Source organism: Antrihabitans auranticaus (genome assembly GCF_016481275.1).
Lineage (GTDB): Bacteria > Actinomycetota > Actinomycetes > Mycobacteriales > Mycobacteriaceae > Antrihabitans.
This window is the reverse complement of record NZ_JAEMNW010000002.1, coordinates 172,773-288,115: the sequence shown is the minus strand read 5'-3', so window position 1 is coordinate 288,115 and position 115,343 is coordinate 172,773. Positions and strand designations below refer to the sequence as shown.

At 63.8% G+C, this 115,343-nt stretch carries 110 protein-coding genes, 1 tRNA gene and 1 pseudogene (2 of these 112 cut by a window edge); 51 read left to right on the top strand and 61 right to left on the bottom strand.

The window, feature by feature from the left end; translation table 11 throughout:
• A protein-coding gene (locus tag JGU72_RS09305; RefSeq protein ID WP_199683530.1) for an oxygenase MpaB family protein crosses the window boundary here: on the bottom strand, positions 1-118 show its start. The gene continues 824 nt to the left of window position 1, outside the view; only the first 118 of its 942 coding nucleotides appear in the window; its start codon is at positions 116-118; the stop codon falls past the left edge of the window.
• A gap of 97 nt (positions 119-215) precedes the next feature.
• Here JGU72_RS09305 and JGU72_RS09300 point away from each other — a divergent pair, with 97 nt between their 5' ends.
• The 4 genes from JGU72_RS09300 to JGU72_RS09285 all read left to right on the top strand — a co-directional run bounded on the left by JGU72_RS09300 (position 216) and on the right by JGU72_RS09285 (position 3,812).
• Positions 216-860, top strand: a complete 645-nt coding sequence (locus tag JGU72_RS09300; RefSeq protein WP_199683529.1) for a TetR/AcrR family transcriptional regulator — start codon at positions 216-218, stop codon at positions 858-860.
• A gap of 258 nt (positions 861-1,118) precedes the next feature.
• Entirely contained in the window at positions 1,119-2,702 is a 1,584-nt protein-coding gene (locus JGU72_RS09295) for an FAD-binding oxidoreductase (protein ID WP_199683528.1), read from the top strand.
• Complete coding sequence (locus JGU72_RS09290) at positions 2,699-3,214, top strand: gamma carbonic anhydrase family protein (RefSeq protein ID WP_199683527.1); 516 nt, start codon at positions 2,699-2,701, stop codon at positions 3,212-3,214. Before JGU72_RS09295 ends, JGU72_RS09290 begins: the two co-directional genes overlap by 4 nt.
• Complete coding sequence (locus tag JGU72_RS09285; protein ID WP_199683526.1) at positions 3,204-3,812, top strand: TetR/AcrR family transcriptional regulator; 609 nt, start codon at positions 3,204-3,206, stop codon at positions 3,810-3,812. Before JGU72_RS09290 ends, JGU72_RS09285 begins: the two co-directional genes overlap by 11 nt.
• A gap of 4 nt (positions 3,813-3,816) precedes the next feature.
• On the opposite strand, the gene JGU72_RS09280 is transcribed toward JGU72_RS09285, so the two are convergent.
• Together JGU72_RS09280 and JGU72_RS09275 are read right to left on the bottom strand one after the other, a co-directional pair.
• Entirely contained in the window at positions 3,817-4,962 is a 1,146-nt protein-coding gene (locus tag JGU72_RS09280) for an acyl-CoA dehydrogenase family protein (RefSeq protein ID WP_199683525.1), read from the bottom strand.
• Complete coding sequence (locus JGU72_RS09275) at positions 4,959-6,467, bottom strand: flavin-containing monooxygenase (RefSeq protein WP_199683524.1); 1,509 nt, start codon at positions 6,465-6,467, stop codon at positions 4,959-4,961. Before JGU72_RS09275 ends, JGU72_RS09280 begins: the two co-directional genes overlap by 4 nt.
• Before the next feature lie 159 nt (positions 6,468-6,626).
• Here JGU72_RS09275 and JGU72_RS09270 point away from each other — a divergent pair, with 159 nt between their 5' ends.
• A complete protein-coding gene (locus JGU72_RS09270; protein WP_199683523.1) occupies positions 6,627-7,619 on the top strand; it encodes an AurF N-oxygenase family protein in 993 nt (330 codons plus the stop codon).
• Here JGU72_RS09270 and JGU72_RS09265 read toward each other — a convergent pair.
• The 5 genes from JGU72_RS09265 to JGU72_RS09245 all read right to left on the bottom strand — a co-directional run bounded on the left by JGU72_RS09265 (position 7,583) and on the right by JGU72_RS09245 (position 12,078).
• Positions 7,583-8,308 (bottom strand): TetR/AcrR family transcriptional regulator, encoded by a 726-nt coding sequence (locus tag JGU72_RS09265; protein WP_374101108.1) that lies wholly within the window; start codon positions 8,306-8,308, stop codon positions 7,583-7,585. The genes JGU72_RS09270 and JGU72_RS09265 overlap by 37 nt on opposite strands.
• 167 nt (positions 8,309-8,475) lie before the next feature.
• On the bottom strand, positions 8,476-9,207 hold the full coding sequence (locus tag JGU72_RS31020; protein ID WP_307828363.1) for a DUF4139 domain-containing protein: 732 nt from the start codon (positions 9,205-9,207) through the stop codon (positions 8,476-8,478).
• Positions 9,146-10,039: a mucoidy inhibitor MuiA family protein gene (locus tag JGU72_RS31015; protein ID WP_199683521.1), complete on the bottom strand. Its 894-nt coding sequence runs from the start codon at positions 10,037-10,039 to the stop codon at positions 9,146-9,148. Before JGU72_RS31015 ends, JGU72_RS31020 begins: the two co-directional genes overlap by 62 nt.
• A gap of 41 nt (positions 10,040-10,080) precedes the next feature.
• Complete coding sequence (locus tag JGU72_RS09250; RefSeq protein WP_199683520.1) at positions 10,081-10,533, bottom strand: AMP-binding protein; 453 nt, start codon at positions 10,531-10,533, stop codon at positions 10,081-10,083.
• Positions 10,534-10,650: 117 nt separating this feature from the next.
• The gene (locus JGU72_RS09245) at positions 10,651-12,078 is read right to left on the bottom strand and encodes an MFS transporter (RefSeq protein ID WP_233531826.1); all 1,428 of its coding nucleotides are present in this window, start codon (positions 12,076-12,078) and stop codon (positions 10,651-10,653) included.
• 89 nt (positions 12,079-12,167) lie between these two features.
• On the opposite strand from JGU72_RS09245, the gene JGU72_RS09240 reads away from it, so the two are divergent.
• Positions 12,168-12,689: a winged helix-turn-helix transcriptional regulator gene (locus JGU72_RS09240; RefSeq protein ID WP_199683519.1), complete on the top strand. Its 522-nt coding sequence runs from the start codon at positions 12,168-12,170 to the stop codon at positions 12,687-12,689.
• A 92-nt stretch (positions 12,690-12,781) separates the two neighbouring features.
• Entirely contained in the window at positions 12,782-14,557 is a 1,776-nt protein-coding gene (locus JGU72_RS09235) for a CocE/NonD family hydrolase (RefSeq protein ID WP_199683518.1), read from the top strand.
• Here the strand turns inward: JGU72_RS09235 and JGU72_RS09230 are convergent, their stop codons facing one another.
• The 3 genes from JGU72_RS09230 to JGU72_RS09220 are packed head-to-tail and all read right to left on the bottom strand — an operon-like array spanning position 14,558 to position 18,464.
• On the bottom strand, positions 14,558-15,241 hold the full coding sequence (locus JGU72_RS09230; RefSeq protein WP_199683517.1) for a GAP family protein: 684 nt from the start codon (positions 15,239-15,241) through the stop codon (positions 14,558-14,560).
• Between the two features lie 24 nt (positions 15,242-15,265).
• Positions 15,266-16,825 (bottom strand): MFS transporter, encoded by a 1,560-nt coding sequence (locus JGU72_RS09225; protein WP_233531824.1) that lies wholly within the window; start codon positions 16,823-16,825, stop codon positions 15,266-15,268.
• A 10-nt stretch (positions 16,826-16,835) separates the two neighbouring features.
• Positions 16,836-18,464 carry an amidohydrolase gene (locus JGU72_RS09220; protein WP_199683516.1) on the bottom strand — a complete coding sequence of 543 codons (1,629 nt, stop codon included), beginning with the start codon at positions 18,462-18,464 and terminating at the stop codon, positions 16,836-16,838.
• A 609-nt stretch (positions 18,465-19,073) separates the two neighbouring features.
• On the opposite strand from JGU72_RS09220, the gene JGU72_RS09210 reads away from it, so the two are divergent.
• Positions 19,074-20,168 carry a GGDEF domain-containing protein gene (locus tag JGU72_RS09210; RefSeq protein ID WP_199683514.1) on the top strand — a complete coding sequence of 365 codons (1,095 nt, stop codon included), beginning with the start codon at positions 19,074-19,076 and terminating at the stop codon, positions 20,166-20,168.
• A 131-nt stretch (positions 20,169-20,299) separates the two neighbouring features.
• Positions 20,300-20,944, top strand: coding sequence for a hypothetical protein (locus tag JGU72_RS09205; RefSeq protein WP_199683513.1), 645 nt, complete (start codon positions 20,300-20,302; stop codon positions 20,942-20,944).
• Between the two features lie 15 nt (positions 20,945-20,959).
• Here JGU72_RS09205 and JGU72_RS09200 read toward each other — a convergent pair whose 3' ends face one another.
• The 11 genes from JGU72_RS09200 to JGU72_RS09150 form a co-directional block, all read right to left on the bottom strand.
• Entirely contained in the window at positions 20,960-21,193 is a 234-nt protein-coding gene (locus tag JGU72_RS09200; protein ID WP_199683512.1) for a hypothetical protein, read from the bottom strand.
• 16 nt (positions 21,194-21,209) lie between these two features.
• Entirely contained in the window at positions 21,210-21,494 is a 285-nt protein-coding gene (locus JGU72_RS09195; RefSeq protein WP_199683511.1) for a hypothetical protein, read from the bottom strand.
• Positions 21,491-25,990 carry a tape measure protein gene (locus tag JGU72_RS09190; protein ID WP_199683510.1) on the bottom strand — a complete coding sequence of 1,500 codons (4,500 nt, stop codon included), beginning with the start codon at positions 25,988-25,990 and terminating at the stop codon, positions 21,491-21,493. Before JGU72_RS09190 ends, JGU72_RS09195 begins: the two co-directional genes overlap by 4 nt.
• Positions 25,991-26,477: 487 nt before the next feature.
• Positions 26,478-26,624: a hypothetical protein gene (locus JGU72_RS09185; RefSeq protein ID WP_199683509.1), complete on the bottom strand. Its 147-nt coding sequence runs from the start codon at positions 26,622-26,624 to the stop codon at positions 26,478-26,480.
• Between the two features lie 84 nt (positions 26,625-26,708).
• Complete coding sequence (locus JGU72_RS09180) at positions 26,709-27,716, bottom strand: hypothetical protein (protein WP_199683508.1); 1,008 nt, start codon at positions 27,714-27,716, stop codon at positions 26,709-26,711.
• Positions 27,713-27,877 carry a hypothetical protein gene (locus JGU72_RS09175; protein WP_199683507.1) on the bottom strand — a complete coding sequence of 55 codons (165 nt, stop codon included), beginning with the start codon at positions 27,875-27,877 and terminating at the stop codon, positions 27,713-27,715. The genes JGU72_RS09180 and JGU72_RS09175 overlap by 4 nt, the downstream gene beginning before the upstream one ends.
• Entirely contained in the window at positions 27,870-28,247 is a 378-nt protein-coding gene (locus JGU72_RS09170) for a hypothetical protein (protein WP_199683506.1), read from the bottom strand. The genes JGU72_RS09175 and JGU72_RS09170 overlap by 8 nt, the downstream gene beginning before the upstream one ends.
• Entirely contained in the window at positions 28,244-28,459 is a 216-nt protein-coding gene (locus JGU72_RS09165) for a hypothetical protein (protein WP_199683505.1), read from the bottom strand. The genes JGU72_RS09170 and JGU72_RS09165 overlap by 4 nt, the downstream gene beginning before the upstream one ends.
• Positions 28,460-28,466: 7 nt before the next feature.
• Positions 28,467-29,492 (bottom strand): helix-turn-helix domain-containing protein, encoded by a 1,026-nt coding sequence (locus tag JGU72_RS09160; protein WP_199683504.1) that lies wholly within the window; start codon positions 29,490-29,492, stop codon positions 28,467-28,469.
• Between the two features lie 176 nt (positions 29,493-29,668).
• A complete protein-coding gene (locus tag JGU72_RS09155; protein WP_199683503.1) occupies positions 29,669-29,890 on the bottom strand; it encodes a hypothetical protein in 222 nt (73 codons plus the stop codon).
• Positions 29,890-30,189, bottom strand: coding sequence for a hypothetical protein (locus JGU72_RS09150; protein ID WP_199683502.1), 300 nt, complete (start codon positions 30,187-30,189; stop codon positions 29,890-29,892). Before JGU72_RS09150 ends, JGU72_RS09155 begins: the two co-directional genes overlap by 1 nt.
• An 886-nt stretch (positions 30,190-31,075) precedes the next feature.
• Between JGU72_RS09150 and JGU72_RS09145 the strand changes: the two genes are divergently transcribed.
• Entirely contained in the window at positions 31,076-31,612 is a 537-nt protein-coding gene (locus tag JGU72_RS09145) for a helix-turn-helix domain-containing protein (protein ID WP_199683501.1), read from the top strand.
• On the top strand, positions 31,613-32,731 hold the full coding sequence (locus JGU72_RS09140; RefSeq protein ID WP_199683500.1) for a site-specific integrase: 1,119 nt from the start codon (positions 31,613-31,615) through the stop codon (positions 32,729-32,731). It begins immediately after the preceding gene.
• Between the two features lie 38 nt (positions 32,732-32,769).
• On the opposite strand, the gene JGU72_RS09135 is transcribed toward JGU72_RS09140, so the two are convergent.
• The 4 genes from JGU72_RS09135 to JGU72_RS09120 all read right to left on the bottom strand — a co-directional run bounded on the left by JGU72_RS09135 (position 32,770) and on the right by JGU72_RS09120 (position 35,187).
• Positions 32,770-32,841 (bottom strand) — tRNA-Val (locus JGU72_RS09135).
• A 160-nt stretch (positions 32,842-33,001) separates the two neighbouring features.
• Complete coding sequence (locus JGU72_RS09130) at positions 33,002-34,192, bottom strand: serine hydrolase domain-containing protein (protein ID WP_199683499.1); 1,191 nt, start codon at positions 34,190-34,192, stop codon at positions 33,002-33,004.
• Positions 34,193-34,254: 62 nt separating this feature from the next.
• A complete protein-coding gene (locus tag JGU72_RS09125) occupies positions 34,255-34,719 on the bottom strand; it encodes a peroxiredoxin (RefSeq protein ID WP_199683498.1) in 465 nt (154 codons plus the stop codon).
• A gap of 45 nt (positions 34,720-34,764) precedes the next feature.
• Complete coding sequence (locus tag JGU72_RS09120; protein ID WP_199683497.1) at positions 34,765-35,187, bottom strand: DUF3052 domain-containing protein; 423 nt, start codon at positions 35,185-35,187, stop codon at positions 34,765-34,767.
• A 300-nt stretch (positions 35,188-35,487) separates the two neighbouring features.
• On the opposite strand from JGU72_RS09120, the gene aceE reads away from it, so the two are divergent.
• From aceE to JGU72_RS09090, 6 genes are all read left to right on the top strand, one after another.
• The gene (gene aceE / locus JGU72_RS09115; protein WP_199683496.1) at positions 35,488-38,331 is read left to right on the top strand and encodes a pyruvate dehydrogenase (acetyl-transferring), homodimeric type; all 2,844 of its coding nucleotides are present in this window, start codon (positions 35,488-35,490) and stop codon (positions 38,329-38,331) included.
• A 56-nt stretch (positions 38,332-38,387) separates the two neighbouring features.
• Positions 38,388-39,716 (top strand): PucR family transcriptional regulator, encoded by a 1,329-nt coding sequence (locus JGU72_RS09110; RefSeq protein WP_199683495.1) that lies wholly within the window; start codon positions 38,388-38,390, stop codon positions 39,714-39,716.
• Between the two features lie 126 nt (positions 39,717-39,842).
• On the top strand, positions 39,843-40,760 hold the full coding sequence (locus tag JGU72_RS09105; protein ID WP_199683494.1) for an ACP S-malonyltransferase: 918 nt from the start codon (positions 39,843-39,845) through the stop codon (positions 40,758-40,760).
• Between the two features lie 123 nt (positions 40,761-40,883).
• Positions 40,884-41,189 carry a meromycolate extension acyl carrier protein AcpM gene (acpM, locus tag JGU72_RS09100; RefSeq protein WP_199683493.1) on the top strand — a complete coding sequence of 102 codons (306 nt, stop codon included), beginning with the start codon at positions 40,884-40,886 and terminating at the stop codon, positions 41,187-41,189.
• Between the two features lie 8 nt (positions 41,190-41,197).
• Positions 41,198-42,448 (top strand): KasA/KasB family beta-ketoacyl-ACP synthase, encoded by a 1,251-nt coding sequence (locus tag JGU72_RS09095; protein ID WP_199683492.1) that lies wholly within the window; start codon positions 41,198-41,200, stop codon positions 42,446-42,448.
• A 93-nt stretch (positions 42,449-42,541) separates the two neighbouring features.
• The gene (locus JGU72_RS09090; RefSeq protein WP_199683491.1) at positions 42,542-43,975 is read left to right on the top strand and encodes an acyl-CoA carboxylase subunit beta; all 1,434 of its coding nucleotides are present in this window, start codon (positions 42,542-42,544) and stop codon (positions 43,973-43,975) included.
• Between the two features lie 60 nt (positions 43,976-44,035).
• Here JGU72_RS09090 and JGU72_RS30665 read toward each other — a convergent pair whose 3' ends face one another.
• The 6 genes from JGU72_RS30665 to JGU72_RS09060 all read right to left on the bottom strand — a co-directional run bounded on the left by JGU72_RS30665 (position 44,036) and on the right by JGU72_RS09060 (position 49,043).
• Positions 44,036-44,605, bottom strand: coding sequence for a hypothetical protein (locus JGU72_RS30665; protein WP_233531821.1), 570 nt, complete (start codon positions 44,603-44,605; stop codon positions 44,036-44,038).
• Positions 44,606-44,647: 42 nt separating this feature from the next.
• Positions 44,648-45,160, bottom strand: coding sequence for a DUF3145 domain-containing protein (locus JGU72_RS09080; protein WP_199683490.1), 513 nt, complete (start codon positions 45,158-45,160; stop codon positions 44,648-44,650).
• 160 nt (positions 45,161-45,320) lie between these two features.
• On the bottom strand, positions 45,321-46,130 hold the full coding sequence (locus JGU72_RS09075) for a serine hydrolase domain-containing protein (protein WP_199683489.1): 810 nt from the start codon (positions 46,128-46,130) through the stop codon (positions 45,321-45,323).
• A gap of 42 nt (positions 46,131-46,172) precedes the next feature.
• Positions 46,173-47,303 carry an NDMA-dependent alcohol dehydrogenase gene (locus tag JGU72_RS09070; RefSeq protein WP_199683488.1) on the bottom strand — a complete coding sequence of 377 codons (1,131 nt, stop codon included), beginning with the start codon at positions 47,301-47,303 and terminating at the stop codon, positions 46,173-46,175.
• A 68-nt stretch (positions 47,304-47,371) separates the two neighbouring features.
• Positions 47,372-47,908 (bottom strand): DinB family protein, encoded by a 537-nt coding sequence (locus JGU72_RS09065; RefSeq protein WP_199683487.1) that lies wholly within the window; start codon positions 47,906-47,908, stop codon positions 47,372-47,374.
• Between the two features lie 76 nt (positions 47,909-47,984).
• Positions 47,985-49,043, bottom strand: coding sequence for a phosphotransferase family protein (locus tag JGU72_RS09060; RefSeq protein ID WP_233531819.1), 1,059 nt, complete (start codon positions 49,041-49,043; stop codon positions 47,985-47,987).
• Here JGU72_RS09060 and pabB point away from each other — a divergent pair.
• Complete coding sequence (gene pabB / locus JGU72_RS09055) at positions 49,042-51,174, top strand: aminodeoxychorismate synthase component I (RefSeq protein ID WP_307828362.1); 2,133 nt, start codon at positions 49,042-49,044, stop codon at positions 51,172-51,174. The two genes, JGU72_RS09060 and pabB, sit on opposite strands and share 2 nt — an antisense overlap.
• A 23-nt stretch (positions 51,175-51,197) precedes the next feature.
• On the opposite strand, the gene JGU72_RS09050 is transcribed toward pabB, so the two are convergent.
• The gene (locus tag JGU72_RS09050; protein ID WP_199683486.1) at positions 51,198-51,614 is read right to left on the bottom strand and encodes a hypothetical protein; all 417 of its coding nucleotides are present in this window, start codon (positions 51,612-51,614) and stop codon (positions 51,198-51,200) included.
• A gap of 95 nt (positions 51,615-51,709) precedes the next feature.
• Positions 51,710-52,231 carry an SRPBCC family protein gene (locus JGU72_RS09045; RefSeq protein WP_199683485.1) on the bottom strand — a complete coding sequence of 174 codons (522 nt, stop codon included), beginning with the start codon at positions 52,229-52,231 and terminating at the stop codon, positions 51,710-51,712.
• An 82-nt stretch (positions 52,232-52,313) separates the two neighbouring features.
• On the opposite strand from JGU72_RS09045, the gene JGU72_RS09040 reads away from it, so the two are divergent.
• Complete coding sequence (locus tag JGU72_RS09040; protein ID WP_233531818.1) at positions 52,314-53,333, top strand: LLM class flavin-dependent oxidoreductase; 1,020 nt, start codon at positions 52,314-52,316, stop codon at positions 53,331-53,333.
• Between the two features lie 8 nt (positions 53,334-53,341).
• On the opposite strand, the gene JGU72_RS09035 is transcribed toward JGU72_RS09040, so the two are convergent.
• From JGU72_RS09035 to JGU72_RS09015, 5 genes are read right to left on the bottom strand one after another with little or no spacing between them, the layout of a single operon-like run.
• The gene (locus JGU72_RS09035; protein WP_199683484.1) at positions 53,342-54,379 is read right to left on the bottom strand and encodes a ferredoxin--NADP reductase; all 1,038 of its coding nucleotides are present in this window, start codon (positions 54,377-54,379) and stop codon (positions 53,342-53,344) included.
• An 8-nt stretch (positions 54,380-54,387) separates the two neighbouring features.
• A complete protein-coding gene (locus JGU72_RS09030; RefSeq protein WP_199683483.1) occupies positions 54,388-55,236 on the bottom strand; it encodes an SDR family NAD(P)-dependent oxidoreductase in 849 nt (282 codons plus the stop codon).
• A 10-nt stretch (positions 55,237-55,246) separates the two neighbouring features.
• Positions 55,247-56,827, bottom strand: coding sequence for a flavin-containing monooxygenase (locus JGU72_RS09025; protein WP_374101097.1), 1,581 nt, complete (start codon positions 56,825-56,827; stop codon positions 55,247-55,249).
• A 31-nt stretch (positions 56,828-56,858) separates the two neighbouring features.
• Positions 56,859-57,866 carry an AurF N-oxygenase family protein gene (locus tag JGU72_RS09020; RefSeq protein WP_199683482.1) on the bottom strand — a complete coding sequence of 336 codons (1,008 nt, stop codon included), beginning with the start codon at positions 57,864-57,866 and terminating at the stop codon, positions 56,859-56,861.
• Positions 57,867-57,912: 46 nt separating this feature from the next.
• Complete coding sequence (locus JGU72_RS09015) at positions 57,913-58,872, bottom strand: AurF N-oxygenase family protein (protein WP_199683481.1); 960 nt, start codon at positions 58,870-58,872, stop codon at positions 57,913-57,915.
• A 172-nt stretch (positions 58,873-59,044) separates the two neighbouring features.
• On the opposite strand from JGU72_RS09015, the gene JGU72_RS09010 reads away from it, so the two are divergent.
• On the top strand, positions 59,045-59,380 hold the full coding sequence (locus tag JGU72_RS09010; protein ID WP_199683480.1) for a DUF4873 domain-containing protein: 336 nt from the start codon (positions 59,045-59,047) through the stop codon (positions 59,378-59,380).
• Positions 59,381-59,386: 6 nt separating this feature from the next.
• Here JGU72_RS09010 and JGU72_RS09005 read toward each other — a convergent pair whose 3' ends face one another.
• The 3 genes from JGU72_RS09005 to JGU72_RS08995 form a co-directional block, all read right to left on the bottom strand.
• The gene (locus tag JGU72_RS09005) at positions 59,387-60,004 is read right to left on the bottom strand and encodes a TetR/AcrR family transcriptional regulator (RefSeq protein ID WP_199683479.1); all 618 of its coding nucleotides are present in this window, start codon (positions 60,002-60,004) and stop codon (positions 59,387-59,389) included.
• Complete coding sequence (locus JGU72_RS09000) at positions 60,001-60,699, bottom strand: TetR/AcrR family transcriptional regulator (protein WP_199683478.1); 699 nt, start codon at positions 60,697-60,699, stop codon at positions 60,001-60,003. The genes JGU72_RS09005 and JGU72_RS09000 overlap by 4 nt, the downstream gene beginning before the upstream one ends.
• Before the next feature lie 68 nt (positions 60,700-60,767).
• Positions 60,768-61,097 (bottom strand): hypothetical protein, encoded by a 330-nt coding sequence (locus JGU72_RS08995; RefSeq protein ID WP_233531816.1) that lies wholly within the window; start codon positions 61,095-61,097, stop codon positions 60,768-60,770.
• A gap of 134 nt (positions 61,098-61,231) precedes the next feature.
• Here JGU72_RS08995 and JGU72_RS08990 point away from each other — a divergent pair, with 134 nt between their 5' ends.
• From JGU72_RS08990 to JGU72_RS08915, 17 genes and pseudogenes are all read left to right on the top strand, one after another.
• Complete coding sequence (locus JGU72_RS08990) at positions 61,232-62,644, top strand: ABC1 kinase family protein (RefSeq protein WP_199683477.1); 1,413 nt, start codon at positions 61,232-61,234, stop codon at positions 62,642-62,644.
• A gap of 21 nt (positions 62,645-62,665) precedes the next feature.
• The gene (locus JGU72_RS08985; protein ID WP_307828361.1) at positions 62,666-63,400 is read left to right on the top strand and encodes a TetR/AcrR family transcriptional regulator; all 735 of its coding nucleotides are present in this window, start codon (positions 62,666-62,668) and stop codon (positions 63,398-63,400) included.
• A gap of 9 nt (positions 63,401-63,409) precedes the next feature.
• Positions 63,410-64,378 carry an oxidoreductase gene (locus tag JGU72_RS08980; RefSeq protein WP_199683476.1) on the top strand — a complete coding sequence of 323 codons (969 nt, stop codon included), beginning with the start codon at positions 63,410-63,412 and terminating at the stop codon, positions 64,376-64,378.
• A gap of 127 nt (positions 64,379-64,505) precedes the next feature.
• Complete coding sequence (locus tag JGU72_RS08975) at positions 64,506-65,186, top strand: hypothetical protein (RefSeq protein ID WP_199683475.1); 681 nt, start codon at positions 64,506-64,508, stop codon at positions 65,184-65,186.
• A 303-nt stretch (positions 65,187-65,489) separates the two neighbouring features.
• Positions 65,490-66,890 carry a lipase family protein gene (locus JGU72_RS08970; RefSeq protein WP_199683474.1) on the top strand — a complete coding sequence of 467 codons (1,401 nt, stop codon included), beginning with the start codon at positions 65,490-65,492 and terminating at the stop codon, positions 66,888-66,890.
• A gap of 185 nt (positions 66,891-67,075) precedes the next feature.
• Positions 67,076-68,278: pseudogene (locus tag JGU72_RS08965) on the top strand (CocE/NonD family hydrolase); the annotation flags it as partial.
• A gap of 265 nt (positions 68,279-68,543) precedes the next feature.
• Entirely contained in the window at positions 68,544-68,930 is a 387-nt protein-coding gene (locus JGU72_RS31415) for a CocE/NonD family hydrolase C-terminal non-catalytic domain-containing protein (protein ID WP_374101096.1), read from the top strand.
• A gap of 111 nt (positions 68,931-69,041) precedes the next feature.
• Entirely contained in the window at positions 69,042-69,872 is an 831-nt protein-coding gene (locus JGU72_RS08960; protein WP_233531815.1) for an ABC transporter permease, read from the top strand.
• Positions 69,872-70,747: an MlaE family ABC transporter permease gene (locus tag JGU72_RS08955; protein ID WP_199683471.1), complete on the top strand. Its 876-nt coding sequence runs from the start codon at positions 69,872-69,874 to the stop codon at positions 70,745-70,747. The genes JGU72_RS08960 and JGU72_RS08955 overlap by 1 nt, the downstream gene beginning before the upstream one ends.
• Positions 70,748-70,749: 2 nt before the next feature.
• Complete coding sequence (locus JGU72_RS08950; RefSeq protein WP_199683470.1) at positions 70,750-71,778, top strand: MlaD family protein; 1,029 nt, start codon at positions 70,750-70,752, stop codon at positions 71,776-71,778.
• Positions 71,775-72,776 carry an MlaD family protein gene (locus tag JGU72_RS08945; RefSeq protein WP_199683469.1) on the top strand — a complete coding sequence of 334 codons (1,002 nt, stop codon included), beginning with the start codon at positions 71,775-71,777 and terminating at the stop codon, positions 72,774-72,776. Before JGU72_RS08950 ends, JGU72_RS08945 begins: the two co-directional genes overlap by 4 nt.
• Positions 72,773-73,774: an MlaD family protein gene (locus tag JGU72_RS08940; RefSeq protein WP_199683468.1), complete on the top strand. Its 1,002-nt coding sequence runs from the start codon at positions 72,773-72,775 to the stop codon at positions 73,772-73,774. Before JGU72_RS08945 ends, JGU72_RS08940 begins: the two co-directional genes overlap by 4 nt.
• Position 73,775: 1 nt before the next feature.
• Complete coding sequence (locus JGU72_RS08935) at positions 73,776-74,729, top strand: MCE family protein (protein WP_199683467.1); 954 nt, start codon at positions 73,776-73,778, stop codon at positions 74,727-74,729.
• Positions 74,726-75,718, top strand: a complete 993-nt coding sequence (locus JGU72_RS08930; RefSeq protein ID WP_199683466.1) for an MlaD family protein — start codon at positions 74,726-74,728, stop codon at positions 75,716-75,718. Before JGU72_RS08935 ends, JGU72_RS08930 begins: the two co-directional genes overlap by 4 nt.
• Positions 75,715-76,659, top strand: coding sequence for an MlaD family protein (locus tag JGU72_RS08925; RefSeq protein WP_199683465.1), 945 nt, complete (start codon positions 75,715-75,717; stop codon positions 76,657-76,659). Before JGU72_RS08930 ends, JGU72_RS08925 begins: the two co-directional genes overlap by 4 nt.
• 13 nt (positions 76,660-76,672) lie before the next feature.
• Positions 76,673-77,236, top strand: coding sequence for a hypothetical protein (locus tag JGU72_RS08920; RefSeq protein ID WP_199683464.1), 564 nt, complete (start codon positions 76,673-76,675; stop codon positions 77,234-77,236).
• 89 nt (positions 77,237-77,325) lie between these two features.
• A complete protein-coding gene (locus JGU72_RS08915) occupies positions 77,326-78,939 on the top strand; it encodes an AMP-binding protein (protein ID WP_199683463.1) in 1,614 nt (537 codons plus the stop codon).
• Between the two features lie 6 nt (positions 78,940-78,945).
• Here the strand turns inward: JGU72_RS08915 and JGU72_RS08910 are convergent, their stop codons facing one another.
• Positions 78,946-80,214 (bottom strand): saccharopine dehydrogenase family protein, encoded by a 1,269-nt coding sequence (locus JGU72_RS08910; protein WP_199684519.1) that lies wholly within the window; start codon positions 80,212-80,214, stop codon positions 78,946-78,948.
• Positions 80,215-80,363: 149 nt separating this feature from the next.
• On the opposite strand from JGU72_RS08910, the gene JGU72_RS08905 reads away from it, so the two are divergent.
• Entirely contained in the window at positions 80,364-82,178 is a 1,815-nt protein-coding gene (locus tag JGU72_RS08905; RefSeq protein ID WP_199683462.1) for an SDR family oxidoreductase, read from the top strand.
• Positions 82,179-82,229: 51 nt separating this feature from the next.
• On the opposite strand, the gene JGU72_RS08900 is transcribed toward JGU72_RS08905, so the two are convergent.
• From JGU72_RS08900 to iolC, 9 genes are all read right to left on the bottom strand, one after another.
• A complete protein-coding gene (locus JGU72_RS08900) occupies positions 82,230-83,135 on the bottom strand; it encodes a metal-dependent hydrolase (protein WP_199683461.1) in 906 nt (301 codons plus the stop codon).
• A 173-nt stretch (positions 83,136-83,308) separates the two neighbouring features.
• On the bottom strand, positions 83,309-84,010 hold the full coding sequence (locus JGU72_RS08895; protein WP_199683460.1) for a TetR/AcrR family transcriptional regulator: 702 nt from the start codon (positions 84,008-84,010) through the stop codon (positions 83,309-83,311).
• A gap of 172 nt (positions 84,011-84,182) precedes the next feature.
• The gene (locus JGU72_RS08890) at positions 84,183-85,013 is read right to left on the bottom strand and encodes a GtrA family protein (RefSeq protein ID WP_199683459.1); all 831 of its coding nucleotides are present in this window, start codon (positions 85,011-85,013) and stop codon (positions 84,183-84,185) included.
• An 86-nt stretch (positions 85,014-85,099) separates the two neighbouring features.
• The gene (locus JGU72_RS08885; protein ID WP_199683458.1) at positions 85,100-86,596 is read right to left on the bottom strand and encodes a CoA-acylating methylmalonate-semialdehyde dehydrogenase; all 1,497 of its coding nucleotides are present in this window, start codon (positions 86,594-86,596) and stop codon (positions 85,100-85,102) included.
• Positions 86,597-86,672: 76 nt separating this feature from the next.
• Positions 86,673-87,686, bottom strand: a complete 1,014-nt coding sequence (locus tag JGU72_RS08880; RefSeq protein ID WP_199683457.1) for a Gfo/Idh/MocA family protein — start codon at positions 87,684-87,686, stop codon at positions 86,673-86,675.
• A 77-nt stretch (positions 87,687-87,763) separates the two neighbouring features.
• The gene (gene iolD / locus JGU72_RS08875) at positions 87,764-89,695 is read right to left on the bottom strand and encodes a 3D-(3,5/4)-trihydroxycyclohexane-1,2-dione acylhydrolase (decyclizing) (RefSeq protein WP_199683456.1); all 1,932 of its coding nucleotides are present in this window, start codon (positions 89,693-89,695) and stop codon (positions 87,764-87,766) included.
• Positions 89,696-89,699: 4 nt separating this feature from the next.
• Entirely contained in the window at positions 89,700-90,554 is an 855-nt protein-coding gene (iolB, locus tag JGU72_RS08870; RefSeq protein ID WP_307828360.1) for a 5-deoxy-glucuronate isomerase, read from the bottom strand.
• 4 nt (positions 90,555-90,558) lie between these two features.
• Positions 90,559-91,440 carry a Cgl0159 family (beta/alpha)8-fold protein gene (locus tag JGU72_RS08865; protein WP_199683455.1) on the bottom strand — a complete coding sequence of 294 codons (882 nt, stop codon included), beginning with the start codon at positions 91,438-91,440 and terminating at the stop codon, positions 90,559-90,561.
• Entirely contained in the window at positions 91,433-92,410 is a 978-nt protein-coding gene (gene iolC, locus JGU72_RS08860) for a 5-dehydro-2-deoxygluconokinase (RefSeq protein ID WP_199683454.1), read from the bottom strand. Before iolC ends, JGU72_RS08865 begins: the two co-directional genes overlap by 8 nt.
• Positions 92,411-92,597: 187 nt before the next feature.
• On the opposite strand from iolC, the gene JGU72_RS08855 reads away from it, so the two are divergent.
• Positions 92,598-93,335 (top strand): GntR family transcriptional regulator, encoded by a 738-nt coding sequence (locus tag JGU72_RS08855; protein ID WP_307828359.1) that lies wholly within the window; start codon positions 92,598-92,600, stop codon positions 93,333-93,335.
• On the opposite strand, the gene JGU72_RS08850 is transcribed toward JGU72_RS08855, so the two are convergent.
• Positions 93,325-94,098 (bottom strand): TIM barrel protein, encoded by a 774-nt coding sequence (locus JGU72_RS08850; protein WP_199683452.1) that lies wholly within the window; start codon positions 94,096-94,098, stop codon positions 93,325-93,327. The two genes, JGU72_RS08855 and JGU72_RS08850, sit on opposite strands and share 11 nt — an antisense overlap.
• Complete coding sequence (locus JGU72_RS08845) at positions 94,095-95,111, bottom strand: Gfo/Idh/MocA family oxidoreductase (RefSeq protein WP_199683451.1); 1,017 nt, start codon at positions 95,109-95,111, stop codon at positions 94,095-94,097. The genes JGU72_RS08850 and JGU72_RS08845 overlap by 4 nt, the downstream gene beginning before the upstream one ends.
• A 111-nt stretch (positions 95,112-95,222) precedes the next feature.
• Here JGU72_RS08845 and JGU72_RS08840 point away from each other — a divergent pair, with 111 nt between their 5' ends.
• The 4 genes from JGU72_RS08840 (at position 95,223) to JGU72_RS08825 (ending at position 99,253) form a co-directional block, all read left to right on the top strand.
• Positions 95,223-96,224 carry a LacI family DNA-binding transcriptional regulator gene (locus tag JGU72_RS08840; protein WP_199683450.1) on the top strand — a complete coding sequence of 334 codons (1,002 nt, stop codon included), beginning with the start codon at positions 95,223-95,225 and terminating at the stop codon, positions 96,222-96,224.
• 171 nt (positions 96,225-96,395) lie between these two features.
• A complete protein-coding gene (locus tag JGU72_RS08835) occupies positions 96,396-97,349 on the top strand; it encodes a substrate-binding domain-containing protein (protein WP_374101107.1) in 954 nt (317 codons plus the stop codon).
• A gap of 26 nt (positions 97,350-97,375) precedes the next feature.
• The gene (locus JGU72_RS08830) at positions 97,376-98,434 is read left to right on the top strand and encodes an ABC transporter permease (protein WP_199683448.1); all 1,059 of its coding nucleotides are present in this window, start codon (positions 97,376-97,378) and stop codon (positions 98,432-98,434) included.
• Positions 98,435-98,437: 3 nt separating this feature from the next.
• Positions 98,438-99,253: an ATP-binding cassette domain-containing protein gene (locus JGU72_RS08825; protein WP_199683447.1), complete on the top strand. Its 816-nt coding sequence runs from the start codon at positions 98,438-98,440 to the stop codon at positions 99,251-99,253.
• A gap of 819 nt (positions 99,254-100,072) precedes the next feature.
• Here JGU72_RS08825 and JGU72_RS08820 read toward each other — a convergent pair.
• Genes JGU72_RS08820 through JGU72_RS08810 form a run of 3 tightly spaced genes read right to left on the bottom strand, consistent with a single transcriptional unit; the run spans position 100,073 to position 103,103 of the window.
• Positions 100,073-100,939, bottom strand: a complete 867-nt coding sequence (locus tag JGU72_RS08820; RefSeq protein ID WP_199683446.1) for a TIM barrel protein — start codon at positions 100,937-100,939, stop codon at positions 100,073-100,075.
• A complete protein-coding gene (locus JGU72_RS08815) occupies positions 100,936-101,949 on the bottom strand; it encodes a Gfo/Idh/MocA family protein (protein WP_199683445.1) in 1,014 nt (337 codons plus the stop codon). Before JGU72_RS08815 ends, JGU72_RS08820 begins: the two co-directional genes overlap by 4 nt.
• On the bottom strand, positions 101,946-103,103 hold the full coding sequence (locus JGU72_RS08810) for a phytanoyl-CoA dioxygenase family protein (RefSeq protein WP_199683444.1): 1,158 nt from the start codon (positions 103,101-103,103) through the stop codon (positions 101,946-101,948). The genes JGU72_RS08815 and JGU72_RS08810 overlap by 4 nt, the downstream gene beginning before the upstream one ends.
• 75 nt (positions 103,104-103,178) lie before the next feature.
• Between JGU72_RS08810 and JGU72_RS08805 the strand changes: the two genes are divergently transcribed.
• Positions 103,179-104,204, top strand: coding sequence for a LacI family DNA-binding transcriptional regulator (locus tag JGU72_RS08805; protein ID WP_199683443.1), 1,026 nt, complete (start codon positions 103,179-103,181; stop codon positions 104,202-104,204).
• On the opposite strand, the gene JGU72_RS08800 is transcribed toward JGU72_RS08805, so the two are convergent.
• Positions 104,180-104,794 (bottom strand): DJ-1/PfpI family protein, encoded by a 615-nt coding sequence (locus tag JGU72_RS08800; protein WP_199683442.1) that lies wholly within the window; start codon positions 104,792-104,794, stop codon positions 104,180-104,182. The two genes, JGU72_RS08805 and JGU72_RS08800, sit on opposite strands and share 25 nt — an antisense overlap.
• 65 nt (positions 104,795-104,859) lie before the next feature.
• Between JGU72_RS08800 and JGU72_RS08795 the strand changes: the two genes are divergently transcribed.
• Together JGU72_RS08795 and JGU72_RS08790 are read left to right on the top strand one after the other, a co-directional pair.
• A complete protein-coding gene (locus JGU72_RS08795) occupies positions 104,860-106,314 on the top strand; it encodes an aspartate ammonia-lyase (RefSeq protein WP_233531807.1) in 1,455 nt (484 codons plus the stop codon).
• A 44-nt stretch (positions 106,315-106,358) separates the two neighbouring features.
• Positions 106,359-107,291 (top strand): asparaginase, encoded by a 933-nt coding sequence (locus JGU72_RS08790; RefSeq protein WP_199683441.1) that lies wholly within the window; start codon positions 106,359-106,361, stop codon positions 107,289-107,291.
• A 22-nt stretch (positions 107,292-107,313) separates the two neighbouring features.
• On the opposite strand, the gene JGU72_RS08785 is transcribed toward JGU72_RS08790, so the two are convergent.
• Both JGU72_RS08785 and JGU72_RS08780 read right to left on the bottom strand, forming a co-directional pair.
• On the bottom strand, positions 107,314-108,213 hold the full coding sequence (locus JGU72_RS08785) for an Abi-alpha family protein (RefSeq protein ID WP_199683440.1): 900 nt from the start codon (positions 108,211-108,213) through the stop codon (positions 107,314-107,316).
• Position 108,214: 1 nt separating this feature from the next.
• Positions 108,215-109,567: a DUF445 domain-containing protein gene (locus JGU72_RS08780; RefSeq protein ID WP_199683439.1), complete on the bottom strand. Its 1,353-nt coding sequence runs from the start codon at positions 109,565-109,567 to the stop codon at positions 108,215-108,217.
• 94 nt (positions 109,568-109,661) lie between these two features.
• Between JGU72_RS08780 and JGU72_RS08775 the strand changes: the two genes are divergently transcribed.
• From JGU72_RS08775 to JGU72_RS08760, 4 genes are read left to right on the top strand one after another with little or no spacing between them, the layout of a single operon-like run.
• The gene (locus JGU72_RS08775) at positions 109,662-110,846 is read left to right on the top strand and encodes a serine hydrolase domain-containing protein (protein WP_374101106.1); all 1,185 of its coding nucleotides are present in this window, start codon (positions 109,662-109,664) and stop codon (positions 110,844-110,846) included.
• Positions 110,847-110,877: 31 nt separating this feature from the next.
• A complete protein-coding gene (locus JGU72_RS08770; protein ID WP_199683437.1) occupies positions 110,878-111,408 on the top strand; it encodes a hypothetical protein in 531 nt (176 codons plus the stop codon).
• On the top strand, positions 111,354-111,659 hold the full coding sequence (locus tag JGU72_RS08765) for a hypothetical protein (protein WP_233531806.1): 306 nt from the start codon (positions 111,354-111,356) through the stop codon (positions 111,657-111,659). Before JGU72_RS08770 ends, JGU72_RS08765 begins: the two co-directional genes overlap by 55 nt.
• A complete protein-coding gene (locus JGU72_RS08760; protein ID WP_463315437.1) occupies positions 111,656-113,032 on the top strand; it encodes an FAD-binding oxidoreductase in 1,377 nt (458 codons plus the stop codon). Before JGU72_RS08765 ends, JGU72_RS08760 begins: the two co-directional genes overlap by 4 nt.
• Here the strand turns inward: JGU72_RS08760 and JGU72_RS08755 are convergent, their stop codons facing one another.
• A complete protein-coding gene (locus tag JGU72_RS08755; protein ID WP_199683434.1) occupies positions 113,033-113,761 on the bottom strand; it encodes an acetoacetate decarboxylase family protein in 729 nt (242 codons plus the stop codon).
• A gap of 158 nt (positions 113,762-113,919) precedes the next feature.
• On the opposite strand from JGU72_RS08755, the gene JGU72_RS08750 reads away from it, so the two are divergent.
• A protein-coding gene (locus JGU72_RS08750) for a purine-cytosine permease family protein (RefSeq protein WP_199683433.1) crosses the window boundary here: on the top strand, positions 113,920-115,343 show its 5' portion. It continues 253 nt past the right edge of the window; the window shows 1,424 of its 1,677 coding nt (coding positions 1-1,424); its start codon is at positions 113,920-113,922; its stop codon lies beyond the right edge, outside the window.

The window sequence follows — 115,343 nt, the reverse complement described above, 5'->3', positions numbered from 1 at the left end:
CAGATCGCTGGAAGCCGATCAGCGACGTGGGCGACGACCACACCTTCCAACTCGGCGAATCGGGTCCGAAGAAGCCGTAGTCCGTCACTCGCAACGGTTGAGTCGGATACCCGGTCATGCCATGCTCCTTTGCACGTTTTCACCAATTACTACTCGATCGTAGCAAATTATTACGCTAACGTAGGTTATCTACGTCAGACGTGCAAGGAGCAGATGTGCCAGCAACCGCTACGCCGCGAAAGCGCCGCGCCTACGCCGCACGCGTGCCCGAAGAGCAGCGGCGTACAGAATTGCTCGACGCCGCCCTTCATCTCGTCGTAGTCGAGGGCCATAACGCCGTGACCATGGCAGCGGTCGCCGAACAAGCGGGCGTGACCAAGCCGGTGGTCTACGGACTCTTCGCAAATCGCGCGGACCTCCTCGCCGACCTCCTGCGCCGCGAGCAGGAACAGGCTCTCGCCCAACTGCTGGCCGTTCTCCCATCGGACTTCGACAAGCGGTCTCTCGACGCACCCGGCGACCAGCTTGCGGCCCTGCTGGAACGATTCCTCGGCGTGGTACGCGAGGCGCCGGAGCGTTGGCACTGCATCGTCATGCAAATGCCCGACATGCCCGCAGAGTTTCTGTCGGCCCGCGAAACCGCACGCGCAATTGCCCTGGTCCGCGTCGAACAAATCGCGCGATGGCTGCTCCGATCGTTGGACGCCCCACCCGAACTCGACGCCGAGATCGTGGCCCACACAATGGTCGGCGTGTTCGAATCCGCCGCAAGGCTGGTCCTTTCAGACCCGGAGCACTTCAAGCCCGAACGCTTCGTCGCGTCGTTGCGCGCGGCTACGGGAATGGCGCTGCGCCGCTGAGTTCGCGCCCAAGAGGCTCTTTTCGTCTCCGCCACTCGGGCGTTGCTCAGCCAACCGCCCACTCGACACAATTCTCGGCGCGTCGCACTCGACACGCCACAACCACTCGCCGATCTACGTGCCGCTCGGCCGACCAGGCACCTCCCGTGCCCGCCACTCGGGCGTTGCTCAGCCAACCGCCCACTCGACCCGGCTTCCGGCGGGCATGTAATTGACTTCGTGGTAACTTACCAACTAGTCAATTCTTGAGGAGTCAGGGTGAAGACACGATCATGGTGGGGTTGGGGCAACGTTGAGGACGCGGTCGTCGGCCCGGAAAGGGACGCACTGACCAAGCGGACCGCCGCTCTGGTCCCCAATGCCGACCTGACTGTTCACGAACCGCCGACGGTCGCGTCGCTGGGCCTCCCCGAACCGCGAATCGAGATACCGGCAAACCTCGGCCACGTCTGCAGCGCGGACCCCACAGACCGCGCTGCCCACGCCCACGGCCAGGCCTTTCGCGACATTGTTCGCAACCTCCACGGTGATATCCAGAATGCGCCGGACCTTGTCGCTCGACCGACCACCGAGCAACACATCATCGACCTCCTGGATTGGTGCACGCGCTCCAACACAGCCGTAATCCCCTACGGCGGCGGCACTTCCGTTGTCGGTGGCGTCGAACCCCGCAATAACGACGACTATGCCGGCACCATCAGCCTCGACCTCCGACATCTCGACAAGGTCCTCGAGATCGACCGCTCCAGCAGAGCCGCGCGCATCCAGGCGGGCATCCTCGGCCCCGCGCTGGAGGACGAACTCAGGACCCACGACCTCACCCTCCGGCACTTCCCGCAATCGTTCGAGTTCTCCACACTCGGTGGCTGGTTGGCCACCCGTGCGGGTGGACATTTCGCGACGCTCTACACCCACATCGACGACCTGTGCGAATCCATGCGTGTCGTCACTCCCGCCGGCGTCAGCGAATCGCGCCGACTCCCCGGCTCCGGCGCCGGACCCTCCCCCGACCGCATGTTCCTCGGGTCCGAGGGCACGCTCGGCGTCATCACCGAAGCATGGATGCGGCTGCAGGATCGGCCCCAATTCAAAGCCACCACCTCCGTGCTCTTCGAGGACTACGACAAAGCTGTCGACGCGACCAAGGCGATCGCCCAATCCGGCCTCTACCCCACGAACTGCCGGCTGCTCGACCCCGTCGAAGCCTTCATCAACGCCGGAACCTCGTCTGCCGGTGGTGTGCTCGTCCTCGCCTTCGAATCAGCCGACCACCCCGTCGACACCTGGCTCGAGCGCGCAGTAACCATCGCCCGCGAGCACGGCGGAAAACCGGCCGACCAGACCGGCAAACCCGCCTCCGACACCTGGCGCTCGTCGTTTCTCCGGATGCCGTATCAGCGCGACGCCCTCGCCGCCCAGTCGATGATCGTCGAGACATTCGAAACCGCCTGCACCTGGGACAAATTCGCCGACCTCCGCGCCGCGGTCACGAAGGCTGCCACCGAAGCGCTCGCCTCGGCGAAGACGCATGGCGTCGTCACCTGCCGATTCACTCACGTCTACCCGGACGGTCCGGCGCCGTACTTCGGCATCTACGCAGCGGGCCGGTGGGGCAGCACGGTTGCGCAGTGGGACGACATCAAAGCGGCGGTCTCCGAGGCACTCGCGACCAACGGTGGCACGATTACCCACCATCACGCAGTCGGACGCGATCACCGGCCGTGGTACGACCGCCAGCGTCCCGATCCCTTCGCGCTCGCGCTGCGGGCGGCCAAATCCGCGCTGGACCCGGCAGGAATACTGAACCCCGGCGTACTGCTCGACCCCGAGAGGAAACAATGAAGATTCAGCTTGGCGAACACAGTCCGAATGTCCACGAGACGAGCTGGATCGCGCCCAACGCGACAGTGATCGGGCAGGTGACGCTCGGTGAGCAGGTCGGAATCTGGTACAACGCCGTCCTGCGGGGCGACATGGATTCGATCACCATCGGCGACCGCACCAATATTCAGGACGGTAGTGTGCTGCACGCCGACCCGGGCATGCCGCTCGTCGTCGGCACCGGAGTTTCGGTGGGCCACAACGCAATCCTGCATGGCTGCACGATCGGTGACGACGTCCTCGTCGGCATGGGAGCGACCGTTCTCAACGGCGCAAAAGTCGGCTCCGGGACGCTCATCGCCGCCAACGCACTCGTCACACAGGGCGCCGAGATACCGCCGAATTCGTTGGTAGCCGGTGTTCCCGCCAAGGTTCGACGCGAGCTCTCCGAGGCCGAACGCGACAGCATCCGGCTCAACTCGGCCGTGTATCTCCATGCGCTGCAAATACATTCGGAGGCACGTGAAGTCTGAGCCCGCCGTCGCGGGCACCAAAGGTGTGCCGCGCGGCGAACGCGAGCAGCAGATACTCGACGTCGCTGCCGCCGAGTTCGCATCGCGCGGCTTCACCGGCGCCTCGATGGCGTCGATCGCGGAACGGGCTGGGATCTCGAAGCCGTTGATCTACAGCTACTTCGGCTCCCGTGACCAGTTGCACCTGGCGTGCATCCGGCGCGCCGGCGAACCGCTCGTTGCGGCCGTTGCCGCGGCGCAAACAGACGTGCCCGCCGGAGCGCGCGCGGCACGCACGATGGCAGCGATCTTCGCGGCACTCGCCGAGCACCGGTTCGACTGGGCTGTCCTGTACGACCCCACTCTGCCGTCGGACACGATCAGCGGCGCCGCGGCGCACGACTACCGGAAAGCTCTGAACGGCATGGGCGCAGCCGGTGCAACGGAAGTGCTTGCGGCAGAGCAGAACACAGATCCCGACGACCGCTCTCTGCTGACCCACATCTGGTTCGGCACGGTGTCGGCGGTGGTCCGCTGGTGGCAGGACCACCCCGAACACACCGCCGACGACATGGCGAAGCGTTGCGAGCGAATCTTCTCCGCTCTCACAACGCGTTAGGCCGCTACAGGGACCGCGAAATGATTTCCTTCATGATCTCGTTCGTTCCTGCGTAGATCATCTGCACGCGAGCGTCGGTCCACATCCGGGCGATCGGGTATTCGGTCATGTAGCCGTAGCCGCCGAACAACTGCAGGCATTCGCTGGCAACGGACATCGCGCGCTCGGTGATCCACCACTTGGCCATTGCCACGGTCGGGATGTCGAGCTCGCCCTTCAGGTGGCGTGCGACGCAATCGTCGACAAAGACGCGGGCGATCTTGGTCTCGGTCGCGACCTCGGCGAGCTTGAACTTCGTGTTCTGGAAGTTGAAGATCGGCTTACCGAACGCCTGGCGATCCTTGGTGTAGGCAACCGTCTGCGCGAGAGCCGATTCCATGCCGGCGACGCCGCCGACCGCGATGATGAGCCGCTCCTGCGGCAGCTGCTGCATCAACTGGATGAAGCCGAGTCCCTCGGCGGTGCCGAGTAGGTTGCTGGTCGGAATGCGGACGTCCTCGAAGTACAGCTCTGCGGTGTCCTGACCCTTCTGGCCGACCTTGTCGAGCACGCGACCACGCCGGAAACCGGGCCGGTCTGCCTCGACCAGCACGAGCGAAATGCCGTTCGCCGCTTCGCTGGTGTCGGTCTTCACGACGACGATGATGAGGTCTGCCTGAGCGCCGTTGGTGATGAACGTCTTCGATCCGTTGACGACGTACTCGTCGCCGTCCTTGATCGCCTTCGACTTGACGTTCTGCAGATCCGAGCCGGTGCCCGGCTCCGTCATGGCGATCGCACCGACGATTTCGCCGGTCGCCATCTTCGGCAACCAGTGCTTCTTCTGCTCTTCGGTGCCGTAGGACAACAGGTAGTGAGCGACGATGCCGTTGTGCAGGCTCGCACCCCAGGCCGTGTCGCCCGAGCGAGCCTGCTCCTCGATGAATACCGCCTCGTGCGCGAATGTGCCGCCACCGCCGCCGTATTCCTCCGGAATCGACATGCACAGCAGGCCGAGTTCGCCGGCCTTGTTCCACAGGTCACGGTCGACGTGGTGCTGCTCGATGAACTTGTCGATGTTCGGGACGACTTCCTTCTGGAAGAAGTCGCGAGTCATTTCACGGAGGGCATCGAGTTCGTCGTCGAGCCACTGGGAGCGGTAGGTGCTCATCGGGTGGGTGTTCCTTCTGTTGTGTGCGGACGGGCTGAAACCGACTTTTTGCGGAGGACCGTGTATTTGTCGGCATCGAACTTGCTGAACTTGCGCTGTAATTCGGCGGTGGACCACGGCCAGGCCGCGACGTTGAACCCTTGCGCGTCGAGGTAGTAACTCGCACAGCCCCCGTTGTTGAACACCGTGGGCTGCAACGCTTTCTGCACTTTGTCGTTGTAGGTATCGACGACGGAGCGCTTGACCTCGAGCGCGTCGACGCCGAGCGCGTCGGCTTTGCGGATGCCGTCGATGATGTAGTCGAGCTGCCACTCTGCGATCGCTACGAACGAGTTGTAGACGAGAACGTTGGGGCCGAGCATCACCCACGCGTTGGGCGCGTCCGGCACCGACGTTGCGAGGTACGCCCGCGGACTGCCGGCCCACACCTCGGACAGCAGCCGGCCGTCCCGCAGCCGAATTCGTTGTGCGACCGGAGATTCGGAGACTTGGAAACCAGTGCCGAAGATGATGACATCGACCTCGCGGCGGGTGCCGTCTGCAGCGATGACTGCGTCGTGCTCGACCTCCTTCAACGCCTGCGGGATCAGCTCGACGTTGGCCTTCGTCAACGCCGGATAGAACGTGTTGGACAGCAGCAGCCGCTTACACCCGAGGGTGAAGTCCGGCGTGAGCTGTTGGCGCAGAACGGGATCCGCGACTTGATACTGCAGCCACATCTTGCCGATCGGATTGAGCAGTCGGGCAAGCTTCTCGTGCCGCAGCGTCATCGTGATCGAGCGCAGCAACCCATCGATCGCGACCCGGATCGCGCGCTGCGAGATCGGAGCCTTGCGGAAAACGAAGCGCGCGGGTGCCGGGAACGGAATGTCAGTTCGGGGCACGACCCAGGACGGCGTCCGCTGGAACACGAACAGTTCGAGTACCTCGGGCTGGATTTCCGGGATGAACTGAACAGCCGATGCGCCGGTGCCGATCACCGCGACACGCTTGCCGGTCAGGTCTATGTCGTGATTCCAGCGGGCGGAGTGGAACATCTCGCCACGGAAACCGCTCAGTCCGCGCACGTTCGGGTACACGGGTTCGGTCAGCGGACCGGTCGCGAAGATGACGTGTTGCGCGGTGACGGGGCCACGCGACGTATCGAGGGTCCAGCGTCGATCGTCGTCGGACCACGACGCCTCGATCATCTCGACCCCGTACTCGACGAACCGGCCCAACTCGAACTCCGCGACCGTTTCCTCGATATATCGCAGCAGGTCCGGCTGGGTTGCGAAGACGCTGCGCCACTCGGGGTTGGGCCGGTAGGAGAACGAGTACACGGGCGACGGGATGTCGACGCCGCAGCCCGGATACGTGTTGTCGCGCCACACTCCGCCCGGTGAATCCGCCTTCTCGAGCACCTGAAAGTCCGTGATACCCGCACGTAGCAGCTTCACGGCAGCGGAAATCCCGGACAGCCCGGCGCCGACGACGACGATTTTCACGTCATTGCGAAACGTCATTGTTCGCTCCACGCTTTCGAGAACGCTGCGCTCTTCGTCGAGCACAAACCCTTGCCTGGGACACTCCGTCCCATTAAGTTGGAGAAACTACGCCAGAGATCCGCGCCAGCACAAGACGCGCAGGTCCTGGCACTGCTTGGCGAGGACGAGGAGGCATCGATGACGCTGTCGACTTCGCGGGGTTCCGGACTGTTCGGCGACGAATACCGCGAGACGCTGCACATGCTGTCGGAGGGGTCGGTGCGCAGGCACTTCGATCCCTATCTGGACATCGACTGGGATGGCGCCGAATTCGCGATCGACCGCGACGATCCGCGCTGGGTGCTCTCCCCCGAACTCGACCCACTCGGTGCGAGCCAGTGGTACCAGGATCTGCCGCTCGAGCGGCGGATCGAGATCGGCAGGTGGCGGCAGGCCAACGCGATCAAGGTCGGCTCGGCGTTCGAGAGCGTCCTCATTCGCGGAATGATGCAGTACATCATGAAGCTGCCCAACGGTTCCCCGGAGTTCCGTTACTGCCTGCACGAGATGACCGAAGAGTGCAATCACATACAGATGTTCCAGGAATTGGTCAACCGAATCGGTGACGACGTTCCCGGCATGCGCCCGATATTCAGAATTCTGTCGCCTTTCATCGGCGTCGCGGGTGGCTACGCACATGTGATCTTGTTTATCGGGATTCTCGGCGGCGAGGAGCCGATCGATCATTATCAGAAGGCGCTGATCCGCGGCGGCAAGGACACACCACCGGCCGTTCTGCGGGTGATGGAAATACACATAGCCGAGGAAGCACGCCACATTTCGTTTGCGCACGAGTTCCTGCACGCACACATCCGCGGAATGAATCCGGTCAGTCGTGCGATATGTGGAATCGCGTTTCCAGTCGCAATGCGGTGGCTGGTCGGCGAAATCATGACCCCACCGCGCGCATTCGCCAGAAAATTCGACATTCCGGCCGATGTGTTCCGCGACGCCTTCTGGCGCAGTGCGCATTCGCGGCGAGTCCTGGCCGGCTACTTCGGCGATGTACGGATGCTTGCCGACGATTTGGGCCTCATGAATCCCGTCACGCGGCGCCTGTGGCGCTGGCTGCGGATCGACGGCGAACGGTCACGCTACAGAGGCGCACCTGAGCGGGCTGCCATCAGCTGATCGATGACGGTCACAAGCGGCACTTTCGGGTCTACGACGAGGCCTGCCGACCGCGCAGCGCCGTCCAGAACGAACCAGGCGTACGTCGCGAGGTCTTGCACTACCTGCGCCCGGTCCTGGGTAGGCGACGGATCTCGCGCCCAATGACTCAGCGTTCCCTCCACCATCGTGACCACCGCGAAAGGCAGATGTTCGAACGGTTGGGCGTCGGCATCGAGTAGTTGCGCGATCGAGAAAATGATCTCGTGCGACCGCTGCGAGATTCGGGCTTTCAGGCTGGTGATCGCGTCGATGCCGGCATCGTCGTAATCGGTCGGCCCGCGCCGCATGAATTCGTGCAATCGAGCATGATCGGTCGCCCAATCCGCGACGGACCGAATCGTGCGAACGAGTATCTCTTCGAGCGTGCCGTCCGAGATATTCAGAGCGGCATCCAGGATCTCGGTCAGCTGGTCGAGCAGAAACGATCGAATTCTGCGGTCGAGATCGTCTTTGTCGGTGAACTGGCGATAAACAACCGACTTGGCCAGACCTGCCCGCTTTGCGATCCGCTGCACCGGAATATCGGCGCCGGGCTCGCTTTCCTCGATCAGTTCGACGGCTGCCTCGACAATGTGGCGCTGCCGAGTCGAATTGTGCCGTTCCCAGCGCGCCATGTGCCCGCTGACGGGTTCGTCGGCGGTTGGCACGGGACTGGTCATCCGGAAATTGTACCTATCGATTCAGGCCGAAAATCCGATCACGCGCGCTTGGAAATTACCTCCGCTGCCCAGGTGCACCAGTCCATCGTCTCCCGTTCGACGACCGGCGACGCACTGCGGCCAGATACGCACAGGGCAATCGCCGCGGCCCTTCTCTACTCGCGCCAGTTCGCGATCTCGATGCCCTTGCCGACCTCGACTTTGAACCCCATCGTGAACTCGCCTTTACTGCCCGGCGCGAGAGTGGTTCGCCAGGTCACGACACCGAGGTCGGTCACCTCGGTAGGCCTCGGGTCTATGCGCGGGTCCTTGATGGCGATGGTCTCGTCCCGTGAAACGGGGAGTTGATCTCGCACCGTTACGCGGGCATCGCGTGCGGTGTGGTTGGCGATCGTGATCTTGTATCCGGCTTCGCGCTTGTTACTCGTGAAGCCGCGGCCGGCACTCGTGCGAACCAGTTCGCGCTCGATGCGCACCCGATCGTCGACGCCGAGCGCAAGTTCGACCTCCTCGCCCGGCGCCCACACCGCGAGCATCGTCGTGCCCACGTACTCGTCGTCATGGAATATCGACGCGCGTCCGGATTGGAGCGTGTGCTCGGACGAATTCGTTGCTGTCGCACGCAGATACGCCTCCGGCGCGATAACAGGTGCCGTCACGTAATCGAGTTCGCTGGCCAGATCGAGAACAGCGACCGTCGCCCGATGCGATTCGCCGTCCGCAGGCACCGCAACAGGCCGGACCGGTCGATACGTCGCGGCGATCAGCCCCTGCTCGACGGTCGCGGTTTCCAGTTTCACGACGGGGAACTCGCCGGTGACGGCATCAGCCGACAACGCCATCATCGGTGCGGGCGCGGCACCGTATGCGCCTGCGGATCTCGCCACGCCGGCCGGCGGCGGAGGCCGCTTCCGGTCGAGGTACCAGGGGGGCGAGTTCAGGGACGGTGAGCGATCTGGACACCTGTGCTGTCGACAGGGCGAGGTCGCATTCGGGCCAGTCCTCCCCCGTTTGCTGCGAAACCACGCCGTACCACGTGACGTTCAGCCGCTCGCCCGTCTGCCGCAGATCGTAAACAGAGGTCCAACCCGCACCGCCGACCACGTAGCTGACGTCGAACTCGATCGTTGCGGCCGCTGCGGCGGCCGTCGCGATCTGCACCGCGCGCCGATCGGGTCGGTATTCGGCCCTGGCGGCAATCTCACGCTCGATTGCTGCGAGTTCGTCCTGGACACCCTCGGCCGCAGCCGTCAACGAACGCTTCTCTGAACGCACGGCACTGTGCTGCGTCGCAATCGTTTCCGCGAAGGCGGTCGGATATTCGGCCCGCCCCGCCGCGATCTGTTTCGCGAAGCTCGCCCCCGCGTGTGAAGAAAGCTCGTCCAGAAACCGTTGGCGCGCGTCCTGCACCTCGATGGCGTCGGAGATTTCGCGACTGCGCTCGATGATCTCCTTCTTCCGGACAATGAGTGCGGCCACGGCTGACTCGGGCGATTCCGCATGATGCCGGAACACGACGTCGACGCCGAGGACCGTGGCCGACCCCCGTCCGGTAACCCGGACGGTTCCCGGATCGAGACCGAACGCGAGGTCGTCGAGAACGACATGTGCATCGCCGGAAGGCACTGTGACAGTGCCTCGCCGGGTGATTCGCGCGCCGTGCGGGTAGACTGTCACGGCGACGATCGGCGCTTCGAGCAGTAACTCGGCAGATGTCACGGGAGCGAGCGTACGCCGCCGCCCGCAACCCGCGGGCGCTGTTATGCGGCCTGCAGTGCCTCGCCACCCAACGCCTCGAACCCCGTCTCGAGGACGAGCCAGTTGATCGAGTCCGGAACCAGTCGGCGCTGTGCACGAGTGGTGACACCGACGGTGATTCGCGGATCGGACAGCACCTTTCCGACCGGTGCGTACAGGTCGCTCGGATCGACTGATGCGAGGCGGGCGCCCGTCTTCGACACTGCCCAGATCGCCACGAAGGACTCGATCGACGGAGACAGCGCCATGACGACGTGCGCGTCCGGTCCGGCGCCGAGCGCGATGAGGGCGTCCGCGACCCGATCCGACCAGCTGTCGACCTCGGCAAACGTCAGTCGCCGGTCGGCGGTCGACACCGCGATTTCCTGCGGATCCAGTTCGACTGCGTCGGTGAACATCTCCGGCTGCAGACGCGTGAAAGTTGCTGCTCCGACGTTTTCGTTGATGGTGCGCATATCGACCTCCACAGTGTGCGTCGCGTTGTGCGACTTCGTTACTGCAAATCTTGTCGATTTCGACGTCGCGCACGAGGTACCCAACGGGTGGCGACCGCACCCGAAGGGGTACCCGATTCACACCCTTTGGTGCTCGACCTCTTGCGGCTCGGCCGCTCCGCCGGCGTTCGCCCGAGCTCTGGACAGGAACACGACAAGCGCGCCGAGCACCGAGAGCGTGGCGGTGACGAGGGCGGCATGATTCCAGCCGTCCACGAGCACAGCGGTGTCCCCAGCCGATCCGGGCCGCGCAGCGATAACTGCCACGACGGTGACACCGATAGCCGACCCGACGTAGCGTGCCGAGTTGTTTGCGCCGCTGCCCATTCCGGCCCGTCCCGGTGGAACGCTGGCGACCGCCTCTCTACCCAAGGCAGCGTTGAGTATTCCGCTGGCGATACCGGCAATGACAAGTCCGGGGAGGAACCTCGCCCACGTCGACGTTTCAGAGATCCCAAAGAGCGCGAACTGACCGATACCAACGCCGACGAGTCCGATCGCAAGTTGCGTCCTGCCCGGCACGCTCGGCGGAATTCGGCGCGCGAGCAGTGCGGTAACAACACTGATCCCCGACCAGACGAACAGTAGCCCGGCTGCTCCGAGTGCCGAAATCTGTAGGGCCGCACCGAGGAACCCCGACATGTACGACATCAGCGCGATGATTCCGGCGCCGGTTGCCAGCGCCGCGGTCGTCGCCGCAACGAAGGCAGGTTGGCGAAAGAGTGTCAGATCCAGCATCGCCGACGAGCTGCGCGCCTCGACCACGCCGAACGCCAGAAGCAGTACGGCTGCCGCGGCCGCGAGCGCGAACACGTGGCCAGACGTCCAACCCTGCCGGCCTTCCACCAGCGCCGCGAGTAGCGCACTCATACCGGAGGCGAGCAGCACGACGCCTGGAATATCGAGGCGCCGAGACGTTTTCGTTCGCGACTCCGGCAGCAGGAAGTGGGCTGCGATCCCGAGGGCGATTGCGGCGGCAAAGATCAGCCAGTACACGTCACGCCAGCTCGCTGCGCGGTCGAGGCCCGCGGACAACAGTGGTCCGGCTGCGATGCCGGCACCCACACTCGCACCCCAGACTCCGCTGGCCGCGGCGCGTGCGGGACCGGCCGCGAAGGTATGGGCAATGATCCCGAGGCTCGACGCGATCACTGCCGCTCCCCCCATGCCCTGCAGTACACGTGCAAGAACGAACACCAGGGTGTCGGGCGCGACAGCACTCGCGATCGAGGCGAGCGCGAGGGTCAGCATCCCGATCTCGAAGGTTCGTCGACGACCGAAATCGTCGGCGATCGTGCCGGTGGACAGCAACGCGGCACCCAGACCGATGCTCATCGAGCTGAGGATCCACGTTCGTCCCGCTGCGTCGGCGCCCAGACCCGCGGCGGTGCTGTTCACAGTCGCCAGTGGCGCGGTGAACGCGACGAGGGTGAGCAGGGTTCCGAGCGCCACAACCGAAAGTGCCTTGGCGGCGCTTCGATCCGCCGCGGTCTCACGCATCTTCATGGTGCTGCACCTTTGGTCTGGTCAACGAACTAACTCGCCCAACCTAGCATATTGGTTCGTTGAACAGACCAATCAGGTAGCATTCGATCGTGGCACTGGGAACGGACTACGCACGGCAGGACTGCTCGCTGGCCCGCGCCCTCGAGGCGATCGGCGAGCGGTGGACCCTGCTCATCCTGCGCGACTGCTTCTTCGGGGTGCGCCGGTTCACCGACCTTCAGGACCACCTGGACATCTCCAAAGCGGTACTGACACAGCGCCTTTCGACGCTCGTCGACACCGGGCTGCTCGAAAAGTCGGGTGGCCACAAGCACGGCGAATACACGTTGACCGAGGACGCAATCGCACTGTGGCCAGCCATGTTCGCGCTCATCAAATGGGGCGAGCAGCGGTGGTCGCCACGGGGTCCGCGGCGAATCTTCTCTCACGCGGTGTGTGAAACCGACATTGCAACCAGCGGTCAATGCCCTACGTGCGGAACAATTCCACCGCCCGGGGAACTCCAGATTCGCCCCGGACCCGGCGCCGATCCGAGCGTGCGTTCCGATCCGGTGTCGGTCGCACTGCGATCGCCTCGCCTTCTGCTGCAGCCCTTGCCTGTTCAGCGGTAATCGGACAGCCTTTAGCCATTCGAATCACATTCGTCGCCTCCCTCCTGTGCGGTACCGTTCGCTCAACGCTGCGACACAGGAGGCACCCCCGGATGCGTGCACGATCGACTGCGCTTTTGTTCTCTGCCCTTTTGACAGCCGGAATCGCAACCGCCGCACCGACAGACGCAGACCCGGCGGGGTACACCACCCAACTCCTGTACCTGTCCGTATGGACCGGTCCGGACAACGCCACCCAATGCACGATCGAGGGTGAGCTCTTCGTCCCCAACGGACTCTCGCCGTCCAACAGGGCGCCGGCGTCCCTGACGACGAACGGTTTCGGCGGCTCGTACCACAACCAGGTGCCCGCAGCGCAGATGCTCGCCGACTACGGCTACGTCACCCTCGCGTACTCGGGTCTCGGGTTCGGCGGCTCCGAATGCAAGATCTCGCTCGACGATCCGCAGTACGACGGCGTCGCAGCGTCGCAGCTCGTGAGCTTTCTCGGTGGGCAACCCGGTATCGCCTTCACCGATCCCGAGCTGCGAAATCCGTTGCCCGCGCTCGATTACGTCAAGCTGGACGCCACAGATCACAACGGCGTTCCGGCAGCATACGATCCACGCGTCGGTATGTTCGGCGGCTCCTACGGCGGCGGCATCCAGTTCTCCGCCGCATCGGTCGACGCCCGCATCGACACGCTCGTGCCGATGATCACCTGGAACGACCTCAGCTACTCGCTGACGCCCAATGGCACGTCGACGACCAGCGGAGTCAGCACCGCGGTCAACGGTGCCGCCAAGCTCCTGTTCGCCGCTTTGCTGTTCGGCGACGGCGTCGACAACCCGGGGGTGTCGGGTTACGTCAGCGACCCTGCGCGAATCCCCGGATGCCCGAACTACATTCCGTTCATGTGCAACGCGGTCGTGCAGGCCGGAGTGACGGGTGAGCTCGGACCCGAGAACATCGCGCACCTGCGGCACGCATCGGTCGCCACGTATATGGACCGGATCAAGATTCCGGTGCTACTCGCCCAAGGCCAGCAGGACACCCTGTTCGACCTCAACGAGGCCACCGCGACATACGAGGCGCTTCAGGCGCGTGGCGTCGAAGTGAAAATGATCTGGCATTCGTGGGGGCACAGTCACCTCCAACCCGCGCCCGGTGAGTTCAGCCTCAACGATCTGAACCCGAACACGCAGTACGAGACTGGTCGACTCATGGACTGGTTCGATCACTACCTCAAAGACAGCCCCGTCGATACCGGTCCCGAATTCGCATACTTCCGGAACTGGGTGTCCTACACCGGGAACGCCGCACCTGCCTACGCCTCGAGCGCGACCTTCCCAGTGGGACAGCCGCGAACGTTCAGCCTTTCGGGCGACCGCCGCTTGGTGGCGAATCCCGCGGACGCCCGCCCGGGCGCTCAGACGCTGGTCACCGGCCCGGGTGGTCTGCCGACCGGCCTCGAACCGCTGAACATCACGCCGAACAACAACAACATCCCCACCGTGCAGATCCCGGGCACCGAGGCGATGTTCACGACCGATCCCATGGCCGAACCGCTGGATGTCGTCGGCATGCCGACCGTCACCCTCCGGATCCAATCGCCGGGCTCACCGGTAATTTTCGCCAAGGTCTACGACATCGCGCCGGACGGCAGCGCGAATCTGATCAACGGCCTGATCATGCCCGTCAGAGTGGCCGATCCCAATGCGCCGGTGCCGATCACGCTTCCCGGAATCGTCCACCGCTTCGACACCGGGCACTCGCTGCGACTGGTGTTCAGCGGCGGCGACATCAGCTTCCGCGGCGGTCTCCTACCGTTGCCGGTGACGATCTTCGCTGACGGATCGGGTCCGTTGACCTTGCCGGTGACCGGCTGATCAGCTGGCGAGATATTTGATCGCGCGCCCGATCAGCACTGCACCCATGACCAGGAACAAGACCATCATCACTGCCTTCTCGTGGGCGGTGAGCCAGCCTTTGACGGAATGCAGCGTGCGCTGTGCCGCCGCGCCGCCCAAAACGTAGATGATCATCGGTCCGAGCGCCGATGCGGTTGCCACGATCACGAACATCGCCAGCACCATGACTGACTCGGCAGACTCCAACTTTGCTTGCCCGATATCGACACCGGTGATGATGCCCAGCGAAAGACTCGTCGCGTCGAACACGATCAGTGCAACACCGAGCAGGAAAGAGGTTCGTGGCGTCACTTTGTCGATGCGACGCATGAGGGCACTCTGCTTCGGTTCGTCGCCCGCCCGCGGCCGCTTGTGCCACAGCCACGCGGCGTAGCCGACGAGTAGGACACCGATGATCAGCCTGATTATCGACGACGTCGTCGTCGGGTTGTGCTTGTGCGGGGTTTCGGTTGTGTTGGCATTCGAGACGAACATGACAACGCCGACCAGACCGGTCAGCGCCACGATACGGCCGGTGACGTAGCCGAATCCGGTGGCACGCGCGCTGTCCGACACGAGAACGAGCACGATGACGATGATCGGCAGTGGGCTGACCGCGATCGCAACCGCGAACGGCAACACTTCACCTACGACAGTAAACATGGACTCTTTTCCATCCTCGATGCGTCATACATCCTTGGCGCTTGCCTTGGACGGCAACAGAATCAATGAGCAAACGATAGTTACGAGCGGAACAACAGCCATGATCAGGCCCAGTGTGTGAATCGCGTAGAGCATGCTGTCCGTCGCACCTTCGACGACCTTCTGCGCGTGTTCGGGATCGAGCACGTTCGTACCGCCCGCCGACGACGTCGTACCACCGTGGGCCACGCGCAGCGCCTCTCGGGCCTCCGACTCGGTGATCCCGGACCCGTCGAGCTTGGGCAAGCCGTCATGCAAGAACAACGTCGCGCCGACCAATGCGAAGAGGGTCGGTCCGAGCGAATACGCGGCTTGACCGGTTGCCGGTTTGGCTGCCGCAACGGCTCCGCCGAGTTCCGCGGGCGCGCTCGCCATCATGATCGTCGACTGCGGCGTCTGCACGACGGCGCCACCCACAGCGTTCAAGGCAACGGCAATGAAGAGGACGAACGTCGACGTATTTTCGTCGAGGATCGTCAGCATCAGCAACCCTGCCAGCAACAGCGAAAGACCGACGATGAGCACGGCCCGATCGCCGAACCGTTCGCCGGCACGCCCGGCACCGGTCGCCGCGATCGCCTGCAGAACGGTCGCGGGGACGAGCAGAAGGCCCAGCAGCGCGGGTGATTCGGCACGCACCGCGACGATGTAGTACGCGATGAGAATCGTTGTTCCACCGGTGAGGAAGTTGTACACGGCGCCGGCCGTGACCGCGACCGTGAACTGACGCGAGCGGAAGATACGCAGGTCGAGTGCAGGGTCGGGAGTGTGCAATTCGCGATACACGAAGGCGGCACCGGCAACGAGTCCGACAACGATCGGGATGACGGAGACAGGTTCGAGCCCCTGCTCGAGCCGCGAAATACCGAAGACCAACGCAACGAGCGCGACCGCGACCGACGCCAGCCCGAACAGGTCCAGCTTGCGCACCGAACGCAGGGTCTCCGGAACGTAGACGAGCGTCAGGACGAGCGTGATCACCGCGACCACCGGCGCAACCAGAAAACCTGCCCGCCAACCGAAGTGCTCAGCCAGCATGCTGCCGATCGCGGGCTGTGGCGCGGAAACCGCGAACGACGCCCCGAGGTAGAGCGCAATGGCGGCCGCGCGCCGTTCGGGCGGGAAGACGTCGTTGATGATGGCCAGAGACAGGCCGAGCACAAGCGCGAAGCCCACACCGGCTCCGGCTCGCGCGATCATCAGCACAAGGCTGGTCGGTGCCGCGGCAGCCAGCACGTCGAAGCCGATGGAAAACAGCAGACCGATGACGAACAGCCGCTTTTTGCCGTACAGGTCGCCCAGCGCGCCCGCGCCGAGCACCGCTGCGGCGAGGGCCAGCGTCGCCAGGCTCGCCACGAAACTCGCGGTGCTACCCGTCATGTCGAGGCCCTCCCGGACCTCGGAGATGTTGGCAGACAGGATGATCGGGTCGGCGTAGGACACGCTGTAGCCGAGACCCATCGCGATGACGGTCATCGTGGCGGCAAAGCCCGTCACCTGCGGTGCAGCCTGTACCGATCCGGAATCAGTGCCAGGTGCGGTCATGACGGTCGGCTCACTTGGCCACGAGCGAATCGCCGTGCACCTGTCGTCCGGCCAGGAAGGTGGCGCACACATCGAGGTCGGCGATCTGCGCGGGCGGCACGGTTCGCGGGTCCGCCGACAGGACGACCAGGTCGGCGTACTTGCCGACCTCGACGGATCCGATGTCGTTCTCCGCGAACAACTGCCACGCAGCGTCGATCGTCTGGGCACGAATCGCCTGGTCGACCGTGATGCACTCTTCCGGCGCCATCACCCGGCCGCTAGGTGCAACGCGGGTCACGGCAACGGCGATATTGCGCAACGGTTCTTCCGGCGTCACCGGCGGATCGTTGTGCAGCGATATCCGCACACCGGCTGCCAATGCGGTTGCCGCCGGCATCCACCGGGGGCCGTGTTCCTGACCGAAAAGCCCGTCCGCGAGAACGTCGCCCCAGTAGTGGATGTGGTCGACGAACATACTGCACGTGACGCCCAGCCTGGCCGCGCGCGCGAACTGTTCGGGCCGCATCGCTCCGCAGTGCTCGAGGCGCAGACGGTGGTCCTCACGCGGGTGCTCCGCCAGCAACTCCTCGTAGACGTCGAGAATTGTGTCGACGCCCGCGTCGCCCTGTACATGGCAGGCCATCGGCCAGCCGAGCGGGAAGTACGCGTTGACGATCTCGGTGAGTTGTTCCTTCGTGTAGTTCGCGTGACCGCACGAGCCCGGTTCGACACCGATCGAGCGGGTCTCGGGTGTGTCGATATAGGGGAACGACAGGGCTATGTTGCCCACCCACGGCGAACCGTCGACCCAGATCTTGATACCGACATGCCGAACCATGTCGTCCCCTGTACCGGGAGTTTGGTCTGACTTCATCTCCGGATTCGACACTTCGTACGTGCGCAACCTGACGCTGAGTGCGCCGGCGGCATTCATCTGTTCGAGCACTGGGCCGAACTTCGGGTCGAACGCCATCTCGGAGCATGTTGTCAGCCCCGCCTTGTTCAGTCGTTCGCACTCCGCCACCAGCATCCCCGGATACTGCTTCGGGTCGCCGATTGCGCCTGCCGCCAACGGAAACAGCGCTCCCGATTCGTACGCGGTGCCGTCGATGTCGCCGTTCGCGTCGCGGCCGAAGCGTGCACCCTTCGGGTCCGCCGTCTCCCGCGTGATTCCAGCCTGCTCGCCCGCCACCGAGTTGAAGAATGCCAAGTGCCCGGAGTTGTGGATGATCACCAGCGGCGTATCCGGAGCCATCTCGTCGAGCCATGCCCGATTGGGTTCCGGAAGGTTGTGCTGCAGTAGCGGGTCCCAGCCGATCAGATACGCGCCTGATGCACCGCGCACAGCGATCTCGTTCCGGACCGCTTCGACCACGTCTTCGGCATCGGGTACGGTCACGGGCCGAATGTCGATCATCCGCTCCGAGAGGACAACCGCCTCCATGAGCGGGTGTCCATGCGCCTCGATCAGGCCGGGCAGCACACACCGATCGCCGATATCGAGTACTTCGGTCTCGGGGCCGATCCAGCTCTCGACATCCGACCTGTCCCCCACCGCGACGATGCGGCCGTCCTTCGCGGCGACGGCCTCCGCGGTGGGTTGTGAATCGTCGACGGTCAAGACCGTTCCCAAGATGACCAGGTCGGCAGATGGCATCGGGCCTCCGAATCGGGTGCTGTGACGGGTTTGGTTGCGCGCGAACCGATTAAAGTTGATCAAGATTGCAACCAGTTCGAGTATGCCCGTTCGATTCGCGACGTTGACCGTATTCGCGACATCGGTCCGCCCATCTTCGGCCGGCCCGAAGTGCCCGCTCGATCGGCGGACTACATGTTGCAGGCGCTGCCGCTGCAGCTGCTTCCGAAATCACCGCCGAGGCCGAAGTTGCTGCTACCGGCCGAGAGGCCCTGACTTGCGACCTGAGAGAGCAGTGCGTACAGAAATTGGTACATGTTCAGTCTCCAAAGGGTGTCGGAATCCTGGAGACGATACTGAGACCGCGAGGCGTCGGCGCCTGGATTGCCGTGAAAGTTGTGAACTTGTGAGACTTGAGTGACGTACGAGGCGCTCCGTTTGTCGCTACTCCGAGATACAGCAACATCGATTGAAGACCCGGCCCGACGAGTACCCTGGGGCCTATCGTGGCGGCGAGGCCCAGTCGGGACTCACTGCCGACCAAACCGTACTAGCCGTCGACCGAGGGTAAGTGTGGATCACCGACCGGGCCGCCGAACGATTGCGGAGTGGCTCGCACAGCCGCATCCGATGTCCTGGCCTGACCACATCTACCGACGCGCACGCCTCGTAATTTCGCTGACATGCTTCGCTTTCGTCGCGATCGAAGTCACGGGAATGATCGGCGTCGGCCGAACGAACCCGGTCTGGGTCACGCTCGGCCTCATCACGATCGTCGGCACGCTGCTGGGCGGAATCGTCATCCTCATCTGTCCGTGGCCGTCGTTTCGCAACTTCGCCATAATCGCTGTGGCCGCTGATATTTCGCTCGGAGTCGCCACGTTCTACCCGACCGATCCGGTGTACGCCCTGTTCACCAGCGTCGCCCTCACCTTGCCAGGGGGGATCATCTGCGCGGAACTCGACCGCACAGCGCTGCGGGCGCACAGCTGTTGGGTCGGCGCGGTCCTGGCGTTGCACGCCGTCTTCGCGCTCTCCGCGGCAGCGGGCTGGCAGGAGCGCACACTGATCGCGTCGTTCATCCTGTCCACCGGCGCAGTCCTCTTCGGTACCTTCGCGATGCAGCTTTCCCTTCGCGACGTCCTCATAGAGACCGCGCGGCTGCACGCGCACAACGCCGTACACGACCAGCTGACCCAGATGCTGAACCGGCGCGGATTGTGGGAGCAGATGCCGCAACTCGTGCAGGGTGCCGCACCGAGTGACCGCATTGTGGTCGCACTGCTCGATCTCGACGAGTTCAAGCAGATCAACGACGCGCACGGGCACGAGGTCGGCGATGCCGTACTCGTTTCGGTCGCCCGGTCCGTGATCGCCTGCTCGCCCCGCGGCGCGTTGGTTGCGCGCGTCGGTGGTGAAGAATTCGCCGTCATCGCGGTCCTGCCCCAGGACAGAAGAGTTTCGGCCATCGCCTCCGACCTGCTCGAATCTGTCCGCGACAACGATGCTCCCGCCTACGCCACCGCGAGCGTCGGCATAGCGTCCGAGTCGGTCGCGGTACTGCAAGCAGGCGCCGGCGTGAACGGACTGCTCAGCAAGGCAGATGTCGCGATGTACAAAGCGAAGCGGGCCGGCGGTGACCGATACGTCGTTGCTACGACACAAGACTCGAAGCCGGTCCCCAAGCGACCGCGGAAGTTGCGCCCGGTTCCGGCCGACAGGTGATTCGGTGGGCGCAGAGGGGTTCGAACCCTACAAGCCACCCAGCACACAGCATGGACAGCTGCTCTACCTGCGAATTTACATCTCTGTGGATCACTCGGAATAGCCTTGGATTTGTTCCAAGTGTGGCCAAAATGTGGCCACAACCCGACGAGGGGATGGCAGGGGGGCAAGCGATGGGGCGAGTCTCGGATGCGGGCATCATCGACATGTTTCAGCGCCACGCCGATCGAATGTTGACCGACGAGATAGTTCGCCGAGCGAGACTCGGCAGCGACTTCGACATTCAAGTCAGGCTGGACGGACTCGGAAAAACTCAGATCGCAGTCGAGCGGGTCGACGAAGCTGAGTTGCACGATTTCGCAGTCCGTGTGCGGCCGTTCATCCCCTGGGTCGAAGACAAGACAGCGTTCTACACGACCCTCGGTGCTGTCATGCGTTCACTGACGGACGAAGACTGGAAGCGTGACCTGCAGAAGCTGAAAGAACACTGCAAAAGCCAGTTCGAGGCCGACCAGGTAATTCACTTCTCGCGCGACAAGCACGGTGAGCTGAAGTGGTCGGACTACGAAATGGCGAAGGCAATGATCAACGGTGCTCTATTCCATCCGACGGAGGACCCGCGGATAGCAGAGCACCTAGATTCGGAAGTTAGCCGGCCGTTCAACAACCGCTCCGTGATTCGACTGCTGAACGCTGTCGTTGTCGCGGTGAAGCAATTGCAGAGCTTCATCGAACAGGCCGACAGTGCTGGCGTGTTTCACCCGAAGACCACATAGCGCGTAAGACGCCAACTAGTCGGCCGAGTAGACGACCCGGACCTCTTCGTTGGCTTCAAACGGCACTGGCCTGGACCCGTTCGGGCCCTTCACGTACGCAGTGACTGTCATGCCGTCGTCGACGACCTGCTCGACGTCGAACGCGAAGTCGGCCGTCGAAGCAGCTGTGCCGGCGAGTGCGATTTTGAACGCTCTGGACCGATGGAGCTCTGCCAGGTCTCGGGCTCGCACAATTTCACTGTTGGTCATTGCCGCAGCATAATGACTAGCGTGACGCTGGGAGTTGGTTCGCCCACCAGTCGCAGCACGCGGTCATCATCTTCACCACGTCCGGCACTGTGCGGCCGTCAGCGCCGCCGTAACCCCCCGTGTGCGCAGTGAATTCGCGGATCCGGCGGTTGATACGCCGATGTGCCTCGTCGACCGGTATAGGGCCTTCGGCGGCCATCGCGGTCATTTCCTCGACAGTCCACCCGGTCGCCAACGACATTCCGAGCAACGTAAACACGACTTCCCCGTCATCGTCGATCTCGGCGTATGGATTCGTCATCGCCCACCCGTCCGGCCGACGAACGCCTTCGCCAACGCGCGCTGCTCACCTTGCGCGCGCCGAATGCTCCGCTGCACTTCCTGTTCGGTGACACCCATTTGCGGACGGTCGAAGTTGATCGACAAATCGATGTTCCCGCCGACGGCCGGCGCGACGTTCGCGTTCAAGTTCGCGATTTGCTCGATCGTCGACTTCTCGTCCGGCGTCAACCACACTTCCGGCTTTTTCAGCAGGTTGATGCCCATATCGCCGGGGTTCATCACACCGCCCTGGTCGAACAACTTCATCGGCGCCTTACGCAGCTGCACTATCCACTCCGGCACACCCGCGTCGGGGTTGAACCCGAGCTGCTTGTCGAAGTCCTGTTTCGTGAACGACCGCGACTTGTCCGACCCCCCGGCGTCCGTCTTCTTCGTGAACGCACTGAAATCGATATCGAACCACCGGGACTGCGAGATCTGCTCCGGTAGCTGCGCGAACGCCGCATCGACCAGAATGCTGCCGAAGTTGGCGAACCCCTTCTTCAACACGTCGCGGATCGTTTTCGGTTCACCGCTCGAATCGGTGTCCGCCATACCGACCTCGTCGAGCGCGTTCAATGCCCGCGACAAATCGGCGTCAGCTTTCCGCAACTCCTGCTCCGTCGCGTATGGGTCCGCATAGGTTTCGTTGCGGCGTTGCTTTGCGTCCTCGACGGCCTGCTCGGCGTCGATCCGTTCGCCCTCCTCGTCCGAGTACCTGCGCTCCAACTCCGGGGCCTCAGGGACGTAATCAGAGTCCGATTCGACGCCGATACCGTCCTTCTTGTTCTGCAGGCCAATAACTTTCTGCTCAGCCTTCTGCACATCGATGTCGGCTTGGCGTCGGTCCGCGTCCGTCTTGTCCTCATCCGCGTACACCTTGTCGCGCGCCTCTTTTTCCTGCTCGACCGCAACCGTCGCGGACTGCAAATCAAGCTCGTCGTCCGGCGTCCACGGTTCCGGCGCCGTACCGCTTCGACGACTACGGTTGCCCGCACCGCCTGCCAAAAGCTCGTTCGGTAGATGGAACTTGTACGGGAACTGTCCGTCGCGTGCACCGGCGCGGCCGCCGTCGATGCCCGACGTGCCGTGTGCACCACCGGATTCGACGTTGTGCCCGGCGATCGTCGCAGCCATATGCTCCTGCGAAACACCCACCTGGAACTGGGTACCCGACGGCCCCAACCCCGCCACCAACTGCGCAGTCGCCCCACCCAAAATCGACATCGTCGTATACAGGCGTTTCGTCGAACCAACGATGCCCATCGCGATCTGCTGCAACCACCCGACAAACCCAGAGCAATCGAACCCCGCCGGACTCGTGCCGCCCCACACATACGGCAAACCATCCACCGACCGAGCCGCCGACAACGCCGCACGGATACCGCCGTCCTCGAACTTCTCCAGGCGATACCCGAACAAATCCGCAATCCGACCAAGGATCTGCGTCGACCGACCCCGCTTCGACTGCGCCAGCGGAATGAAACCCTCGCCGCCCGTTTCCTTTTCGGCCCACTGAACGACACCGGGACCGCGACCCTGTGCGATCACCGCATCCTGCGGCAAGTGGTCGATACCACCGTCCGCACGAGGCGCCGGCACAGCAACCGACGCGGCACCGGCAAACTGCTGCAACCGATCCCAACTCGAACCGAAATTAGCCTCGACCTGCACCGTCTTGTCAGGAATGCGTTTGTCGATCACCGCCTGAATCTCGGCCAACGTCTGCGGCTGTCCGTCGGTGCGGATCTTCACCGTCCCCGTCGCTTCATCGACCTCGACGACCACACCCTGCACCTTGCGCAGCTCGGTCAACGTGTCGTCGGTCAGCGCAGTTGTCGGGATCTCGATCCCGGCCGAGTTCTCGATCAATAGCTCTTTGATGATCTGCAGCTGCGCGGTGGCGTCGTCGGCTCCGTTGAGCTGCGCAAGCATTTCGATTCGACCCGGAACGAGTCCGATTTCCTCGGCCATCTCGCGAATCTTCTCGATCGGCAACCCAGTCGACTCTGCGAGTTGCCCGAAAGCCTCCTCATTCTGCGCCAGAATCGGTGCGAGGTCACCGCCCGCGTTTCGGACGTCCGCCGTGCTATCCCGCAGCTCCTTCAGCGTGTCCCGAAGCTTCGCCCCGTTCTCCGTCGCAGTGTTGATCTGCCCGTTGCCCCCGTCGAGCTCGGCACCGTACCCCTTCGTCTGATCTTGTAGCTGCGCCACCACATCCGCTGTGTCCCTTAGTGTTTCGTTGTAGTTCTGCATCGCGTCGCCGATTTCGACGGGCTTACCGGCCAAAGCATCCAACGCCTGCTTCATCGCATTCAGCCGGTCCGACGCCGACGAGGACTCGTCCGAGAGCACCTTGACGGCGTCACGCAACCCGAAGAACGCCGGGGTGGTGCGTTCGGCGACCGACTGCTGCAACTGCAAAGTTCCCCGCACTTTGTCCAGGTGCTCGGCCGCTGTCTCGCCGCCCTCGCCGCTGTCGACGACCGACTGCCGGAACTTGTCGTAGGACCCGGTCGACTGCAACAGTTTCGACGCCATGTCCTCGTTCGACAATTTCAAACTGTCGAACACCGCCGCGACCTTGCTTGCATCCTCGGATGTGTCATCACTGAAGACGCCGATCGCGTCGCTCACCTGGCCGAGATTGCCCGAGACGAGACCGCCGAGACCGAAGATCCCGGCGCCGACTTTGTCCATAACGGACGGTCCAGATTCCGCCAGGGCATCGAATTCGTCTCGTACGGTTGCTATTTGGTCCGATACGCCGCCGAGAACGCTGTCGTTGATCGACCCTTGCGATTCCTCGAACGCCCGCGCGACGTCGCGCTGCGATTTGGCGAGCTTGTCGGCGGAATCGGCAACGATGTCTTGCTGCTCACCCGCGCGGTCCGATTCGTTGTTCATCGCCACCAATGCGACCGCGACCCCCGCCGCCGCGAGTGTTGCACCGCCGAGCGCCTTCGCCCACCGCCCGATCCCGCCGGCCGCGGTCGCGGTCGCTGCGTTGTTCGCGGCCGCGGCGGCCGTATTTCCGCCCATGGCGACTGTGTTCGCGGTCAGCGCCGCGGTGTGCGCACCGAGCGCCACGGTCAGCTGGCGTTGCACCAGCATCTGCGCCGGCGCCTGCGCGACACGGACCGCTGTCGCGATATGGAACGCGACCGTCGCCCCTTGCGCCACCAGGAACGCCGCCGTCAACCCACCGAGCGCAACGGTCGCCGTCGTCGTGTGATCGGCGAAAAACCCCAGAATGTTGTTCGCCGCCCCGAGCGCGGTAGTAAGCACACCGCCGGCGTTCCCGGCCAGATCGACCAGTTCTCCGCCGACGTCGCCCGCTACAGAACCGAGCTTTCCCAGCGTGTCGGTCAGCTTGCTGCCGGCGGACGCCGCGGAGTCGAGCCCACCGCCCTCGCCCTTGAACGAATCGATGAAGTCACCGAACGACGCCTTCGACGGATCCTTGAAAAAGTCGACCAGCGCGCTACCAGACTCCTTGATCTGGTCGAACACCCGGCGGCCGATCTCACCCGCCCTCTCCCATTTAGTCGCGGTCCCGTCGATCGAATCACCCGACGACCGGAACGCGTTCCCGAACTCGGCGAAACCCGTGCGCAGATTCTTGGCGAACGTCTCCACCTTCGGCGTCAACGAGTCGATAAACGTCGTGAGGCGCCCCAACCCACCTTTGCCGTCCTCGAGGAACGGGGTCAGGAACGCCGCACCCACACGGCCGAGGGCTGCCTTCGTGTTCTCCCACGCACCGCGCAACGTCTTACCCGAAGATTGTGCGGCGCCACCGATATTCGTTTCGATAACCCGTTTGAACGTTTCGGCGTCGACCTCGCCCTTCGACACCATTTCCGACAGGGTGTCGGCAGTGACGCCGTACTCGTCCTGCAACCACTGGAAGATCGGGATTCCGCGGTCGGCCAGCTGGTTCAAGTTGTCGGTAAACACGGTGCCCGACGTCTGCACCTTGTTGACGATCGAACCCATTTCTTCGAGCGAGGTACCGGCGATCGTCGCCGCGTCCGCGGTGAGGGTGAGGTACTTCGTCAGTTCTTGCCCCGGTTTGATACCGGCCGCAACAGCACTGGCAGCGACGGTGGCGGCGTCACCGAGCCCGTACGCGGTGCCCTTGACCGCGGCCAGCGCCGAATCCATGATCGCCGCAACCGATTCGGCGCTGTGCCCGAGCCCGGCGAGTTTGCCCTTCGCGTCGTCGATCGCGGTGAGGCGCTGGAACCCTTGCCGTAGAGCGGTTCCGATCGCCAGCGCCGCAACCGAACCGACCGCTGCCGCACCAGCTTTGAATGTCGCACCCAGGCCCGAAGCCAACCTCGAACCGATAGTCCGACCGTGCGAATCAGCTCGACGCGCACCCTCACCGACTGACTTGTCGATCTGCCCGGGAATCTTCGACGTCTCCGCTGTCAGCGTGACGTAATACGTCGCGAGCTCTGAACCCGGCACGTCTTAGCTCCCTCGCAAAGTAAGGGGACCGGGCCGACTGAACTCGACTATCGCACGGCGCACCGACAGAGGGGCGAAACGGCGCACGAAAACGCGCTGTACGCCGAAAAAACCGCTCAACGGCGCAATATCAGCGCTGAAAATGGCGGCATATCGACGTTCAATCATTACCTGCCACCGCCGATACGCTGCACCGACCTCGCGACGCGATGTGTGAAACTCGCGTCCGCAAAAAGTTCTGCATTTTGCACAAACTGGCAGGCCCTATGCCTACGGGGCGCTGGCGAGGGGGTAGGGAGGGGTGGTCCGCCACCCTGTTTGTGATGTTCAGGCGAACTTTTTCGACGGTTTGGTGCGCGGCGCTGGTGGGGTCATCGTCGATGGAGATTGATGGGATCGACTCTCCCGCCATCGCTCCCGCGTGCGGTGGCTCTGGGGATCTCTCCGGAGCCCAGGCGACGTTGACGCCGCGACCTACCGTGGATGGTCATTCGCCCGCAGGTAGTCCGGTGGTTCGGATTGCCTCGAGTTGGTCGTCGAACTGTTCGTCGGTGAGCGATTTGATCCATTCCTCCATCGCAAATCGGACGCGTTCGAGTCGGGTGTAGGTCGGTGGTTTGTACTCGATCGGCATGATGTTCCTTCTGTGGGAGGGGGTGCGGGTCGCTGCCAGCGGGTTCGACAGGTGGCACTCTGGATGGCCCCGCCGAACTGTGGGTTAGGTGCCGACAGCGACCCGAGTCTGGGTGACGGCTTGAGTCTGGGTGATGGCTTGGTGGCGCTTGAGTGCGTCGGTGAAATGCCGACGGCCGTACTCATCTTGCACGGCACTCGTGGCGTTGTATGCGGTGTCGTAGGCGACGTCAATCTGTTCCGCGGTTGCTATCCACGGTTCGCATTTTGTGGCGATGTGGAGCAACCAGCGGGCCCGCGCGACACCGTTCGGCCAGATCTCGGACGGTCGGGCCTTATCGGGGGCCGGCGCGATGCTCTTAGCTGCCCGTAACCACCGCAGATACGACGCGCGGTCGGTCAGCGTGCTGGCCTGTACTGGAACCCCGTGCGGCATGGTGCTTGTCGATGCGCCGCCGTCGTTGCCGGGTAGACGGCAGTTCGCGGCGGCAAACGTGCGGCGTTGAATCCAGAAAGGATCCCGGTCGAGATGGTCGGCAAGCTGCCCGACGACGGCGAACTTGTGGCTGTCGACGGCACTGCCCGCTTCGATGCGGGCGATGTCGCGGTGTGCTTTGCGGAGTTCGTCGTATCGGCCGACAAGTTGCTGAACGTTGGTCCATCCGTCGATTGCCGAAGAGGCGATAGCCTCTTCGGCAGATCGGACGTCTCGCAGCGCAGCGGTGTTGGCGCGTACATCCTTGAGCACTTCGTCGAGGACGCGTTGAAGGTGACTGTAGGCGTACTCGATTCCGTTTTGAATCACCATACGATTTAGGTCGTTGGCATAGTCGGCGGCACGGTTGAGCAACTGAACATGCTCGCCGTACATGCGGGCTTCCTGTTGGTGGGTGTGCAGGCGGGCGACGAGGTCAGCCGGTTGTGGTTTCCCGGTCGCGGCTGCGTCGACGAGTTCGGTGACCAGTTGCTGGTCGAGCGCGTCTCGAGTGGGGACGGTTGTGATTTCGAGTCGCCAGGTGTTGATCGTCGCGATGGCTCGCTGCGCGTCGTTGTATTGAGGGATCGCGTTGAGTGCGTCGGCGTAGATGGTCATTTCGTGCTGCCTTTCCGGCCGTGACGGTCGGCGAACAGTTGCTTTCCCTGCTCGAACTTGCTCGTTGGGTTCGGTTCGGGGCGTGCTTCTTTCAGCAATGTGTCGACCTCGGCCGCAGTGCAGGCTTCGAGGTAGGACACGATTTCGGCGCGTTCAGGCATGGTGGTCTCCGGAGTGTTCGAGGACGGCGAGGCGGTCGAGGAGCCAGCGGCCGCCGACGAGTTGTCCGCCGAGTTGCGGCGCGATTCTGCGCACTTGGCGGGCTGAGAGTTTGAGCATGGTCGCTGCCTCCTCGATCGAAATCTGTTCTCCAGCATGCTCTTCCATGCCAGTTCCGATGTCCGATTGTCCGGCTGCGGACATGTTCAGTACCTCGACCAGGGAATTCAATGTCCGCGACTCGGGGAGCCTTTCCCGGCGGCGTCTGCGTTGCGCGAGCATGACGGCCTCTCGAACAGCCTCGACCGCGGCGCCCTGCAGCACGATCGCGTTCGTGTCGATCAGGTGGAAGAGCTGATCCTCGTTCGTCACGGTGCACACTCTTCGGCTGCGTCTACGAGCATGTCGGCAACGCGTAAGGCTTGTTGCGCGGTGAAGGTCAGGCCTGCGATCGCGACCATCGACCCATCGAGGGTGACGGCCGGTACCGCGTCGATAGGGCGGTGGTCGGCGCAGAGGTATGTAATCGATCGCGTCGACCGTCCGCACACCTGGCACGGTCTGCTGCCCCGGCGGCGACTCATTCGGAGTTCATTTCTGCTCCGTCGTCTCGAGCAACTGAGCGGCGTAGCTCTTGCGTTTTTTTTCGACCTGCTCGGGGTGGCAGATCGAACATTGGACTGGTTCCTCGTCTTGGGCTTGATGGAAGCGTTTCTCGTTCGGGTCACTCGGTAGTGAGCCGCACATGCTGCACGGTCGTGGCACGTAGGTGCGTCGTTTGCCGGGTCGCCGTTCGCGGATGAGGGTGAAGCGGACGTCGCCGTAGCTGTGTCCTTCGGTGAGTAGTTGTTCTGCGCGGTCGCGTTCGCCTTTGAGGAACCCTTGTTGGAGTTGTCGGTCGATCCAGCCAAGAGGGTCGTCGTAGGGGTTGGGCAGGGTGGGGATTTCGATCGCGGGTTTGGGGGTCGGCTCGGGTTGCGGTTGCTGGGCCGCGTCGCCTTTCCCGAAGAGGGCACCGAGCGAGTCATCGATGACGACGACGTCGATGGGGTCGGCTTTCTCTTCCTCGCGCGCGTACGCGTTACCAAACGTGAGATCGCCCTCTGGTGGAAAAGGATCTGGTGGTACGTAAGTACCTACTGGTGGCTGGCAGTCTGGGTTGCCGGTATTTAGGGGGTCAGATTGCCGGTATTTATCGCGACGATTGCCGGTATTACCGGTCTTATTACCGGCAGTCTGGGTTGCCTCTATTTCAGGGGGTGGCTCAGGGTATGTATTACCGGCAGTCTGGGTTGCCTCTATTTCAGGGGGGAGGACGATCCGGTACACATCGGCGCGACGGTTGCCGCGACCTCTCGGCGCACGGTGTGTTAGCTCGATGAGACCGCGATCGACACCGTGCGCGAGGCCGGTCCGGACGGTTCGCTCCGAGAGGTGGCCGTGCTTTCCGCCCTCAGTTCGCAGCGCCTCGGCCATCTTCATGACGCCCGGTCGGGCGTTGTTCCCGTCCTTGTCGGCGTAAGACTCGAGCTCTAGGAGAACGCGACGCGTGGCGTCGGAGAGGTGCGGGTCTCGCACCACCATCCGACGCCACGCGAAGCGTTGTGATCCGGCCATCTACGCCAGCCGCTCCGTCCATAGCCGTTGCGGCGGCACATATGAGGGGTATCCGCATCGTGAGCAGTCGCCCTGGTCGACGTGCCCGTACCGAGCGCAGTAGTCGCAGTCTGCGCACAGTTCGTCATACGGGTGCCCGCTGCGGTCGGTCGGTTTTCGGCACAATCGACATTTCTTCATGCCGCATCGCCCCCTGGGGTATCGATCTGCGCGAGCACCGATACAACACCGTCGACCAAATCGACGGCCTCAGTCACGTCCAGGCGAAGTATGAACTGCCCGTATCTAACTCGGATGAATTGTTCGCCGCCGATGGCTTCGGCGAGCTCTACTGCTGGGCCGTCGTTGGGGTCGCCGTTGGGGTCGCCGTTGGGGTCGCCGTTGATCAAACCGAGCATCACGCCACCTCCACGAATCCGACACCGGACCTTGCGCGCACTACGAGTGCCATATCGCGCAACGCGGCCGCGACGTCCTCGGCTTCGTCGAACGTCAGTCGGCAACCACACGCGTTACGCGTGTGGTTGCTCTCGTGACACGAGCAACTGCTGCTGTTACGGCAGTGGTTGGGGGCTGCACTTGCGTTACGCAAGTGCAGCTCGATTCCGCCGTGGTCGTCGGCCGACACGATCACATCGCCGCGGTGTGGGTTCGCCTTGTTCTGGTAGCCGCCCAGACGGACGCGAGACTTAATCATCACGCCCCCCGGTGAAGACGTTCCCGACGTTCCCGACGGTTGCGTGAGGTGTTGAGGTTCCCTGTCAGTTGGTCCGCAACGTCGGCGCACCAATTCAAGTAGCGGGCAAGAGATCTCGCAGCATCGGTAGTCATCGTCGCGGCAACTTCCGGATGTCCCTTGTCAGAGTCGTTTACGTGGATTACGCCATCGACGATCAGCCGCATATGCACTCCGACTTCCCTCCTGAAGTGCGCTCGGACGACGTCGCGCGGGAATGTGCCATGCAAGTACGGACGAACTGGTTTGACGTAGATGCCGGCGGGCTCGAGTTGTGGTTCTGCCTCAGCGACGACGCGGTAGGCAGGGCCCTCGCAGTACGGGCTGTGGCTGAAGTTTCCTGAACTTGGGCCGTCCGCAAGGCAGAACGGTGCGCAGTAACCATGAAGGGCGGTTGTTAACGATTCGTCGTGGGTCGGGGATATTGTGGACATGGAACTGGTTCCTTTCGCGGGGATTGTGTTCTGATCGCCCTCGGATGCGGTTGCCGCCGCTCCGGGGGCACTTTTCTGATCGCTGGACATTTCAGGCCACCGGCCGCTGGTCTGTGCGCTGCAGCGTGTGCGAATCCACCCACGCGTAGACGTCGGACCAGTCGTAAAAGACCTTTCTCCCCAGCTTTTTGAACTTTGGGCCACAGCCCCTGTACCGCTCTTGCGCGAGCTGCGTTTCTGTCACGCGGCGATACTCGGCCACTTCGCGCGGGGTGGCTAGAGGCTTCCTGAGAGCCGACTGACTCATACGATTCCTTCCTCGTCCGTTGTGACCTTGTTAACATCTGTTTGGGTCATGTTCTTTCATACTCGCTCTATGGAGATTCAACAAGTACCGAACTACTGTTTCGATCATGGCAACAAGGAAGGTCGAAATAGGCCCGTCGGGAGAAACCGCGCGAGCAAACATCGCGCGAATCCGACGAGATCGCGGAATCACGCTTCGCGAACTCTCGCAACAGATGTCGGAGGGTGACCGACCGCTGAGTTATCCCACGCTGAGCCAGATCGAGACCGGTGCCCGCCGCATCGACGTAGACGACCTGGTCGCGCTCGCGATCGCACTCGACGTGAGTCCAAACACTCTGTTGATTCCCCAAGCAGAGAACCTCGACGACGAGGTAACGCTCACTAACGCACAGAGCATTTCGCTGAAAGACGCGTGGTACTTCTTCATGGGAATGCGATCGCTTCACGGCCGCAGCGGCAACATCGATTTCGCGACCAACTCGTTGCCGGCTCACCTCGGCAGGGGTGCGCGCTGGTCAGTGTCGTCAGCCCGGACCCAAGAACCGCCCGTACTCAGCTTGCAGATGGAAACCGATGGCTCGACGGTCAAGTGGCGGACAGGAGTCGGTACCGCTTCCATATTTAATGACGAGGACGAGTAGATGGCAACGATCGAGAGCTATCAGACAGCAAGTGGGAAGCGGTACCGCGTCCGCTACCGCGATCCGGATCGCCGCCAGACACAGAAGCGTGGTTTTACGACCAAACGCGACGCGCAAGCGTACGCGGCGACGGTCGAAGTATCGAAGCTCAAAGGCGAGTACATCTCCCCTAGCGACGGCCGCACGACAGTCGGCGAACTCGGCCCCGCGTGGCTCGGACGCCAAGCCCACCTGAAACCATCCGCGTACGCACCCGTAGAGGTCGCGTGGCGGCTCCGAGTCGAACCACGATGGGGAACAGTCCAACTGGCCGACATTCGCCCGTCAGCGGTCCAACAGTGGATCGCGGACCTATCCCGTGGCAACGACACGACCAAGCCACTGGGCGCGACAGTCGTGATTCGCACACATGGCGTACTCGCGTCGATCCTCGATACCGCGGTCCGCGACCGGCTCATCCCGTCGAACCCAGCTCGCAAGCTCAAACTGCCACGGAAGCAACGCAAGCGGCCGACATATCTGACGCACGAGCAAGTCGCCGCGCTCGCGCACGAGTGCGGCGAGCACGCCGCGTTGGTGCTGCTGCTCGCGTACACGGGCCTGCGCTGGGGCGAGGCCACAGGGATGCGTGTGCGCGACCTCGACCTCCTACGGCGACGCGCAACGATCGACGAGAACGCCGTAGCGGTCGGCCGCCAAATCATCGTGGGCACGACAAAGGGCCACAAACGGCGCACGGTGCCGCTCGCTGATTTCCTGGTGCCGTATCTGGCTCGAGAGTGCGAGAACAAGACGCGTGACGATCTTGTGTTCCCCGGCGACGATGGCCGCCACATGTCGAGACCGCACAACGTATCGGGATGGTTCGACCGCGCTGTTGCCACCGCCGATCTGCCGAAGGTCACTCCCCACGACCTGCGGCACACCGCGGCGAGCCTCGCAGTTTCGGCCGGCGCGAACGTCAAAGCGCTGCAGAAGATGCTCGGGCACGCGTCCGCTGCGATGACGCTCGACGTGTACGCGGACCTGTTCGACGACGATCTCGAACGGGTGGCCACGGCACTGAGCGAGGCCCGTTCTCGCGCAAATGTGGCCAAAATGTGGCCAACAGGAACCTAGATTCGCGTCTGACCAGGGAAAACAGTGTAAATCGCGGGTGGGCGCAGAGGGGTTCGAACCCCCGACCGCTGGTGTGTAAAACCAGAGCTCTACCACTGAGCTATACGCCCGGACCGGATTGGCTCCGGTACGGCTCAACAATCTATCGTGACGCCGCCGTTTATCCCAAACCGCTGGTCACAGCCCCGCAAACCCGCCGAGAGTGCACTTACCGCTGCAAAAGCCGAGAACCACCGACAACAACTGCACAGTCGGCGAGGACGAGGCGCGCTACTTCAGCTGCTCCGGATAAAGCTGCTCGATCAACTTCAGGACGATGTCTGTGGTGACCGTGGTCGAGTCCGTCGATGCGTTGCCGATCGCGACGAAGGTCGCGTCCGCTTCGGGCAGCCGCAGGACGATCGACGAATAGCCGAGAATCGCGCCGTTGTGACCGACGAGGTCGTTGATCGTCATGACGCCGAGTCCGTAGCCGAGGTTGATTGGCATACCGTCGATCTTCTTGCTGGCCAACCGTTCTCGCTGCAGCTCCGGCGTGAGCAGCGAGCCGTCTGTCAGTTCCTTCGCCCACAGCTTCAGGTCTTCGATGGTGGACGTCATTGCGCCCGCGGTCCACCCGACCGCCGGGTTGACGTCGTCGACGATCCGGAGCGGCTTACCGGGGTCGTTCGGGTCGGGCAGATACGCGGTCGGGTGTGGCTCGGGCACGGTGTTGCCGGTCGGGAAGTTGGTTCCCGACATCCCCAGCTTGGCTACGACGTCGTCGTTGATCACGGCGGCAGCCGTGCGACCCGTCACCTTCTCGAGAATCAGGCCGAGCAGGATGTAGTTGCTGTCGCAGTAGACGGTTTTCGCGCCGGGCTCGAAGTCCACCGGGTGTGCTTTGACGATGTCGACTGCCTGCTGCGGCGTCCAGGGCATGACCGGATCGGCGTCGAAGGCGACATTGAAAGCCTCGTCGGCGGTGAAGTCGTACAGACCCGACGTCATGTCGAGCAGATTGCGGACAGTGATCTTGCTGCCGTTGGGCAGGCCGGGAACGAACGACTCGAGCGTGTCGTCGAGCGCCAGCTTTCCCGCCCCCACCTGTTGCAGGATTGCCGTTGCAGTGAAGGTCTTCGAAATACTCGCGATTCGGCCGTGGTCGTCGCTCTCGTACGGCTTGCTCGACGCGATGTCGGCGACGCCGAGGACCTGCGCCCATTCTTCGTCGCCGATCCACACCGACACCGCCAGGCCCGGCAGTCCGGAACTTGCGAAGGCATCGGCGACTGTCCGATCGAGCGTTGCGACGGTCGCCGAGTCGAGCGTCACCGAAGCCGAACTGGTGTCTGCCGATTTCGACGCTGCCGACGTCGGTCCGCCGCCGTCGCTACTCGCCCCACATCCAGCGACGAAGAGCGCACCGACAACCGGCCAGATCGTGTATCGCAAAGCCGCCGAAAGGCGTCCACCCGACATGTGCGTACCTACTCCCGACTCGCGTTTCGCGAGAATCGTACGCCGCCGAAAAACGCTGTGGCTCAAGAAACCAGAGTCGCGAGTGCCTTTTCCCAGATCGATTGGTCGCGGACCTCGCCTGGACCGACCATCTCGGCAAAGCGAACGATGCCTTCTTTGTCGATCACGAACGTGCCGCGGTTGGCGAAACCGGCTTTCTCGTTGAAAACCCCGTACGCCTGGGCAACCTCCCCGTGCGGCCAGAAGTCCGACAGCAACGGAAAGGTGTAGCCCTGCTCTGCAGCCCAGATCTTGTGCGTCGGCGAGGGCCCGACCGAGATCGCGAGGATCTCGCTCTCGTCGTTCTGGAACTTCGGGAGTTCGTCACGAACCTTGCACAGTTCACCCTGGCAAGTGCCCGTGAACGCCAGCGGATAGAAAACCAGGAGCACGTTCTTCTTCCCACGGAAGTCCGACAACGTGACTTTCTGGTTGTTCTGATCCTTCAGCGTGAAGTCGGGCGCCGTCGAACCAACCTCTAGCGTCATGAGACGTCCTTACCTGGATCTGCTGATCCCGTTGTACGAGCGGGCTCAGCGCTTGGGTGCGCGGGCCTTCGGCTGCACCAGCCGGCTACCTGTCCAGGCACCGAGGTTCACGGCCGAGGTCTGCGTCAACCCGGCGGTCGGAGCCGATTCTGCGATCTCACTCGGCTCGACGTGGCCTGGCTGCCCCGTTTTCGGTGTGAGCACCCAGACGAATCCGTCGTCGGAAAGCGGGACGATGGCATCCATCAACTCGTCCACGAGATCACCGTCGCCGTCTCGCCACCAGAGCAAGACGACGTCGACAACCTCGTCCGAGTCCTCGTCGACCAACTCACCGCCGATCGTGTCTTCTACGTCGGCGCGCAGATTGTCGTCGGTATCCTCGTCCCACCCCAGCTCTTGAACCACCATGTCGTGCGAGATACCAAGCTTCTGAGCGTAATTCTGCGCGTCCGCCGCGGCGACCACGGTGGTGTCCTCCCTATCTATGGGCATCAGTAGTGAAAGCGAACATGGTCAAAGCCATAAACGCAAGCTGCGAGCCCGAATTGGCGCCCGAAACCCACATCGAGGTTCGATCTTGACGGAAGTTTGCCTTGATTGCCATCGGAACGCGATAACCGGGGTCGGGTTTGGGCTAGTTGCTGACCGAACGCACATGATGCGGAAGGATGGACAGCGACCCGAGTTTGTAGAAAGTGTGGCGTCCGCATCCGGACAAGCACGAGGAGCGCATGCCGACCGCGTGCCGTCAGCAAGGGAGCAGTGTTGTCCGATCTGAGTCAGGAATCGTCAGCCCGGCAGGCCAATTCGGCGGCACAACCGGGATCGCGCCGCGGCAACGGCGCAGTGTCCGACGGCCGAGTTCGCGTCATTCGGGAAGGCGTTGCATCCTATCTTCCGGATATCGATCCGGACGAGACAAGTGAGTGGCTGGAGTCGTTCGACGCGCTGCTCGATCAGTCCGGTCCGGCGCGAGCTCGATACCTCATGCTGCGCATGCTCGAGCGAGCCGGCGAGAAGCACGTCTCGATTCCAGCGCTGACTTCCACCGATTACGTCAACACGATCCCCACCGAGAACGAACCGTGGTTTCCCGGCGACGAAGAGGTCGAACGCCGTTTCCGGGCCTGGATCCGCTGGAATGCGGCAATCATGGTCCACCGGGCACAGCGCCCGGGCGTCGGCGTCGGCGGCCACATCTCGACCTACGCGTCGTCGGCAGCGTTGTACGAGGTCGGGTTCAACCACTTCTTCCGCGGCAAGGACCACTCCGGCGGCGGCGACCAGATCTTCATCCAGGGCCACGCCTCCCCCGGCATCTACGCCCGGGCCTATCTGGAGGGCCGGATCCCCGCCGAGCAGATGGACGGCTTCCGCCAGGAATACAGCCACGCGAGCAAGGGTGGTGGGCTCCCGTCCTACCCGCACCCGCGCCTGCTGCCGAATTTCTGGGAGTTCCCGACCGTCTCGATGGGCCTCGGCCCGATGAACGCCATCTATCAGGCCCGGTTCAACCACTACCTCGAAGACCGCGGCATCAAGGACACGTCCGATCAGCACGTCTGGGCGTTCCTCGGCGACGGCGAGATGGACGAACCGGAGTCACGCGGTCTCACGCATGTCGCCGCAACCGAAGGGCTCGACAACCTCACCTTCGTCGTCAACTGCAACCTGCAGCGTCTCGACGGACCGGTCCGCGGCAACGGCAAGATCATCCAGGAACTCGAGTCGTTCTTCCGCGGCGCGGGCTGGAACGTCATCAAGGTCGTCTGGGGCCGCGAATGGGACGCGCTCCTGCACAAGGACCGCGACGGTGCGCTCGTCAACCTGATGAACACGACGCCGGACGGCGACTTCCAGACCTACAAGGCCAACGACGGCGCGTTCGTCCGCGATCACTTCTTCGGCCGCGACCCGCGGACGAAGGAACTCGTCAAGGACCTGTCCGACGGCGACATCTGGAACCTCAAGCGTGGTGGCCACGACTACCGCAAGGTGCACGCCGCCTACGCCGCCGCGTTGGCGCACAAGGGTCAGCCGACGGTCATTCTCGCCAAGACCATCAAGGGCTACACGCTCGGCAAGCACTTCGAAGGCCGCAACGCGACGCACCAGATGAAGAAACTGACGCTCGACGATCTCAAGGACTTCCGCGATCTGCAGCGAATTCCGGTGAGCGATGCCGAGTTGGAGAAGGATCCGTACCTGCCGCCGTACTACCACCCCGGAATGGATTCACCGGAGATCGAGTACATGCTGGACAGGCGTCGCACGCTCGGCGGTTTCCTGCCCGAGCGTCGTACCGCGGCGAAGCCGCTGAAGCTCCCAGGTGACGAGGTCTACAAAACGGTTCGCAAGGGTTCGGGCAAGCAGCAGGTCGCCACGACGATGGCACTCGTCCGCGTGATGAAAGAGTTGTTGCGGGACAAGGAAATCGGCAAGCGCATCGTGCCGATCATCCCCGACGAGGCCCGGACCTTCGGTATGGACTCCTGGTTCCCGTCGTTGAAGATCTACAACCGCAACGGTCAGCTCTATACCGCGGTCGATGCCGAGCAGATGCTGTCCTACAAGGAATCCACCATCGGCCAGATCCTGCACGAGGGCATCAACGAGGCGGGATCGACGGCGTCGTTCACCGCGGTGGGCACGTCGTACGCCACGCACGGCGAGCCGATGATCCCGCTGTACATCTTCTACTCGATGTTCGGTTTCCAGCGGACCGGTGACGGGCTCTGGGCGGCGACCGACCAGATGGCGCGTGGCTTCGTCCTCGGCGCCACCGCCGGCCGGACGACGCTGACGGGCGAGGGCCTGCAGCACGCCGATGGCCACTCCCAAGCCCTTGCAGCGACGAACCCCGCCGTCGTCGCGTACGACCCTGCTTTTTCGTACGAGGTCGCGCACATCGTCAAGGACGGCCTGCGCCGGATGTTCGGCGGCACCGAGGGCGATGAAGGGTTCGGCGGCGAGAACATCTTCTACTACATAACCCTCTACAACGAGCCGTATCAGCAGCCTGCCGAGCCCGAGGATCTCGACATCGAGGGACTCCTCAAAGGCATCTACCTATACAAGGCCGGAACCACCGACGGACCGAAGGCCCAGATCCTGGTATCCGGCGTCATCGTGCCGGACGGCCTGCGCGCTCAGGCGTTGCTCGCCGAAGACTGGGGTGTGAGCGCAGACGTGTGGTCGGTGACCTCATGGAACGAGCTACGGCGCGACGGCGTCGAATCCGAGCGGCTCGCCCTGCGCGATCCCGGCACCGACCCGCCAGTCCCGTACGTCACCAAGATATTGAGTGCGGCGGAGGGACCGTACGTCGCGGCATCGGATTGGATGCGGCTGGTCCCCGACCAGATCAGGCAGTGGGTACCGGGCGATTTCACGACCCTCGGTGCCGACGGATTCGGGTTTTCCGACACGCGCACTGCCGCGCGACGCGTTTTCAACATCGACGCGCAGTCGATCACCGTCGCTGTTCTCGCCGCGCTCGCGCGCAGCGGCGAGGTCGACAGGTCGAAGGCGGTGGAGGCCGCGACGAAGTACGGCATCGACGACGTCCTCGCAGCACCGGAGGACACCTCGGAGCCCGGCGACGCGTGAGCACCGATCGCAGGTCCCTACGCTCCCCGCAGAAGTGGGGAGCGTAGGTTTCTGTCATGGCCGAGCAACTACCGCCGACCGGGCGCAAGGACGTCGAGCCCAGCTCGGAGACCGAGGTATACCTGCCGGTAGCTGCTCTCTCCCCCGCGCGACAGAATCGCGACCCGCTGCCGGACACTCTGCTGCGGCGCGTGAAGCAGTTCTCGGGCCGGTTGTCGACCGAAGCCGTGACGTCGATGCAGGATCAGCTCCCGTTCTTCGCGGACCTCGATGCGCATCAGCGGGCAAGCGTCCAGATGCTCGTGCAGACAGCCGTCGTCAACTTTCTCGAGTGGCTACAGAATCCGGAAAGCGACATCCGTTTCAGTTTGGACGCCTTCCAGGGGCCACAGGACCTCGCACGCAGGCTGACATTGCGCCAAACCGTGGACATGGTCCGAGTCGCGATGGAGTTCTTCGAGCACTATCTGCCCGCCCTGGCCCGAAACGATCGCCAGCTTGTCGCATTGACGGAGGCGGTCCTGCGCTACGGGCGTGAGCTCGGCTTCGCTGCAGCCTCGGTCTATGCGAGTGCGGCGGAATCTCGCGGCGCGTGGGATACGCGGCTCGAGGCGCTCGTGGTCGACGCCGTCGTGCGCGGCGACACCGGGTCGGACATGTTGTCGCGCGCCGCGACACTCAACTGGGATGCCACCGCCCCCGCCACCGTTCTCGTCGGAACACCGCCGGAGGACCAGGGTGTCCTCGTCGTCGGCCTCATGCACACGATCGCGCAGAAGCACGGCCGGGCCGCGCTCGCGGTGGTGCAGGGTTCGCGTCTTGTGACGGTCGTCAGCGGCGAATTGCACGAGGGCTCGGCGAGCGTCACGTTCCTGACCGACCTGCTCGGCGCGTTCTCCGATGGGCCGGTGGTCATCGGTCCCACCACCCGGACTCTGAGCGCCGCGCATACGAGCGCTACCGAGGCGCTTGCGGGCATGGCAGCGGTCTCCGGGTGGCGCGGGGCGCCGCGTCCGGTCAACGCGGCAGAGTTGCTTCCCGAGCGCGCCTTACTCGGAGATCCGGCTGCTGTGACTACTCTGAACGAGCATTTGGTGATTCCTCTTGTGGCGGCCGGATCAGCCCTTGCGGACACCCTCGATGCGTATCTAGACTGCGGCGGGGCTGTCGAAACCTGCGCACGCGTACTGTTTGTTCATCCAAATACCGTTCGTTACCGTTTGAAACGAATCGCAGAGATCACGGGTCGCGACCCGATGAATCCACGGGATGCATACGTACTTCGCGTCGCCTCAACAGTGGGTCGACTGACGCAAAATCGTAACGATTTGCGAGCTTCTACCTCTTCAGTCACATCTGTCCCATTTGGAGAATTTGGCACGTAACACCCGAGCGTTTCGACCGATGGAGCCTGTTTTCGTGCGACTTTGTTGGAACCAAACAAAACAGCCCCACAAGGTTCATGGTCAACAACATCTCTGATCCGGGGGTGGAGGGTGTTCCCTTAAGACGTGATCGCGTTGCTTGCGCCCGGACAGGGCTCACAGACCCCCGGAATGCTCAGCCCTTGGCTCGAGCTCCCCGGTGCCAGTGAACGACTAGAGCTGTGGTCCAAGGCATCGGGCCTGGATCTTGCTCGCCTCGGTACCACTGCAACGGCCGAGGAAATAACGGACACGTCGATTACACAACCGCTTGTCGTCGCAGCCGCGTTGCTCGCATTCGAAGAACTCGAGTCACGCGGACTGACGCCCAAGACGACCGTCGTGGCCGGCCACTCGGTCGGTGAGCTCGCGGCGGCCGCAATCGCGGGAGTCATCTCGGCAGACGACGCAATACTGCTCGCCGCGATCCGGGGAGCTGAAATGGCCAAGGCGTGCGCGCTGGAAGCCACAGGAATGTCCGCGGTACTGGGCGGCAACGAGGAAGAAGTGCTCGCCCGGCTCGCGGAGCTGGATCTGGTTCCGGCAAACAGGAATGCAGCCGGACAGATCGTTGCGGCAGGTCGGCTCGACGCACTCGCCGAGCTTGCCGCGAATCCGCCGGAAAAGGCTCGGATCCGACCGCTGACGGTGGCAGGGGCGTTCCACACCAAGTTCATGGCACCTGCACAGGACGCTGTGACCGCGGCTGCGGAGAAGATCACCCCACTGGACCCAACTCGCACGCTACTGTCCAACTTCGACGGACAGGCCGTGTCTTCGGGCGCAGATGCCTTGACCAAGCTGGCAGCTCAGGTGACCCGACCGGTTCGCTGGGACCTGTGCACGGCCAGTTTCAAGTCCGCCGAAGTGACCGCACTCGTGGAGTTCCCGCCGGCCGGTGCGCTGGCAGGAATCGCGAAGCGGGAAATGCGTGGAACCCCGATCCTTGCGCTGAAGGAGCCCGGCGACCTAGCCGCCGTCGCAGAGCTTCCAGGGTTCGGCTAGATTGCGCGCGCAGGATTCTGCGCGCAACGCAAGACGCCCAGAGTGCGTCCCGTAGCGCGACCGGTAACTATCGGTCGCAAAAAGTCGACACAACATATGGAACTACAGGAAGGGAGCCATTAAGTGGCCGCCACCGAAGAAGAAATCATTGCCGTTCTCGCCGAGATCATCGAGGAAGTCACCGGCATTGAGCCGTCCGAGGTGACAATCGAGAAGTCGTTCGTCGACGACCTCGACATCGATTCCCTCTCCATGGTCGAGATTGCAGTGCAGACCGAAGACAAGTACGGCGTGAAGATCCCGGACGAGGATCTGGCAAGCCTGCGCACCGTTGGCGACACCGTCAAGTACATCCAGAAGCTCGAGGCCGAGAACGCTGACCTGGCCGAAGAGCTCCGCGCAAAGTTCGATTCCGCTACGGACGAGTGAGCAAAACCGTGACCATTCCTTCCACCAAGAACGGGAACTTCCCCAGTGTCGTCGTGACCAGCATGGCCGCGACGACGTCGATCGCGGGTGACGTCGACGCAACGTGGAAGGGCCTTCTCAACGGCGAAAGTGGCATCGACCTGCTCGATGACCCCTTCGTCGATGAGTACGACCTTCCAGTGCGTATCGGCGGAAAGCTCAAGGTATCGGCAGAGTCTCTGCTCAGCCGGGTCGAGCTTCGGCGGCTGGCTTACGTCGAACGAATGGCCACGGTCCTCGGCCGCGAAGTGTGGCGCAACGCCGGCAGCCCGGAGGTCGACAAGGATCGGCTTGCCGTTGCGATCGGCACCGGGCTCGGCGGTGGCGACGCACTCATCGACTCTGTCGACAAGCTCAAGAACGGCGGATACCGCAAGGTGTCGCCGCTGGCAGTGCAGATGATCATGCCGAACGGACCGTCCGCGGTCGTCGGGCTCGAGCTCGAGGCCCGCGGCGGCGTTATCACTCCCGTGTCGGCGTGCTCGTCGGGATCGGAAGCCATCGCAAACGCCTGGCGGATGATCGTGATGGGTGACGCGGACATCGTCGTGACCGGTGGCGTCGAAGGACATATCGACGCTGTGCCGATCGCCGCATTCACGATGATGCGTGCGATGAGCACCCGCAACGACGATCCGAAGGCTGCTTCGCGTCCGTTCGACAAGGACCGCGATGGGTTTGTGTTCGGCGAGGCCGGCGCACTGATGGTGCTGGAGTCCGAGGAACATGCCCGTGCCCGTGGCGCGACGATTCACGCTCGCATTCTCGGCGCAGGCATCACGTCCGACGGATTCCATCTGGTCGCACCGGATCCGACGGGCCGCGGCGCAGCACGCGCCATGACCCGCGCAATCCAGACCGCGGGCTTGACGAAGGCAGACATCACGCACGTCAACGCCCACGCAACGGCTACCCCGATCGGTGACACCGCCGAAGCCAACGCCATCAATCTGGCGGTCGGCAACCACGCTTCGGTGTACGCACCGAAGTCGGCACTCGGTCACTCGATCGGCGCTGTGGGTGCGCTCGAGTCGGTCCTGACAGTGCTCAGCATCCGCGAGGGCATCGTCCCTCCGACGCTGAACCTGGAGAACCAGGATCCGGAGATCGATCTCGACGTCGTGCACGGCGAACCTCGCCGTGGCGAAATCGAGTACGCAATCAACAACTCGTTCGGTTTCGGCGGGCACAACGTCGCACTCGCCTTCGGTCGGGCATAACCCCGACAACGAGAAGCTCGACCCGGGCGCAGGCCGCTAACGCCGCCTGCGCCCGGACACCGCCCGCTCCGGGCGCACTTCGAGGAGGACGCGATGACTGTCTTGGCCCCCGCTGCGAAAGCGAATACAGCCACCGACCCGCGTGACCCTCTTGCCAGGCTGCAGCGTTTCTTCGACGCCGGCTCTGTGAAACTACTGCACGCTCGCGACCGTTCTGGTGTGCTTGCGGCCATCGGCGAGGTCGATGGAGTCCGAACCGTCGCCTACTGCTCCGACGCAATGATCATGGGTGGCGCGATGGGCGTCGACGGTTGCCGACACATCGTCGCTGCGATCGATACAGCTATCGAACTCGAGATACCGGTCGTCGGACTGTGGCATTCGGGTGGTGCCCGGCTCGCCGAAGGCGTCGAGGCTCTGCATGCGGTCGGTCTCGTTTTCGAGGCGATGGTCCGCGCATCCGGCCACGTCCCCCAAATTTCCGTCGTGCTCGGCTTTGCCGCGGGCGGCGCCGCGTACGGACCTGCCCTCACCGACATCGTGATCATGGCGCCGGAGGGCCGCGTCTTCGTGACGGGTCCGGACGTCGTTCGCAGCGTCACCGGTGAGCAGGTCGACATGGCATCGCTCGGCGGGCCCGACACGCACACCAAGAAGTCCGGCGTAGCTCATATCGCTGCCGACGACGAGGAAGACGCATTGCATCGCGCGCGTCGCCTCGTATCGATGTTTGCCGACCAGGGCAGTTTCGACCTGGTTGCGGCGGCGCACGGCGACGCCGACCTCAAAGCGATGATGCCGCCTTCGGCGCGGCGCGCATACGACGTCAAACCGATCGTGCACGAACTCCTCGACAACGTCGACGGTGAGTCGAGCTTCGAAGAGCTGCAAGCTAATTGGGCCCGCAGCATCGTGACCGGCCTAGGCCGGATGGCCGGCCGGACGGTCGGCGTGATCGCAAACAACCCGATCCGGCTCGGCGGCTGCCTGAACTCGGAGAGCGCCGAAAAGGCGGCCCGGTTCGTGCGGATGTGCGACGCGTTCGGCATTCCGCTCGTCGTGATCGTCGACGTCCCCGGTTACCTGCCCGGCGTCAGCCAGGAGTGGGAAGGCGTGGTCCGCCGCGGAGCGAAGCTGCTGCACGCGTTTGCCGAGGCCCGAGTCCCCCGCGTCACGCTCGTCACGCGCAAGATCTACGGCGGCGCCTACATCGCGATGAACGCACGAGCTCTCGGTGCCACCGCGGTGTTTGCGTGGCCGGAATCCGAAGTAGCCGTCATGGGCGCGAAAGCCGCTGTCGGCATCCTCCACAAGCGCGCACTTGCCGCGGCGCCCGAGGAAGAGCGCGAAGCTCTTCACGACCGGCTGGCGGCCGAACACGAGGCCATCGCGGGCGGCGTCGGTCGTGCGGTGTCGATCGGCGTGGTCGACAAGATCATCGATCCGGCGAAGACCCGGAGCGTGATCACAGCAGCACTCGCGGAGGCACCCGCCCGCCGCGGTCAGCACAAGAACATCCCGCTCTGATCAAGACTTGAAACAAGAGAAGGCCCCCTTTCCAGGGGGCCTTTTCGTGTTCGATGCCGATTACTTGTTTACCGCTGACTCGTTCTCCGCGTTGTCGGCCGCTTCGTCTTGTGCGTCGTCGGTTGCCTCGCCGGAGGTGCCGTCCTTGTCGTCATCATCGTTCGCGTCGCCACGCGTCTCCGGATCGGTGATGTTGCCGTCGTCATCGAGCCAGTCGGCGATAGCCGTTCCCGACACCGTGCCGTCGGTGCCCGGTAGGACGACGGACTCGCGCGCGTCGGGCTGATACTTGGTGTCGAGATACTCCGCGTTTTCCTTGGCCTTCTCGCGTGCATCATCGTCCAGTTCGGGCTCTTCGGTCCGCTCACGGTCGTCCTCGGAGTCCTTTTGGTCCTGCGGCTTCACATCGGACACGTCGATGTTCTCGAGGTCGACGTGCACCGCGCCCTCTTCCAGATCGACCTCGGGCTCCCGGACAGTGCCCTCTGTGGGCCCTTCGTTCGACTTCTCGCCTGACTTCGCGTCGCCGGAGTCGGACTGCGAACTCTCGGACGAGCCGGAAGACTGTGACGAAGTGTCGGGCTCGTCGTTTTCGGACGTTCTGGCTGCTTCCGCTCCGTCAGTTTTCATACGAAACGTGTTCCCATTCCCGGCCGGGTCAAACCTTGCGCATCAGCCGACGTCGCGTCGCAACCACGTGACCTCGGCGCCCTCGCTACCGCTGCGATAGGACTCCAGAGCGTCGTCCCACGCGGTACCGAGTGCGGTGTCGATCTCGGTCAGGAAGCTGTCGCGGCCGTTCGCGAGCATCGCTTTCAGCCGCATCTCGCCGATGACCACATCGCCGTTCGCGCTCGTCGAGCCGCGCCACAGGCCGAGGCCCGGAACGAAGCTGAAGCGTTCGCCGTCGACACCTTCGCTCGGGTCTTCGGTGACTTCGAACCGCAGCATCGACCACGAGCGCAAGGCGTTCGCGATCCGCGCGGCTGTGCCGACGGGTCCGACCCAGTTGCTCGTAGCTCGCTGCATCCCGCCATCGGCAGGCTGCGCGGTCCATTTCAAGTTCGCCCGCGACTCCAATGCAGCCGTGAGCGCCCATTCGACATGCGGGCACAGCGCAGCTGGCGACGAGTGGATGTACACCACTCCAGTCGTCGCGTCTGCGAACTGGTTCAAAGCGCGCACCTCAAACACCTCCGGCTTCGACAAGGGACGTCTTCCCCAACGACCTCTGCCAAGTCCAGGACTGTCTTCGCGAGCGATGCTTCAGTGTACTAGTGTGCCTTGTGTTGCCCTTGTTGCGCTAGTGCAGTGACCGGCGTGTTTATCATGAAGCCCGGATCATTCACCCGAATTCGGCGATCACGGTGTCGCTGACGTCCGGCCACGCAACCTTGGCCCAATCGCCGAAGGCCCGATCGCTCAAGCCCACACAGGCGAGAGTCGATTCCGGGTCGACCCACAGGAAGGTTCCCGACTGACCGAAGTGGCCGAAGGTCCGCGGCGAATTGGACTCACCGGTCCAATGCGGAGATTTGTTGCCTCTGATTTCGAATCCGAGACCCCAGTCGTTCGGGCGCTGCTGGCCGAAGCCTGGCAGGATCCCCGCGAGACCCGGATACTGCACGGTCGTGGCGGCACGCAGTGTCGGCTCCGAAATCAAGCTGGGCGAGAGCAGTTCGCCCGCGAATCGGGCGAGGTCGCCCGCGGTGGATTCCGCCGCATGCCCGGCGGGACCGGTCAGCGCCGAACTTGCCATCGCGAGCGGCACGAAAACCGCTTCGTGCAGGTACTCGGCAAACGGAATGGTCGACTCGTACTCGATGAAGCCTGCGAGGACCTCGAAACCTTCACTGGAGTAGATGCGCCGCTCCCCCGGCGGGGCTTGCACCCGGTTCTGGTCGAACGCCAGACCCGACGCGTGCGCGAGCAGGTGCCGGACCGTCGAACCAGCCGGACCCGCCGGCTGGTCGAGTTCGATCGCGCCCTCCTCGATTGCGACGAGGGCACCGTAGGCGACCAGCAGCTTCGTCACCGAAGCGAGTGGATAAACACGATCCATGTCGCCATACGAGTCGAGCACTCCGCCTTTCCCGACGACGGCGGCCGATGCGTTGTCCACCGGCCATTGGCGCACCTGATCGAGAGAAGTCACCAACACAGCCTAGGAGGCGCGCTACCCCACTCGCGCGCGCCTCTAGCGGTCGGCGTCGGTGTACTTGATGATTCCGCGAATGTTGCGGCCTTCGAGCATGTCCTTGTAGCCCTGGTTGACCTCTTCGAGTGAGTAGGTCCTGGTGACCATGTCGTCGAGGTTCAGCTGCCCCGACTTGTAGAGCCGCAGCAGTCGCGGGATGTCCTTGCGCGCGTTGCCGCCACCGAAGATGGCGCCCTGAACCCGCTTCTGCAGCATCGCAAGCAGGAAGTTGTTCTGCTTGACGTCGAAATCCACCATGTGACCCATCGCGGTGACGACGCAGGTCCCGCCCTTACTGGTGAGCGTCAACGTCGGCTCGACGATCTCGCCGTGCATTTCGCCGACGGTGATGATCGTCTTTTCACACATCCGGCCTTCGGTCAGTTCCATGATCGGCACGATCGCCGATTCGACGTTTTCGAAGGCATGCGTCGCGCCGAACTTCAGTGCCTGCTCACGCTTCCAGGCGAGCGGGTCGATTGCGATGACGTTCGTCGCTCCCGACAGCACCGCGCCCTGCAGCGCGCTCATGCCTACGCCACCGATTCCGACGATCGCGACGGAGTCGCCCGGCATCACGTTGGCGACGTTGGTCGCCGAACCGAATCCGGTCGGCACACCGCAGCCGACAAGGCAGGCGACCTCGAACGGCACACTGGGATCGATCTTCACAACGGACGTGTGATGGACCGTCATGTACGGCGAGAATGTGCCGAGCAGGCACATGGGAATGACGTTCTGACCGCGCGCCTGGATCCGGTAGGTGCCGTCGCTGATAGAAAGACCCGACAGCAGTCCAGCGCCGAGATCGCAGAGCGCCATCTGACCGCTCACGCACGCCGGACAACGGCCACAGGCCGGGATGAACGACAGGACAACGTGATCCCCGACTGCGAGGTCGGTTGGAACCCCCGGACCGAGCTTCGTGATGATGCCCGCACCCTCGTGCCCGCCCATGACGGGGAAGGCCGGCATCGGGGTCGCGCCTGTCACGATGTGGTGATCCGAGTGGCACATGCCAGCGGTTTCGAGCTGGATCTGTACCTCACCGACGACCGGTTCGCCGATCTCGATTTCCTCGACCGACCACTCTTGGCCGAGCCCCCACAGGACCGCGCCTTTTGTTTTCATTCCAACGCCTTTCGTGTGCCCCACCACTGTGTGATGGGAGCCACAATACGGCAGAACTGGAACACGTTCTAGTGGGGGCCTCCCCTTTGGCCCGCGACGTCGTGCCGGTGATGGATCACGTCGTGAACGAAGTAGCGCGCAAGCGACTCCACCGTGAACTGCGAGCCGTTGCTTCGCAGCGCTGTCCGCGACCGGTCGGCGGAGGCGACCGCGCCGTAAGCGCTCGCCGCCCGCTCCGCCGCCGCCATGAGTTCGACCGCGATCGTTTCGGGATCCTGCTCGCTGTACCGGTCGGCGATGGCCGTCGCATCCTGATCCCAGTTCGCGAAGGTCGGATTGTTCTGCGCGAGAATAAGTTCCAGGCGCTCGGTGAAGATGCGGAACACGTCGCGGACGTGCGCGGCGTATTCGAGTGCGGACCAGGTCGCTTCATCCGGACGAACCCGAACATCCTCGCGCGCGAGCACTGTCGGCCACGACCGCGCGTTGTCGAGAATCAGCGCCGGAATGTCCTCGTAGGCCGGCGCGCCCGAATCGAACGAACATTCCGGGCAGGGCTGCGCGAGAACCCAGGTCCAGTCCTTGGAATCGGGCACGATTGTCATTGCCTCAGAATAGGTTTCGCGGTACTCCCGGGCCACCAACAAACAGCCAGTGGCCCACGATATCGAGACATTTCTGCTACACGGCGAGAGCAGCGGCCCGCTCGAAGAGATGCAGAGTCAGTGTGTGCAGCATGTCGCCGACCGGTTTGGGCGCCTTGCCGGCGAAGACCCGCGCATGGGTGCCCTCGAGAACGATGCCGAGTTTGAAGCACGCGAGGACGGTGTACCAGTCCATCGCGCTCAGGTCACGGTCGGACCGTTCGCCGTAATGGGCGATCAGTTCCTTCGGTGTGGGGAGTCCGCCCGCCGCATTCAGCGCGCCGACCAGTGAGCCTCCGACGACTGATCCATCCGGCCAGGTCGCGATCAGCCAACCTAGATCCAGCAGCGGATCACCGATCGTGGACATCTCCCAGTCGACGAGCGCAGCCAACTCGGGTCCGTCGTTGCGGAACATCATGTTGGCCAGATGGCAGTCGCCGTGCAGGATGCCCGGTCGCCATTCTGTCGGACGGTTGCGCTCCAGCCAGTCAGCGACGCGGTCCACCCCCGGAATCTCCGGTCCCGGATAGCCGGCATTGCTGCTGTAGGACTCCAACTCCCCCAGCCATCGCGGTACTTGACGTTCGAGGAAGCCTTCCGGCTTGCCGTAATCGGCGAGCCCGATCTTCTCGTAGTCGACGGCGCCGAGCTGAGCGAGCCCGGCGGCCGCCGACAACCCCATGCCGTGCCGGACCTCCGCGTTCGACGAGTGCAGTTCGGGCAGTCCCGTCGCGGGGCTGAAGCCGTCGACCGGTTCCATCAGGTAGAAGACCGCGCCACCGAGAACCGACTCGTCCGTGCAGGCCGCGATCAGGCGAGGCGCAGGGACGTCCGTGTCGTTGAGGGCTTCCAGCAGCCGGGACTCGCGTCGCAGCACCTCGTTGCTCTTGGCCCGCAGGTGTTTGGGCGGGCGTCGAAGGACGTAATCACGGCCACCGCGGGTGAAGCGCAGCAGAATGTTCTGGGTGCCTCCGCCGATCGGTTGCACGTTCTCGAAGTCGCCGCCGGTCAGGCCCTGGCCTGCCATCCATTCGCCGACGATCGCGAAGTCGACAAGGTCCCGGTCCACATTGGCCGGCTGCTCAGTTGACATGGCGCCAATTGTGCCGGATGCCGGAACCGGACACCCACGCGACGTCTGGGAAGATTCCAGGGTCACCGGACAGAAGGCAGGCATGCGGACGCTGCTGATCGACAACTACGACTCGTTCACCTACAACCTGTATCAACTTCTCAGCGTGGTGAACGGGACGTCGCCGACCGTAGTTCGCAACGACGAAGCCGCCGACCTCGATCTGGACTCGTTCGACAACATCGTGATATCGCCAGGACCGGGCCATCCCGCTGTGCCCCGTGACTTCGGTATTTCGGCCCAGATCATCCGGCGATCGCGCGTGCCGCTGCTCGGCGTCTGCTTGGGCCATCAAGGCATCGTGGTCGCGGAGGGCGGAACCGTCTCGCGCGCACCGACTCCCCGGCACGGCTATCTCGAAAGAATCCGCCACGACGGTCGTGAACTGTTCGCGGGCCTGCCGCAGGACTTCACCGTCGTGCGCTACCACTCGCTCGCCGCCGACCTGCCGCTACCGGATTCCCTGGAACCGACCGCGTGGTCGTCGGACGGCGTTGTCATGGCGCTGCGGCACCGCGAAAGGCCGCTGTGGGGCGTGCAGTTCCATCCCGAATCCATAGCCACAGAATTCGGCGAGCAGCTCCTGGCGAACTTCGCGAAGCTGACGAAGGGGCCTGCGGCCCCCGTTCGCGGTTGGCGAGTCCCTGGACTCGCCAACCGCGCACAGGCGACATGTCGCCTGAATGTCGACGTGATCGATCGCGCCGTCGATACCGAAGCTGCGTTCGACCGCCTCTATTCCACTGCAGCGCAAGCTTTCTGGCTGGACAGCGAGCACGTGGAACCGGGCCTGGACCGGTTCTCCTTCATGGGCGACGCGGCCGGTCCGCTCGCCGAACAGGTCAGCTACCGGACCGGTGACGAATGCGTATCGGTCACCTCCGCAGCCGGTCAGCGAGCACTCGTGCCGGGCAGCATCTTCGACTACCTGTCGGCGCAGCTACGTGAGCGTCGCGTCGACAATGCCGCGCTGCCTTTCGATTTCACCTGTGGGTACGTCGGATACTTCGGTTACGAACTGAAGGCGGAATGCGGTTCGCCGAACCGGCACGAAGCGCAGAATCCGGACGCACAGTGGCTCTTCGCCGACCGCATCGTGGCAGTCGACCATCAAGACGACAAGACCTACCTCCTCGCACTCGACGACAGGCGCGAGGACGGACCCGCCGGCCGATCCGCAGCATGCGAATGGCTTGCGCGGACACGCTCAGCTCTGGACGACGTCGCCTCGTGGACGAACCCGCCACCGCTGCGCAGGACGTCCGACCACGCCGTCGCGGAAAAGTTGCTGACGCGAGACGAAGCGCGCTACCGCGCCGATATCGAGGCGTGCCAGGCGCATCTGCGCGCGGGCGATTCGTACGAGATCTGCTTGACGAACAGCGCGCGGGGCGAGACGGCTGTCGCCGGCATCGACGTCTACCGCATTTTGCGCCGCGCCAACCCCGCTCCGTACGCGGCGTATCTCCGCCTCCCTGGCGTCGAGGTGGCGTGCTCGTCGCCCGAACGCTTCCTGAAAGTCGACCGTGCCGCAACTGTGGAGAGCAAGCCGATCAAGGGCACCGCCCGGCGCGGACTATCCGCAGCCGAAGATGACAGGCTTCGCGCAGAGCTGTTGTCGAGCAGTAAAACTCGTGCTGAGAACCTGATCATCGTCGACCTCCTGCGCAACGATCTGGGTCGCGTGTGCGAGATCGGCTCCGTCCACGTACCGAAGCTGATGGCGATCGAGTCCTACAGCACGATGCACCAGTTGGTGTCGACGGTGCGGGGCCGCTTGGCTCCTGGTGTCGATGCAATCGACTGTGTCCGTGCGTGTTTCCCCGGCGGATCAATGACGGGGGCTCCGAAGCTGCGCACGCTCGAGATCATCGACGCGTTGGAAACCGAAGCGCGGGGAATCTATTCGGGCGCAATCGGCTTTCTCGGCCTGAACGGTACAGCCGATCTCAACATTGTTATCCGCACGGCGGTGCTGACGGAAGGCGCCTGGCATATCGGCGCTGGAGGCGCGATCGTGCTCGACTCCGACGCCTCGGAAGAGTACGAGGAGATGGTTCTGAAGCTGCTGGCGACTTTGCGCGCGCTCTGATCCTGCGACCCGCGCGCTTCGATTCAGTGGCGGCCGCGTGGCTTGGGCGGCTTGGTCACGGGCGCGGGTTCGTCGTCGAAGCTGACACCGGTGATGCGGCCCAAGGTGTCGACGCCGGGTAGGCGCGCCAAGAGTTTGCGAACGTCCTCGGCAGTTGCGGCCAATTGCTCGAGCCGCGGCATGATGCGGTCGAGCGTCGCAAACAGTGGGTCGGCGAGCGACAACGTGCGGTCCAGCCGATCGACCGTCCTGTTGAGACGTTCGACGGTCACCGCGAGACTTTCGAGCGTATCCGGCAGCTGCGCGGCCAATTGCGCCGACGCTTGCGGCGTACGGACCGCCGTGTCGAAGGCACTGGCCGCCACAGCTTGAGCGGCTTCGACGGCGGACTGCGCAGCACGCAGAATATCCGTCGGATTGGGAACCTTAGGGCTCGTCATTTCACTTACTTTGCCGCAACTGGCCGTCTCGTGCACCAACTTCGGCAAACGAGAATGCTACTTGTTCGCTGTGCGCCCGTGCGGCAATACCGTGTTCACCGTTCGTTCGCCGGTCGGGGCTGAACTCGCCCCCCAAGTTGCGTCTTGATTCCCGCGAGATTCGCTCGCATCCCGACTTCCCATTCTTCGAGGCGGCGGGCGATGATGCGCGCCTCTTTGTCCGGCATCGATGCGATCGCGAGACTGAGGCCCGATGGGCCCGGACCCATCCGTGCCCACTGCCGGACGATCACACCGTCTCGTCCGGGGTCGATCTCGAAGCCCCAGGTTGCCCCGACGTAGTCCGGCCCGCCCACGGTCCACACCCAGCGGCGCTCGTCCTCGATCTCGACTACCTCGCACTCGACTTCCCATTCACCCATGGACGCGTGGCGATTCCGGCCCCGAAAGCGTGCTCCGACCCGAATACCTTCCTCCGCACCGACCCACTCGACCGACTGAAGTTCGGACGAGTATCTAACGGGCAGTTCGATATCCGTGACGAGCGCCCATACCTCGGCGGGAGTACCCGAGATCTTTTCCGACACTTCGACGGTCGGACAATCGCGATAGCGCACGGCACTCCTGAGGGCCTCGTTCCACACAGAATTATGCGAGATAGCATAACATCGTCGACGACCGTGACTGAGGAGCGTGCGCATGCAGATCGGTGCCATGATCGAACCGCGGCTACCCGGTGCGGTCGACTTCGCTGTCGAAGCAGAACGAATCGGCGTCTCGTCATTGTGGGTTCCGGAAGTCTGGGGCTACGACGCGCTGACCGGAATCGCATACCTTGCGGCCAAAACGTCGACGATCCGGCTCGGGACCTTCGTCGTCCAACTCGGCTCACGCACACCGGCATTGCTCGCGACCTCCGCGCTGAGCCTCGAGGAACTCTCCGGCGGCCGATTCGACCTCGGCATCGGCGTCTCCGGTCCGCGCGTCATGGAAGGCTGGCACGGGGTGCGGTTCCGCAAGCCGGTGCAGACAACGCGCGAGACCATCGAGATCATCCGCACGGTGTGCCGGGGCGACCGTCTCGAGCACAGCGGCGAGATCTATCCACTCCCCTTGCCGGACAGTGCAGGACGCGCACTTCGGCCGCTCGTTCGACCCGATCACGTTCCTGTCTACATCGCGGCCATGGGTCCCGCGAACCTGCGCCTCACCGGCGAAACCGCGAACGGGTGGCTCGGGAACGCCTTCATCCCGGAGTCCGCCGAAACGTTCCTTGCCCCCATCCGCGAGGGTGCCGAATCGGTGGGCCGCGCCCTGAGCGATATCGACCTCGTCGCACCGGTCGCGGTGGAGTTCACCGCAGACGAGGCGGCGACAGCTGCCGCGTCCCGCCGCCATGCCGACGGGTACGCATTCACGATCGGCTCGATGGGTGCCGGGGGCCGCAACTTCTACAACGACGCATTCACGAGGCTGGGCTATGGTGCCGCGATCACGACCGTTCGCGAACTGTGGGAAGCCGGCGACCACGAGGCGGCACGCCGCGAAGTGCCGTTGGATCTAGGCGCGCTCACCAACCTCCTCGGTACGCCCGACCTCTTGGCCGAGCGCATTCGAAAGTACGAGGATGCAGGAATAACTACACTTCTCGCCAAAGTAGACGGCCCCTACGACGAGCAGCTCGACACACTCACCAAGCTGCTGTCGCTCGTGAACTGACGTTCCGGCTACTGGTCGAACGCGATGTCGAGGCGGTCGCTGACTGGCACGGCCTGGCACGCAAGCGTGAGGCCGAGTGCCAGATCCGCATCGACGAGGGTGTCGTTCTTCAGCATCCGGACCTCGCCCGACCGCACAGTGCAGGCACACGCACTGCATTCACCCGCTCGGCACGAATAGGGCGCATCGATGCCCCTGGCCAGCAGTACATCGAGCAGCGGGGTCTCCCGCGGCCAGTCGACCTCCATACTCCGCCCGTCGATTGCGACGGTCGCCGTGGCAGATTCGGCGTCACCGGCGTTCGGCACCGAGATGTCGGCGAACGGGTCACCCGTCAGAGACTGGAATTTCTCGACGTGTACATGCTTGTCCGGTGTCCCGATCTCGCGCAGAGCCGCGCGACACACCGCCATGAACGGCGCTGGACCGCACACGAATGTGTCGTAGTGCTCGTAGGTCAGGAGCAACTCGCTCAGTCCGTCGACCGTCGGCAGACCTCGTTCGGATGCCAGCCAGTGCACGACCTGAAACCGGTCCGGAAATTCGACGATCATCTCGGCCAGTTCGGCTCCGAAGATCACTGCTCCGGCCTCCGCATTCGCGTAGATCAGATAGACCGTCCCGGTACCACCGAGCAACGCCGACTTGGCGATCGACATGATCGGGGTAATTCCACTGCCGGCCGCGAGCAACAACAGGTCAGCGTCGAGCGACTTCGGGACGAAGACCCCCGATGGCCGCAGCACGCGCAATGCCGTGCCGACGGCAACGTTGTCGCACAGCCAGTTCGAGGCATAGCCGCCGGCCGTGCGTTTCACTGTCACGATCAGTTCGTCGTCGAGGTGCGGCGAACTCGACAACGAGTAACACCGAGCAACCGAACCGGTTCTTTTGCTCGGTATCTCCAACGTCAGAAACTGCCCGGGGTGATACCGGAAGTCGTCGACGAGCCGGTCCGGGACCGTGAAGACAAGCGATGCCGCCTCGTCGGTCTCCTTGATCACCTCGACGACTTCCAGCGTGTGCACATGAGCGTTGCGTGACATCGCAATTCCTAGATGTCGATGCCGAAACGTTCGGCAGTTCGACGGCCGAGCCGGTACAGCGGAACGCCGAGATCTTCGTACCGTGGCCCGACAACCCGTGGAATGAGATCGAATCCGCGGGCGTCGGGTCCGATGAGTACCCGCGCCTTGTTCTTCTCGACGCCTTTCAGAATGATGCGAGCCGCCGCGTCCGGGCTGGTCAACGCAATCAACTGAAATCCCTTCCGCACGGTCTCGGTGTCGACTCCCTCCGGAATCCCGCGGGCGTTCACGGCGATGTTGGTCTTGATGCCGCCGGGATGTACACAGGTCACGCCGACTGGATGCCGGGCGATCTTCATCTCCTGGCGCAGCGCCTCCGTGAATCCCCGCACCGCGAATTTCGCTGCGTTGTAAGCGCTTTGCGACGGTATACCCATCAGGCCGAAAACCGACGACACGTTGACGACGTGCCCGTCACCGGACTCGATGAGGTCGGGCAGAAACGCCTTGGTGCCATGCGCGACGCCCCAGAAGTTGATGTTCATCAACCAGTCGAAGTCGGCCCATTCCATGTCCACGACGTCGGCGTTCAGCGCGACCCCTGCGTTGTTGAACACCAGGTTCACCCGGCCGAACTCACCTCGGACGGCCTCGGCATGCGCGTAGACGGCGGCCCGGCTGGCGACGTCGAGCTCGAACGGAATTGCTTTGGCGCCGAGCTTCTCGCATCTCCCGGCGGTGTCTGCGACTGCTGCGGTGTCGATGTCGGACAGCGCGAGTTCCGCGCCGCGGCCGGCGAGATCCAATGCGAGGCTGCGACCGATTCCCGAGCCCGCACCCGTGATCACAGCAACTTTGCCTTCGAAGTTCTTCATCTGCGTTCCTCTACACGTTCGCCGGGAGAGCTTGCGGTGGAAAATCTGCTGCGGGCACTGTCGAGCGGACCGCAGGCCGGGGGCGCTTGCCGATCAGCTCGTACTCGGAAAGGTCGACGCGCCGTGTCTGCAGCCAGTACTGCCAGGTGAATCCTGCCCACAGCGTCCGGTTGTTACCGTGCTCATCGAGGTACCAGCTCTTGCAGCCACCGCTGTTCCAGACCGAACCGGCGAGGTCGCGCTGCAGACTTTCGTTGAAGCGGTCCTGCGCCTCCCGACGCGGTGCCAGCGCAGCGACGCCGTGCGCGTCGACGAGCTCGATCGCCTGGATCACATAGTGGATCTGTGACTCGATCATGAACACGATCGAGTTGTGCCCCAAGCCGGTGTTCGGTCCGAGGAGAAAGAACGCATTCGGTACGCCCGCCACTGTGATGCCGCGGTGCGCCTGCACACCCTCCTGCGTCCACCGGTCCGTCAGGTCCTCGCCGTCGCGACCCTTGATGCTCAGGTTGGTGAACGAATCGATGACGTGAAAACCGGTGCCGTAGATGATGGCGTCGACTTTGTGTTCGACGCCGTCCTTTGTCACAATGCCGTCCGTCGTGACGCGCTCGATCCCCTCGGTGATCAGTTCGGTTTTGGGATTGTCGATGGCGCGGTAGTAACTGTTCGACCCGAGCAGGCGCTTGCAGCCCGCCCGGTAGTCCGGTGTAACCTTCTCGCGCACAATGGGATCGGAGATCTGTCGGCGAATGTGGCGGCGGCCGGCCCACTCGATGCCCTTGAGCAGTCCGGGCCGCTTGTTCATCGCGTAGGCGCCCGACTCCGCCGTCCAATAGATCCCGTTGCGCAGCGCGAACCGCAACCCAGGGACCCGCCGCAATGCGCGTTGGAAGCCCTGCGGGAAGTCGACGTTGGAGCGCGGGAGCACCCATGGCGCAGTGCGCTGGAACAACTTCAACTCACCGACGCGGTCGACGATCTCCGGGACGAATTGTATTGCGCTGGCACCTGTTCCGATCACGGCCACGCGCTTGCCCGTGAGGTCGAAGTCGTGGTCCCACTGCGCGGAATGGAATGCGGCACCCGCGAATTCCTCGATCCCCGCGAGTTGCGGAATGCTCGGAATATGCAGCGCGCCGATCGCCGATACGACGAACTGCGCGATGTACTCGTGGCCGTCCGAAGCATATGCGTGCCAGCGGTTCTCGGCTTCGTCCCAATGTCCGCGCGTCATGTGCTGACCGAAGCGGATATGTGGACGAAGTCCGTACTTGTCGGCAACGCCCTTGAGGTAGTCGAAAATCTCGGGCTGCCGCGAAAACAGCTGTGACCAATCGGCGCGCGGCTCGAACGAGTACGAGTACAGGTGTGTCGGCACGTCGCACGCCGCGCCCGGATAGGTGTTGTCGCGCCAGGTGCCGCCCACCTCTCCGGCCTTCTCCAGGATCACGAAGTCGTCGATTCCCGCCTTCTGGAGCGCAATTCCCATGCCGAGACCCGAGAATCCACTACCGATGATCAGGACCCGGGTGTGAATGGGCGCCGAGACGTCCGGTTGTTGGACCGATTTCTTCTTCTGTGCCACAGTGCATTCCGTTCTGTTATGGCTGGTGAGGTCAGCTTGCGATGGATGTGCCGCGATCGAGCTCGGCGAGGATGTCCTCCGGCACCGAGCGGGAAAGCTTGAACAGGCGCCGTGTCACGGCGCCGTCGAGCAATCCGACCTCATGGCCGAAGCGCAGTAGCGGTTCACCGGCAAAGGTCGCGTTGACGCGGTAGTTGGGCGATGTCATCGCGGCCAGGAAACCCTCGAGCGGGCTGATGCCGACGCAGCGATAGACCAGCGGGTTCACGAGCACCGGATACACACCGAGCACCATCACCGCGAAGACGAAGCGGTGGAACGCATTCGAGACCTTGCCGCGAGCTTCGATTGCCCGAACGAGTTCCTCACGAGCGTACGTGATGTGGCGTGCCTCTTCGAGGACATGGATCTTCATCAACTGCCGCATGTGTGGCTGCACGTCGGGATCGTTCATCGCCTCGCGCTGCAGCCGGTCGAGCAACTCTTCGATCAAGAGCGTACCGGCGTACGACGAAGGCCCGATCGGAATCAGGCCTGCGAGCCGGAAGAACTTGCGCGCCGCCTTGGGCATCAGATAGGGCTTCACGCCGGTGATGTTGACGAGCCGACTGAACATCGTGGAATGTCTTGTCTCCTCGCCGATTTCAGCGAGTGCGTAGCGAGAGTGATCATCGACGAGGCCTTCGCTCTCCATGATTCCGCGAAGTAGAATCGTGGACAGACCGGATTCCGCATAGATGCCGAAACTGAGCACGCTCGCAGCCTCGTGCTTGCCGAGTTCGTTGCGCTGCTCCTGGGTCAGCTTGTCCCACAGCTTGGTGCCGTACAGCGATTGCCGGTGCTCCGGCATCCACTTCTTGTCCGGATCGACAGGTGCGTCCCAGTCGATGTCGAGTTCGCCGTCGTAGGACCGCTCAGCGGTCGAGCGCAGCAGGCGCTGAGCTGTTTTCTGCCGATCACCTACGGTCTTGCGACGTACTGTCGACGCGCCGGCTGTCGTGACGACAGGCCTTCGTTCGCTCATGGACTCCGCGGTCATGACATCCACTCCTTTCGGTTCGGCCCAACCGGGCCGAGCGTGCTGTTCATCCGACTCGGCCGAGTCGCAGAATGGTTCCGGCGACCGGACCGTTCAGCAGCCCTTCGTCGCGGGTGAAGCGGCGAAACGATGCGGTTGCCCGCCGCGCGTTCCGCCCGTAGTTGGCACTGACCAGGGCCGCAACCAAGCCGCGAACCGGATTGATCCCGACGGCCCGATAAGCGTTCGGATTGACGACGACGGCGTAACAGGCTGCTGTCACGGCGGCCAGGGCCCAGCGATGCAGCGCATTGGCAATCGGGCCATGCGACTCGATTGCCCTGATCAGGTCATCGCGCGCGAACTCGATATGCCGAGCGCCGGCAACTACGTGAATTTTCGTGAGCTGCTGTACGTGCGGCTGAATACTCGGATCCGCCGCGAGCTCACGCAGGACCGAATCGAGCATCTCTTCGAGCAGCAGCCGAAAGCCGCGGCCGAGCGGACCGGTCGGGGCCAGCAGCGTCAGCTTCGTGAGTCGCTGCAACGGCCCCGGCAGTCGGTAGGGAGCCGCGCCCGTGGCGTTAACCAACCGGCTGAACATCGTCGTACTGCGACTCTCGTCGTTGATCGAGGCGAGTGTGAAGCGCGTCAGATCGTCGACCAGGCCGTCACCCTCGACGATGTCGCGAAACATCAGCATCGAGAGGATCGACTGCGCGTAGATGCCTGCACTCAGCATGCTGACGAGTTCGTGCTTGCCGAGTTCACGCCGCTGCTCGTCGTCGAGACTGTGCCACAGCCGCGTGCCGTAGAGCGAAACACGCTGGGCTGGAAGCCAATCCTTGTCCGGATCGGGTGCCGCGTCCCAATCGATATCGAGGTCCGGATCGTAGTTCGCCTCCGATGCGGCGAACAGCAGTCGCCTTGCGGTCAGCTGCCTATCGCCGACGTGGCGCCGCCGCCGGACCGCTCCACCCGCCGCCGTGATCGCGGGCTTGAACTCGTACTCGCTGCCGGACGTCATTGTCCTCACCGCTTCCTGAATCAAGCGCAAGTCCGAACTGACAGTACCCAATACTGCCAGTTCCGTGTACATTCGAAGTGTGACCCAGGTCGACCCCGATGTCAACGGTCACGACAACCTGAATATCACTCAGCTGCAACTACTTTGACTGCACCACTTTTCAGGAGGCAGGATGAACAGCGTCGTTCCGCACAGCCCCCACGAAGGCTCCGACTATCTCGGCGAGGCGACTCTCGTCGTTCACGGAACAGAGATCGCAGCGCGGGTCGAGATGCGGGGGTACCGCGAGCCGATCGATGGGATCTTCCGCTGGATCGGCCGAATCGACCCCAACCCTGAGCTGACTGCAATTCTTGGGGACGAGCCACGCACGAAGGTGACGGTTCGGACGCCGCACAGCGCTCGCGACGCCTTCGTCGGCGATCCCGACCCCTGGAATCGGTACCGCATCATGGGAAAGAGCACGCCGCCGTTCCACGTGGCCACCGAGTTGAGCGAGGTCGAGTAACAGCAGCTACTCGTTGCCCATCCCGTGCCTGACGAAATCGACGAGCGCCGCTGTCGAGACCGCCGCATCGGCAGCGACACCGTCGCCGAGCGCGCCGATCGTGCTGGAGAGCAGTACGGTCGCGAGTGCTTCCCCGGCTACTTCGGGATCGAGATCGCTTCGGAGGAAACCTCTTTCGATGCCGTTCTCGACGTAGGACCTACTCGCCGCAGCAAAGGCCTGATACGTCGCGAGCATCCGCTGCACCACGGCTTCGTCGATCGACGCCGCTTCGAAAACTACGAACTGCAGCAGCGCCGGCTCGTCGGCAACCAGTTCGTGGACGCGATTGTTTATTCGGGCAACTTGCGCCAGGAACTCGTCGAGCGTCTCGGCGGACGTGGGCTCGTCGGGTCCGACCAAGCGCTGCGTCAGCAGTTTGCCGCCATGGTCGATCACCGCATCGAGGATGTCACGCCTGCTGTCGAAGTAGTTGTAGAAGGTGCCGTGGCTGAGCCCCAGGGCGCCCACGATGTCGGCCACCGACGTATTTCGGTAGCCCTTGCCGAGGATCAATTCCGTTGCGGTACGGATCAAGTCGGCACGGCGGGCTTCGAGGCGATCAGACGTTTCCTGAGCGGTCATGAGCTATGCCCCGGGACGCGCATTGCCGCTGCGAGGATGCCGACAGTCTGTTCGGTGAATCTGGTCTTCCAGTCCGCGGTCAGCGTGCCCTGAACTGCATGCCGCAACCCAGGCAGCACCAGCGCGATGATGTACTGCCCATACGTTCCGGTGTCGATTTCGGGACGAATCCAACCGCGCTCGATCCCGTCCTCGAGGATCCGCGCAATCATTTCCGACAGAAAGCTCTTCAGGCCCAGAACGCGTGCATTGAGCTCTGCGTCAGCGGCGCTGGCCTCGACGATGATCAGCCGTAGCAACTCGGGCTCTCGCTCGATCGCGCCTGCCATCCGGGTGGCGATCTGCGTCAAGCGGTCGGCGAAATCCGCGAGCGAGCGAACGGGTGCCATGAGGTCGTCCGTCGCGATCAGACTGACGAACCGCTCGGCCGAGTAGTCGAAGACCTGGTCGAGAATTTCGCGCTTGCTGTCGAAGTACCGGTACACGGTGCCTTGGCCGACCCCCGCATGCTTCGCGACGTCGGAGATCGTCGTCGATTCGTACCCTTTTGCGGCGAACACGTAGTACGCGGATTCGATGATCTGTTCGCGGCGCCGCTCGGCGAGCCCCTCCTGCTTGGGCCGGCCGCGCCGTGGGCGCGGCGCACCTGCAGTCGTCGCCGATTCAGCGTTCGCCACCGCTTCAGGATGTGCCATGCTCACCCGCCTTCACCGAATCTCAGCCGTTACTCCAGTCGCATCTGCGACGGTACCGGCCCGTGGGCTCAGCGCTGCGACGAGACACGATTCGCGAGGAATGCCGCGTAGGCGACCGAACCGATCGCGCCCACGGGTCGCGTTCGACGGAAGGCGATTGCCAGTCCGAGCAACAGTTCCGTCATGCCGTTGCGGTATGTCCACTGCCGCGTTTTCTCGGGGAAAGCCGTGGCAGTGATGCCGTCGAAGGCTCGCGGCGCGGTGAAGTGCGCAGCACCCGTACCTGCCAGGCCGAGGCCGAGCATTCGCACGGGCAGGCTGTCGGGCGTCCGCACGTGCAGAATCACTGGTTTCTGCGTGGCACTGGACCGTGGGGCCTTGCGTTTGCGTCGAATCATCTGCGACGTTCCTTTCGTGACAAGTCGTTGTGGCATTGCTCGGACCGTCTGTAGTCTGTGCCACATCAAAGAGTGACACGTCAGTCGAATAATTGCGACCCATCCGTCGACCGGGCCGAGCGAAGGACCGAAGTATGAACGACCAGGTTCCGACATCTCGTGTCGCGCGCGGCTCCAAGATCGGCAAAGTGGCAGCGGGCCAGGCGTTCCGTTCGGCCGGCACGCGCGTATCCATGATCGGCCGATCGCACGATGCGAAGATTCGGATTTCGGAGAAGGCCGCACTCCAGGCAGCCGATCAGCTGGTAACCGTGCTCGGCAGCATGAAGGGCGCGGCCATGAAGCTGGGCCAGATGCTTTCGGTGATCGATCTGGAGCTCGTTCCCGAGTCACACCGTGAGAGCTTCCAGCGAAAGCTCGCCGTGCTGCGCGATCAGGCGCCGAAGGTCTCGTTCGACACGATGCGTGCCACCCTGGAGAGCGATCTCGGCCGGCCGATCTCCGCAGTGTTCGCCGAGTTCGACGACGTGCCGATCGCAGCGGCATCGATCGGTCAGGTCTATCGCGCCCGTCTGCACGACGGGCGCCCCGTTGCAGTCAAGGTGCAGTATCCCGGCATCGACGTCGCTATTCGCGCGGACATGAAGAACCTCGCGATGTTTCTGAAGTTCTGGCGATCGACCCTTCCCGCCGTCGCGGCGCCCGAGCTCGCACACGAGATCAAGCTCAATATGGAGAGCGAGCTCGACTACGAGCGCGAAGCACGCACCCAGCACGAGCTTGCGCTGCTCTTCGCAGACCATCCGTTCATCGAGGTACCCGACAGCGTCCCCGCAGCGAGCGGGCCAAAGGTCGTCGTCACCGAGCTCTTCGACGGTCAGTCGTTCGACGCGATACGCGCACTGCCACAACAGGATCGCGACCGAGTCGGGGAAATCGTCTACCGCTTCTATATCGGGTCGCTGTTCGCGTTCAACGAGTTCTGCGGCGATCCGCATCCCGGCAACATCCTGCTTGGCGCGAACGGCAAGGTCGGATTCATCGATTTCGGTCTCTACAACCGCATGGATCCGATCCACGTCGATTTCGAGAAACAGTGCCTACGCGCTGCAACCGAGAACCGCAGTCAGGATCTCTTCGATCTCATGGTGGCGCGCGGCGTGATCAATGCAGACGCCGGAGTCACCGTCGACGAGTGTCTCGACTATGTCCACGGTGCGGCGGGCTGGCACCTGACCGACGAGCAGATCGCCGTGACGCCGGCCATGGCGAGCGGGAGCATTCTGCTCGCCATCGACCCGCGGGTATCGGAGTTCGCCGGTATGCGACACCAGAATTTGCCGCCCGAACACATCTTTTCCCGTCGTGCCGACTTCCTGACGTTCGGCGTGCTCGGCCAGCTCGGCGCCGCCAACAACTGGCATCGGATCGCGCGAGAATGGATCTACGGCGAAGCGCCGACTACGCCGCTCGGCGAGGCGCACGCCCGCTGGCTCGCCGACCGGGAAGCGAAAGCAAACGGAACCAGTAGTAGCCAGTACCGCTAGTATCGGATACTATCGCTCCCTGTGATACCTGCGAGGGGCAAGAAGCAGTCGACCGGCCAGCGTGTGGACGCACGCACCGAGCGCTGGCGCGAGCACCGGATCAAAGTGCGAAACGAGTTTGTCGATGCCGCGTTCAGGGCGCTGGACAAGTTCGGTCCCGACGTGAGCATGGACGACATCGCCAAGGAGGCCGGCGCGGCAAAACCTAAGCTGTACAGGCACTTCGAGGACAAGATCGACTTGTACAACGCGATTGTCGACCGCACGCAGGAGTTGCTCTGGGAGCGCCTCATCGCAAGCGTGAACTTGTTGAACGACACCACCCGCGAGTTGGTGCGGCGCGGAGCGGCCGAATACGCGCTGGTTGTCACCGAACATCCGAACGCCTTCAGATTCATGGTTCACAGCCACTTCACTCAGCAGGCCGACGAGTCGGAGCGGGCACTGCAGTCCGCGCGGCAGTACGCGCGTCGCGCGGCAGTACTGCTCGCCGAAACTCTGGACCACCGTTCGGTCGACATCGATCGTGCCGAACTGACCATATACACCGTCTTCGGAACTGTTGCGTCTGCGACGGATTGGTGGCTCGGCGCCTCGCGCAATCGGCCTCTCCCCATGCCGATCGAGCAGTTCGTCGACTACCTCGCGACGACCATTTCCAGCATCGCGGAGTCCAATGCCCGGATGAACGGCGTTCTCATCGCTCCCGAACAACCTCTGCACCTTGCATTTTCGATGACCGAACCAACCGAGTAAGGAACCCACATGGCAAACGCACTGGCGATCAAGAACTTCCGCGTACCCCACATTCCCGACCAGACGGGGAAGACGATCGTCATCACCGGCGCCAACAACGGCCTCGGCTTGCAGGCTGCGACCGCTCTCGCCGGGGCTGGAGCCCGAATAGTGCTCGCCTGCCGTAATCAGACCACTGGGCAGCAGGCACTTTCACTCGTTGCACAGGCAGGCCCGGCAGCCGACCACCAATTGGTCGAGCTGGACCTCGCCGACCTCGCCTCGGTGCGTCGTGCAGCATCGCAGACGATCGCAGTCGCGCCCGAGATCGATGTGTTGGTGAATAACGCCGGCCTCATGGCGGTACCGTTCGCGCGAACGGCTGACGGCTTCGAGATGCAGATCGGGACAAATCATTTCGGCCACTTCGCCTACACCGACGGCCTTCTTTCCGCGCTTGTCGCCGCTTCCGCGCCGCGCGTCGTCAACCTTGCGAGTATCGCGCACAGGCAGGGCCGAATCGTGCTCGACGACCTCAACTTCGACCGCCGCCGCTACGGACGCATGACAGCCTACGGGCAGTCCAAACTCGCCAACCTCTTGTTCAGCGCCGAACTCGCACGGCGCAGCTCTGCCGCGGGCTCGAACCTCACGTCGATAGCCGCCCACCCCGGCGTTGCCGCGACGAACCTCTTCGATTCGATGGTGCCGCCCATTCCTGGCGCTCTCGCGGCCACGCACCTCGGGCTCCGCCTGTTCGGCAACAGCGAGCGGCACGGCGCGTTGAGCCAGCTGTACGCGGCGACCATGGGCGACGTTCGCAACGACGACTACATCGGACCCAACCGCCTCTTCGGCGTCCGCGGACCGATCAGCCGCTCCCCGCGCACACGCTCAGCCCGCAACGCCGACCTCGCCGCAGCACTGTGGGAGAAGTCCGTCGAACTCACAGGCGCGAATTTCAGCGCCCTGAGCTCGTCCGACAAAGCATCGCGCTGACCCCGCTCCGGGCTCGTTCGCGAGTCCGGGATACTGTCGGAATATTTGACGAATGATATATCAGTCTGTTTAATCGGACGCGCGCCTCGGCGGCCGCGGCACCTCCGACCCAACCCAGGAGAACCGAATGACAAGCCCTTTCCGCGACCCCGCGATCGAGGACGGCGAGAAATCCGTCTATGGCATCCGAGTGGGCGACGACCCCACGATGTACACGATCTCGGCCCTCGTCGAGCACGACGGCGACGTGTACGTGTCCTCGGTGGATGCTGGGCTGAAGGAACAGTTCGCGATGCAGGTCGAGCAGCGCTTTCGCCGTGAGAACGGCCGAATCTCGACCGAAAGCTACAAGGCGGCAAGCTTTTTCGAGGGCCAGTTGGTCACCCGCGAGGAGGGCTACTTCGCAGGGACCCAGCACCTCCAGTTCGGCGGCGAACTGCAGCCCTTCCCGAAGGGCGTGATGCCGCTGATCGGTGGGCTCACCCTGCTGCGCGGGCTCGACTTCAGCAAGGGAGCGAAGTCCAAGCACGACATCTGGCTCGCCTACTCGATCTACTGGCCCCTCGAGATCAAGATCGAGAAGCGCACCACGGTCAAGGTGACGGCCGGCAGCTTCGACGCCTGGCAGGTCAAGATCCGGCCGGGATTCGCGCACATCAACGGCCTGCTCGACAAGGTGATCGCAGGCTTCCTACCACCGTTCACCGCGCATTTCGAAGCAAGCGGTTCCCATCGATTGCTGCGCTTCAGCTTCCCGACCGGACCGATGCCGTGGAACCCTCGCGGCACACTCGAACTGACCGCATGATCTGAGCGGGCAGAGCTCCGCATGGCAGGCCGCCAACGGCGTCGGACCTGCCATGTGGTCCAGTCACCGCACACGACTCGGGGCGGTGAATCCCACTCCCCCACAGCAAAACACCTGACCGCCATGTCGCGCTTTCGAGCGCGCCCAGCGCTCCTGCCGCCAGACCCACGGATTACGAGACGATCGGCCCCGGTGGTTGACAATCTGAAAATCTATCTTACCGTTATCGCTGTTGTGACAACCCACACAGCATCGACGCTGTAGTGAGAATCCGTATCCGGCACCCCGAGAGAGCGCCTTTCAATGACGAATGCACGCCGATCGATTCGTGTTCTGACGCTGGCCGCAGTGGCCGCGCTGGCCGCGCCCCTGCTGACGGGATTGGTCGCAACGGCCGACCCGGCACCCGCCGATGTTGCGATCGAGCCCGCCCCGGCGGTCACTCTGCCACCGGAGTTCGACGACTTCTACAGGCCCGCGGCGGGTCTCGTCGCAGCGGCTGAACCCGGCGAAATCCTGCGCGCCCGGGCCATCCTCCCGGCGTTCTTCGGAATCCTCCACATGGACGTGGATGCCTGGCAGTTGCTCTACCGGACCACGAACAGCCACGGCGAGCCGATCGCCACAGTGACCACAATCCTCACTCCCCGCGGACCCGCGCCGGCCGGTGGGCGAAAGTTGTTGTCCTACCAAATCGCCGAGGACTCCGCCGCGCAGTACTGTGCCCCCTCCTACGTTGTGCAGTCGGGCGCAATTCCCGCCGATTACGTCAACGCGGCCGAGATCTTGATTCCGATCGCGGCAGGCCTCGGCCACGGCTGGACCGTCGCACTGCCCGACTACGAGGGCCCGAACTCTGCATACGGCGCATCGCGTCTCGGTGCACACGCCACGCTGGACGGAATCCGCGCGGCGGAGAATTTCGCACCTTCGGAGCTGGACGGACCGGCCACACCGACCGCTCTCTGGGGCTACTCCGGCGGCACGATCCCGACCTCCTTCGTGGCCGAGATCAAGGACGAATACGCACCGGAACTGAACATCGTCGGCACGGCATCGGGCGGCGTCGCCGCAGCCGATTACGAAACACTTGTGCGGCACAACAACAATGGTGTGTACGCAGGTCTGATCAGTGGCGCCTTCGTAGGAATCGCGACCGAGTACCCGGAGATGCAGCGAGTCATGCGCGAGCGCGTCGACCCGCTCGGCCAGTTCGTGCTCGCCTCCAAGAAGGTGCTCTGCCACCCGATGGGAACGAGCGTCTTCCCCGGCCTGAACTACATGGGAACGTTCCAGGGCGCCGATCCGCTGGCGCTACCCGAGATCAGAGACGCGATCATGGACAACTCGCTCGGCCAGCGCACTCCGACGGTGCCCGTGTACATCTACCACGCCCAGAACGACGAGATCATTCCGATCGCCGGTACGGATCGCATCGTCGACAAGTACTGCAGCGCAGGCGCTCCCAGCGTCACGTATGTTCGCGAGTTCCTCGCCGAGCACATCTCCGGCGTCGGTACACACCTTCCGGGCGCGTTCTACTGGATCCAGGACCGGCTGAACGGTGTCCCGGCACCCGCCGGTTGCACGATCACGAGCCCGACGACCTCGGTCACCGATCCCAAATTCGCACAAGGCCTTTCGGACATCTTGCCGCTCGCGGGACAAGCACTGATCGGGCACGCGATCGGTACGGGGCGGTGATCGTCCGGGTCCTCCTGGCGATCTTCCTCGCAGCCGCACTGACGGTCGCGGCGGGCCCCGCCCAGGCGGACCCGGCCGCCGGACTGGACGTCTCACGGGTCGACGCCCGCACCGGACTCCCGCAGGGGTGGAGTCCGGGGCCGGAGCGCTTCGGCATCGGCGAGCAGAAGAACCACGAGATCGTGATGGCGGACGGCGTCGTTCTTCGCGCCGACGTTCGGTATCCGACGAATCCCGACGGGTCCCCCGCCACCGGACCGTTCCCCATCGTCATGACGCAGACCGCATACGGCAAGGACAGCACCGGCCTACTGCGGATCCTGTCCTACGACTGGCTGGGGCCGGTCCTCGACCGAATTCTCCCCACCGGCGTCGAGGTGCTCCGGCAGGTAGCCGACGCCGCCGGCTACGGCGACTACTTCGTCCGGCGCGGCTATATCCAGGTGATCCTCGACCTGCGCGGCACGGGTTCGTCCGGCGGCCAGTGGAGCATTCTCAACCCACAGGAACGCGACGACTCCAAGCGCGCCTTGGAATGGGCGGCGCAACTGCCGAATTCGACCGGTGAAATCGGCCTCTACGGTCTCTCCTACCTCGGCATGAGCGGGTTGCTCGCGGCGGGCGTCCTCGAAGAAGGCGGGCCGGTGAAAGCGCTGTTCCCGCTGATGCCGGGCAACAACCTCTTCCAGGACATCCTCAATCACGACGGCTTCTACAACATCGCTTTCCTCGCCGCGTACCTGTGGTTCCCGAATACTCTTCTCCCCGAGATCGATCCAATCCTCGGCCTCTACCAACAGCCCGAGAAGATGCTGGAGGTAGTTGTCGACCATCTGCTGAGCAACGTCGCACCCGACGGTTCGTGGTTGTCGGTCATCAGCGCGCTGTCCGACGGCGACAAGGCATATTCGGGCCCGTACTGGGAGTCGCGGGCAATCGACAACGTCCTGGAGAAGCTGGCGGACAACGACATTCCGACGTACTTGATCGGCGGACAGTACGACCTGCTGCAGGACGGCACCCCACGCACATTCTCGGCACTGCAGAACGCGTGGGCCGGTCGCCCGCACGGTGGCCCGATGCCGGGCGATGCGCGGTCGACGGGACGCTTTCAGCTCCTGTTCGGCCCGTGGTTCCATGTTCAGCCGGGCATCCAGAACACCACGACCGATATCGATCTCCACGCGATTGCGCTCGCCTGGTTCGATCGGTGGCTCAAGAACGATCACAACGGAATCGACGAGACCGACACGCCGCTGCACGCAATCGACATCAACGGCAACGTGATCGAGAGTGCCACCTATCCAGTCGGCGCAGCTCCCGCGCAAAATCTGTATCTGCAGACGGACGGCGCACTGAGCGGCGAAAAGCCAACCAGCACAGCCGGCTCCGACCGCGTGACGTTCAGCGCGATCAACAGCGGAACCATCTGCAACCGTTCGTTCTCACAGAATTTCGCCGGGACGTACCAGCTACTCGCGCGAGTGTTCGCCGTCGACGATCCCTGCGCCGCGTTCGTCCCGCAGGGCGATTTGCCGCCGGTAGTCGACAACCCGCAGTACACGACGGAGCCCTTCACACAACGGACCGCCCTGGCGGTCCATCGGCGCAACGCTGTTCGCGATCTCGAACAAGCCCGCGTCGGCATTCAGCGTGACAGTCCAGGACATCGCGCCCGACGGAACTGCGACGGCGCTGACCGAAGGTCAGCTCGCGGGAAACTTCCGCGCACTCGACGAATCGAGGAGTTGGCGAACCGCGGACGGCAGTCTTCTCGGACCGTTCCATCCAGGTAGGCGGGAGTCGCTGCTGCCTGTCGTACCGGGCGAGATCACCGAGTACAACGTCAAGGTCCGGCCGGCTTTCCATGTCTTCGAGGCTGGTCATCGGCTGCAGCTGACCATCGCGTCCGGCGATGCACCGACGCACATTCTCAATCCGAAGGACTATCCGAGCCTGTTCGGGAGCAGCTACGACGTGCTGCGCACCGCACAGTTCAGCTCACATCTCACCGTGCCGCTCACGCCTGTCAGAAACTGACCTGAGCCGATCTATTTAAAGAAGTGACGCATCAGTCCGATAAATATGCTAGGTTTTCGAACACCTGGTGACGGCGGTCACGTCGGCTGGCCGAACTTCGAGGAGGCGGAAATGTTGGACACAGTTGTCCAGACACCCGCTCGCACCGTTCGATGGGGAGTCGACCTCGGCCTCACCGCGACTCGGACCGTCGGCCGCGCACTCCGACTCGGCGTGGACGCCGGCATGTATCTGGTAATCGACATCGTGCGCTTGCGGCATCCATTGCGCGAGACACTGTTACAGGCCTGGTTCATCGTCAGCGTGACGGCCGTACCTGCGGTGCTGGTGTCGGTGCCGTTCGGTGTCATCGTCTCCGTTCAGGTCGGCAGCCTGACTCAGCAGGTCGGCGCCACGTCGATCGCAGGTGCAGCAGGCGGCCTCGGAGTGATCCGGCAGGGTGCTCCGATCGTCGCCGCCCTACTGCTCGGCGGCGCCGCGGGCTCGGCGATCGCAGCGGATCTCGGAGCCAGAACGATCCGCGACGAGATCGACGCCATGCGCACGATGGGCATCGACCCGGTCCGCAGGCTCGTTGCGCCGCGCCTTGCGGCGATGGCCGCGATCGCTCCACTGCTGTGCCTGGTGATCGTCTTCATGGGTGTCGGGACCGGTTACCTGATCAATGTCGGCGCTCAGGGTGGGACACCCGGCAGCTACCTGTCGTCGTTCGCGTCGTTCGCTTCGGTCTCCGATCTACTTGTCGCCGTTGCCAAATCGATCTTGTTCGGCATCATCGTGGTGATCGTGGCCTGCCAGCGCGGGCTTGAATCGACACACGGGCCCAAGGGCGTTGCGAACGCGGTGAACGCTGCCGTCGTGATCGGCGTGATGGCAGCCTTCGGTGTCAATCTGGTTATTACACAGCTTGTTTCGATGTTCATGCCAACAAGGATCGGTTGATGGTCGATACACCGGCGAAGGTGCGGCCATACGGCACTGCCACTCTCTTCGGCGGCGCCGCCGCGGTCGTGCGGACACCCGTAGCTTTCGCGGAGCACCTCGGCCACCAGTTCACCTTCGTCTGGCAGGTGCTTGCCGCGGTACCGCACACGCTTCGCGCCTATCGGCGCCAGACGATGCTGATCCTGACCGACATCACCTGGGGCAACGGGTCGATCATTGTCGGCGGCGGCACTGTCGCCGTCCTGGCGTTTCTCGGCGTCGCGGTGGGCGGCTCGATCGGCGTCGAAGGCTTCTCGACCCTCGACATGGTGGGGATGGGCCCACTCACCGGATTCGTGTCGGCCTACGCCAATACCCGGGAAATGGCACCGATGATCGCGGCGATCGGCTTCGCCGCACAGGCGGGGTGCCGCATGACCGCCGAGATCGGGGCGATGCGGATCTCCGAGGAGATCGATGCACTGGAAGCAACTGCGGTGCGGCCTATTCCGTTCGTCGTGACCACGCGGGTCATCGCGGGTGTGATCACGATCGTTCCGCTGTTTCTGCTGACGTTGATCCTCAGCTACCTCTCGTGCGCCGTCGTGGTCAACGTCCTGCACGGACAATCCAGCGGCACCTACTACCACTACTTCGGGGCGTTCATTCAACCGTCCGACGTGCTGTTCTCACTGGTGAAGGCGATCGTTTTCGTCGTGATGATCATCATCATTCACGGCTACCAGGGCTTCTACGCGACCGGCGGCCCCGAGGGCGTGGGCAGGGCGTCCGGCCGGGCGATCCGGGCGAGCCTGATCGGCGTTGTCATCGCGGACATGGTGATGACTCTGCTGTTCTGGGGACTCGATGTCGGCATCAGGATTTCGGGGTAAGAGTGCCGGTATACCAGGACTTCTCGGGCAGATCCGCAGGCAAGCTGGCACTTCGGCTCCGCGGGCTTGCGATCGTAGCCGTGATCGCGGTTGTCGCGGTGACGCTGACCGCATACAGCCAGGGCAAATTCAGCGATCGCTTCACGGTGTGGATCGACGCGGCGACGGTTGGCGAAGGGCTAGCGCCAGGTGCCGAGGTGAAGCTGCACGGCTTCGCCATCGGGACCGTCAGCCGGATCGACACGATCGGTTTCGGGCATCAGCAACTGGAACTCTCGCTCGATCGCAGGCAAGCCGAGCACCTGACCGACAACGTCATCGCCAGATACACGTCCTCGAATGTCTTCGGTTCCACAGCAATCGAACTCGTCAATCGCGGCGGCGGGAACCCATTGGAGGAGGACTCGACACTGCATATCGGCGAGAACAGCGCCAACGCGACGGTCACGAGCGTTTTCCGCAAGGCCGGGCAGCTCACGCGAATACTCGACACCGAGGACGTCGACCGGCTGTTCGATCTACTCATCACGAATACCGAGACACTCGGACCGACCACCCGCGCCTTTTTCGAAACCGCGCGGATGCTCGCCGACTACCAACGCGCTCCAGTCGCGGAGTACGTACGCATCGGCGGTGACGTGGCGACGGGAGTCGCCGAACTCACTCCCCCAGCTGTCGATCTCATCGCTCAGTTGCTCGACACCAGTGCATATTTCGGCGAAACGAGCAACCAGGACCGGACGAACAAAGCCATCTACGGCCTCGCCGATCAGGCGTTGGCGCCGCTCGCGACGATCCTGCGCGACAACAGCGTCGATCTGTCCACCATCGTGAGTACCGTTCTCGACCTTGTCATTCCGATTGCCGCGTCGATCGGTTCGGTCGCACCGACCTATAACCGGGTCCCCGAGTTGCTCGACCGGATCGACGGCGCATTCCCGGTTGTCGACGGCCGTGTGCAATTGCAGCTGGAACTGATTTCCAAAGACATGCCGTATCTCGTCGATTCGATCGTCGGAGGGCCGCGATGATCACCGTTCGCGGCGCAGTGCTGCGCCTCGCAATCTTCGTCGTGATCGTGACCGCGTGTTCGGTGGTCATCGTTACCGCGCTGCGCACCCCGGTACCGGGCGACAAAGTCGAGTTCGAAGCTCTCTTCTCCGACGTATCCGGCCTCTTCGCCGGTGACGACGTCCGGATGTCCGGGGTGCAGGTCGGCAAGGTCGAGTCGGTCACGCTCGATGGCGTGAATGCGCGTGTCCGCTTCTCGGTGCAAGCCGACCGGCCCGTCTACGAAACGACACAGCCCGCCGTCCGCTATCAGAACCTGTTGGGCCAGCGGTACATCGAACTCGTACAACCGGATGCCACCGCGACGCCCGTGGCCCGAAACTACGCTTTTCCGCTCGCGGCGACGATACCGAGCTTCGACGTCTCCAAGCTGTTCAACGGGTTTCGGCCGCTGTTCGACACACTCGACACCGCGCAACTGAACCAGTTCGGCGAGAACATCCTTCGCGTGTTGCAGGGCGACGGTGCCGGAATCGGTCCCGTCCTGGCCGATCTCGACACGCTGACGAAGTACGCAAAGGACCGCGAGGCCGTGATCGTCCTGTTGATCCGAAACCTCGGCGAGATCTCCAACCAGATTGCGGGCAGGTCCGCGCAGGTGGGCGATCTGGTCGAGCAACTCGGTGGCCTGCTCAGCAGGTTCAGCACCAAGGCAGACGAAATCGTCTCTGCGACAAAGGAAGCAAATCGCGCGCTGCAACCGGCGGTCGAACTGCTCGAACAACTGCAGGGCGCGTACGACGAGAGCTACCTGCCGCTGCACGGACTGTTTCGCCGCGTGGTCCCCCGCTCCGACCAATGGGTCGAAATCTTGTCGCTCGTGCCGTCGCTGCTGTCCGGCTTGAACAACCGGACGCCCGCCGCGGCCGCCGGCTTCGCCTGCCCGACAGGCGGCGCAGACCTTCCCGGCATCGGCTCTGCCGTGCTCGGCAACCAACGGCTGGTGATCTGCAAATGAAGATCGGCCGCAAGCCACGTCCGGTCGTGGACGAGCCCAATTCTCAACTACGCTGGGGCGCAACCGGTATCGTCGTCGCGATCGTCGGACTCGCGATCAGTGCCGTGATCTATCTGGTGCCCTTCGGTACCGACACCTACGTCGCGGATTTCCGCAGCGCGGGCGGGGCGCGCAGCGGCAACGAGGTCAGGGTCGCGGGCATCAAAGTCGGCAGCGTCCAGTCGGTCCGCCTGGTCGGTGATCACGTCGAGGTTCGCTTCGCCGTCGACCAGGGCGTGCACGTCGGCGACCTCTCTGCCGTCGAAATCAAGATGCTGACACCGATCGGCGGACACTACCTCGCGCTTTCACCAGCCGGCGACGACGACCTCGGGTCAGCTCACATACCGCCGGAACGCACCAAGACCCCGTACGAGATCACCGACATCATGCAGGACGCGACACCCATGCTGCGCCAGGTCGACGGCACTACGCTGCGGGCCACGATCACCGAGGTGAACAAGGCGATGGCCGGTCAGCCGGAGGCGGTTCGCAACCTGCTCAACAACGTCAACGACCTCACGGGCGTACTGGCGCAGCGCTCCGACCAGCTGGACCAGGGACTCCGGGTATCCGACGAATACATCGCCGCCATTGCCGACGACCAGGCGGTGCTGGCTGATTTCGTCCGTCAGCTCGGCATCGTCGCGGTGAAGCTCGGCTCGCACAAAGACGATGTGGTGCAGACGTTCCAGCTACTGCGGCGGTTGGCCGACGTCGTACACCGCCCGATCATGGCCTATGCCGACGGACTCGAACCCCCGATAGCGGAACTCGAAGAAGTCGTGAACAAAGTCTTCGCCGACACCAGCAAGCTCGATGAAGTCATCGCAGGAATCCAGGAGTTCATGACGTCGATTTCGGCCATGCTCGGTATCGAGAACGCGCATGCCGACGAACTCGGCGGCGCCACCACCGATGCCGGAATCTGTATCCCCAGCGCAATGCGAGAGTGCTGACGTGAGCGTGGGAAAGAAGGTCGGTTATCTCGCCCTCGGCGCTGCCGCCGTCGTATTGCTTGGCGGCGCAGCAACTTCCGCGGTAAGCAGTCTGGATCGGGATTCGAAGACGATGTGCGCGGAATTCACCGACACTGTCGGGCTGTACGAGGGCAACGACGTCACCTTGCTGGGCATCGAAATCGGAAGCGTCGCGGCGATCGAGCCCATGGGCGATCGCATGAAGGTCACGATGGACATCGATCACGACATTGCGGTTCCCGCGGATGTCGGTGCAGTGACCATGTCGAGTTCGATCGTGACCGACCGGCACGTCGAGCTCACCAAGCCCTACACCGGGGGTCCGCTATTCGAGGGTGCACAATGCATCCCGCTGACGCGCACCAAGACACCGCTCGGGATCAGCGAGACCTTCGACGCGGTGAACGCCGTTGCCGCCGACCTACTCGGCTCCGAATCCGACGGCGGACCCGGTACCCCACCGGATCCCATCCTGGCCGACGCGCTGAACTCACTCGACGCGGCACTCGACGGAACAGGCCCCACGTTCAATTCGCTGCTCGGGCGGCTGAGCACTCTTGTGGGCGATCCAGCGGACAAGGACGTCGTCGTCCGTCGCCTCATCGACAATCTCGACCGCCTCACCACCATGTTCGTCACCAACTGGCCCGACTTCAGCACCCTGCTGCAGAATCTCGGCAACGGCCTCGAGGTCGTCGACGGTATCGCTTCGGGACTCGGGACGGCGCTCGCGAAGGCGAACGAGTTTCTCCCAGTGGCCGCACGCACGATCGACAAGTACGACGAACAGTCCTATGCCTTTCTCGACAAGGCACTCCCCTTCTCACACCAACTGCTCAGCCGCGCCGGCGACATCCGCGATCTCCTCGCCTACGTCCCCCAGGCATCGCGCGACCTGATGGCATCACTGCTCGGACAGGCGGCGACACGATGAAGAAGGTCCTGCCGGTCATCTTCGGTATTGCGCTCTTCGCCGTCTCGGGGTGCGGGTTCGACCCGGCAGACCTGCCGATACCGGGCACGTACGTCGAGGGCGCGAAGTACACCGTCAGCGTCGAGTTCTCCAGTGCGCTCAACCTTCCGGACAAGGCAAAGGTCGTAGCAGAGGGTGTCGAGGTCGGGATCGTCGACCGAGTCGAGTTGGTCGGCGAGTCGGCAGTGGCGAAGGTCGACCTGAAAGGCGAGGTCCAGCTTCCTGTGTCGACGCGGGCCGAACTGCGGCAAGCGACCATCCTCGGTGAGATCTACATTTCGTTACTGCCGCCGGCGGATTCGACGGGGCCGTACCTGGTCGACGGTGACACGATCCCCCGGTCACAGACTGCGCCGGCCGACAACATCGAAGACCTGCTGCGCGGGCTGTCGAGCATGGTCTCGGGTGGTCGCGTCGCGCAACTACAGGATGTCGTGAACCAGTTCAACGCCGCGTTTCCGGCGACGGACGAAGATTTCCGCAGGATATTTGTCGCCGGGCAAGCGGCACTGCACGACTTGACGGTGAATACCGACGACATCGACCGGATACTCGGCGCGGCCGCTGCGGTGTCGACCGATCTGGCAGCCAACAACGAGCGTGTAGACGAAATATTGCAGTACGGTCCTGCTCGGGCCGAGGGCCTGAGCGGTGTGCTGTTCGGTGTTGTCGAACTGATCTTCCGGCTCCGCGATCTGGCGCGGCCCCTGGGCGATATTCTCGTCCCGATCGCGGGCGACGTGCACGACATCATCGCGGTGATCGCGCCCGCGCTGGTCACGATCGGGAACGCAGATACCAGTGTCCCGATGAACGTCGACACTGTAGATCGGCTGTTGCGCGACAAGATTGTTCCGTTTCTGTCGGCGGCTCCGAACGTTCGGATCGATGCCGGCGCCCAGGCAGACCAGTTGATCCACGTGCTCCGCTCGATCGGTTTGGTCCGATGAAAATTCCAGCGCCCGTCTCCCTCGTCATGCTGCTCGCCATGACCCTCGTGTGTTCGGCGTACATGGCTGTGGCAGTGCTGGATTGGGATCCCCGGCGCGAAACACACACGATCACGGTGCTGCTCGATTCATCCGGCGGCCTCATGGATATTTCCGAGGTTGACCTGCGCGGAATGAAAATCGGTCGCGTCGAACGAATCTCGACCACAGCCGAGGGACTCGCCGTCGATGTGCAGGTCGATGCCGCGTACCCGATTCCGGTCGACAGCGAAGTCCGGATCGGCAACCTCTCGGCGGCCGGCGAACAATTCATCGACTTCCGTCCCACATCGGAAGCCGGTCCCTATCTGGGTGACGGCGCAGTGGTACCCGCGAGCCAGGTCAAGACATCGGCCACCGTCAGCGACACTTTGACGAAGATCGACTCTCTGACGGCGCAATTGGATCCCGCGACGTTGGAGCGGCTCGTCTCGACCTTCACAGTCGGCAACTTGGGCCGCGACGAGGACGTGGCGAAGCTCAGCCGAGCGATGGTCATGTTCGCACAGATGTTGCACGACAAGAAAGACGCCATCACGCGGCTCTACGTCAACGTGCAGACGCTCGGCGACAACTTCGACGGCTACGGCAGCGTGCTCGGAGATACAACGCCGGCGGTCGAGTCGCTGACGCCCAACGCTGTGCAGATCATCCAGGAGTTCGAGCACTACTCCTATGTCGGAGAGAACATCTGGGATCAGCCGATCGGGCCGCTCGTGACGAAACTCGGCGAATATCTAGGACTGCTGGCGCCCGACCTCGCGCTGGTTTCGACGATCGTGAAACCTGCAACGTCGCAGTTGCGACCACTCAGAGTCGACGCCGGCTCGATCATGAACATACTGCTCACGGTGTTTCCGGACAGCGGTCCGGCCCGGATCGCAGTACCAGTACCCAACTGATGAGGTGAGACGAATGACTGTCACACAAGAGCTTTCGACCAGCACAGACCAGACGGACGAAGCTGCGCCGCCGACGCCGAAGCTCTCGCGCAGGGTGCGAGTCGCACTGGCGCTGTGTGCTACCTCGCTGGTCGCCCTTGCCGCCGTGCTCGGCTGGGAATGGCACTCGACATCCGGCGACCTGGCAGCGCTGCGCGACCGACAGGCCGAGAGCGACAAAGCCGGTCAGGTCGCAAGTGACTACGTGACGCGCTCGTTGACCTACGACTACCGCAATCTCGACCCGTTCTTCGCGGGCGTCGTGCAAGACGCGTCGAACTCTTTGCAGGACAGATACAACCAGGTTCGGGAGACGCTCGGCGCCATCATGACCGAAGCGCAGGTCGTCGCGACCGGCACGGTGGTAGCTACAGCCGTCCAACCGGCAGGCGACAATCGTTTCGAGGTCACCGTGTTTGCGACGCAGAAGACCGAGAATGTGCAACAACCGGACGCGTCGACCGTCCCGAACCTGCTCTCGGTGACCGTGGCGCACGATGGTGGACAGTGGCTCGTCGACAACTACAGCCCCAAGTGAGCAACCGCAGACCGGACCCGGTCGCTATCTGGTAATCTACCTTTTCAAATGTAGTCTCCCGGTCGCTCACGCCGCGAGGATCATTCGCTGTGACTTCTTTCTCCCGCATCGTCCGCACCACGCACGTCAATCTGCACTCGGTCGGCATCCTGCAGCGCGCAGGGACCATCGATTTTCGCCGGCCCGCCACGATCGTCCACGCCTCGCGAGCGATCCGCCAGTACGGCCCGATCGCCGGCGCGGCAATTGCATCAGCGCACCGCACGCCGGGAGCGATCGCGTTGATCGACGAGTCCGGTTCGCTGACCTACAAGGACCTGGACTCGCGCTCGAACGCGCTGGCGCGTGGGCTGATTGCGCTAGGTATCGGGCCGGAGTCGGTCGTGGCGTCGCTGTGCCGCGACCATCGCGGGCTGGTCGACACGATGCTCGCGACCGCGAAGATCGGCGCGACCCTCGTCCTGTTCAACACAGGTTTCAGTGCTCGTCAGCTGGCCGACGTCGCAGTGCGGGAAGGTGCGACGGCCATCGTCTACGACCAGGAATTCACCGCCCTCCTCGCCGAGTTGCCGACAACCGTCACGCGGGTGCTTGCCTGGCAGGACGAACCCGAGGAAGCCACCCCAACGGTCGACGTGCTGATAGACACAAACGTCGATTTCGAGCTGGAACCGCCTCGGACGCAAGGGGGATTCGTCCTCCTGACGGGCGGCACGACAGGCACGCCGCGTGGCGTTCCGCGCCGCGTCAGGTCGCCTCTTGCCGCCGCAGCATTTCTCGAGCGAGTTCCGCTACGCCGCGGCGAGGTGACCGTCCTTGCTGCACCGCTCTTTCACGGCACCGCTCTCACGCAGTTCATCATGTCGTTCTCCCTCGGCAGCACGGTTGTCGTTCGCCGCCGCTTCGACGCCACGGCAACGATCGCGGGCATCGCCAAGCATCGGGCAACGGCACTCGTCGTCGTTCCGACGATGTTGCGCCGGATCCTCGACCTCGGTCCGGAAGTCCTTGCACGCTACGACACTTCGTCACTACGGATCATCTTCAGCGCAGGATCGGCATTGCCCGCGGCGCTCGGCAACGAGGCCACCCGTGCGTTCGGCGACGTGCTCTACAACTTCTACGGGTCGACGGAGGTCGGTGTCGCAGCCATCTCGACCCCCGCCGACTGGAAGGTCGCACCCGGAACCGTGGGCAAATCACCCACGAGCGTCACCGTGCGGTTGTACGACGACAACGATCGCCTGGTGACCGAACCGGGCGTCAAAGGCACCATATTCGTCGGCAGCATGCTCTCGTTCGCCGAATATTCGGGCGGTGGCGGCAAGAAGATCATCGACGGCTTGCTCAGTTCGGGCGATGTCGGACACTGGGACGAAGGCGGGCGCCTGTTCATCGACGGCCGTGACGACGACATGATCGTCTCCGGCGGCGAGAACGTATTCCCCGGGGAGGTCGAGGAATTGCTCTACGCGCACCCGGCCGTCAGCGAAGCCGCGGTTGTCGCCGTGGCCGACGAGGAGTTCGGACAGCGCCTTGCCGCCTACATCGTCCGAACGCCCGACGCGGCCATCGATGCCGACGCGGTCCGCAGCCACGTCAGGGAAAACCTGGCGCGGTTCAAAGTACCCAGGGACGTGCATTTCATCGACGAATTACCCCGTACCGCAACGGGAAAGCTCCTGCGCCGCGCCCTCGGCTAGCCACGTTCACCGCGCGGCTGCGCCCACCAGTTCGTCGACCTGGATGTCCACGCCTGCGCGCACCAAGCGATCCAGCAGCGGGTCACCCATCGCCGTCGCGGGCGTCAGCACTCCGCCACTGCGCGAGAGGCGGTCCGTATCGAGTGCCAGCGCCAGTGCCGACTCACCGAGCAGTACAGCAGTAGCGGCATAGCCGGGGTCACCCTGCATCGCGAAGCGCGCGCGATAACGCCTGCCCGACGACGTCGTCGCGAACGTCTCGATCGCGAAGAAGCCTTTCGCACGCGACCGCTCGCTCGGTCCTGTTCCCGGCCGCGGGCTCAGTCGAGCCAGCAGGCTGTGCGGCACGAACCGCAGCAATGGCGAGAGCGCCACCCCTGCGGTGAGTCCGCCCGCCAGTACAGCCGCCGGCACAAGAGCGAACGGTGTTCGACCGAGGGACATGACCTCGCTGTACCGAAACTCGCGGCCGTACGCGAAGTCGCGTATTGCATTGCTACGACGCACGATCCGCGTGTTGTACGGACCCATGAAGAATCCTGCCGTCCAACCCGAGAGCGAGCGGTCGATACCGGCCGCGCGCTTCAGCGAGCCGTCGGATTGACGGCCCAGCTCGGGCTCGGCGGCACGGACGGGACTCAGCGTGTAAGGATCGACCGCAAGTCGGCGCGCGGCTGGATCGGTAGCCATCTCGCGCAGCTGCGCGAGCCCGGAGGCCGCCGTTCCGCCGCTCACTCCGCCGCGAATCCGCCGCACCACCAGCGTGGTCTCACGCAGCTCGCCGGCATCGTCGGCCAGCGCCCGGCGGTACAGCGCATGGACGCTGAGATCCGATGGAACCGAGTCGAATCCGCAGCTGTGCACGATCCGTGCGGTCGTGTCGGCAGCCTGCTTGTGATAGCCGTCGATACTGCGCCGGACGAACAACGACTCTCCCGTCAGATCCGCGTAGTCCGTTCCCGCGGCGGCGCACGCCGCGACCAGGGGCAAGCCGTGCTCGGTGTAGGGACCGACCGTGCTGACGATGCTGCGAGCGCTCGCAGCCAGGGCGTCGAGCGAACTCTGATCTGTCGCGTCAGCGAGAACGATGGCCCAGTTCTCCGCTGCGGGACCGAGTCCTGCGCGCACTGCCTCGAGTTTGCGTTGCGAGCGCCCGGCAAGCGCGATCCGAACATCGGTCGGTGCTGCCTTCGCCAGATAGGCAGCGGTGAGGCCGCCGACAAATCCTGTCGCGCCATAGAGCGCAATGTCGTACTCGCGATCGAGATTCTGCACGCCGGCCACGTCTCTCCCTTTAGTTCAAACATGCAGTACCCAATACTGCTGGTTCCGTGTACATTCTCGAGTGTGTCGCACCTCGCACGACGTGTCAACGCGGCGGCGGCATTCGGGCAGTCACATTCGACCGCGGACGGAGAACCGATATGACGTCGGAGCAAAAGTTGGACCCCACACTGGCGCAGCCGACCTCGGCGCCTGACCCAGAAATCACCGAACGGTTCGTACGTAACGGCGACATAGACGTCGCCGTCTTCGAGCAGGGCAACCCAGCGGGTGAGACCGTGCTCCTGCTGCACGGCTGGCCCGACTCCCATCACCTCTGGGACGGCGTCACACCACACCTGACCGATCGGTTCCACGTCGTATCTGTCGACAACCGCGGCCACGGAAAGTCGACCAACCCCAGAAGCTTCCGAGATTTCCGGCTCGCCGCCCTCGCATCCGACTACCTCGCCGTGATCGACGCGGTGAGCCCTGGCAAGCCGGTACACGTTCTCGCGCACGACTGGGGCAGCGTTGCCATGTGGGAAGCGGTCTGCGAGGCAGGTGCCGGAGAAAGAATCGCCTCGTTCACCTCGGTCTCAGGTCCGAACGCCGAACACATGGCGATCTGGGCGCGCAGCAAGTTCGCGCGACCGACCCCGAAGAATCTCGCTCTTGCACTGTCCCAACTGGGCTCGATCGGCTACATGTTCTTCTTCATGACGCCGGTCGTCCCGAAGGTCGCATTCGCCGTCGGGATGAGCGAAAAGCGCTGGCGGCAGGGACTTTCCCGCGCCGAGGGTGCGGCACTCGACGACATCCATCTGGGTCCCACGTTCAAGAAGGACATCGGAAACGGCCTGCGCATCTACCGGGCCAATGCGATCCCCGCACTGGCGCGCCCCCGCGAGCGGTTCACCGACGTTCCGGTCCAGATCATCGTCGGCACGCGCGATCCCGCGATTCGCCAGTCCGGCTACGACGACGAACCGAAGTGGGCGCCTGCGGTATGGCGACGCGTCATCAAGGGCGGGCACTGGTTGCCGTTCTCCCATCCGGAGTTCCTCGCCAACGCTGCGACCGAACTGATCGACGCCGTGGGCGGAAAGCCGCCTGCCCGCACTTTGCGCAGAGCCGAAATGGGCAGAGCACGAATGCCATTCGATGATCAGCTATTGGTTATCACCGGCGCCGGTTCGGGCATCGGGCGCGCGACGGCGCTGGCCTTCGCGCGCGCGGGTGCCGAAGTCGTCCTGTCCGACGTCAATCTTGCATCCGCCAAAGAGACAGCAGCGCTGATCGCCGAGCAGGGTGGACTGGCGCATGCCTACCAACTCGATGTCGGCGATGCGGACGCCATCCAGAAGCATGCGGACGTGGTCGTCGAAAAGCACGGTGTTCCAGACGTTCTGGTGAACAATGCCGGGGTCGGCCAGGCAGGACGATTTCTCGACACTCCCCCGGCCGAGTTCGAGCGGGTCCTGGACATCAACCTGTACGGGGTTGTCAACGGCTGCAGAGCATTCGGGTCGAAGATGGCAGAACGTGGTCTCGGCGGACACATCGTGAATCTGTCCAGCATGGCCGCCTACTCACCACAGCAGGGCTTCTCGGCTTACTCCACCAGCAAGTCCGCGGTCTTCATGTTCTCCGACTGCCTGCGTGCCGAGCTTGCGGGTGCCGGAATCGGCGTCAGCACGATCTGCCCGGGCATCGTCCATACGAACATCGTTGCGACAACGACCTTCTCCGGCGTTTCGAAGGCGGAGGAAGCGAAGAAGCAGGAGCGATTCGACCGCCTGTACCGGATGCGGCGGTATGGCCCCGAGAAGGTCGCCAGGCAGATCGTCAAGGCAGTCCAGAAGAACAGGGCCATCGTTCCGGTGACACCCGAAGCGCACCTGCAGTACCACGCCAACCGCATCGCCCCTGCGATTACCCGGTTTGCGGCAGGCCGGGCAGACATCACGTCGTAGCGACGGTCGTTGGCAGATGCGGCCGCGGCGGAAACGCCGCGGCCGCGTGTGCTATTTCACGTGGTCGACGAGTACGCCGTCGGCGCCGAAGAGGTGCTCCTGCCAGCGCTCGAGCAGGGCCTCGGTGTCGATGTCGTCGGGGTGAAAACCCGGTCGCAGATACTTTGCGAGCTCAGGCATCAGGCCCCTGAACACCGGTCCACGGAAGAGCCCGTACGCCTCTCGCGCCAAGCGCAGTGGCTGTTGCCGAGCTGTCGGATCCTTTGCCAGCGAGATCGTCAGCGTGGTGAACGTGAACGGGATGGTGAACGCATAGATGGCTGCCATCACCGCGATTCGCATCCGTTCGCTCCCGCCGACTGCGCGGTAGACGTCGAACGCAACCGACTTGTGTTCGAGTTCCTCCATCGCGTGCCAGTTCAGCAGGTGCCACATCTCCGGCTCACCCGGGATCGCCTGGATCTCGTCGCTGGAGAGTACGCGTTCGGCCAGGACGGCGGTGTAGTGCTCCGCAGCGGCTGTCATTGCCAGATGCAGCCGACCGGGCAATCGATCTTCGACCCGAATCTGCCTTTCCTTCAATCTATCCCGATCGAGCCACTCGATCGGATAGCCCAACTCGACGAGCTTCTGATTCAGCCTGCGGTGTTCCATTCCATGCATCGCCTCTTGCCCGATGAACCCGGCCACACGCTTCTTCAGCACCGGGTCGGTGATCTGATCGGCGAATCGCCGCACCGATCTGATGAACGATTCCTCACCCGGCGGAAAGCCCGCCGACAGTCCCGCGACGAAGTGGCTGAACACCACGTCGTCGTCGACGAAGTACTTCTCCGTTGCGCCATCCGCACCGAAGCGGAAGCGAATCCGCCGCGTCTTCGGGTATACCGCCACCGCGGCATCTCCGGTCGATCCGTTTCGCTGGGCTTTCGTTTGCACGAGTCCACGACCTTTCATCGAACATTCAGTATCTAGTACTGCGAGTTCTAACTTTGCCGAGAGTAGGACTCGATCCGCGGATACGCAAGACCCACGACGCGTCAGCGAGGCGCAGTCGGTTCGGCGGGTGCACACAACGATCAATCGGCACCGCCCGGTGAACAGCGTTGCCGATGAGGCTGTTTCGAGCTCTAATCCGAGGCTTCGGAGAGTTCCTCGTCCGGATCGAGCAGAACGCCACGAGACTTCGCCGAAGCCGCCAATGCACCCCAGACGAACACGGTCAGTTCCTCGACGAGCGCGTCCTTGTCGATGGTCGGCGTGTTCAGCCAGCGCAGTACACCGAGCGCCACTGCCCCGAGAATTGCGTCGACCACGTACTCGACATTCTCGCCGTTTCCGCCGCGCACCCGAAGAATGACGCTGACCAGTCCCGCCGCAGCATCCGAAAGCGCGCGACCGCGCTCCAACAGGTGTGTCGACGAACGGCCGCTGCTGAACTGCGAAGTCACAATGAAGCGAAAGACATTCGGCCGCTCGGCCACCAGATCGACATACGCGCGCAACGTCGACCCGACGGCATCCAGCGCGGTCCCGGACAGGACCAGGTGCGGCGCCAGGCGCTCCAGGATCATGTCTTGCACGCGTTCGCTCACCGCGCCGAACAGCTCGTCCTTGTCCTGGAAGAACCGATACAGCTTGGGGCGCGGCACCTCGGCAGTGCTGATGATGTCGTCGATGGAGAGGTCCGGGCCGTACTCGTCGATCGCCCGCAACGTGGCTTCGATCAAGTCGGCTCGCACAGCTGCGCGGTGCTCCCGCCAGCGATCGGTCCTGGCGTCACCCTTCAACTCCGGTAGGCGGGTTCGCCGCGGAGTCGGGTCGGTCGCCATCCGTCGAATCGTAGTCGACGTGGCCCTGGCCAGGCCATGGGCTAGCCCCCGTTCAGCCCGCCCCCGTCGAGGAAGACCACGGTGAGCGTAGGATCTGCGAACAGCTTTCGGATCGCCGAACGGACCTTGTTGTGAATCGTCTGCGGAGTATCCGAATAGACGATCGACACCTCTACCTCGCTGTGGTGTGCGCCGTCCGGCGCACGGACAAGCGCACTGGCGGCGCTGTCGAGCACTGCGAATGTTGCTGTGATGTGCTGGATCGGTTCGAGCGTGTGATCAGTCCGATAGCCGGCGACGAACGCCTTGTGAGCCACTGCTGTCCCTCCGCTGCGTCAGGGTGATGAGGTCGCACTCGTTCTCGGTCTACGTCCCGCCAGCCCAGGATATTCGATGTGCGACGCCGCGCTTGCTGAAAGGATGCTGATCCGTTGCGCGCGTGGACTAGTTCGGCGGCGGCAGAGCCGCACTCGAGCATCCGAGCCTGGCGGGAACAACGATTCCCAACCACGTCGGTCCGGAACCGTTCGAGGCCGGCTGCTGGTGCCGGCGAACCGGTAGCTCGGCCGACATTCTGGTCCGCGAACACCCAGCCGCGCAGCGCGAGAAAGCGCATCCCGCCGACGGCGGCACTGACGCCGACCACGACCAGCCCGGCCCCGATGTCGCCAACCGCCGGAAAAGCGAAGTGCAACAGGGCAATAGCGGTCGAGCTGAAGATCAGACCGACGAACGCAAGCCCGCCACCGGCCCACTGCGCAGCGAACCAGCCGACCCGCCCTGCAGCACGGAAGGTAAGCCGACGATGGAGTTCGTTCGCCAGAATTGTGCTCGCAATCGTCCCGATAGCGTTCGCGAGCTGAGCACCGTCGCTGCGCATCGATACGAAGATGACGAAGTAGGCAACGTTGCTCGCTCCGCCGACCATCGCGAAACGCATGAGTTGAGTGAGCACGACCCACAGGGGGTGGTGCGCCCTGGATACTGCCGACGGCTTCGTCATGCAGTGGAGAGTACTACGTCTGTAGTGTCATTACTACAGACATAGTGCAGTTCGCGGGTGTGATGCCCGCCACCGGCACAGGGCCATCAGTTGTTCTGAGGGAAGCCGAGTTCGAGGCCACCGTGACTGGGGTCCAGCCAGCGGGTGGTGACCACTTTGCCGCGAGTGAAGAACTGCACACCCTCGGTACCGTGAGCGTGCATGTCACCGAACAGGGAGTTCTTCCAGCCGCCGAAGCTGTAGTAGGCCATAGGAACTGGAATCGGCACGTTGATCCCGATCATGCCGACCTCCACCTCGTTCTGGAACCGGCGGGCCGCGCCGCCGTCGTTGGTGAAGATGGCGGTGCCGTTGCCGTACTGGTTCGAGTTGATCAGGCGCAGAGCCTCGTCATACGTACCGACGCGCACAACAGACAGCACAGGTCCGAAGATTTCGTCGGTGTAGACACTCATATCGGTCGCGACGTTGTCGAGCAGCGTCGGCCCGAGCCAGAACCCGTCTGCGCCGCCATCTGCGTCGACCACGCGACCGTCGAGTACCAGAGTGGCACCGTCGCGTTCACCAGCATCGACGTAGGAGGCAACCTTGTCGCGGTGCACCTTCGTCACGAGCGGACCCATGTCCGCATCTCGCGTCCCGTCACCGGTCTTGATGGTCCGCGCACGATCGGCGATCTTGCTCACCAGTTCGTCGCCGACCCCGCCGACGGCGACGACAGCGCTGATCGCCATGCACCGCTCACCGGCCGAGCCGAACCCGGCGTTGACGGCGGCATCGGCAGCCAGGTCCAGATCCGCGTCGGGCAGCACCACCATGTGGTTTTTCGCACCGCCGAGCGCCTGCACTCGTTTGCCGTGCGATGTTCCGGTCGCGTAGACGTATTGCGCGACCGGTGTGGACCCGACGAACGAGATCGCTTTGATCTTCGGGTTGGTCAGTAGTTCGTCGACGGCGGTCTTGTCACCTTGGAGCACGTTGAATACACCTGCGGGCAGCCCGGCTTCGGCCCACAGTTCCGCCATCCACAATGCAGCACTCGGATCTTTCTCCGACGGCTTCAGCACGACACTGTTGCCGGCGGCAATCGCGATCGGGAAGAACCACATCGGCACCATCGCGGGGAAGTTGAACGGTGCGATGATTGCGATCGGGCCCAGCGGTTGCCGGATAGCGGACACATCGACCTTCGTCGACGCATTCTCCGTCATGCCGCCCTTGAGCAGATGCGGCATGCCGCAGGCGAATTCGACGACCTCCTGGCCGCGGCTGATCTCGCCGAGCGCATCGGAGAGCACCTTGCCGTGCTCGGCGGTGATGATCTTCGCCAGCTCAGGTTTGCGGGTGTTGAGCAGTTCTCGAAACGCGAACAGGATCTGGGTCCGCTTCGCCAGCGACGTATCCCGCCACGCCGGGAACGCGGCCGCAGCAGAGTCGATGACATGCTGCCCGTCCGCGACACTCGCCAACGCGACCTGACCGGTCACCGCACCCGTAGCCGGGTTGGTGACCGGTGCGGTATCGGTGGTGGTGCCCGCGAACGGCTTGCCGTCGGACCAGTGCTGAATAACATTGTTGGGCATAGCTTTACCTTTCATCGCAGCTCGGCGATGTAGTTGTTCGTGATACGGAATTTGCGATCTCGGACCAGACCGGGCCTTACAGGCCTGCACTTTCCCGAGTCACCATCTCGACCTCGACGCGCTGGCCGGATTCCAGCGAGACAACGCCGGCAGCGCAGACTGCTGCCGCCGCATAGCCATCCCACGCATCCGGCCCATCGACGTTCGTCCCGGCCTGCACGGCGTCTACCCACCGCTGAATTTCGGTGTCGTAGGCCTGCCCGAAGCGGGCGCGGAAGTCCGGGGTTACCTGGCCACCCCAGATGCCGGGTGCCGACTTACGGACGAGCCCGACACCCAGACCGATCATCGCGCTACCGCGTTCGGCGACAACCTCGGTACGCACCTCGTATGCAATACCGGTGGTGACGAACACCTCGGCGTCGACCAATCTGCCACTCGCGGTCTCGAGCAGCGCAAACTGCGGATCCTGCAGTCCCGCAGGAGCATACGACGTCGTCGCCGGCCTGTGGACCGTGATCGCCACGATCTCCTCCGCCAACAGGAACCGCGCGACGTCCACTTCGTGCACCAGCGAGTCCTTGACGATCATCGCGCTGTCGAAATGCGAATGCACGGCAGGATTGCGGTGCGCGCAATGAACGAGCAGCGGACGGCCCAGCTCCCCGGAGTCGATCAATGCCTTGAGCGCCTCGTACTCCTGATCGAAGCGGCGCATGAAGCCGACCTGAATCAGCCTGCGGCCCAGCTCTGCCTCGCGCTTGACCACCTCGAGCGCCGTCGATACGTCTGTGGTCAGCGGCTTTTCGCACAGCACGGGCTTGCCATACTCCAAGCAGGCCAGTAGCTGCTTCTCGTGTGTCGGGCCTGGCGTTGCAAGCACCACGGCATCGACATCGTCGGCGGCGATCGCATCCAACGGGTCCCCCACCACGCGGGCGCCCGGGACGGTCGCCGCGACAGCCTCCGCCTTCTCTGCGACGTAGTCGTTGACGACCGAGACCCGTGCGCCGCTGATGCGCCTGGTGATTCGCTCGACGTGGTCGGCACCCATGAGGCCGACTCCGAGCACGGCAATACGCAGTTCCATAGTGTTCGAATCCTTGGCTCAGTCGAAATGGACGGACGGGATCCCGTAGGGGGTCTACCTGCTCACGAACAGACCCTTCAACTACCGGAGGGTCGGAAGTAAGTGCGTTGCACGCGTTTCCACGATTCGTAGGTCGCGCGAGCTTTCTGCGTCGACCCGAGTGTCGACGTCCCGGAAACCGGCACGTCCCACCAGGACTCGCTGTCGGGCGCACCGACCAGCGGATCGGTTTCGACGTGTAGCACCGTGGTGCGGTCGCTCGCCTTGGCGACCTTGACGGCGTCGGCGAACTCGCTCGCCGTGGTGATCCGGATGACGTCGGCACCGAGGCTCGCGGCGTTGGCTGCCAGATCGACGGGCAGCACAGCACCGTCGAGCCGCCCGTCGGCCGAACGGTACCGGTACTGTGTGCCGAACCTTTGCGAGCCAAGCGATTCCGACAACGATCCGATCGAGGCAAAGCCATGGTTCTGCACCAGCACGACGATGACCTTCAGGCCCTCCTGAACGGCGGTGACCAATTCGGTCGCCATCATCAGGTACGAACCGTCGCCGACCATGACGAACACGTCGCGATCCGGGCACGCCATAGCCACACCCAGGCCGCCGGCGACCTCGTAACCCATGCAGGAATAGCCGTACTCGACGTGATAGGCCTTGTCATCGCGTGTGCGCCAAAGTTTGTGGAGATCGCCGGGCATCGAGCCTGCCGCGCAGACGACCACGTCGCGCGGTTCGGACAGGGAGTTCACCAGGCCGATAACGTTGCTCTGCGTGAGGGCTCCCTCGCCGACGCGATAGGCGTCTTCGACGATTCCATCCCATGCGGCAGCGAGATCCGTTGCCCTTTGCCGGTATGCGTCGTCGACGCGGTAGTCGGCCAGTTCGACGGTCAGCGCGTCGAGCGCCTCACGGGCGTCGGAGACAACGCTCACGCCGCCCTGTTTGACCGAATCGAACGACGCGACATTGATGTTGACGAACCGCACCTCCGGGTTGCCGAAGGCCGTGCGCGACGCACTCGTGAAATCGCTGTAGCGCGTGCCGATCCCGATCACCACATCCGCCTCGGTCGCCAACGCGTTCGCCGCGGTCGTGCCGGTCGACCCGACCGCGCCCACACACTGCGGATGGTCGTAGACCAACGTGCCCTTACCCGCCTGCGACTGGCCGACCGGAATCCCGGTCAGCTCAGCGAATCGTGCAAGTTGCCCGGTCGCACCGGAGTAGTGCACGCCACCACCTGCGACGATCAGGGGTCTGCGCGCCGACCGGATCACAGCAGCCGCACGGGCGAGCGCCGCACGCTCGGGCAGCGGCCGCGCCACGTGCCAGGTCCGTTCCGCGAAAAGCGACTCCGGCCAGTCGAATGCCTCTGCCTGCACATCCTGCGGGATCGCGATCGTCACCGCACCCGTCTCGACGGGGTCGGTGAGGACCCGCATCGCACCGAGCAGCGCGCTGGGCAACTGTTCAGGGCGCCAGACTCGGTCGAAGAAGCGTGAGACCGGGCGGAAGACGTCGTTCACCGTGACATCGCCGCTGTCGGGGCGTTCCAGTTCCTGCAGTACCGGCGCACTCACTCGAGTGGCAAAAGTGTCAGCCGGCAACAGCAGCACAGGAATCCTGTTGATCGTCGCGAGGGCGGCGCCGGTGACCATGTTGGTCGAGCCGGGTCCGACACTCGCGCTCACTGCCCACGTCTGCAGACGATCTTTCATCCGTGCGTACGCGACTGCGGTGTGCACCATTGCCTGCTCGTTGCGGCCCAGCACGTAAGGCAGTGTGGCCGGGTCGGCCAACTCGGCCTGCAACAGGGCCTGCCCGATACCCGCGACATTTCCATGGCCGAAAATGCCGAAGCACCCGGCGAACAGGCGCTGCCGCTCACCATCGCGTTCACTGTATTGCACAGCGAGAAATCGAACGGCGGCTTGTGCCACGGTGAGCCGGACAGTGTTGTCGGCATTGGCGATTCGATCACCGGTTGCGTGGTTCGTTGGTGCCACGGATTCATTCCTTCTCGGTGAGGCGTGGATCTAGCTCTTGGTTCTGCCAGCTGTCTCGAACCCAGGCGCGTGCCGGGTCGTCGACGATCTTCCAGGCCCGCTCGGCTCCCGGACCGGCCATTACATTGAGGTAATACATGTCGTGCCCGGGTGCCGCAATCGACGGGCCGTGATAGCCGTGCGGAACGAGGACCACGTCACCGGTGCCGACCTCGGCCAGGACATCGATCGGGCGTTCCGGCGTCCCGTAGACGCGGTGATAGCCGAAACCGCCTTCGGGACCGGCGATCTCGAAGTAGTAGATCTCCTCGAGCTGGGACTCGTCTGCAGTGTCCTCGTCGTGCTTGTGACTCGGATACGACGACCAGTTCCCGCCGGGAGTGAAGACCTCGCACGCGATGATCGAGTCGGCAGCGAAAGCGTCGGCCGTCCCGAAGTTGCGCACCTCGCGACTACAATCCCCCGCGCCGCGCAGCTCGACCGAAACGTCGGCCGCGGAAACGTAGCGGAACGGCAGGCGCTCCGCTGCCCGCGCGCCGCAGAGTGCGAACCGGCCACCGCCCTCGGTCGCGATCGTGTACTCAGAATCTCTTCCTACGTAGGCGAAGTCGCTCGGTCCGGCGAAAACCGACGGTCGGCCGCGTAGGGCGAATTCCTCGTCCCCGCACGTCACCGTCGCCCCGCCACGAAGCGGCAAGACGATGATCTCGTCAGTTCCCGACTCCACATCGGCTTGTTCGCCCGGCGCCAGCTCACAGATCCAGAGGCTGGTCTCGGTCCACCCGGCGCTCTCGGGAGTAACGGCTACCGCGAATTTTCCGTTGCTCGCCGAACCGTGGGGCAGATGGTAGTTGCCCACTCCGTCACCGAACCATGGTCACTGCGGTCTGCACGGCCGCCGCGACGTCGTCGTCAGCCGGATACAGCAACGTCCGTCCCACGATCAAGCCGCGGACCGACGGTAGCCCGAGTGCCTTTTCCCAACTTGCGAACGCCTCGTCGGGATCCGCGGGGTCCCCGCCCAGCAGCAGGGTCGGCAACGTCGTCGAGTCCATCACCCGATCCATCTCCTCGACGACCGGCAGCTTCATCCAGGTATGAGCCGAGGTTGCTCCGAGTCCCTGACCGATGTGGACCGATTTGATGACGGCATCCGCGCTCAGGTCGTTGCGCACCTTCCCGTTCACGCGGCTGGACATGAACGGCTCGATCATCGCCATCAGTCCTAGGTCCGCGAGTTCGTTGACGGCGTTGGCGCACGCGACCATTGTGGCAACCGTTCCCGGATCGTCGAGATCGATGCGGCACAACATCTTTCCGCCGTTCATTCGGGCCTTGGCCGTGGCGGACGCGGTGGCGGCAGTCATGCGGTCGTCGAGTTCGAACCGCGCTCCGGCGAGGCCGCCACGGTTCATCGACGAGATGACGACCTTGTCTTCGAGCGCACCGAGCAGGACAAGATCGTCCAAGATGTCGGAAGTCGCAAGGACGCCGTCGACGCCGGGATTGGCAAGTGCTGCCCGAAGCCGGTCGAGCAACTCGGTGCGGCTGTTCATTGCGGTCGGCCGGTCGCCGACGGCGAGCGCGCCGCGGGCAGGGTGGTCGGCGGCAACGATCATGAGCCTGCCGTCGTCGCGCACGGTCGGCCGGGTTGTCCGCTGCCCCCAGGCGCGCTGTATTGCCTGCGGGTCAGCCGCGCGCAATGCGGTGACCTCGGCGTAGCTCTTGGCGAGTGCGTCAGACATTCACGGCCTCCTCGGCGGTCTTTTCTGCAAGTTCGGCCACTTCGGCGGCGGTGGGCATAGCGGTCGAGCATTCGAGGCGAGAGGCGACTATCGCGCCGGCGGCATTCGCATAGCGCAGAGTCTTTTCCAGCGGCCAGCCAGCGAGCAGACCGTGGCAGAGGCTGCCACCGAAGGCGTCACCCGCACCGAGACCGTTGACCACATCGACCTCGTTGGGCGGGACCGTGACCGAGGAGTGCTTCGTCTTACCGAGGACTCCGCGCGGACCCTGCTTCACGATCGCCAGTTCGACACCGAGATCGAGAAGCGCGTCGGCTGCTCTGTGCGGGTTCGTCTCGCCGACCGCAATCTCGCATTCTTCGCGGTTCCCGACAGCAACCGTCACATGCTGCAAAGCTCGCTGCACTTGCTCGGTTGCCGACGCCGCCGACGTCCAGAACATCGGTCGGTAGTCGAGATCCAGCACCGTCTGCGGAGCCCTGCCACGAGCCTCCCAAGCCGCGAAATGAGCGCTCCTGCTCGGCTCTTCGGACAGGCCCGTCACGGTCGACCAGTACAACCTCGCCGCGCGGATCGCGTTCGCGTCGAGGTCCTCCGCGCGAAGCTGCAGGTCGGGCGCACTCGGCCGGCGATAGAAGTACAGCGGGAAGTTGTCCGGTGGAAAGATCTCGCAGAACGTCACCGGCGTCGGATAGTCCTCGTACGTGCGGACGTAGGTGTTGTCTACACCGAGCGCGTCGAGTTCACGCCGCACGAACGTTCCGAACGGGTCGGCGCCGACGCCCGAGATGAGCGCGCTCCGCCGACCGAGTCGGGCGGCCGCGACAGTCACGTTTGCCGCACTGCCCCCGAGAAACTTGCCGAACGTCTCGACGTCCTCGAGGCCGACACCGGTCTGCAGCGGATACAGATCGACGCCCGACCGCCCGATGGCGAGAACGTCGTGTCCGTGTTGGGCGGTGGCGGTCAAGAGTGGCTCCCCGTCGTGCGTGCTGAGTCCCCGGAGGGCTGATTTCTACTGTCACGACAATGCGCCAAGCGAGGGGCGTATGTCAATAGTTTGTCCTGACATTCTAACTTTCAATCATTCGGTGGACGTAATCGCATACACTTCTTTCCAGCGGCCGACTCGCGGCCGCCGACGATCGGAGCTGACCGTGAACCCAACGCTCGACGTTGAGATCGACCGATCGAGCCCTGTGCCGCTGTATTTCCAACTGGCGCAGGTGTTCGAGAGTGCGATCCTCCAGGGTGAGCTGCGGCCCGGCGACAGGTTCGAGAACGAACTTGCCCTCGCCAAGCGACTGAATCTGTCCAGGCCGACCACGCGCCGCGCTATCCAGGAACTCGTCGACAAGGGCCTTCTGGTTCGCAAACGCGGAGTCGGAACCCAGGTGGTTCAGAGTCCGGTCCACCGTCCGGTCGAACTGACGAGCCTCTTCGACGACCTCGCCCGCGCAGGGCAAACGCCGATGACCACGGTTCTCGATTACCACCGCGGGCCCCCGACCGAGGAGATCGCGCGCGAGCTGAACATCTCCGTCGACCAGGACGTCGTGACGATTCGCAGACTCCGCAGTTCCATGGGCGAGCCGCTGGCCGTGATGACGAACCACCTGCCGGCAGCGTGGGCACCCGACCGCGCCGATCTGGAGGATCACGGCCTGTACCAGTTACTGCGATCCAAAGGCGTGCACATCCGCCTCGCGCGGCAGCGCATCGGCGCGAAAGCAGCAAACCGCGAAGAGGCAAAGCTGCTCGACGAAAAGTTGCGCGCACCGCTACTCACCATGAACCGCACCGCATTCGACGATTCCGGGCGAATCGTCGAATACGGCAGCCACGTCTACCGCGCTTCGCGGTACTACTTCGATACGACGCTCATCAACCGGTGAACGCGGCACGAAACGCTGTGAGCGCGGCGTTGCTGTCCCCGGCCGCCCAGGCTTCCAGGCCGACGGTCCCGGTGTAACCGATGCGGCGCAGCGCCACGGCGACGGCCGCGTAGTTGATCTCGCCCGTGCCCGGTTCACAGCGCCCCGGCACGTCGGCAACCTGCACTTCGCCGATCGCCTCCCCCGCCCGTTCGAGCATTGCGATGAGGTTTCCCTCGCCGAGTTGCTGGTGATAGAGGTCCAGCATCATCTTCACGTTCGGGTGCGCAACGGCCTCTACCAGCGCCAACGTGTCCTTCGCCCGAGCAAGCGGCACGCCGGGGTGATCGAGCACAGTGTTGAGGTTCTCCAGGCAGAACGTCACGCCGTGTCGCGCGCCCAACTCGCCCAATTGCTCCAGCGCGTGCATAGCCGTGAGCCACATTCTGCCGTCGGACCGCCGCCGCGGCCGGGCGGCTTTACCGTCGATCAGTTCGGCTGGATGGACGACCAGTCGAGTGATGCCGAGTTCCTTTGCTGCCGTGATGGATTCAGCGGCCGTTCGGACGACCTCGACGGCGCCCTCGGGATCGATGAGGTCGCCGCGCAGATAGCCCGTCATCGACGAGAACCGCGCGCCGGTCGCTGCCAGAGCTTTCAGGTCCTTGTTCTGCCAACTCCAGATCTCGACGAGGAACCCCTGCGCGTCGATCTGCTTCACACGCTCGACGATCGGCAGGTCGGTGAAGACCATCTCGGCGCACGCCGCCAGTGAGACGCTCATGCTGCAACCGCCGCGAGCCGGACCGGCGCACCGGTCTCGACGGATTCTCTTGCCGCCAAGGCTATCTCCAGCGCGGCTTTGGCATCCGCACCGTTCACAGCCGGGGGCCGGCCGGCCAGGATGCAGTCGGCAAAGTGCGCAAACTGGGCGACGTACGCGTCGTGGAAGAGTTCGATGTTGAGCCGCGGGGTTTCGATGCAAAGCCCGCCTGCCCCGTACCGGCGCATCGACGTCTGCATGAGCTCGCCCGCCGTCACCATGCCGTCGGACCCGAACACTTCACCGCGGATGTCGTAACCGTACGTCGCGGAGAAGCTGGCCTCGGCAACGGCGAACGCACCGTTGTCGAAGCGAAGCTGGACCATCGCGGTGTCGAGGAGACCCCGGTCTTTGTATTGCGGATGAATGAGGGCGTCCGCCTGCGCGAATACCTCGACAACGCGTGCATCCGGATTGAGGAAGCGCAACGCATCGAAGTCGTGAATGAGCGTCTCGTTGAAGATCGTCCACGGCTTCACTCGCGCTGCCGTGTCGACCGACATTCCCGGGTCGCGGGTGAGGGAACGCAGCAATTGCGGCGTTCCGATCTCGCCCGCTCGGATCGCGCGCTCGGCCGCAGCGAAGCCGGCATCGAAGCGCCGATTGAAACCGACCTGCAGGATGACGCCGGCGTCATGGGCAGCCGCGATCGCCCGGTCGGCGTCTGCGATGGTCAGAGCCATAGGCTTCTCGCAGAAGACGTGCTTGCCCGCCTCGGCTGCCGCGACGACCAGGTCGGCGTGACTTGTGGCCGGTGCACAGATCGCCACGGCTTGCACGGCCGGATCGGAGATCAACTCGGCAGGGTCGAGGTAGGTCCGGCGCACGTTCAATCTCGACGAAAGAATCTCTGCCGCAGGCGGTATCGGATCTGCGATCGCCACCAATTCGGTATCCGGGAGACGCTGAGCCAGTGTTTCGGCGTGAAAGCGGCCGATCCACCCGGCGCCGATCATTCCGACGCGCAGGGTCATGAGGTGTCCTTTCAAGGGTCGTACTAGAACGTTCTAGTCGAGTGAACCGCACCGGACACGCACCGGTCAATATCGTGCACGGATTTCCTAGAACGATCTAGGCTCAGCGGCGTGACGAGAAAGCGACCGACCCTCAACGACGTAGCCGAGCACGCTGGAGTCTCCCGGGCGCTCGTGTCGATAGTCATGCGTGACGTACCGGGCGCCAGCGCGGAGACTCGTACGCGAGTCCGCTCCGCAGCGGCCGAACTGGGCTATCGACCCGACACCCGCGCCCGCCTACTGCGCCAAGACCACAGCCGTCTCCTCGGCGTGGCGTTTGCCGCGGGCGAGCAGTTTCATGCCGACCTCGTCGACGGAATCTACGTTGCCGCCGAGCGGCTCGGCTACGACGTCGTCCTCAGCGCTGTGACGCCCCGCCGAAACGAATCACGCACAGTGCGAACGCTTGTCGACGATCGGTGCGAGGCCGTGCTGTTGCTCGGATCCCAGCTGCCGGCCCGGCAGTTGCAGCAGTTGGCGGAGCAGGTTCCGGTGGTCGCACTCGCACGACGCGTGCGGGTTCCGGGCGTGGATTCGGTGCACAGCGACGATGCCGGCGGAGCGCGGTCTGCCGTCGATCATCTGCTCGGGCTGGGCCATCGCAAGATTGTGCACATCGACGGCGGCCGCGCCCCAGGTGCGGCGGATCGTCGTCGCGGCTACCTTTCCGCTATGCGCCGGGCGGGGCTGGGCGAGGTGGCCGAGATTGTCGAAGGCGGTCCGACAGAGGAGTTCGGGGCCCGCGCAGCGCACGTCCTGCTGGCTGACCGCAGCACCGCTCCGTCGGCGCTTTTCGCGTTCAACGATCGCTCAGCGGTCGGTGCGCTCGACGTGCTCATCCGATCCGGACATGCTGTGCCGCAATCCATATCGGTCGTCGGCTTCGACGACAGCGCGCTGGCCCGACTCGCGCACATCGATCTGACCACCGTCGCACAGGACGCCGACCAACTCAGCGCCCTAGCCGTTGCACGGGCCGTCGACCGGGTGGAAAGTGCGGGTCCACTCGAATCAGTGGACCTCGTCGTGGCTCCCCACCTTGTCGCACGTGGCACTTCGTCAGCGATTTGATACGTGGTCCTAATGTCAGGACAAACTATTGACATCCGACTGTGATGCGTATTACATGCAGGTAGCAGTTGCGCGCCAACTACACCGGCGCCGGCGCTCGACTTCGAGAGGACGAATCGAATGAGGTTTCCGAATCCCCGCGGCCGGGCCTGCGCACTTGCCACCGGGGCAATGCTGCTGGCGGCCACGCTGGCAGCGTGCTCGAGCACCGGAGGAAAGCCAGACTCGTCCGGTGGTGGCATGGGCGCAGGTACCGCAGATACTCCGCGGGCGACCATCGCGTTCATCACCCACGAGGTCCCCGGTGATTCCTTCTGGGACCTGGTCCGCAAGGGCGCTGAGACGGCGGCGAAGAAGGACAATATCGAACTGCGCTATTCCAACGATCCGGAAGCGCCGAATCAGGCGAACCTCGTGCAGTCTGCAGTGGACACCAAGGTCGACGGAATCGCCATCACGCTCGCCAAACCCGACGCGATGGCAGCAGCGGTGACAGCGGCCGAAAGCGCCGGAATCCCCGTCGTCGCATTCAATTCCGGGTTGTCGGACTGGCAGAAGATGGGCGTTCTCGAATACTTCGGCCAGGACGAGGGCATCGCCGGTGAGGCCGCGGGCGCGCGCTTGAACCAGGATGGTGCGAAGAAGACTCTCTGCGTGATCCAGGAGCAGGGCCACGTCGGCCTCGAGGCCCGCTGCGCCGGCGTGAAGAAGGCCTTCCGTGGGCAGACGGAGATCCTGAACGTCAACGGCAAGGACATGCCGTCCGTGGAATCGACGATCACCGCCAAACTTCAGCAGGACCCGAGCATCGACCGGGTGCTCACACTCGGAGCGCCCTTCGCCCTGACCGCGGTGCAGTCGGTGACGAACTCGGGCAGCAGCGCGAAGGTGGTCACGTTCGATACCAATGCCGCGCTGGTAGGTGCGATCCGGGACGGCTCGGTGCAATGGGCCGTCGATCAGCAGCCGTTTCTGCAGGGCTACCTCGCGGTCGACTCGCTCTGGCTCTACATCAACAACGGAAACGTCATCGGCGGTGGTCAGCCGACGCTGACGGGTCCCGCCTTCATCGACCAATCCAACATCGACTCGGTAGCCGAATACGCCGCCAACGGAACCCGCTGATACGAGTCGGCACGAAAGGTTAGACAATGGCCACACAGGCAGATTTGGACCTTGGCAGTCACAAGGTCGTGCGTGACGAGCGCGTCAAGGAGACGAAACGTCTGCAGCGCTTGCTCGTTCGACCGGAAATCGGTTCCCTGGTCGGCGCAATCGCGATCTTCATCTTCTTCTGTATCGTCGCTGCACCGTTCCGTACCCCCGAGGCGCTGGCCACCGTGCTGTACGCCAGTTCCACGATCGGCATCATGGCGTGCGCAGTAGCGCTGCTGATGATCGGCGGCGAGTTCGACCTCTCATCGGGTGTCGCCGTCACGACAAGTTCGCTCGCGGCATCGATGTTCGCCTACAACCTGCACCTCAACCTGTGGACCGGCGCCGCCATGGCGCTCGTGCTGGCGCTCGCCATCGGATTCGTCAACGGGTACCTCGTGATGCGCACGAAGATTCCGTCGTTCCTCATCACGCTCGGCACCTTCCTGATGCTCACCGGCGCGAACCTTGCCGTCACGAAACTTGTTGCGGGACAGGTTGCCACGCAGAGCGTCTCGGACATGCAGGGTTTCGAGTCGGCCAAGAAGGTCTTCGCGTCGTCGTTCCATATCGGCGATGTGTCCATTCGGATCACTGTCGTCTGGTGGCTGCTGTTCACCGCCATCGCAACCTACGTCCTGTTCAAGACGAAGATCGGCAACTGGATCTTCGCCGTCGGCGGCAATCAGGACAGTGCGCGCGCCATCGGTGTTCCGGTGACGATGGTCAAGATCGGGCTGTTCATGACCGTCGGCTTCGCGGCGTGGTTCGTCGGCATGCATTTGCTGTTCTCGTTCAACACGATCCAGTCGGGTCAGGGCGTCGGCAACGAGTTCCTCTACATCATCGCGGCCGTCATCGGCGGCTGCTTGCTCACCGGCGGCTACGGCACCGCGATCGGGGCGGCAATCGGTGCGTTCATCTTCGGCATGACGAACCAGGGCATCGTCTACGCGGGCTGGAACCCGGACTGGTTCAAGTTCTTCCTCGGCGCGATGCTGCTGTTCGCAGTCATCGCCAACAATGCATTCCGCAACTACGCCGCGAAAAGGTGAGGCATGAGTACAAGCACTGAGGCACCGATCGAGACTCCCCCGGCCGGCGGCAAAGTCCCTCTCGTCGAATTGCGGGACGTCGGCAAGAGCTACGGAAACATCATCGCGCTCAAGGGAATCAACCTGCGGGTCGGCGCCGGCGAGGTCACCGGCGTACTCGGCGACAACGGTGCGGGCAAGTCCACCCTGATCAAGATCATTGCGGGACTGCACCAACCGACCGAGGGCCAGATGCTCGTCGACGGCGAGCCGACCCTCTTCAATTCACCGAAGGACGCTTTGAACAAGGGCATCGCCACGGTGTACCAGGATCTGGCCGTGGTGAGCCTGATGCCGGTGTGGCGCAACTTCTTCCTCGGTCAGGAACTGCGCAAGGGCAAAGTGCTGAAGTCGTTGGACGCCAACGCAATGCGGGCGACGACGAAGAGCGAACTTGCCAAGATGGGTATCGACCTCCCGGACGTCGACGCCGCCATCGGCAGCCTCTCCGGCGGTCAGCGGCAATGCGTGGCGATCGCCCGAGCAGTCTTCTTCGGTGCGCGGGTGCTGATCCTCGACGAGCCCACCGCAGCCCTCGGCGTCAAGCAGTCCGGGATGGTCTTGCGTTACATCTCGGCAGCCAAGGAGCAAGGCTTCGGCGTCATCTTCATCACGCACAACCCACATCACGCCTACATGGTCGGTGATCACTTCGTCCTCCTCAATCGCGGCAGGCAGAAGCTCGACTGCCGCTACGACGAGATCGACCTCGACAAACTCACCCAGGAAATGGCGGGTGGCGACGAACTCGAGGCACTGACCCACGAATTGCGCCGCTGACCTGTTGTCGCGCGCCCTACTCGGCCGAGGTCGCCCCCCTGCCGCACCGCCCAGCAGGCTGCTGTCGCGCTCGCTACTCGGCCGACACCCCGCCAACCACCTGGTCGCCACGCGGGGCCCAACCAACGTCGCCCACCAGGCTGTTGCCGCGCCCCCCACTCGGCCGATACCCCACCAACCACCTGCTCGCCACGCGGGGCCCACCAGGCTGTTGTCGCGCCCGCCACCCCGCCAACCACCTGGTCGCCCGTGCCGCACTGCCCACCAGGCAGTTGCCGCCCCCCACTCGGCCGATACCCCGCCAACCACCTGCTCGCCCCGTGCCGCACCGCCCACCAGGCTGTTGCCGCGCCCGCCACCCGGCCGACACCCCGCCAACCACCTGCTCGCCGCGCGGGGCCCAACCAACGTCGCCCACCAGGCTGTTGTCGCGCCCCCCACTCGGCCGATACCCCGCCAACCGCCAGGTCGCCGCGTGCAACGTCGCCCACCAGGCTGTTGCCGCGCTCGCTACCCGGCCGATACCCCGCCAACCACCTGGTCGCCCCGTGCAGCACCGCCCAGCAGGCAGTTGCCGCGCCCCCCACTCGGCCGATACCCCGCCCACCACCTGCTCGCCACGCGGGGCCCAACCAACGTCGCCCACCAGGCAGTTGTCGCGCGCCCGCCACCCGGCCGACACCCCACCAACCACCTGCTCGCCGCGCGGGGCCCAAACAACGTCGCCGAACGGGCTGCTGTAGCGCAATCACCCGCCCAACGCCGCCACCACCGCCCACTCGACAGGGCAACCCCGCATCCGAATGAGTGCGGGCAGCGTTACGACGAGACCTTCAAAGAATTCAGGTACGCAATACTCCGCTCGACGTCGGCGAGGGGACCGATGCCGACCGGTTCGGCGTCGAGGATCGTGTCTTGCTCCAGGACATACCAACCGTCGTAGCCGGCCGCGTCGAGGCGAGATACAACGCCCGCGATGTCGACATTCCCGGCACCGAGTGGCTGGTACATGCCCAGCCGAACAGCTTCGGTGTAGGTCAGCGATCCAGTCCGAACACGTTGCGCCAGATAGGTATTCACGTCCTTCAGGTGAACATGCCCGATCCGTGCAGGGGCTGCTTCGACGAGCTCGAGTGGATCCGTTCCGCCGATCAGCAGGTGACCCGTGTCCAGGCAAATTCCGATGGACGACCCGTCCAAGACTCGGAACACTTCGTCCCGCTGCTCGACCATCGTCCCGACGTGCGGATGCAGAACCGCACGAACACCGCGGGCAGCCGCGAGATCGCCAAGCCTGTCGAGATTGCGCAGCAACGTCTTCCAACCGTCGGCATCGAGCGCGGGCCGACTGTCGTACCCGTCCTGCCCTGTCGCGGCAGCGAGCACGAGGACGTCCGCGCGAGTGACTGCAAACGTGTCCAGTAGCGCCGAAACCTCGGGTTCCGGGTCGTGATCGGCACGGTGCAGAACGACCGGCGCGAACGCACCCACCGGAGCAAGGCCGTGTTGCGCGAGGGTGCGAGTCAACTCGCCGGGTTCGGCAGGCAGAAAACCCTCCGGACCGAACTCGGCAGCCTGCAGGCCGGCACCTGCCATCTCGCGCAGTACCCGCTCGGGCGCGAGCTGGTATCCCCAGCCCGGCACTTCGCACACACCCCAGGAGATCGGTGCTCCAGCCAGTCTCATCGACGTACCTCTTCCATTCGAACGGCGCGGTGTTCACGGGCGGAAAGTGTTGCCGCCTCTGCGATCCAGCCGGCCTCGATGGCGTCGCTCAGCGTGCACGGCGACGGGCGAACGCCTGCGACCACATCGAGAAACGCGCTGAGCTCGGCGCGATATGCGGGTAGGAACCGGTCCATGAAGAATTGCCGCGGAACGCCCGCGGGAAACTCCACTCCAGCTTCTGTCGATCGCATCGGAAGTCGATCGTCCCAGCCTGCGGCGACGCTGTCCCGGGAACCGTGGAGCTCGAGGCGGCAGTCGTACCCCCGACCGTTGTACCGGGTGATGCTGACGATAACGAGAGTCCCGTCATCGAGGGTCAACGTTACTGCGGCAGTGTCGACGTCGCCGACCGCCGTGAACGACTTGTCGCCGCGATTGGCCCCGATCGCGACCAACTCGACGACCTCACGTCCGGTGACCCACCGGATGATGTCGAAGTCGTGGACACCGCAGTCCCGGAAGATGCCACCAGAAGTTGCGATGTAGCTGGGCGGCGGCGGAACCGGGTCCATCGTCGTCGAGCGCACCGTGTGCAACCAGCCCAGTTCCCCCGAGGCGACCGCGGCGCGCGCTGCGACGAATCCCGGATCGAAACGGCGTTGGTAACCGATCTGCACCGGCACGCCCGAACCACTGGTTCCCGCCAGCACGGCGAGGCTCTCGGCGGCTGTTGCCGCAGTCGGCTTCTCGCAGAACGTCGGGATTCCCGCATCGACCGCGGCCAGGATGAGCGCTGCGTGCGCATCGGTTGCCGCCGCGATGACCACCCCGTCAGGCCGTGAAGCCAACAGTGCGTCCGGGCTAGCGGCAACCTCGGCGCCGAACTTGGCGCCGACCGCTTCGGCCCGCGCGAGGTCGGCGTCGGCAACGACCAGCCCAGAAACACCGGGCAGCGAAGCCAGCGTCTCGGCGTGGAACGCGCCGATGCGGCCTAGCCCGATCAGCCCGATCCGGAAATCGTGAGTCATGGCTTGCGCCTTTCGGATTGGGCTGCCAATGCAGCGGAAAGAGTTGTCGGTGGAAGTTCTTGCTCGAGTGCGTCCCATACGATGTCGACCTGTGACGGGGGTGCCAGCCGATCACCGGGTGGGTCGTTGTCGAGGTTCGTCGGGAACGGATAGCACTCGGCAGTCGCGACGACGATGTTGTGCAGCAAACCACGGTCGAGTCCGGATGCCTTGAGCCGCAACAACTCCGGGTATACGGCGGTGCACATGGCAGTCCGGTCGACTACTTCCATCGCCCTACCGAACGGCGAAGAGATCTGCAGGAGATTTGCCGAACGACGAATGGCCGCGGACCGGTTGTGACCTGCGCCGTGGAACAGGGCGGGATTGAAGAAGATCGCGTCGCCCTTCGCCAACGGCAGCGCAACGTGATGCGCCCGGAAGTAGTCGACGAACTCGGGGCGCCTGAATGCGATGTAACCCGGCTCGAACGTCTGCGAATACGGCAGCAACATCGTCGGCCCGCTGCCAACCGGCATATCGCAGTGTGCCACCGCACCCTGCAGCGTCAGCGCCGCGGACATCCGGTGCAGCTGAACGGGATACTCCGCGAGATGGCAGTCGCGCACAATTCCGAGGTGGTAATCCCGGTGCGGAACCTGTGCGGCAGCGCCAGGATTGACGACGTTCACCTGCGACGTCACCTGATACACCGGGCCGAGCCAGGCCTGACAGACGAGCGCGAGGAGGTCGTTCGCGTAGTAGTCGGCGAACACGTCCGGCGCCGCGAGGGCAAGTTTCTGCGCAGCGTTCCAGATCCTGTCGCTCGCGCCCGGCGCCCCGAAATGATCGCCCGCGTTCGATCCGTCAGCACGCTGTGCTGCGATCAGTACGTCGAAGCTGGCGGACGCGGCATCGACGACGGACCCGTCGAAAGCGTTGCGGAAGACGACGACACCCGGACCGGTGGACAGCGCGCGCAACAGTTCTTCGCGAATCGCCTGACGATCAGCGGGATTCGCCGCGATTCGATAGATCGGCACATTGGACTCGACCGAGTCCGCGAATGGATAGTCGGCGGGGTCGGTTACGCGCTCCACGGCTCGGCGAAAGTCGTCAAGAGAGCCAGCGGATGCCGAAAACCATCCGCGAGCTGTATCGAGAACTGAGGTCATAGGACTAGTCTGCTCATCTGCAGACCTCGTTACAACGCCAGAAACCCATCAAAAAGCCATCAGAAAGAGATGTCCGTGGGCCACCGATACAAGGTTCGTGAGATTGCCCAGCAGTCCGGCCTGAGCGAGGCCACGGTCGATCGCGTGCTCAACGATCGACCCGGCGTTCGCGACAGCACCCGGGCGGAAGTCCGGCAGGCGGTTGCGGATCTCGATCGCCAGCGCTCGCAGCTTCGCCTGGTCGGACGAAAGTTTCTGATCGACGTCGTCATGCAGACCCCGGAGCGGTTCTCGACTGCAATCCGGCACGCGCTCGAAGCGGAACTGCCTGCGCTCTCCCCCGCTGTTCTACGCGCCCGCTTCCACTTCCGTGAGACGAGCTCGGCCTCGGCGATGGTCGAGACATTGGACGGGATAGCGAAGCGACGTTCGCACGGCGTGATCCTCAAGGCACCGGACGCGCCCGAGGTCGCGGCCGCCGTGGATCGACTCATCGCCGCGAAGATCCCCGTCGTCACGCTGGTGACAGACGTTGCGCACAGCCGGCGAATCGCCTACGTGGGCATGGACAACCGCGCGGCCGGCGCGACGGCAGCATATCTCCTCGATCAGTGGCTGGGGCAGCGGCCGGGCAACATCCTGATCAGTCTGAGCAGCAACGAATTCCGCGGCGAAGAAGAGCGTGAGATGGGGTTTCGGGCAAAGATGCGCACCCTTGCACCGGAGCGCGCAATCGTCGAACTGCAGGGCGGACACGGCCTCGACAGCACAACGCACGAGCTCGCACTGCACGCACTGCGCGCCGACGCGGACATCGTCGGCGTGTACTCGATCGGCGGCGGAAACTTTGCGATCCGAAGGGCCTTCGACGACACCGGCAGACCGTGCCACGTATACATCGCACACGACTACGATGAGGACAACGCTCGACTGCTTCTCGCGGGCCGGATATCGGCTGTGCTGCACCATGATCTGAACTACGACGTGCGGCAGGTATGTCAGCTGATCATGCAGGCGCACGGCGCTGTGCCCGCGGGACCTCCTGCGACGCCGTCGATGATCCAGATCCTCACGCCCTACAACGCACCCGCAGCTCCTTGAGCTCGCCAGACATCGGGCGGAACCGGATACTCCATCGCTGCGGCAACCGACCGTGAAGCCTCAGCCCCGATTTCGCGCTCGACGAGCCAGAGCGCTAGATCGATTCCCGCCGTGACGCCTCCGCAGGTCACGATGTTGCCGTCGTCCACGACGCGATGCTCACGCACTCGAGCACCGTAGCGTGAGATCTCCTCCAGCGCTGCGTGATTCGACGTCGCATTGCGCCCCTGCAGAAGTCCCGCCGCGCCCAGGAGCAATGAACCCGTACATACCGACGACACCCAGCGAACCGAGTTGGCGAGGTCGCCGATCACACGCGGCACCGCGCCGAGGCGAATCTCCTTCGGCACGCCGGTGTCCTCCCCCGACACCCAACTCCCGCCCGGCACGAGAATTGCATCCGGGCTGCCGACCTCCTCGACGACCCTCAGCTCCATTCCCTCCGCGGCTCGGACGATCTCGTTGCCACCCGTTCGGACCAACGCGACTTCGAAGTTCGAGGCGAATGCACCCGCGCGAACGAAGACTTCCCAGGGCGCGACGACGTCCAGGGCGTCGAAACCGTCGAAAACCAGAATCTCGATGCGCACCCGGTCAGGATGCGCCTCGAATACGACGATTGACAATCCGGCGCTGCGGGAGTCACACTCGATACATGAACCTGTCAGACAGCCGGACAGCTACCACTCAGCCTGCCCCAGCTGTGATCGCCTTTCGTATCGAGCACGACCTCCTCGGCGACCGTGAAGTACCCGCCGACGCCTACTGGGGCGTGCACACGCTGCGAGCGATCGAGAACTTCCCGATCACCGGGCGACGGATCGGTTCGAACACACACCTCATCGCGGGCCTCGCTGCCGTCAAATGGGCTGCGGCGTCGGCAAACTGCACGCTCGGACTCCTCGACAAGACCCGCGCCGACGCTATTCGCCAGGCCTGCAAGGAGATCCTCGACGGCGCATTGCACGACCAGTTCGTCGTCGACGTCATTCAGGGCGGTGCCGGTACGTCGACGAACATGAATGCCAACGAGGTCATCGCCAACCGGGCGCTCGAGATTCTCGGCCGCGAGCGGGGCGACTACGACTTCCTGCATCCGAACGAGCACGTGAATCTGAGCCAGTCGACGAACGACGTCTATCCGACCGCAGTCAACATCTCGACGATCTTCGCCATCCGCGAACTGCTCGACGCAATGCGCGTGCTACGCGAGGCTTTCGTTGCCAAGTCTGCCGAGTTTCGAACGATCGTGAAGATGGGCCGCACCCAGTTGCAGGACGCCGTGCCGATGACACTCGGCCAAGAGTTCGGCACCTACGCGGTGACGATGGAAGAGGACAGTGCGCGCCTCGAAGAGGCCTCCCTCCTCGTTCACGAAATCAACTTGGGCGCAACAGCAATCGGGACCGGGCTCAACGCCGATCCGCGGTACTCCGCCCTCGCGTGCGACTACTTGCGCGAGATCACGGGCTTGCCGCTCGTCACCGCGCTGGACCTCGTCGAGGCCACCCAGGACGTAGGCCAGTTCGTCCACCTGTCCGGCGTACTCAAGCGCGTCGCGGTGAAGCTGTCGAAGATCTGCAACGATCTCCGACTGCTGTCGTCGGGCCCGCGCGCGGGGTTCGGTGAGATCAATCTGCCACCCGTCCAGGCAGGTTCGTCGATCATGCCGGGCAAGGTGAACCCGGTCATCCCCGAGGTCGTCAACCAGGTCGCCTACGAAGTGATCGGCCACGACGTCACCATCACCATGGCCGCCGAGGCCGGTCAGCTGCAGCTCAACGCGTTCGAGCCGATCATCGTGAAGTCGTTGTCCGAGAGCATGACTCATCTCGGCGCAGCCTGCCGCACCCTGGCGGAACGCTGCGTTGTCGGCATCACCGCCAACGCCGATCGACTGCGCTCCTCGGTGGAGAATTCGATCGGGCTCGTGACCGCCCTCAACCCCTACATCGGCTACCCCGCCGCGACTCTCATTGCACAGGAAGCGTTGCTGACCGGACGCAACGTCGCCGACCTCGTACTGGAGAAGAGGCTTCTCGACCGCGCGGAACTCGACCGGATTCTGCAGCCCGAGCACCTCGCAAACCTGCGGCAGGACACACCGTGACCCTGCCTGCAAGCGGCGCCCCCGCAACCGCCTAGGTTCAGACCATGGGTGAAACGCCTACCAAGACAGTCGCCGTGGTGACGACCGGCGGCACCATCGCGGGCACGCGAGGTCCCGACGGCGCCATCCATCCGACGTTGACCGGCAACGCGTTCGTCGAACATGCACAGGCTGCCGCATCGGTGAATCTTGTTCTGCACGATCTGATGTCGACAGACAGCGCACGGATGTCCTTCACCGAGATGGACGTGATCGCTGAGGCCGTTGCAGGTGCGCTTGCGGACGACGGGGTCGACGCCGTTGTCGTGTTGCACGGTACCGACACGATGGAAGAAACCGCGATGCTCGTCGACCTGCAGCACGACGACCCCCGGCCTGTCGTCTTCACCGGTGCGCAACGCCATTCCGACCACGAAGAGCCAGACGGACCCGGCAACCTCGCCTCGGCAGTCAGCCTCGCGACCGACGATGCCGCGCGAGGCCGGGGCGTGCTGATCAGTTTCGGCACCGCCATCGTCGCCGCCCGTGGCGCGCGCAAGGTGCACACTACCGCGCTCGACGGCTTCGCAGGCACCACCACAGCGCGAAAGACTCTCGGGCGCCGCACAATTGCCGGCACGCGCGTCGACATCGTCACCCTCTATCCAGGCGTCGACGCAACCGCTATCGACGCGTACGTGGCGGCAGGTGCGAGCGGACTGATCCTCGAGGGAATGGGTAGCGGCAACGCGAATCCCGAAGTCGTCGCGGCTGTACAGCGTTGCGTCGCAACGGGCGTCGTTGTTCTGGTGTCGACGCGAGTACCCGAGGGTCCCGTCGCGGCCGCCTACGGCGGCGGCGGGGGCGGCTTCGACCTGGTCGCGGCAGGCGCAATCGTGTCCCCCGTCCTGCGGGCGAGTCAATCGCGAATCCTGCTGGCCGCGTTGCTTGCCGGCTCTACTTCGCGCGCCGAGATCGAAAGCTGGTTCGCAGAGTAGCCCGTCCACCTGCCCTGACGGTTCAATCCACCGGCTTCGGCAGCCGCGGGCCCTTCCCCCAGTACTGGTCGTTGTGTTCGTACTTCGCCCACCCGCCACCGTCGTACCCGTCGAGAGTGAAGCATTCCTCGCAGAATTGCAGACCGAAGACTGACAGGTAGATGCTGCGATAGACCGCGATCGTGCGTTTCGCCCGATGCGAGGCGGCAACGGCTTCAGGGTGTGCTTCGGTGACCTGGTATCTGCGGAAGTCCTCGACGGGTTCCGTCGAAAAACTCACGAGCCCAAGCCCGTGCAGATTGCCGAGGTAGTGCCTGGCGCGGGCCGGCCACGCACAGCCGGCCATGTCCGGAATGAACGATATTCCCACCGCGAGCCGTTGCGACCCGATGCCGAACGGCGTGCTCGTGCGGATATCGATCGCGGGCTGCGGTCCCGCCACCGCGAGAAACCGCAGGATTCGTGCCTCGTCGGGAGTGATTTCGTCGAGGATCCGATCGAAGGCCGGGTGCTCGGAGCCTGTGGAGGACGCGGCATTCCACGAGCGGGAGAGCAGGTCGTCGCCACGTGTCTTCAGGCTGCGCGTAGAGCGAGACCCTGACCGGCTGGAATCACGATGTGCTGCAGCCTCTTCCGCACCGAGCGCCGATAGCGCAGCCGCGACAACCTGTTCGATTCGATCGTCGACGATCTGGGTTATTCGTTCACCCGAACTGATCTGCTTGGCAATCTCGTTCGACGTATCCACGGCGCCTTGGCCGAGCGCGCCCATGGCGCGCAGCAGGGCCGCGGCGGACAACTTGGCCACGCTTGCCACTTCGACCGGATTCGTGGCGAACTTGGCCAGGTCCGCCGCAACGTCGAGTGTGGACTTGCTTCCTCGCCCGCCCGGCTGGTCTGCGTGGTTGCTTTCGTCACTCATGTCAGGATCCAAAAAGTAGTAGGTGCAGGCCGCCGACACCCAGCCCCAGCAGTGCGCCGTGGACGTAGAGCAACCACGCATCCTGCTCGATCACCGAATAGATCAATTCCATGAACTGCGCCGGACTCAGTTCGCGGAGCTTGTCTCTGGCGAAGCGCTCGATTTTCGCCGCCTGTGCAGCATTGAATTCCTCGTCATTGATGATCGTCGGCGCGTACTCGAGCCCGGTTGCCATCGAACCGGCCTTGATCGCGTCGAACTCCTTGGTGCCGACTGCTGCCCGCACCACCGATTGCAGCGGCCCGAGCACTCTGTCGAGTTCCTGCGTGACGATGTCTTCCATGAATCCGCGCACTCGGTCGCCGCGAGGTCCGTTGAGTAGTTCGTCGGCGACGTTCGGGATGTTGATGACGTTCGTCGCGAGCAGTTTGCCGAAGTCCTCCGCGGCCTGCGGTTGCCGCTTCGCCAACTTTGCCTGCTTCCACAGGTACTTGTAACGCGGCTGCGGCTCGGCCGGCTCGAATACGACTTTGATCGCAAGCAGATTCACCGTGACGCCGATCAGCGCAGCGCCGGTGAGTACGACTACCCAACCAGGGATCGCATCGAGGTAGGGCACCTTGCCGTAGTAGTAGATGACGAGCGCGAACAGCATGCCGAAGGGCAAACCCAGAAGGCCGATCCTGATCATGAACTTCAGCTCGGGCGCGCTGATGTTCCACACGATGTCCTTCAGCATTTCCGGATTGTTCTTGAGGAACTTCATCGCCATCAGTCTGATGTCGATCATCTGCTCGACGTTTTCGCCGATTCGCTCCAGCGCGCGCTCGGAGATGCCAGGCATCTCCGCTTCGATTCTGTCGTAGACGATCTCGCGCATCGCTGGCGTCATATCCCGCCACAACCCTGGATGCTCACGCTCCATCACCGACGAAACAAGCGGCCGGAGATCACGTTTGACGACCTCCGACATGTGTACGGCGACCGACTGCGGATCGAACTCGTAGTAGAAGTCCTTGACGCTGCCGATCCGGGCGACCGCCTTGTCGACGATGTAGCACGCCATCTTCTCGGCTCGGGCAGGTATGAAGCCCTGGTAGCCGATGATTCCGCCGGGCGCCCAGATCGGGAGTTGCTGCACTTTCCGCGGAATGAACGGGAAAAGTGTCTTCAGTCCGGGCACGTAGAACCCGCGAAAGTTGACCGGCGTGAACAACATGTACACACCGGTCCAGTTCACGAGAACGCCTGCAACAGCACTGAACAACGGGACGCTGATCATGTCGATCCAGAACTTCGACAGACCTGTCATCGCCTCCCAGTCGATGAACGGACCGGATCCGATTATGTCCACTGGCACTCCAATCTGGCCACGACAACAATAGTCGCGCTTTACAATCCAACGACACCGGCAGCGGCCCGGTTCTCGAAGGGACCGATTCATGAGTATGTCGAACCGCTGGTTGCACCGGAGCATTGTTGCGGTAGTTGCAGTCGGCCTGGTCTCGACCACAGTGTCGTGCGGGTCGGACAGCGGCGACGACAAGGACGAGGCGAAGGCCACGAGCGGGTCGAGCATCGAGCTGAGCAGCGACCCGAATGCCGAAAAGATCGTCGAGATCGTTCGCACCCAGATGAAAGATCTCGACCTCACCGGTGGCGTGTTCGGTGTGTGGCGCGGGGACGAGCAGATCGCTCTCGGTGCGCTCGGCGAATCTCCTGTCGGTGTTCCTGCGACGCCGGATATGCAGTTGCGCGTCGGCCAGCCGATGGAGCCGATGCTCTCGACAGTTCTTCTGCAGCTCAACGAGTCCGGCACGCTGAACATGGACGATCCAGTTGCCAAATGGGTACCCGACTTCCCGCGTGCCGACAAGATCACGCCACGTATGCTCGCGAACTCGACGTCGGGCATCTCGGATTATGTGACGAACCCCGAGTTCCTCAAAGAGTTCTACGCCAATCCGATCAAGGGCTTCACCGCCGAAGAGATCTTCGCCCTGGCCAACGCCCGGCCCCCACTGTTCGAACCCGGAACCAGCTTCGCCTATGCGCACAGTGATCTGTGCCTGCTCGGCGTCGTCCTCGAGAAGGCAAGCGGAAAAACCCTCGGCGAACTGCTGAAGGAGCACATCTTCACACCGCTCGGCATGGACAACAGCCAGGTCGTGCTCACCCCTCAGATGGTCGAACCGATCCTGCACGGCTATACGAACGAGCGGGGCATGTTCGAAGACTCGACCTTCTGGAGCCCCACCGCCTTCCTCAACAGCGGAAACATGAACTCGAACGTGTCCGAGGTGGGCCGCTGGGTTCGCGCACTGGCCACGGGCGAGCTTGTCTCGGACGCGGTGTTCACAGAAATGATGGCACCCAAGACGGCTGGGCTCGGCCCGCTGACCACAGAGAAGTACTTCGCGTTCGGCACGGCGCACCTGAACAACTGGCTGGTCATGAATCCAGCGTTCGGCGGCTACGCCGGCATTGCCCTGTACGAGAAGGAATCGAAGACCGCGATTGTCGCGTTCGTCAATCTCGGGCCGACGGCCAATGCAAACATCAACAACGCCGTCCCGATCGGGAACGCGATCGGATCGCTTCTCTTCCCGGACAAAGCGCCGAACGTGCCCTGACCGCTGCGCCCGCTACCGAACAGGAGCCGCCGTGGCTACCGTGATCCGGACACCCCCGCGGACTGCATGGCTGCTGGCTGCGACGCCGATCGTTCTGCTGCTCACGCACTACGCAGCCGTGCTCCCGCACGAGTTCGCCCATTCGGTCGTCGCCTGGCTTGTCGGAATCAAACCTGTTCCAGGCGATATTCACTGGGGTCCCGGCAGTGTTCTCAATGTGTTGCTATTCGTCGACATCAACGAGAACGTCGACTACTGGGATGCCCTGAAAGCCGGCAAGGACTGGCAGGTTGCACTCGTTGCCTTTGCCGGTCCGATCTTCGCCAACGGCGGGCTGTACCTCATCACGCGCTGGCTGATCACCGTGCAGTACTTCGCAAGTCGCCCCTTCCACGCGTACGTCCTGTTCTGGCTCTACGTCATGAACGCCGCGAACCTCTTCTGCTACATCCCGCTCCGCGTCTTTCCCGAAGACGGGGATGTTATCACTTCCTGCTGGGAACCGGAATGTCGCCGTGGTGGGTGTACGTGGTCGGCGGGTACCTCGTCCTGTGGGTGCTGATCGACCTCTATCGCGTTCCACTCCCCTGGCTTATCACCACCTGTGGTTTCACTTCCAAAGCCGAACGTGCGGCGCTGCTGATCTTGACCACCGCTGTGGTTTTCGGCTACTTCGCAGTTCCGGGAATGATGGAAGACAACAATGCGTCGATCGTCCTATCGCGCACTTCGGTGCTCGCCATACCGATCATCGTGCTGCTGACGTGGCGCCGAATCGTGCACGCTGACACACCTGGCCCGCGGACGCCATGATGTCGCTCGCCGACCTGGAAAAGTCGCTTCCCCCAGGGCGATTGATCCTGGACCCGGATGTGATCGCCAAGTATCTGCACGACGAGGCAGAATGGGCACCGTTCGAACGGCCGCTCGCTGTCTTGCGACCGCGGACCGCCGAAGAAGTTCAGATCGCAGTGCGTTGGTGCATCGACACGGGCACCGCAGTCGTCGCCCGCGGCGCCGGAACCGGTTTGTCCGGCGGCGCCAACGCACTTCGCGACTGCATGGTGATCGTGCTGGACGGGATGACGACAATCCGGGAGATCGACCCGCTCGAACGGCTGGCGGTTGTCGAACCGGGAGTTGTCAACGACGACTTGCGGCGCGCCTGCGAAGAACTCGGACTGTGGTACCCGCCCGATCCGGCAAGCTCGCCGTGGTCGACCATCGGCGGTAACGTCGCGACCAACGCCGGTGGCGTGTGCTGCCTCAAGTACGGCGTCACGCGGGATTACGTGCTTGGAGTGCAAGTGGTGACGGGCACAGGCGATCTCGTGCGACTCGGTCGCCGGACCGCCAAGGGCGTCGCGGGGTATGACCTGGCGGGCCTGATGGTCGGTTCAGAAGGCACGCTCGGCATCATCACCGAGGTGACCGTCCGGCTGCGGCCGAGCAGGTTGCCTGAGCGCACGGTCGCCGGCTACTTCGACTCGATCGTCACTGCCGGTCGCGCGGTCGAAGCCGTTGCGGCGTCCGGCATTACGCCTTCAGCGCTCGAACTGGTCGACAAGCAGTGCCTGCTTGCAGTCGATGCGTGGAAGAACATGGGCCTGTCTGTCGACGCCGACGTCCTGTTGCTCGGCAGGGTCGACACGCCGGGCGCGATTGGCGACGACGAGGCGCACAGGCTCCAGCGCGTTTTCGAAGAGGCCGGCGCCAATTGGGCTGTGCACTCCACCGATCAGACCGAAGCGGATGCGTTGTTCGCAGCGCGAAGACTGGCATACCCGGCAATGGAGCGCCTCGGTCCCGTCTTGACCGAAGACATCTGTGTTCCGATCCGGGCTGTCCCGCAGATGCTGGCTCGCATCGAACGTATTGCAGCGCACCGCGAAACGACCATCGCGAACATCGCGCACGCGGGTGACGGGAACTTACATCCACTGCTCATCGCGCCGCACGACGACAATGCTGCACGCGCGCGAGCGCAGGCCGCCTTCACCGACATCATCGACGCCGCGCTGGAACTCGGTGGCACGGTCACAGGCGAGCACGGAGTCGGACTGCTCAAGATGGACGGGCTCGCGAAGGAACTCGACCCCGCGGTGCTCGATATGCACTACAGCGTGAAGCGTGCCCTGGATCCCCACAACATTCTCAACCCAGGCAAGGTAGTTCCGGCACGCTGATTATCGGACCGGAGTTGCGTCCTCGAATGTCATGCGCAGTTCCGGAATCACCGAAGTCAGCATCGCACGACGCGGGAGTCCCAGCGTCGCAAGTTCGCGAGCCCAGGGGTGCTCGCCAAGGGACAGTCGCGCGCCGCCGGGTCTCGACCGGACACCGGCCGGGGACATCAACCATTGCGTTCGCCGGGTGACGCCGGCCAGGCTTGTGAAGGCGTCGAGGGACGTGTTCATCCCCGAGCCGGGCAGCCGAACACCTTGTTGGACGTGGAGATCCACGATCAGCTGGCCGTCCTTGCGCAAGATTCCGCGTCGTCCGCCCGCATAGCTGTCGGTCTCGAACTCGGCGAGTTCCTTGGGAAAGCCCCAGATTTCGCGGCCGGCAGCCATCGTGAACTCGCCGTCGACCGGCAACCGGTGGATGAACACACCTGCACCGCCACCGAGCACTGCCCGCACGTCGCCGAGCAGCTTGGGCCGCTTGACGGGATCACGGACGAGGAACGCAACCCCGAACTCGTTGTACGGACCGAGATCTCCGTCGACGTAGTCGACGAATACGAGGGTGCACACCGCCCGTCCCGGAAACAGTCGCAGGACTTCGAGTCCGGAGTACGCGATCACCGTCTGTGCCGCGGCCGCCGACACGTTGTACGTCGCGGCGAACGCACTGGCCTGCCGGATCTGCACAGGCATGTCGACGCGCTGCCCGCGCACGGTATGCGACGTCACGAGACCCTCCAGTCGAAGTTCGGCCAATTGAAACACGTTCTAGTTGCAGCTTAATAGGTTGTTTACCTCGCCGCCGCACCGACGCAGCCCCGACGGACGAACGTAGCCCCGATGACGGCCCAGGCCCGGGGCCGCAAAGCACCGAGGGGTTGGCGGAAATGACACTGGATACCAAGGATCCAACGTCGGACACACTGCTGGAGGAACACCACAGCAGCGCGCTGAAAGAGACGCTCGAGGACTACACGCTCCGCTTCGCGCCACGCAGTTACCGGCAGTGGAGCACCGCCGTCGTCGCGACATCCGCCCTCGGCGGCATCGCCTACCTTGCCGACTTCGCTATCGGTGCCAACATCGGCATCTCGTACGGAACTGGCAACGCCCTGTGGGGCATTCTCGTGTTCGCGGTCGTCATCATACTGACCGGATTTCCGCTCGCGTACTACGCCGCCCGATACAACATCGACCTCGACTTGATCACGCGCGGAAGCGGATTCGGCTACTACGGATCGGTGGTCACGAATGTCATATTCGCGACGTTCACCTTCATCTTCTTTGCGCTCGAGGGTTCGATCATGGCGCAGGGCCTTGAACTCGGCCTGAACATACCGCTGCCGCTCGGCTACGCGATCTCGTCGTTGATGGTCATCCCATTGGTCATCTTCGGCATGAAAGCGCTTGCCAAACTTCAGGTGTGGACGACTCCCCTATGGCTGATCATGATGGTGCTGCCGTTCGTCTACCTCCTGGTGAAGCACCCCGATTCGATCAGCGCCTTCTTCGCTTACGGCGGCGCGGACGGCGAAGATGGCAAGGGCGTGAACCTCGGTTCCGTCATGCTCGCGGCGGGCGTATGTCTCTCGCTGATCGCGCAGATCGCGGAACAGATCGACTACTTGCGATTCATGCCGCCGAAGACTCCCGAGAACAGCCGCCGGTGGTGGACCGCAGTCCTGCTGGCAGGTCCGGGTTGGGTGATCTTCGGTGCTATCAAGCAGGTTGTCGGGCTCTTTCTCGCCGTGTACCTGATCGCGAACGTCGTCGACGGCGCAAGCGTCGCGAACCAGCCCGTTCACCAGTTCCTGGAGATCTACCAGGACATGATGCCGCACTGGCTCGCCATGACGCTGGCCGTGATTCTCGTCGTCATCAGCCAAATCAAGATCAACGTGACCAACGCGTACTCCGGGTCGCTGGCCTGGACGAACTCGTTCACCCGCGTCACCAAGACCTATCCGGGGCGGCTCGTCTTCGTGATCTTCAACGTGTCGATCGCGCTGATCCTCATGGAAGCCAACATGTTCGACTTCCTCAACACGATCCTCGGCTTCTACGCCAACTGCGGCATGGCCTGGATCGTCACCGTCGCGGCCGACATCGTGTTCAACAAGTACCTGCTCGAGCTGTCGCCGAAGGTGCCCGAGTTCCGGCGGGGAATGCTCTACGCCATCAACCCGGTGGGCTTCGTCTCGATGCTCCTCGCTGCAGGCATCTCGATCCTGGTGTTCTTCGGTGCGTTCGGGGCCGCGATCAAGCCGTACTCGCCGATTGTGGCCGTGCTGATCGCGTTGATCGCAACACC

What these genes read in the sequence shown, in the direction of transcription:
- JGU72_RS09290 (WP_199683527.1), top strand. Translation starts at nt 2,699, where the DNA reads ATGAAGATTCAGCTTGGCGAACACAGTCCGAATGTCCACGAGACGAGC.
- JGU72_RS09280 (WP_199683525.1), bottom strand. Translation starts at nt 4,962, where the DNA reads ATGAGCACCTACCGCTCCCAGTGGCTCGACGACGAACTCGATGCCCTC.
- JGU72_RS09275 (WP_199683524.1), bottom strand. Translation starts at nt 6,467, where the DNA reads ATGACGTTTCGCAATGACGTGAAAATCGTCGTCGTCGGCGCCGGGCTG.
- JGU72_RS09270 (WP_199683523.1), top strand. Translation starts at nt 6,627, where the DNA reads ATGACGCTGTCGACTTCGCGGGGTTCCGGACTGTTCGGCGACGAATAC.
- JGU72_RS09250 (WP_199683520.1), bottom strand. Translation starts at nt 10,533, where the DNA reads ATGCGCACCATCAACGAAAACGTCGGAGCAGCAACTTTCACGCGTCTG.
- JGU72_RS09245 (WP_233531826.1), bottom strand. Translation starts at nt 12,078, where the DNA reads ATGAAGATGCGTGAGACCGCGGCGGATCGAAGCGCCGCCAAGGCACTT.
- JGU72_RS09235 (WP_199683518.1), top strand. Translation starts at nt 12,782, where the DNA reads ATGCGTGCACGATCGACTGCGCTTTTGTTCTCTGCCCTTTTGACAGCC.
- JGU72_RS09230 (WP_199683517.1), bottom strand. Translation starts at nt 15,241, where the DNA reads ATGTTTACTGTCGTAGGTGAAGTGTTGCCGTTCGCGGTTGCGATCGCG.
- JGU72_RS09225 (WP_233531824.1), bottom strand. Translation starts at nt 16,825, where the DNA reads ATGACCGCACCTGGCACTGATTCCGGATCGGTACAGGCTGCACCGCAG.
- JGU72_RS09220 (WP_199683516.1), bottom strand. Translation starts at nt 18,464, where the DNA reads ATGCCATCTGCCGACCTGGTCATCTTGGGAACGGTCTTGACCGTCGAC.
- JGU72_RS09210 (WP_199683514.1), top strand. Translation starts at nt 19,074, where the DNA reads ATGTCCTGGCCTGACCACATCTACCGACGCGCACGCCTCGTAATTTCG.
- JGU72_RS09205 (WP_199683513.1), top strand. Translation starts at nt 20,300, where the DNA reads ATGTGGCCACAACCCGACGAGGGGATGGCAGGGGGGCAAGCGATGGGG.
- JGU72_RS09200 (WP_199683512.1), bottom strand. Translation starts at nt 21,193, where the DNA reads ATGACCAACAGTGAAATTGTGCGAGCCCGAGACCTGGCAGAGCTCCAT.
- JGU72_RS09195 (WP_199683511.1), bottom strand. Translation starts at nt 21,494, where the DNA reads ATGACGAATCCATACGCCGAGATCGACGATGACGGGGAAGTCGTGTTT.
- JGU72_RS09185 (WP_199683509.1), bottom strand. Translation starts at nt 26,624, where the DNA reads ATGCCGATCGAGTACAAACCACCGACCTACACCCGACTCGAACGCGTC.
- JGU72_RS09180 (WP_199683508.1), bottom strand. Translation starts at nt 27,716, where the DNA reads ATGACCATCTACGCCGACGCACTCAACGCGATCCCTCAATACAACGAC.
- JGU72_RS09175 (WP_199683507.1), bottom strand. Translation starts at nt 27,877, where the DNA reads ATGCCTGAACGCGCCGAAATCGTGTCCTACCTCGAAGCCTGCACTGCG.
- JGU72_RS09165 (WP_199683505.1), bottom strand. Translation starts at nt 28,459, where the DNA reads ATGAGTCGCCGCCGGGGCAGCAGACCGTGCCAGGTGTGCGGACGGTCG.
- JGU72_RS09160 (WP_199683504.1), bottom strand. Translation starts at nt 29,492, where the DNA reads ATGGCCGGATCACAACGCTTCGCGTGGCGTCGGATGGTGGTGCGAGAC.
- JGU72_RS09155 (WP_199683503.1), bottom strand. Translation starts at nt 29,890, where the DNA reads ATGCTCGGTTTGATCAACGGCGACCCCAACGGCGACCCCAACGGCGAC.
- JGU72_RS09150 (WP_199683502.1), bottom strand. Translation starts at nt 30,189, where the DNA reads ATGATTAAGTCTCGCGTCCGTCTGGGCGGCTACCAGAACAAGGCGAAC.
- JGU72_RS09145 (WP_199683501.1), top strand. Translation starts at nt 31,076, where the DNA reads ATGGCAACAAGGAAGGTCGAAATAGGCCCGTCGGGAGAAACCGCGCGA.
- JGU72_RS09140 (WP_199683500.1), top strand. Translation starts at nt 31,613, where the DNA reads ATGGCAACGATCGAGAGCTATCAGACAGCAAGTGGGAAGCGGTACCGC.
- JGU72_RS09130 (WP_199683499.1), bottom strand. Translation starts at nt 34,192, where the DNA reads ATGTCGGGTGGACGCCTTTCGGCGGCTTTGCGATACACGATCTGGCCG.
- JGU72_RS09125 (WP_199683498.1), bottom strand. Translation starts at nt 34,719, where the DNA reads ATGACGCTAGAGGTTGGTTCGACGGCGCCCGACTTCACGCTGAAGGAT.
- JGU72_RS09110 (WP_199683495.1), top strand. Translation starts at nt 38,388, where the DNA reads ATGGCCGAGCAACTACCGCCGACCGGGCGCAAGGACGTCGAGCCCAGC.
- JGU72_RS09090 (WP_199683491.1), top strand. Translation starts at nt 42,542, where the DNA reads ATGACTGTCTTGGCCCCCGCTGCGAAAGCGAATACAGCCACCGACCCG.
- JGU72_RS30665 (WP_233531821.1), bottom strand. Translation starts at nt 44,605, where the DNA reads ATGAAAACTGACGGAGCGGAAGCAGCCAGAACGTCCGAAAACGACGAG.
- JGU72_RS09070 (WP_199683488.1), bottom strand. Translation starts at nt 47,303, where the DNA reads ATGAAAACAAAAGGCGCGGTCCTGTGGGGGCTCGGCCAAGAGTGGTCG.
- JGU72_RS09065 (WP_199683487.1), bottom strand. Translation starts at nt 47,908, where the DNA reads ATGACAATCGTGCCCGATTCCAAGGACTGGACCTGGGTTCTCGCGCAG.
- pabB (WP_307828362.1), top strand. Translation starts at nt 49,042, where the DNA reads ATGGCGCCAATTGTGCCGGATGCCGGAACCGGACACCCACGCGACGTC.
- JGU72_RS09060 (WP_233531819.1), bottom strand. Translation starts at nt 49,043, where the DNA reads ATGTCAACTGAGCAGCCGGCCAATGTGGACCGGGACCTTGTCGACTTC.
- JGU72_RS09050 (WP_199683486.1), bottom strand. Translation starts at nt 51,614, where the DNA reads ATGACGAGCCCTAAGGTTCCCAATCCGACGGATATTCTGCGTGCTGCG.
- JGU72_RS09040 (WP_233531818.1), top strand. Translation starts at nt 52,314, where the DNA reads ATGCAGATCGGTGCCATGATCGAACCGCGGCTACCCGGTGCGGTCGAC.
- JGU72_RS09035 (WP_199683484.1), bottom strand. Translation starts at nt 54,379, where the DNA reads ATGTCACGCAACGCTCATGTGCACACGCTGGAAGTCGTCGAGGTGATC.
- JGU72_RS09030 (WP_199683483.1), bottom strand. Translation starts at nt 55,236, where the DNA reads ATGAAGAACTTCGAAGGCAAAGTTGCTGTGATCACGGGTGCGGGCTCG.
- JGU72_RS09020 (WP_199683482.1), bottom strand. Translation starts at nt 57,866, where the DNA reads ATGACCGCGGAGTCCATGAGCGAACGAAGGCCTGTCGTCACGACAGCC.
- JGU72_RS09015 (WP_199683481.1), bottom strand. Translation starts at nt 58,872, where the DNA reads ATGACGTCCGGCAGCGAGTACGAGTTCAAGCCCGCGATCACGGCGGCG.
- JGU72_RS09010 (WP_199683480.1), top strand. Translation starts at nt 59,045, where the DNA reads ATGAACAGCGTCGTTCCGCACAGCCCCCACGAAGGCTCCGACTATCTC.
- JGU72_RS09005 (WP_199683479.1), bottom strand. Translation starts at nt 60,004, where the DNA reads ATGACCGCTCAGGAAACGTCTGATCGCCTCGAAGCCCGCCGTGCCGAC.
- JGU72_RS09000 (WP_199683478.1), bottom strand. Translation starts at nt 60,699, where the DNA reads ATGGCACATCCTGAAGCGGTGGCGAACGCTGAATCGGCGACGACTGCA.
- JGU72_RS08995 (WP_233531816.1), bottom strand. Translation starts at nt 61,097, where the DNA reads ATGATTCGACGCAAACGCAAGGCCCCACGGTCCAGTGCCACGCAGAAA.
- JGU72_RS08990 (WP_199683477.1), top strand. Translation starts at nt 61,232, where the DNA reads ATGAACGACCAGGTTCCGACATCTCGTGTCGCGCGCGGCTCCAAGATC.
- JGU72_RS08980 (WP_199683476.1), top strand. Translation starts at nt 63,410, where the DNA reads ATGGCAAACGCACTGGCGATCAAGAACTTCCGCGTACCCCACATTCCC.
- JGU72_RS08975 (WP_199683475.1), top strand. Translation starts at nt 64,506, where the DNA reads ATGACAAGCCCTTTCCGCGACCCCGCGATCGAGGACGGCGAGAAATCC.
- JGU72_RS08970 (WP_199683474.1), top strand. Translation starts at nt 65,490, where the DNA reads ATGACGAATGCACGCCGATCGATTCGTGTTCTGACGCTGGCCGCAGTG.
- JGU72_RS08960 (WP_233531815.1), top strand. Translation starts at nt 69,042, where the DNA reads ATGTTGGACACAGTTGTCCAGACACCCGCTCGCACCGTTCGATGGGGA.
- JGU72_RS08955 (WP_199683471.1), top strand. Translation starts at nt 69,872, where the DNA reads ATGGTCGATACACCGGCGAAGGTGCGGCCATACGGCACTGCCACTCTC.
- JGU72_RS08945 (WP_199683469.1), top strand. Translation starts at nt 71,775, where the DNA reads ATGATCACCGTTCGCGGCGCAGTGCTGCGCCTCGCAATCTTCGTCGTG.
- JGU72_RS08940 (WP_199683468.1), top strand. Translation starts at nt 72,773, where the DNA reads ATGAAGATCGGCCGCAAGCCACGTCCGGTCGTGGACGAGCCCAATTCT.
- JGU72_RS08930 (WP_199683466.1), top strand. Translation starts at nt 74,726, where the DNA reads ATGAAGAAGGTCCTGCCGGTCATCTTCGGTATTGCGCTCTTCGCCGTC.
- JGU72_RS08925 (WP_199683465.1), top strand. Translation starts at nt 75,715, where the DNA reads ATGAAAATTCCAGCGCCCGTCTCCCTCGTCATGCTGCTCGCCATGACC.
- JGU72_RS08920 (WP_199683464.1), top strand. Translation starts at nt 76,673, where the DNA reads ATGACTGTCACACAAGAGCTTTCGACCAGCACAGACCAGACGGACGAA.
- JGU72_RS08905 (WP_199683462.1), top strand. Translation starts at nt 80,364, where the DNA reads ATGACGTCGGAGCAAAAGTTGGACCCCACACTGGCGCAGCCGACCTCG.
- JGU72_RS08900 (WP_199683461.1), bottom strand. Translation starts at nt 83,135, where the DNA reads ATGAAAGGTCGTGGACTCGTGCAAACGAAAGCCCAGCGAAACGGATCG.
- JGU72_RS08895 (WP_199683460.1), bottom strand. Translation starts at nt 84,010, where the DNA reads ATGGCGACCGACCCGACTCCGCGGCGAACCCGCCTACCGGAGTTGAAG.
- JGU72_RS08890 (WP_199683459.1), bottom strand. Translation starts at nt 85,013, where the DNA reads ATGACGAAGCCGTCGGCAGTATCCAGGGCGCACCACCCCCTGTGGGTC.
- JGU72_RS08885 (WP_199683458.1), bottom strand. Translation starts at nt 86,596, where the DNA reads ATGCCCAACAATGTTATTCAGCACTGGTCCGACGGCAAGCCGTTCGCG.
- JGU72_RS08880 (WP_199683457.1), bottom strand. Translation starts at nt 87,686, where the DNA reads ATGGAACTGCGTATTGCCGTGCTCGGAGTCGGCCTCATGGGTGCCGAC.
- JGU72_RS08865 (WP_199683455.1), bottom strand. Translation starts at nt 91,440, where the DNA reads ATGTCTGACGCACTCGCCAAGAGCTACGCCGAGGTCACCGCATTGCGC.
- JGU72_RS08850 (WP_199683452.1), bottom strand. Translation starts at nt 94,098, where the DNA reads ATGAGCGTCTCACTGGCGGCGTGCGCCGAGATGGTCTTCACCGACCTG.
- JGU72_RS08845 (WP_199683451.1), bottom strand. Translation starts at nt 95,111, where the DNA reads ATGACCCTGCGCGTCGGAATGATCGGCGCCGGGTGGATCGGCCGCTTT.
- JGU72_RS08835 (WP_374101107.1), top strand. Translation starts at nt 96,396, where the DNA reads ATGCTGCTGGCGGCCACGCTGGCAGCGTGCTCGAGCACCGGAGGAAAG.
- JGU72_RS08830 (WP_199683448.1), top strand. Translation starts at nt 97,376, where the DNA reads ATGGCCACACAGGCAGATTTGGACCTTGGCAGTCACAAGGTCGTGCGT.
- JGU72_RS08825 (WP_199683447.1), top strand. Translation starts at nt 98,438, where the DNA reads ATGAGTACAAGCACTGAGGCACCGATCGAGACTCCCCCGGCCGGCGGC.
- JGU72_RS08820 (WP_199683446.1), bottom strand. Translation starts at nt 100,939, where the DNA reads ATGAGACTGGCTGGAGCACCGATCTCCTGGGGTGTGTGCGAAGTGCCG.
- JGU72_RS08815 (WP_199683445.1), bottom strand. Translation starts at nt 101,949, where the DNA reads ATGACTCACGATTTCCGGATCGGGCTGATCGGGCTAGGCCGCATCGGC.
- JGU72_RS08810 (WP_199683444.1), bottom strand. Translation starts at nt 103,103, where the DNA reads ATGACCTCAGTTCTCGATACAGCTCGCGGATGGTTTTCGGCATCCGCT.
- JGU72_RS08795 (WP_233531807.1), top strand. Translation starts at nt 104,860, where the DNA reads ATGAACCTGTCAGACAGCCGGACAGCTACCACTCAGCCTGCCCCAGCT.
- JGU72_RS08790 (WP_199683441.1), top strand. Translation starts at nt 106,359, where the DNA reads ATGGGTGAAACGCCTACCAAGACAGTCGCCGTGGTGACGACCGGCGGC.
- JGU72_RS08785 (WP_199683440.1), bottom strand. Translation starts at nt 108,213, where the DNA reads ATGAGTGACGAAAGCAACCACGCAGACCAGCCGGGCGGGCGAGGAAGC.
- JGU72_RS08775 (WP_374101106.1), top strand. Translation starts at nt 109,662, where the DNA reads ATGTCGAACCGCTGGTTGCACCGGAGCATTGTTGCGGTAGTTGCAGTC.
- JGU72_RS08765 (WP_233531806.1), top strand. Translation starts at nt 111,354, where the DNA reads ATGTCGCCGTGGTGGGTGTACGTGGTCGGCGGGTACCTCGTCCTGTGG.
- JGU72_RS08760 (WP_463315437.1), top strand. Translation starts at nt 111,656, where the DNA reads ATGATGTCGCTCGCCGACCTGGAAAAGTCGCTTCCCCCAGGGCGATTG.